The organism is Pseudonocardia sp. ZF1, assembly GCF_056835605.1.
Window position 1 is genome coordinate 3,862,239 of sequence record NZ_JAJNBY010000001.1, and the last position, 112,181, is coordinate 3,974,419.

Sequence of the window (112,181 nt, forward strand, 5' to 3'; positions counted from 1 at the left end):
GGGTCCTCCAGCCACTCCGGGTCCCGGTTCGCCGCGGCGAGGCCGAGCATGACGGTCGACCCGGCCGGGATGGTCACCCCGGAGTACTCGACGTCCTCGCTGGCGAACCGCATCGGGGCGTTGGAGACCGGGGACTCGAAGCGCAGGAACTCCTCCACCGCCGAGGTGATCAGCGACGGGTCGGCCTGCAGCCGGGCGCGCTGCTCGGGGTGGGTCAGCAGGGCGAGCACGCCGTTGCCGATCAGGTTGACCGTGGTCTCGTGCCCGGCGATGAGCAGCAGCGTCGCCATCGCGACGAGCTCCTCGGACGAGAGGCGGTCGCCGTCGGCGTCGCTGACCGCGAGCAGGCCGGACAGCAGGGCGTCGTCGGGCTCGGTGCGCTTGCGTTCGATCAGCTCGGCGAGGTAGCCGTTCAGGCTGCCCATCGCGGCGAACTTCTCCTCCTGCGGGGAGTCGTCGACCATCACCGACGACCACGCCGAGAACATGTCGCGGTCCTCGGCGGGCACCCCCAGCAGCTCGCAGATGACCAGCACCGGGACGAGGAACGCGTACTGGCGCATGAGGTCGACGGGGCCCTCGGCGGGCAGCGCGTCGAGCAGCTCCTGGGTGATCTCCTCGACCCGGGGCTGCAGGTCGTTCATCCGCCGCACGGTGAACGAGCGACCGACGAGCTTGCGCAGCCGGGTGTGGTCCGGCGGGTCCATCAGGATCATCATCGGGATCGGCGCGGCCGGCTGGCCCTCGCGCTGGTCGGCGGGGAGCGTCCAGCGCCAGTCCTTGCTCAGCCGCGGGTCGACGAACGCCGCACGGACGTCGGCGTAGCGGCTGATCAGCCACGCCTTCCCGTCCGGCAGCGCGAGCTCGCGCACCGGCTCCTCGGTGCGCAGGGCCGCGTAGGCGGGGTGCGGGTCGGTCCAGAAGTCGCCCGAGAACAGGTCGTGCGTCTCGGTGCCGGTGGTGGTCAGCGCCATGGGGACCATGGTGCCAGCCATGGGTAAGCGTCCGCTTACATCAGCCGTGTGACCGAGCACACAGCCGGGTCGAGCTCGACGTCGGCCGGGGCCGGGTGGCCCAGGACGACCGACGCGGCCAGCGCCGCGAGTGCCGGGGCGGACTCGATGCCCGACCCGCCCTGCCCCGCGACGAAGAAGAACCCCGGGTGCTCCGGTCGCGCGCCCAGCACCGGGGCGCGGTCGGGGGCGAAGGTCCGCAGCCCCGCCCACGCGGTCCGGACCGACCGCAGCCCGAGCGTGGTCGCCGAGCCCACCCGGTCCAGGGCGAGGGCGACGTCGAGCTCGTCGGGCCGCGCGTCGCCCGGCGCGGCCGGGGTCTCGTCGGCCGGGGAGACCAGCACGACGTCCGCCTCGGCCTTGAGGTACCAGCGCTCGGCCGCGTCGGCGATCATCGGCAGGACGGCACCGTCGACGGTGAGCACCGACGGGTCGCCGACCGGGCAGGCGGCGATCGTGCGCCGGTACGGGGTCAGCCCGGCGCCGGGTACGCCGGCCAGCGCCGCCACCGCGTCGGCCCAGGCCCCGGCCGCGTCGACGACCACTCCCGCCCGCACCCGGTGCCCGCCGGTCGTCGTCGCGCTCCAGCCGGAGCCGTCCCGGTCCAGCGCGGCCACCCGGGCGCCGCGCAGCACGGTGCCACCGCGGGCGCGCAGCCCGCGCCGGTAGCCGTCGTGCAGGGCCGCGGTGTCGACGTCGCAGGCACCGGCGGTCCACGCGGCCGCACGCGGGGCGCGGCGCAGCACCGGCGCGCGGCGCCACGCCTGCGCGGGGTCCAGGGCGACCGGGGCGCCGGGCTCGCCGTGCTGCTCGCGCAGCGTCGTGGCGAGGCGGTCGGCGGCCTGCTCGTCGTCGGCGAGGTGCAGGACCGGGCGCGGGGACAGCAGCGGCGGCGTGCCGAGCTGCTCGGGCAGCGCGGCGAACCGCGGCCCGGAGGCGTCGATCAGCGCGCGGAACGGGCCGGAACCGTGACCGGGGATGTAGGTGGCGGCCGAGCGGGCGGTGGCGTGGACCGGCAGGTCCTGCTCGGCCTCGGTCAGCACGACGCGGGCGTGCGCGGCCAGCTCCCACGCGACCGACACCCCGGCGATGCCGCCGCCGACCACCAGCACGTCCGCCGTCTCCATGCCCGCGACGATAGGTCGGCGGCCCCGGGGAAAACCGGTGGCCCCGGCCCGGGCGGTCGTCGTAGCGTCGCCGCCATGCTCATCCGGTTCCTCTGAGTGGCCCGCGGAGTCGACCTCCGCGCTCCGCCGCTGGCCCGTGACGTCCACCGGGCCCGGAACCGTCGCCGCCCTCGTGCGGCCCTTCCGGCGTCCCCGCGCGTCACCGGCCCTCCGCACCCGGTCCGAGTCCGACCCGATGCTCCGAGGAGGTCGTATGCCCACGACCCGACACACCCCTGTCCCCACCGCCGACACCGGTCCCGCCGGGGCGCCCACCCCCGCCAACCGCGCCGAGCGTCGCGCGGCGAGGCGCGGCCGGTCCGGCGCCCCGGGCGGCCCGCCGGCACCGCGCACGGCGGGGCCGGCCCCGCAGGCCCGCCCGGCCCACGTCCGCACGGACTTCGCCGCCCGCCGCAGCGGCTGAGGGCACGGGCACGATCACCGATCGGGCACCGGGGACGTCGGCGGGCGACCCTCCGCGTGCCCGATCCGTGATCACTCCCGGCGGTGCGGCCCGGCGCGGGGGCGACGTGGAAGGCTGGACGCCGTGACCGTCACCGTCTGGTGGGCCGCCCCGGCCGATCCCGGCGACCGCGCCGACCTCGTCGCGCTGCTGGACGCCCATGAACGCGAGCGGCTCCTCGCACTGCGCAGGCACGAGGACCGCGCCCGCTACCTCGCCGCGCACGCCCTGGCCCGGCTCGTGCTCGCCGAGCGGCTCGACACCGACCCCGCCGCGCTCGTCCTGGACCGGACCTGTCGCTGCGGGGAGCCGCACGGCAAGCCGCGCCTGGCCGGGCGCGGCGACGACCCCGGCTTCTCGCTGACCCACTCCGGCGCGCTGGTCGGCGTCGCGGTCGGGACCGGCCCGGTCGGCGTCGACGTCGAGGCGCACCGCCCGCTGTCCGGCCTCGACGGCCTCGTCCGGCACGCCCTCTCCCCCGCCGAGCTCGCCGCGGGCACGCCCGACGGCACCGGGTTCCTGGTCACCTGGACCCGCAAGGAGGCGCTGCTCAAGGCCACCGGCGAGGGCCTGTCGAGCCCGATGGACGCGATCACGCTGTCCCCGCCGCACGCCCCGGCCCGGGTGCTGGACTGGACCGGCACCGGCGGGAGCTGGTGGGTGGCCGACGTCGCCACCGGCCTCGACGACCACCCGGGCGCCGTCGCCGGGGCGGGACCGGTGGCCCCGGTCGTCACCGTCGCCGACGGCGACGCGGTCCTGTCGGTGCGCCGGGGCACGATGCACGGGTGATGGTGAGGTGACCGCGGCGGCCGACCGCTGGGTGCTGCATCTCGACATGGACGCGTTCTTCGCCTCCGTCGAGCAGCTGACCCGGCCCACCCTGGCCGACCGGCCGGTCCTGGTCGGCGGCGCGGGACCGCGCGGCGTCGTCGCGGGGGCGAGCTACCAGGCGCGGGTGTTCGGGGCCCGCTCGGCGATGCCGATGGGGCAGGCGCGGCGGCGCTGCCCGCACGCGACCGTCCTGCCGCCCCGGTTCTCGCTGTACAAGGCGCTGTCCGAGGAGGTCATGGCCGTCCTCGGCGAGTTCTCCCCGGTGCTCGAGCCGGTGTCGGTCGACGAGGCGTTCGTGGAGCCGCCCGACCTCGTGGGGGCCTCCCCGGACCGGGTGCGGGAGTGGGGCACCCGGCTGCGCGGCGCGGTGCGCGAGCGCACCGGGCTGCCCGCCTCGGTGGGTGCCGGGTCGGGCAAGCAGGTCGCGAAGATCGCCTCCGAGCTGGCCAAGCCGGACGGGTTGCGGGTGATCGCCCACGCCGAGCAGGCCGCCGTGCTCGACCCGCTCCCGGTGCGGTCGCTGTGGGGCATCGGGCCGGTCTCCGGCGAGGCGCTGCGGAAGATCGGGATCGAGACGATCGGACAGCTCGCCGCGATGGACGCCCGCGAGGTCGCCGGGGTGCTGGGCGGTGCCGTCGGGTCCGAGCTGCACCGCCTGGCCCGCGGTGTCGACGACCGTCCGGTCGCCCCGCGCGGCGCGGCCAAGCAGATCAGCGCGGAGACGACGTTCGACGCCGACCTGACCGCGATGAGCGCGGTGCACACCGCGGTGGAGTCGATCTGCGTCGCCGTGCACCGGCGCCTGGTCGCCGACGGCCGGACCGCCCGCACCGTCACGGTGAAGGCGCGGACCGGGGACTTCACCACCCACACCCGGTCCGAGACGACCCCCTTCGGGACCCGGGACCTGGCGACCCTGGTCGCGGTGGCCCGGCGGCTGGCCGAGGGCGCCGTCGGCGAGGGCGGGGTGCGGCTGCTGGGGGTGTCGGTGTCCGGCTTCGGCGACGAGCCGCCACTGGCGCTGTTCGACGCGGTGCCGTCGGAGAGCGGGTGGACGACGGCCCCGGCCCCCGACGCCCCGCCCGCGGCCACCCGCCCGGCCGCCGCGGCGGGGGTGACCGTGCTCGACGCAGCTCCGGAGAACGACGCGGCCACCGGGCCCGGCGCGATCGAGGAGTCCGGCGACGCGCCCGGCCCGCTCCGCCCGGACCGGCCCGACCGCGAACCCGACCCGGACCGGCCCTGGCGCGCCGGCGACGACGTCGCCCACCCCGAGCACGGCCACGGCTGGGTCCAGGGCGCCGGGCACGGGCGGGTCACCGTGCGGTTCGAGACCGCGCTCACCGGCCCCGGCCGCACCCGCACGCTCGACGCCGCCGACCCGGACCTCACCCGGGCCGACCCGCTGGGCAGCTGGCGGGGCTGAGCCCGGGCCCCGGGTGGGTTCAGCCGATCAGCGGGCTGCGGTGCGGCGGTGCGACGCGGCTGCCCTCGGCGATCCGGACGCGCAGCGTGGGAGCGGTGCGGGCCAGACCGTCGAGGACGGCGCCGAGCGCGGCGTCGCCCGCGGGGTCGCCCCCGACCAGCAGCACCGCGGCATCGGCGGGCCCGGCGGCGGCCCAGGCCCCGATCCGGGCGACGGCGTCGCGCGGTGTGACCGGCTCGACCCGCCACGCCTCGGCGTAGAACAGGGCGGTCGACTCGGCCTGCGGGAAGGCGAAGACCGTCCCGGCCTCGGCCAGCAGGTCGTGCGCCCCCGTGCGGGACGCGTCGCCGGACGGATCGGTACCGAGCACCACCAGGTCGTGGCTCATCGCATGTCCTCCTCGAGGGTCCGCGCCCTCATCAGTGGGAATCCGCGACGACGGGCAGTGTCCTGGCTCCCGGATCGGTACGCCCTCCCCGGCCTTCCCACCCTCGCGGGCGGTGGCGCCGGTGTGGGGAGGGCACTCCCCGGTGACAGTGGCGGGACCGCGCCGGACTCGCACCGGCTTCCTGTTCCGTCGTCGGCCGGAGCCCATCACGCGACCGGGTTAGCGGTCAACCGTCCCCCGCCCGGCCACTCCCCGCAGATGGTCGAGCAGGTCGTGCTCGGTCAGCGTCCCGAGCAGCGGCCCGTCCGGCCCCTCCCGCACGGGCAGCGCGGCGCCCCGGTGCGCGGCGAGCACCCCGAGGACGTCGTGCACGGAGCCGTCCGGGTCCAGGGCGGGCAGCTCCGGGTCGGGCGTCGTGCCGTCGGCGGGCCGCATGACCTGGGCGACGACGACCCGGCGCAGCGCCTCGTCGGTCGGGGCGTCGGCGGCGAGGTCGATCCCGCGTCGCAGCAGCTTGAGCGTGTAGATGTTGTCCCGCGACACCAGATTCGACAGGCCGGTGGCCAGGACGACGGCGGCCATCAGCGGCAGGATCAGGGCGTAGTCGCCGGTGAGCTCGAACACGATGAGCACCGCGGTGATCGGGGCGTGCGCGGCCCCCGCGAACACCGCCGCCATGCCGACCAGGCCGAACGCGCCGGGGTGCAGGTCGAGCGCCGGGAACAGGGCCGCGGCGGCGTAGCCGAAGGCGGTCCCGGCGGTGCCGCCGACGAACAGCGACGGCGCGAAGACGCCGCCGGACCCGCCGATGCCGATCGTGAGGCTGGAGGCGAGGATCTTCCCGACGACGAGCAGGAGCACGAACCCGACGACGTACCGGCCGCCGATCGCGGCCTCCAGCACCGGGTAGCCCACGCCGTACATCTGGGGCAGCGCCAGCAGCAGCGCGCCGAGCAGCAGCCCGCCGACGGCCGGGCGCAGCCACTCCGGGCCGCGCCAGACGGCGTCGCAGGCGTCCTCGACGACGTAGAGGATGCGGGCGAAGGCCCAGCCCAGCAGCCCCGCGAGCAGCCCGAGCAGCGCGTAGAGCGGCAGCTGGGCGGGGCTGCCCAGGTCGAAGTGCGGCAGGGTCAGGATCGCGCGGTCCCCGGCGATCACCTCGGCGACGACGTTCGCGACCACCGAGCTGATCACCAGCACGCCGAACGCCTCGGCGCTGAACGACCGCAGGATCAGCTCCAGGCCGAACACCACCCCGGAGATCGGGGCGTCGAACGTCGCGGAGATCCCGCCCGCGGCGCCGCAGGCGACCATCAGGACCAGCCGGGTGGCGGGCACCCGCAGCCACTGCCCGATGGCCGAGCCGAGCGCGGAGCCGATCTGCACGATCGGGCCCTCCCGGCCGACGGAGCCACCGGTGCCGATGCAGATCCCCGACGCGAGCGCCTTCACCGCGGCGACGGTGGCCGGGATCCGCCCGCCCCGGCGCGCGACGGCGAGCATCACCTCCGGCACCCCGTGCCCGCGGGCCTCCGGCGCGAACCGCTGGACCAGCGGGCCGTACACCAGGCCGCCGAGCACCGGGGCGACGAGCAGGAACCAGACCCCCAGCCCGGGCAGGTGCGGCGAGGCGACCCGGCCGGCGTCGGAGAAGTCCTCCCGGCCGGTGACCAGCCAGGTCACACCGAGGATCAGCTCGTGGAACAGCACCGACCCGATGCCGGCGCCGATCCCGATGACCGTCGCCAGGCCGACGAGCCCCGGCCGGGTGCCGACGAGCGCGCGGTGCAGCGCGCGGACCGCGGTCACCGGGCACCGTCCTCGGCGGGCACGGGCGCGACGGCCCAGTCGGTCTCGCCGATCTCGCCCGCGGCCTCGGCGAAGCGGCGCAGCGCGTCGCGGACCGCGGTGCGCTCGGCGGCGGGCAGCGTCGCGAGCAGCCGGTGCATCTCGGCGCGGCGCAGCCGGGTGACCTCGTCGACGAGCGCCCGCCCGGCCGGGCTGAGCGCGACGGCGACCTCGCGGCGGTCGTCGCCGGTGCGGGTGCGCGCGACGAGGCCGCGGGTCACCAGCCGGTCGCACATCCGGGTCGCCGTCGACGCCGACACGGTCAGCGCCCTGGCCAGGTCGGCCGGGCGCCGGGTGCCGTACTGGGCCAGCACGACCAGCGCGCGGTACTGGGGCAGGGTCACGTCGCCGGCCGTGTCACCGCCGGTGTGCTCGCTCGCGGCCAGGGACCGAGCCACCACGGAGAGCATCGCCCGGCTCGCGGTCATCACCGCGTCGACGACGTCATCGATCTCGTCCGTCACGCCCGCGATCGTTGCACATTGCAAACTTGCAGTGTGCAACGGGTTGCCGGGGTCACCCCCCGACGGGCGCCTGCAGCCCCGCGACGGGCCCGATCACGACGATCGCCGGCGGGCTGATCTCCTGCTCGGCCGCGACCTGCTCGGCGGTCTCCAGCGTCGCGCGGACCGACCGCTCGATCCGGGTGGTGCCGTCCTGCACGATCAGCACCGGGGTGTCGGCCGGGCGGCCGTGGGTGATCAGCGCCTCGGCGAACTTCCCGAGCCGCTCCACGGCCATCATCAGCACGATGGTGCCGGTCATCCGGCCCAGCGCGGTCCAGTCGGTGAGGCTGCGCGGGTCACCCGGCGCGACGTGCCCGGACACGACGACGATCTCGTGCGCGACCCCGCGGTGGCTCACCGGCGTCCCGGCGACGGCCGGTGCGGCGAAGGCACTGGTGATGCCCGGGACGACGGTCACCGGCACCCCGGCCGCGGCGCACGCCTGGACCTCCTCGAACCCGCGGCCGTAGACGAACGGGTCACCGCCCTTGAGGCGGACCACGAACTTCCCGGCCCGGGCGTGGGAGATGAGCAGCTCGTTGATCCGCTCCTGGGCCATGGCGCGGCCGTAGGGGATCTTCGAGGCGTCGATGACCTCGACCTCGGGGGACAGCTCGTCGAGGATGTCGCGCGGGCCGAGCCGGTCGGCGACGACGACCTCGGCGCGGGACAGCAGCCGCCGGCCGCGCACGGTGATCAGCTCCGGGTCGCCCGGGCCGCCACCGACCAGCGCGACCCCCGCCCGCGGGGGCTCGGCCGACTCGTCGACGACACCGGCGGCCAGCGCCTCGACCAGCGCGGTGCGCACGGCCGCGGACCGCCGGTGCGCGCCCCGGGCCAGCACGCCGACGGTGAGCCCGTCGTAGCCGCCGGTGGCGGGGGTGACCGCGGTGCCCTTGTCGCCGTCGTCGGCGCGGACGCAGAACACGCGGTCCCGCTCGGCCTCGGCGACGACGGCGGCGTTGGTCGCGGCCTCGTCGGTGGCCGCGATCGCGTACCAGGCGCCGGTGAGATCGCCGTCGGTCCAGCGGCGGGCCGTCCAGGTGATCTCCCCGGCCGAGGCCATGCCCTCGACCGCCGGGGTGACCTCGGGCGAGACGACCTCGACGACCGCTCCCGCGGCGATCAGGCGGGCGACACGGCGCTGGGCGACCTGTCCCCCACCGACGACGACGGCCCGGCGGCCGGCCAGGTCCAGCCCGACCAGGTACTGCTCGTGGTGCGCGTTCAACGACGTTCCTCTCCCGGACTCCGACGCCCGGCGGTGGCAGCGGTTCCCTGCGCGGGCCCCCCGCTCGACGGCGACGCCGGACGATAGCCGGGCCCGCATGTTTCGGAGGAGACCCCGGAGGGCAATCCCACATCCGCCGATCGGGCGGCCACGGCGACGGTGACGCCCTGACCAGCGGTCTTACCGACGACCAGGTGGGCCCCGTCGCCGGCGGCGAGCAGCGCGGCGGCCTCTGCGACGGACGGGGTCCCGACGGCCGCGGCCACCCGGGCATCCGGCCTCGGCACCGCGACCGCGGCCAGCGCGGCGGCCGCGAACCCGTGCGGCTCCCGCGGTGCGACGGCCGCCCGCAGCCCCGGTTCCGACACCCGCCGGTGCAGGGTGGCGACGACGGCGTCCCCGAGCTCCAGCCCGTGCGCGGCGGCCACCCGGTCCAGCAGCGCGCGCACCGCGGCCTCGGACGTGCCCGCCCGCAGCCCCACCCCGACGGTGACCACCGGCCGTGGAGCGGAGCGCTCGGCCCGCGGGGGCTCCGCTCCCCGGCCGGTGATCATGCGATCGCGGCCGGGGCGCCGGCGCGGGCCGCCGCGACGAACCGGGCGACGGCGCCGGGCACCCCGGCCGGGTGGGTGTGCAGGAACGACGCGTGCACCCGGGCGTCGACGTAGCCCTCCGGCTCGCCGCCGCGCCACGCCCAGGCCGGGGCGGCCCCGGCCCTCGGGGTGACCGCGCACCGGTGGAACTCGTGCGCCCCGGCCCGCTCACCCGCCGCGAACAGCGGCGACGCCGACACCGCGACCGCGTCGCGGTAGCCGAGGGTGAGCCGCGGTGTCATCCCCGCCGACGCGTCGAGGACCCCGCACATCGGCGTCCCGTCGAGGTCGCGGCACAGGTACAGCAGCCCGCCGCACTCGGCGTGCACCGGCGCCCCGGACGCGGCCAGCGCGGCGACCTGCGCCCGCAGCGGCGCGTTGTCCCCGAGCGCGCCGACGTGCTCCTCGGGGAAGCCGCCGGGCAGCACGAGCGCGGCCGTGCCCGCCGGGAGCGCGGGGTCGCGCAGCGGGTCGAAGGTCGTCACGTCGGCACCGGCCGCGCTGAGCAGCTCGGCGTGCTCGGCGTAGCCGAACCCGAAGGCCGGGCCCCCCGCGAGCGCGACCACCGGACGACCCGGCACCGGGTCCGTCCCGAGCTCGGCCGCCGGGTCCCAGACGGGTCCGCCGGGCAGCGGGCGGGCGAGCGCGAGGACGGCGTCGAGGTCCACGTGCTCGGCGACGAGCTCGGCCATCGCGTCCACCGCGGCGGTCGCGGCGGAGCCGTGCTCGGCGGCGGTGACCAGGCCCAGGTGCCGCGAGGGCACCGCCAGCTCGGCGCGGCGCGGGACCGCGCCCAGCACCGGGAGCCCGACCTCCTCGGCCGCGGCCCGGCAGACCTGCGCGTGCCGGTCGGACCCGACCCGGTTCAGGATCACCCCGGCTACCTGCACGGAGTCGTCGAAGCTGCGGAAACCGTGCAGCAGCGCGGCCAGCGACCGGGACTGACCCCGGACGTCGACGACCAGCACCACCGGCGCCCCCAGGGCCGCCGCGACCTGGGCGGTCGACCCGGCGCCGTCGGCGATGCGGCCGTCGAACAGGCCCATCACCCCCTCGACGACGGCGACGTCGGCATCCCGCGCGCCGTGCCGGGCCAGCGGGGCGAGCCGGTCGGCGCCCTGCAGGACGACGTCGAGGTTCCGGCCCGGGCGGCCCGCGGCGAGGGTGTGGTAGCCGGGATCGATGTAGTCCGGCCCGATCTTGAACGGTGCGACCCGGGTGCCGCGCCGCGACAGCGCGGCCATCAGCCCGGTCGCGACCGTGGTCTTCCCGCTCCCCGACGACGGCGCCGCGACGACCAGCGCGCGGGCCGTGCTCACCACTCGATCCCCCGCTGGCCCTTCTGTCCGGCGTCCATCGGGTGCTTGACCTTCGTGGTCTCCATGACCAGGTCGGCGGCGTCGACCAGGGCCTGCGGGGCGTCGCGGCCGGTGATGATGACGTGCTGCTGCCCGGGCCGGTTCGTGAGCACGTCGACCACCTCGTCGACGTCGATCCAGCCCCACTTGAGCGGGTAGGTGAACTCGTCGAGCACGTAGACGCGGTGCGCCTCGGTCCCGATCCGGCGGCGGATCTCGGCCCAGCCCTCGGCGGCGTCGGCGGCGTGGTCGGTCTCGGTGCCGGCCTTGCGCGACCAGGACCAGCCCGAGCCCATCTTGTGCCACTCGACGGGCCCGCCCTGCCCGGTCCGGGAGTGGACCTCGCCCAGGGCGCGGAACGCCTCCTCCTCGCCGACCTTCCACTTCGCGGACTTCACGAACTGGAACACCCCGATCGACCAGCCCTGGTTCCAGCCGCGCAGCGCCATCCCGAACGCGGCGGTCGACTTCCCCTTCATCACCCCGGTGTGCACGACCAGCAGCGGCCGGTTGCGACGCTGGCGGGTGGTGAGCCCGTCGGTGGGCGTGACGGACACCTGTCCCTGCGGCACGGTGGTCTCCTCTCAGGCGGCGCGGGCGGACCGGGTCTCCCGGACCAGGTCGCCCACGCTGTCGGCGGTCAACTCGTCGAGGGTCACCAGCTCGCCGCCCGCGGCGGCGGCGAGCGGCGCGGCGAGCCCGAGGCGGACGTGGCCCGCCTCGCAGTCGACGACGACGGTGTGCACCCCGTCCGCGGCCAGCAGCCCGGCGGCGCGGCGGGAGTCGGCGACGGGGTCCCCGCCGTCGCGGGCGGCGACGGTGGCCCGCCCGTCGGTGAGCAGCACGACCAGCGGGCGGCGGCGCGGGTCGCGGCGGCGCTCGGCGTCGAGCACGGCGCGGGCCTTGAGCAGGCCACCGGCCAGCGGGGTCCGCCCGCCGGTGCGCAGCCGGGACAGGCGCTGCTGGGCGGTCGGCACCGACGACGTCGGCGGCAGCGCCAGCTCCGCGGACCGGGCCCGGAAGGTGACCAGCCCGACCTTGTCCCGGCGCTGGTAGGCGTCGCGGAGCAGCCCCAGCACGGCCCCCGAGACGGCGGTCATCCGCGTGCGCGCGGCCATCGAGCCGGACGCGTCGACGACGAACAGCACCAGGTTCCCCTCGCGGCCCTCCCGCTCGGCGCGGCGCAGGTCGTCGCGGTGGACCAGCAGGCCCGGCCCGCGGCGCCCGCGCCCGGCCTGGTGCGGCGCGGCGGCGAGCACGGTCGCGGGCAGGTGCAGGTCCGCGGCACGGGTGGTCCCGGCCCCGGACGGACGGACGACGCGACCGGCGTCGGTGCGGGCCCGGGAGCGGCGGCCCGGCGCGCCCGCGCCCAGCCCGGGGACGGTGAACTTCCGGACCGTCGCCCGGTGCAGCCGCGCGGCGTCCCCGACGACGACGGCCCGGCCGTCCCCGCCGTCGCCACCGGCCGGGGCCTCGGCGGTCTCCGGGGCCCGGTCGTCGCCGGGCGTCGCCGGGTCGGTGGCGTCGTCCCCGCCGTCGGTGCCGCCGGTGCCGTCGGTGCCGGGAGCCTCGGCGCGCTCACCGGTGCCGGTCCCGCCGTCGCCGCGCGGGTCGCCGCCGGCGGGGGGCGTGTCCCCGGTCGGGTCGGCGTCGCCGGGCTCGTCGCCGGCGTCGGGGCCGTCCGGACCGTCCTGCGGCCCGGCCGGGTCGTCGGGGCCGGGGCCGCCGGGGTCCGGGTCGTCGTCGGGGTCCGGGTCGTCCTCGGGGCCCAGGTGGTCCTCGGCGTCGGCGAGGGCGCGGTCCAGCTCGGCCGGGTCCAGGCCGGGCTCGTCGAACGGGTCGCGACGACGGCGGTGCGGCAGCGCGAGCCGGGCGGCGACGCGCACGTCGTCGGCGGTGACCGCGTCGCGGCCCTCCCAGGCGGCGTGCGCGGCCGCGGCCCGGGTGATGACCAGGTCGGCGCGCATGCCGTCGACGTCGAACCGGGCGCACACGAACGCGATCCGCCGCAGCTCCCGGTCGCTCACCGCGACGGCGGCGACGTGGGCCTGCGCGGCGCGGAGCCGGGCCGCGGTGGCGGTCTCGTCCGGGGCGAAGCGGGCGACGAACCCGGCCGGGTCGTCCTCGAACGCCATCCGCCGCCGGGTCACCTCGACCCGGGTGTCGACGTCGCGGCTGGCCCGCACCTCCACGGTCAGCCCGAACCGGTCGAGCAGCTGCGGGCGCAGCTCGCCCTCCTCCGGGTTCATCGTGCCGACCAGCAGGAACCGGGCCGCGTGCGAGACGGACACGCCGTCGCGCTCGACGTGCGCGCGGCCCATCGCGGCGGCGTCGAGCAGCAGGTCGACGAGGTGGTCGTGCAGGAGGTTGACCTCGTCGACGTAGAGCACCCCGCGGTGGGCGTCGGCGAGCAGGCCGGGCTGGTAGGCGCGGCGGCCCTCGGACAGCGCCTTCTCCAGGTCGAGCGAGCCGACCAGGCGGTCCTCGGTCGCGCCGACGGGCAGCTCGACCAGCCGGGCCGGGCGGGGACCGCCCGCTGCGCCCGCCGGGTGCGGCCCGTCCGGGCAGGACGGGTCCGGCGCGGCGGGGTCGCAGCCGAACCGGCAGGCGTCGACGACCTCGTGCGAGGGCAGCAGCGCGGCCAGCGCGCGCACCGCCGTGGACTTCGCGGTGCCCTTCTCCCCGCGCACCAGGACACCACCGACACCCGGGTGCACGGCGTTGAGCAGCAGCGCCAGCCGCAGGTCGTCGTGGCCGACGACGGCGGAGAACGGGAAACGGGGAGGTCCGGCGGCGGGGGCGGTGCTCGTGCTCACGCGGGTGAGGCTGCCAGACCGGAGGTCAGCACCGGGAGGTCCGGCGGCGCACCGTGTCCGATCACATGTTCAAGTGACGACGTGTCGAGGTGGTGTTCGACCAGGTCGCCCAGCAGATCCACCTGCCGGGTGCGCTCGGCCGCGAACGACGTGTCCTGCGCCACCACGAACCCGGTCCGCCCTGCCTCGTCGGCGAGGCGGGTGAGCAGCAGCCGCCGGAAGCCGTCGTTCTCGGCGAGGCCGTGCCAGTGCGTGCCCAGGACGTTGCCGCGGTCGCTGCCCTCGTCCCCGATCAGGCCGGGGTCGCCGGAGCGCACGACACGGCCGTGGTGGATCTCGTAGCCGGTGACGGTCTCGCCCCACGCCGTCGCGGTGGGGGTGGCGAGGTGCTTGACCGGGTCGAACGCGATCTCGAGGTCCAGCAGCCCCAGCCCGTCGACGGTCGTACCGGGAGCGGCCTCGGCGCCGTCCGGGTCGGAGACCGTGTGCCCGAGCATCTGGTACCCGCCGCAGATCCCCAGCACCGGGCGCCCGGCCGCGGCGTGCGCGCGCACCGCGTCGGCCATCCCGGACGCGCGCAGCCAGGCCAGGTCCGACACGGTCGCCTTGGTCCCGGGCAGCACGACGACGTCGGTGTCGGCGATCCGCGACGGCTCGGTCACGTACCGCACGGCGACGCCCGGTTCGCAGGCCAGCGCCTCGGCGTCGGTGGCGTTGGAGATCCGCGGGAACCGGACGACGGCGACCCGCAGCCACTGCCCGCCGCGCGGCGGGGCCGGGCGTCCGAGCACCCCGTCGGCGACGGCCGAGAGCGAGTCCTCGGCGTCGAGCCAGAGGCCCTCGGCGAAGGGCAGCACGCCGAGCGTCGGCCGCCCGGTGAGCTCGCGCAGCCGGTCGAGGCCGGGGTCGAGCAGGCGGGGGTCCCCGCGGAACTTGTTGATCACGAAACCGGCGATCAGCGCCTGGTCGGCCGGGTCGAGCACGGCGAGGGTGCCGAACAGGTGCGCGAGCACCCCGCCGCGGTCGATGTCGCCGACGACCAGCACCGGCAGGTCGTTGCGCCGGGCGAAGCCCATGTTGGCGAGGTCGGTGGCCCGCAGGTTGATCTCCGCGGGCGAGCCAGCTCCTTCGCAGACCACGACGTCGTGGCGGGCGCGCAGCCGGGCCAGGGAGTCGGCGACGACGTCGGACAGCGCCGCGGTGCGGTGCCGGTAGGACAGCGCCGACACCTGGCCGTCGGCGCGGCCGCGCACGACGACCTGCGAGGTCCGGTCCCCGCCGGGCTTGAGCAGCACCGGGTTCAGGTCGACCGAGGGGGCGATGCCGCTGGCGAAGGCCTGCATCGCCTGCGCGCGGCCGATCTCGCCGCCGTCCGGGGTGACGACCGAGTTGTTGCTCATGTTCTGCGCCTTGAACGGCGCCACCGAGACGCCGCGCCGGTGCAGCCACCGGCAGATGCCGGCGACGACGGCGCTCTTGCCCGCGTCCGACGTCGTCCCCGCGACGAGGACCGCTCCCTGAACCACCACGGCCGGAAGTATCGCCCCGGCGGGACCGCCCGCGGGCGCGGCTACCCTGGGCCGCGTGCGTTTCCTGCTGCGTCCCGGGTGGATCGCGTTCGTCGTCGCGGTGCTGGCCTTCGCCGTCGCCTGCTACACGCTGCTCGCGCCGTGGCAGTTCGACCGTGAGTCCGAGCGCTCCGCGCAGAGCCGGGCCATCGCCACCGCCGACGCGACGCCCGCCGTCGGGTTCGACACGCTCGTCCCGCCCGGTACGGCGATCGGCGCCGACGACCAGTGGCGCCGGGTCACCCTGGCCGGCACCTTCGACCGTGCCGCGGAGACCCTGGTCCGCCTGCGGGTCGTCGACGGCGCGCCCGCCTTCGAGGTGCTGACGCCGCTGCGGCTCACCGACGGCCGGACCGTCGTGGTGAACCGGGGGTCGGTCCCGGCCGCGGACCGGGGCGCCGTGCCCGACTACGCCGCCGCGCCCGCCGGGCCGGTGACCGTCGAGGGCAGGCTGCGCCTGGACGAGACCGACCCGCAGGGCCGCCCCCCGCTGGTCGAGAACGGCACCCGCCAGGTCTACGTGTCGGACTCCCGCTCGGTCGCCGCCGCCACCGGCCTGACCCCGGTCGAGGGCGTCGTCGTGCTGGAGGCCGGCCAGCCCGGCGTGCTGGACCCGATCCCGGTCGCGCCGGTCGGGGGCGGAGCGCCGTTCAGCAACTTCTCCTACGCCCTGCAGTGGCTGACCTTCGGCGCCGTCGCCCTGGTCGCCCTGGTGCTGTTCATCCGGCTGGAACTGCTGCAGCGCAGCGGGAAGCGCGAGAAGGCGGGCAGCCTGCGGGACCAGCTCTCCGGCCGCGACGGCTTCGGCGACGAGCCCGTCCCCGCCGACCGTGCCGCCGACCGTGCCGACGACAGCGCCCCCGGCACCACCCGCGACGCCGCCGCCGGGTCCGGTCCGGGCTCGGGCTGATCCCGCACCGCGCCACACCCGTCGCGGGCCGCCGCCCTGCAGGGTGCGGTGCCGTGTCGGGGTGCCGTGCCGGGCTCCCCGGATGCTGCGCCGGGCTCCGCTCCCCGCGCCGGAGCACTGCGTCGCCGGACCCGCTCACCGAGGGCGCGGGTCCCCTCCGCCTGTTCGCCCCGGCCGAGTTCGCTCACCCGGTAAGCGAACTCACCCCGTCCGACAGGGTGGCCCCGTCGGTCGTTTCCCGCCGGCCGTGCTCGGTCAGCGGCGCCCAGGGCCGCCACCCTCCGGGACGATTTCTCTCCCGACTCGCTCACCCGGTAAGCGAACTCCCGGCGATCCACCCTCGCCGACCGGGTAGGTATGGAGACCGGGGCGACGAATACGGCCACGTCGGTCGGAACCGGCACCGGGACCGGGCCGACGGGGGCAGGTACGGGGCGACCGGCTCAGCCGCGCCGCCGCCCCAGCACCGCCGCCGTCGCGACGGCGAGCAGCCCGGCCGCCCCGGCCACCAGCCGGGACAGCCGCGCGACGCGGTGCAGGTCGGCCACCCGGGGCGGGTGCCCGTCGCCGAGCGACGGGCGGTCCTCGGTGCCGTGGGCGTAGACCGTCGGCCCGCCCAGACGCAGCCCGAGCGCACCGGCGGCGCTCGCCTCGACCGGGCCGGCGTTCGGGCTGGGGTGCCCGGCGGCGTCGCGGCGCCAGGCCCGCAGCGCGCACGCGGGCGAGCCACCCACCAGCGGCGCGACGGCCACCGTGACCACCGCGGTGACCCGGGCCGGGGCCAGGTTGACCACGTCGTCGAGACGGGCCGAGGCCCACCCGAAGCGGGCGTGCCGGGCGGAGCGGTAGCCGACCATCGCGTCGAGGGTGTTCACCGCGCGGTAGCCCAGCAGCCCCGGGATGCCGGCGACCGCACCCCACACCAGCGGCCCGACGACGGCGTCGGAGGTGTTCTCGGCCAGCGACTCGGCCCCCGCGCGGGCCATGCCGTCGGCGTCGAGCAGCTCCGGGTCGCGCGCGCACAGGTGCGGGATCCGGGCACGGGCGGCGGCCAGGTCACCGGAGTCGAGCGACGCGGCCAGCGCGGCGCCCTCCCCCACCAGCGAGGTCCCGCCGAGCACGGCCCAGGTGGCGACGGCGGTCAGCCCGGCCCGCACGACGGGCTCGGCCCGGGCCCCCGCACGCGTCGCGGCCGCCTCGGCGACCACCCCCGCCGCGACCACGGACCCGACCAGGATCGCGGTGTAGGCCACCCCGGGTGCGACGGCGTCGCGGTGCATCCGGCCCTCCAGCCGGGCGGCGAGCGTGCCGAAGCCGGCGACCGGGTGGCCCCGGCGCGGGTCGCCGAGCAGTGCGTCGGCGACGATCCCGGCGGCCAGTCCGGCCGCGCGGCCACGTGTTCCCATGCGCCGAACCTAGAGCGGCGCGCGCGCAGGGTGCGGGCAGGCCGGGCAGGATCATGGGCATGCGCACGGACCTCAAGCCGGACGAGATGGGCAGCGGCCCGTTCTACAAGCTCCTGACCAGCGTCGTCGTCCCCCGACCCATCGCCTGGGTCTCCACCCGCTCGGCCGACGGCGTCGACAACCTCGCCCCGCACTCGTTCTTCACGGTGTCCTGCGTGGACCCGCCCATGATCCAGTTCACGTCGGTCGGGAAGAAGGACTCCCTGCGCAACGTGTCGGAGACCCGCGAGTTCGTCGTCTGCCTGGCGAACGAGCCGATGTTCGAGAAGATCAACGCGACCGGCACCGACTTCCCCGCCGAGATCAGCGAGTTCTCCTCGGTCGGGCTGACGGCCGAGGCGTCGTCGGTCGTGGCGCCGCCGCGGGTCGCCGAGTCACCGGTCGCCCTGGAGTGCGTGCTGCACGCGAACATCGAGCTCGGCAACTCGACCGTCGTCATCGGCCGGGTCGTGCACGCCGCGATCGAGGAGAGCGTGTTCGTCACCGACGAGCGCGGCAACTCCCTGCCCGACATCCACCGGCTCGCCCCGCTGGCCCGCCTGGGCCGCAACGAGTGGTCGCGGATGGGCGAGGTCCTCGAGATCACCCGCATCCCCTACCAGCAGTGGCCGGGTCACTTCGGCGACGGGTGACCCGGCCCCCGCCGGGTCTACAGGGTGTACTCGGTGGGCGGCGTCGCGGCCGGGTCGGCGTGGATCTCGCCCTCCCGGCCGCGCAGCTCGACCCGGCGGATCTTGCCGGAGATCGTCTTCGGCAGCTCGAAGAACTCGAGCCTGCGGATCCGCTTGTAGGGCGCGAGGTTGTCGTAGGCGAACCGCAGGATCGCCGTCGCCGTCTCCTCGGTCGGCTCGTGCCCCTTGGCGAGCACCACGTAGGCCTTCGGCACGGCGAGCCGGACCGGGTCCGGGGACGGCACGACCGCGGCCTCGGCGACCGCCGGGTGCTCGATCAGCACGCTCTCCAGCTCGAACGGGCTGATCCGGTAGTCGCTGGCCTTGAACACGTCGTCGGCCCGGCCGACGTAGGTGATGTAGCCCGACTCGTCGCGGGAGCCGACGTCGCCGGTGTGGTAGAACCCGCCGGCCATGGCCTCGGCGTTGCGCTCCGGGTCGTCGGCGTAGCCCACCATCAGCCCGGTCGGGCGGTGGTCGAGGTCCAGGCAGATCTCGCCCTCGTCGGCGACCTTCCCGGTGGCCGGGTCGACCAGTGCGACGACGAACCCGGGGATCGGCCTGCCCATCGAGCCCGGCTTGACCGGCTGCCCGGGCGGGTTGCCGATCTGCACCGAGGACTCGGTCTGGCCGAACCCGTCGCGGATGCGCAGGCCCCACGCCTTCTCGACCTGCTCGATGACCTCGGGGTTGAGCGGCTCCCCCGCCCCGACGACCTTGGTCGGCGGCGTCGCCAGCCCGGACAGGTCGGCCTGGATCAGCATCCGCCACACCGTCGGCGGGGCGCAGAAGCTGGTCACGCCGCAGGAGTCCAGGACCGACAGGACGGACTCGGCGTCGAACCGGGCGTAGTTCATGACGAGGACCGTCGCCTCGGCGATCCACGGCGCGAACACGTTCGACCAGGCGTGCTTGGCCCAGCCGGGCGAGGAGATGTTGAGGTGCACGTCGCCGGGCTCGAGGCCGATCCAGTACATCGTCGACAGGTGCCCGACCGGGTAGGACGTGTGGGTGTGCTCCACCAGCTTCGGCTTCGCCGTGGTGCCGGAGGTGAAGTACAGCAGCAGCGTGTCCGACGCCTTCGTGGCGCCGTCCGGGGTGAACTCGGCGGCGGCCGAGTAGGCCTCGCCGGTGTAGTCGCGCCAGCCCGCCACGGCGCCGCGGACGGCGATGCGGGTGTAGTCGCCGCCGACGTCGTCGAACTTGCCGGCGTCGTCCGCCCCGACGACGACGTGCGCGGCCCGCCCGCGGTCCACCCGGTCCTGCAGGTCGGCCGGGGTGAGCAGGGTGGTCGCGGGGATCACGACGGCGCCCAGCTTCATCGCCGCCAGCAGTGTCTCCCACAGCTCCAGCTGGTTGCCGAGCATCAGGATGATCCGGTCGCCCCGGGCGACGCCCTGCGCACGCAGCCAGTTCGCGACCCGGTTGGACCGCTCGGACAGCTCCGCCCACGTCCAGTGCGCCTGCGAGCCGTCCTGTTCGACGATCCACAGCGCCTTCCGCGCGCCCCGCTCGGGATCGGCGGCGACGACGTCGAAGTGGTCGAGCGCGAAGTTGAACTCCTCGAGCTCCGGCCAGCGGAAGTCGCGGTAGGCCGTGTCGTAGTCCTCGCGGTGGGTCAGCAGGAAGTCGCGGGCGGCGAGGAACTTCTCCGTCGCCGGGCTGCCGGTCGCCATGGGGTGCACCTCGGTGGGCTCGTGCGGGGGGCCCGTGCCCCGGGCCCGTCGTGCGGGGCCGCCCGTGCGGCCGTACCGCGACCCTAGTCACTCCACCGGCGCCCCGGCAGTGCGCGACGGCCGCCGCCGGCCGGGCACCGACCGTGCGGTGCCGATCACGCGATGGTGGCGGCGAGGTCGGCCCGCCCGGGCGGGCCGGTGATCGTAAGGTGCCCGCGTGACCGTGCCGAACCTGCCGAAGGTGCCGACCCCCGACGTGTCGGTGTCCCGCCTGCGGGTGGGCCGGTACGGGCCGCGGCTGCTGCTGCGCGGCGTGCTCGTGGGGCTGGCGCTGCTGGTCCTCGTGCTGCTGCTGGCCGGCTGCGGCAACGGCGAGCTCCCCGCGGCGTGGCGCACCCCGTCGCCGGTCCCGACGACGGCGCCGACCGCCACCCCGACTCCGACCCCGACGCCCACGCCGACGACGACCCCCGCGCCGAGCCGCACCGCGGACCCGTCCCGCACGACGGCCGCGCCCGCACCCGGGCGCGGCGGCACCGACGGCGGCGGCACCGGGACGGGCCGCACCGGCGCCCCGGGGGCGGCCGCGGCGGCGTCGCCGATGTGGCCCGCGGGCGACGCGGCGACCGCGAAGCGGATGCAGCAGCAGTCCGACGCCGGCGGCGACCCGTGGCTGCTCGACCCGGAGGAGGTCACGATCTCCTACGTCGGCAGCGAGCTCGGCTACCGGAACCCGACCGTCACCCGCCTCGGCAACGGCGTGTACGCCGCCACCGACGGCCGGTCGGCGCAGCGCTCGACGATCCGGCTCACCCAGCCGGTCCGCTCCGGCACCGGCGGGATCTGGGTGGTCGACCGCGTCGACCGCGGCTGACGGGACGGTCGGCCCGCACCGGCACCCAGCGTCACCGGGTCTCGTACCGGACGGCGTCCCTCGCCGGAACCCGGCCTCGCGTTACACCCTTTGCGCGCCTTGGGTACCGTGAGGTGAATGACAGTTGGCGCGAACGGGTGAAAACCGGCGCCGGGTGCAGCGTCCGGGCCCGTTCCGACGATGTTCCGTGTGAGGCCGTCGCGGTACCGCGGCGGTCGGGGGGTCCAGGAGAGGCGGAGCACGATGGCCAGCGAGTCGGTCCAGCAGGACGTCTTCACCGTGTTGCACGGGCAGGCGTCGCCGATCGTGAGCCGCTGGGCGTACCGCGCCTCGGACCCGTTCGCGATCTCGTTCTCGGTGCGCCGGTCCTCCGACCGCTGGATCGAGTGGCTCGTCGCCCGCGACCTCGTGATCGAGGGCCTGACCACGCCCACCGGCATCGGTGACATCCGGATGGCGCCCCGGCGCATCGACGGTTACGACGTCGTCGAGCTGGAGATCCGCTCCGACGGCGGGTCCGCCGTCCTGGAGGTCGACCGCGACCTGCTGGCCCAGTTCGTCGACTCGACGCTGGAGATCGTCGACCTCGGCGAGGAGCACGACCACCTCGACCTCGACGGCGCCATCGCCCGGCTGACCGGCAGCGCGGCGGGCCCCACCACCCCCTGAGCGCACGCTCCCACCCACGACGAGGGCCCCGGACCGCACGACGCGGTACCGGGGCCCTCGTGTGTGCCGGGTGCCGCTCAGCTGTTCTGCTCGGCCCACTCGGGGTCGGTCGAGGCGTCCCACTCGGCGTCGGCCGCCGCCTCGTCGGCGTGGTCGGCGTCGCGCGCGAGCTGGTCGCTGACCTCCGGATCCCCGACCGGGGACTCGTCGACCACCGGCACGATGCCCTCGTCGACGTCGTGCACGGCGGCCTCCTCGGCACTGGCCGCGCCGCCGTCGATGCCCACGTCGGTCCCGGCGCCGTCGACCGCCGGGTCGCCCGCCGCGGAGTCGGCGGCGGCGGTCAACCGGCCGGAGCGGCCCGGGTCGCCCTCGGGCAGCTCGTCGGGCAGCTCCCGGGCCAGTCGCGCCTCGTGCGACTCGCCCTCCTCCTGCCCCGCCGCGGTCACCGCGTTGTCCTCGACGCCGTAGGGACGGTCCGGCGGGACGTAGCCGGAGTCCAGCGGGTCGGTGTCCGACGGACCGGTCAGCGCCTCGTCGGTGTCCAGCTGCATCGCCGACGCCATGTCCGGCGCCTCCGGCTGGAACTCGTTCTCGTCACCTGAAGCGGATGCCATCGGTCGCGGGTCTCCTCGGTGTGGCCGTGTGTCGGGCGGTGTGCGGTATCGACCGTGCGTACCCCGCGTCGCGCCGCGCCATGCGCCGGCGCCCGGACGCTACGGTCGCCGACACCGGATCCGCCGCGGCCGGTTCCCGCGCCGCACCCGTCGTACGAAGGAGCACTCCCCCGTGACCGCCGCCCCGTCCGCCCGTTCCGGTGACAGCACCCGCAGCGCCCTGCTCGCCGCGGCCGCGGACCTGTTCACCGAGCACGGCTACGACCGCACCTCGGTCCGCGCGATCGCCGACCGGGCCGGGGTGAACCAGGCGCTGCTCTTCCGCTACTTCGGCAGCAAGGACGCCCTGTTCGCCCGGGTCGCCGCCGAGCGCGCCCTCGCCGTGCTGCACGACGGCCCGCCCGAGGAGCTCCTGACCCGCCTGCTGCGGTCGATCCTCGACGGCGGCGACGGGCCCGAGCGCGACCTGTTCGGGCCCGTCGTGCGCTCGGCCGGGACGTCGGAGGCGGCCGCGGCCGTGCGGGTGGAGCTGGCCGGGGCGTTCACCGAGGCGTTCGCCGCGCAGGCCACCGGCGCCGCCGACCGGGCCGACGCCGAACTGCGCGCGGAGCTGGTCCTGACCTGGCTGCTCGGGCTGAGCCTGGTCCAGCCGCTGCTGCCCGGCGGCGCGGTCGGGCGGGCCGACCCGGACACGGTGCTGGACCACGTCACGCGCGCCGCCCGCACCCTGCTGCAGGCGCCCGGGCTCAGCCGGTGAGCCGGTCCACCTCGGCGCGGAACCGTTCGCGCTGGGCCGGGGTCTCCCGGGTCCGCGACAGGTAGTGCGCCGGGCGCGGGGCGCGGTCGTGCCAGAACCGGCCGGTCCCGAGCGCCGACGACGGCGCGGCCGCGAGCCACACCGCGGTGTCCGCGCCCTGCGCCGGGGTGCGCAGCACGGGGCCGACCACCTTGTCGAACAACGGCAGCGACCCGGTGACGCCCGGGGTGCGGGCCCACCCGGGGTGCAGTGCGTGCACGGTGACGTGCCGGGGGGCCAGCTCGTCGGCGAGCAGACCGGTCAGGACGACCTGCATCCGCTTGGTGCGGGCGTAGGCCGCGGTGCCGCCGTAGTCACCGGTGCGGAACTGCAGGTCGTCGTCACGCAGGGGCTGGGCGTACATGCCGCCCGAGGACATGATGATCACCCGGGAGTCGGTTCCGGACCGCTCGGCGCCGGCCGCGAGGGTGTCGGTGAGCAGCCGGGTCAGCAGCAGCGGTCCGAGGACGTGCACGGCCAGGGTCAGCTCGTTGCCCTCGGAGGTCTCGCTGCGCTCGGGCGGGAGCAGCCCGGCGTTGTGCACCAGGACGTCCAGCGCGTCGACCTCGGTGGCGAAGCGGGTCGCGAACGCGCGCACGTCGGCGAGCTCACCCAGGTCGCAGACCTGCACCGGGAGCCGGTCGCGGGACAGGCCGGGGACGGCGGCCAGGATCCGGTCCTGCGCGGCGCCCCCCTTGTCCCGGGAGCGGACGAGCAGGTGCACCGTCGCACCGAGCCGGACGAGCCCGGTCGCGATCGCCTCCCCCAGCCCGCCGCCCGCGCCGGTCACCAGCGCGGTGCGCCCGGTCAGGGCGCCGCGCGGCGGGTCGGCGCGGTCACCGCTCCACCCCGGGCGCCGCAGCAGGTACCCGATCCGTGAGTAGCCGGGGACCAGGGTGCGGTCGAGGACGGTATCCAGAGCGCTGCCGAGCACGGACCGATCCGACCACAGCACCGCGCCGCCCGCGCGTCGATCAGCCCTGCAGACCCGGACCGGAGACGTAGGGGGTGCCGGGGACGTTCGCCGTCGGGAGCTTCGGGACGGCGTCGGTGACCGGGTCGGCGGTGGAGATCCGCTCCATCGCGCCGCAGCTGGACAGCGAGTACGACAGCGGGTTCACCGGCGGGGCGGTGGCCTTGTCGAAGCCGTGCTCGACCTTGCGGATCGACATGGTGCCGCCCGTGAGCTTGTACATGTTCCCCGACGGGTTGGGCGCCTCCAGGGTGCCGTTGCCGTTCTCGTCGACCTCCCACTCGCCGACGGTCTGGCCGCCGGGCAGCGGGTTGGTGCCGTCGAGGATGCAGGGGTTGTTGTTGGTGGCGCTGGAGGTCGCGCCGTAGAAGAACGACACGTAGCGGGCGTCCGGGTCCATGCCGGTCGCGGTGCCGGAGACGGTGTCGGAGTCGACGGTGGCGGTCCCGGCCACGCCGTCGGTGTTCTTCGACGCCAGGTCGACCTGCGTGGGCCCGGTGCTCGGGCCGCCGACGACCCCGGCGACGTCCGGCAGGCCGCCGAGACCCGAGTAGTCGGGCAGGCCCGCCGTGCGCGCGACGCCGGACAGGTCCGGCAGTGGGCCGTCCCTGCCGGTCAGCGGGGTGGTGTCGGGCAGGCCCGCGATCTCGTTGAGGCCCTCCAGCGGTCCGCCCGCGGTGAGGCCGGGGACGTCGGGGAGTTCGTCGGTGCTGCCGTCGGTGACGCCGGGGACCGACGGCAGCTCCGGCACGACGTCGCCGAGACCGGTGAGGGTGTCGGTCGGGCCGGCCAGCGGGCTGTTGCCGGTGTCGGTGCCGACGACGGTGCCCGCGGCGCCCACCGCGGTGTCGACCAGCGAGCCGGCCTGCCCGGCGCCGGGCACCGAGGAACCGGCGTCGGACAGGGTCTGCGCCGGGTCGGGCAGCGACGTCAGGGGCTTCGTCGGGGTGTTCAGGTCGACGCCCGTGCCGAGGCCGCTCGTGAGGTCGCCGAGGCCGGGGACCGCGTCGAGCGGACCGGTCGAGGGGACGGCGGAGTCCTTCGAGCCGGACGAGCCGGCGGAGTCCTTCGAGCCGGACGAGCCGGCGGAGTCCTTCGAACCGGACGAGCCGGCGGAGTCCTTCGAACCGGACGAGCCGGCGGAGTCCTTCGAACCGGACGAGCCGGCGGAGTCCTTCGAACCGGACGAGCCGGCGGAGTCCTTCGAACCGGCCGAGCCGGCGGAGTCCTTCGAACCGGCCGAGCCGGCGGAGTCCTTCGAACCGGCCGAGCCGGCGGAGTCCCGGTCCGGCTCCTCGAAGTCCTGGTCCGACTTCCCGGAGTTCTCCGACTTCCCGGCGGCCTTCTCCGACTTCTCGGAGCCGTTCTCCGACTTCTTGGAGTCCTTCCCAAACGTCCCCGAGGCCGTGTCCGATGTGTCGCTGCCCGGGCCGCCGTCCGCCGAGGAACCCGGCGAGCCCGATCCCGAGCCGCCCGGTCCCAGCACCGAGCCGACGACGTCCGCGCCGGTCATGAGGTCACCCAGCCCCCCGGAGGAGGACCCCGACGATCCCGGGGAGTCGGAGCAGGACCCGCCGACCGGGGTGGTGCCGTCGGGGCAGTCCGCCGCGGCGCCCGACGAGTCGTCGTCGGAGCCCGTCCCGGCGAACGCCGTCCCGGCCGTCCCGCCGGAGGTCAGCAGCAGCGCCGCGAGCGCGGCGGGGGCGGCGATCCGGCGCGCGGTGCCCGCGGGGGGAGCGGCGTGCCTGCGCCGTCCGCGGAGGGACCGGCCGGCGGCCACCGCCGCGGCGACGCCGGTCGAACGGTGGCCGGTCCGGGTGTGCTTGCCCATCTCGAGCGGTCCTTCCGCCTCGCCGTGGGCGAGGGTGCTGGGGAGCGGTGGAGGACGGCGCGGGCACCGGCGTGGCCGGGGTGCGGGGGCACCCCTGGGGAGCGGCCGGATCGTGCCGGGTCACCCGGCTCGTCCGGTTCGGGACGGTACGAAACGGTGACCCGTCGAGGTTGCTTTCCTGAGAGGACCTCGGCGACCCGGGCGATCACGGGTCGGCACCGGACGCCGAGTGACAGGTCGGCTGGACCGAACGGCTCAACGATCTACGACGAACACCCTCCGTGTTCTCAGGATCGCGGCAGGCCCCCTCCGTTCAACGAGCGGGCGACGCCGGGGTGACGGGTCGTCGCAGAACGGCCACCGCTCGTACGTCCCGGCGCGTGGCTGCCACCCGGACGGGAACTAGCCGAGGCGCTCGCGGACGGCGTCGAGGTTGCGTTCCATCCCGGTCCGCCACTCGCGCAGCCGGCCCTCGACGATCCGCTCCTCCTTGTCCGGCCACCGCTCGATCGCCTGCGAGAGGCCCGACGGCCCGGGACCCATCCGGGCCCACTGGCGCAGCACGGTGCCGTCGCCGTCGGGGGTGAGCTCGAACCGCCACACGGCGGTCGCTCCCCCGTCGCCACCGGGCTCGACGGTCCACTCGAACAGCCGCCCCGGCTCCCATCCGGTGACGGTGGAGACGGTGCTCCACTCCCCGATCGCGTCGTGGCGGTGGTGGCCGTGCAGCCGGGCGCCGAGGCCCGGCTCGTCACCCTCGCCCCACGAGGCGCGCTGCATCTCGGTCGACGCCCGGGCCAGGAACTCCGGGTCGGTCACCAGCTCCCACACCGCCTGGGGCGGTGCGGCGACCCGGGCGGTGGCCTCGGTGGTGGGTCCGTCGGCGTAGCGCATGCGACCTCCTCGTCGTCGGGCCGCGGCGGGTCAGCGCTCGTCGGCACCCCGGCGCAGCAGGTAGGTGTCCATGATCCACCCCTTGTTCTCCCGGGCCTCGGCCCGGACCTTCAGGATCTCGTCGGTCACCTCGACGAGCGGCCCGGCGACGAGCAGCTCGTCGGGCGTACCCAGGTAGGCGCCCCAGAAGATGTGCAGCTCACGGCGCTGCTCGTCGGGCAGCGTGGCGAAGGCGGTGCGGCCGTCGAGCATCACGACGACGTCGTCGACGTCGGTGGGCATCCCCTCGGCGATCCGGCGCCCGGTGGTGATCAGGACGGGGCGCCCGACCCGGTTCAGGATCAGCCGGTGGGCGGCGGCGAGGGCGGCGACGCTGGAGATCCCGGCGACCGACTCGACCGACCACTGCTCCCCCGCGCCGGCGAGGACCCGGTCGAGCAGGCGCAGTGTCCCGTCGTAGAGGGAGGGGTCGCCCCAGACCAGGAACGCACCGGTCTGCCCGTCGGCCAGCTCGGCGTCGAGCATCTCGCGGTAGAGCCGGGCACGGCGGTCCTGCCAGTCGACCACGACGTCGCGGTACCGCTCGTCGTCGCGCTCGACCTCGGTGCCGCGGTCCCGGCCCACCTCGGGCGCGGTGACCAGCCGGTACTCGCCGTCCGGGCGGTGCCGCCGCAGGAGCTCGGTGCGCAGGGCCAGCAGGTCGTCCTGCGACCCCCCGCCGTCGAGGCCCTTGTCGATGACGAACACGACGTCGGCCCGGCGCAGGGCGCGGACCGCCTGGAGGGTGAGGTGGTCGGGGTCACCGGCCCCGATCCCGATCACGAGAACCGTGCGCACCGGAGTGACCGTAACGGACCCCGGGCGCTGCCCGGCACTCCCCCGATCGGCAGGCACCCCCGCCCGGTGTCGCCCGATGCGCGCAGCGTCCGACCCCGTCACGCGACGTCGTCACTCGGTAGTGTCATGGTGACCGGCGAGCCACGACCGGGTCACCGGCCGACCGCCGAGGACCGACCCCGCAGCGCCACCCCGGGAGGCCACGTCACCGTGCCCACCAGCGAACACAGCAGGACCCTGACGATCGGACACCTCGTCGAGTCGCTCGACGACCGTGGCGTCGCCGCCGCGCTCGGTGACCTCGCCGCCGCGGCCCCGGACGCCGGGTTCCGGGTGGTGGTCGTCGCGCTGGCCCCGTCCGGGCACTCCGACGTCGCCGAGCGCATGGCCCGCGCCGGGGCGCCACCGGTCGAGCTGAACGTCGCGCCGTGGGACCCGCGTGCCGTGCTGAAGGTCCTCGCCGCGTTCCGGGAGTACGGTGTCGACCTGGTGCACACCCACGGCGCCCGGCCCGACGTCGTGGGCTCGGCCGCCGCGGCCCGGCTGCGGGTGCCCGCGGTGTCCACGCTGCACCACATCCACGAGCACCCCGCCGACCGCGGCGACCAGCTCCGGCGGACCGCGAAGACGTTGGCACGCAAGCGGTTCATGAATCGCACGATCGCGACGTCCGCCCTGCAGCGCGACTGGTACCGCCGCGCCGCCGGGTCCACCGAGGGCCTGTCGGTGATCCCGGACGGCGCCGCCGACCCCGGCGAGGGCACGCCCGAGGAGCGGGAGCGTCTGCGGCGCGGGCTCGGCGTGGACGACCACGAGGTCGTCGCCGTCTCGGTCGCGCCGATGCGCCGCGGCCAGGGGCAGGACATGCTGCTCGACGCCGTCGCCGGGATCGGACCGGACGAGCCGCTCACCGTGGTGCTCGGCGGCGACGGGCCGCTGCGGCCGTGGCTGGAGTCGCGCGTCGCCGCCGACGAGGCCCTGTCCGGCCGGGTGGCGTTCCGCCGCAGCACCGACCCGGTCGCGCTGCTCCGCGCCGCCGACGTGCAGCTGCACACGACCCGGCACGACACGATGCCCCGCATGCTGTTGCTCGGCCACGGCACCGGGACCCCGGCGGTCGCGACGCGGGTCGGCGGGATCCCGGAGATCGTGACCCGCGAGACCGGGCTGCTGGCCCCGGTCGACGCCACCCGGATCGCCGACGAGGTGGTGCGGCTGACCCGCGACGCCGAGCTGCGCGCCCGGCTCGGGGCCGGGGCCCGGCGGCGGTTCCTCGACCGGTTCGCGGCGGCGCCGTGGGCGGCCCGGCTCGGCGACGTCTACCGCAGCGCGGCCGGGGTGGCGGGCGCGCCCGCTCCCGCCGAGCTGGACACGCCGGAGCCGGTGGGCCGGGGCTGAGCCGAGCTGCGGCGGGCCGGGCCGGCTCAGTGCGGGACGGGCGCGGGCCGGTCGGCGACCGGGTTCTCCAGGGTCCCGACGCCGTCGATCTCGACGGTGACCCGGTCCCCCGCGGTCATCGGCCCGACCCCGCCGGGGCTGCCGGTGAGCACGACGTCGCCGGGCTGCAGCGTGATCCAGCGGGTCACGTGGGCGAGGATCCGCGCGACGTCGAAGATCATCGCCCCGGTGTCGGACTCCTGGACGGTGCGGCCGTTCAGCGTGGTCCGCAGCCCCCACGGCCCCGCGCCCGGCTCGGTCTCGATGCACGGCCCGAGCGGGCAGAAGGTGTCCGCGCTCTTCGCCCGCGCCCACTGCCCGTCGGCGCGGTAGTCGTGCGCGGTGACGTCGTTGGCGCAGGTCAGGCCGAGCACGTGCGACCAGGCGGTGCGTTCGTCCAGGTCACGGGCCCGGCGGCCGATCACCACCGCGAGCTCGCCCTCGTACTCCAGCCGCTGCACCCCGGCCGGGCGCAGCACCGGCTTCCCCGGTCCGACGACGGCATTGGGCGCCTTGAGGAACAGCGCGGGCCGCTCCGGGCGGGGACGCCCCTTCTCGGCGAGCTGGCAGGGGTAGTTGCTCCCGACGCACACGATGGTGCGGGGGTCGCAGGGGGCGAGCAGGACGACCTCGGCGAGCCGCCCGGCGACCGCCCCCGGCCCGGACGGGCCCAGCTCGCGGACGACGTCGCCGTCGCCGCCGGTCTCGACCCGCCCCGTGCGGGGCCCTGGCCGGAGTCGTAGCGGACCAGTCGCATCCGCTCACACCGTCCCGGCCGGGCCGAGTGCCTCGCGCACCAGCTCCAGCGGGTGCCAGGCGGTGCGCCCGGCGCCGTGGAAGATCTGCTGGCGGCAGGAGACGCCGGTCGCGGCGACCAGGGTGTCGGCGGACTCGGCGTCGATCGCCGGGAGCAGCCGGTCCCGGCCGACCTCCATCGAGGTCGCGTAGTGCTCGGCCTCGAAGCCGAACGAGCCCGCCATCCCGCAGCAGCCGGAGTCGATCTCGGAGACCTCCAGCCCGGGGATGCGGCGCAGCAGCGCGAGCGTCGCCGCGGTCCCGACCTCGGCCTTCTGGTGGCAGTGCCCGTGGTAGACCACGCGCCGCCCGCTCAGCGCCGACCGCTCCGGCAGGACCAGGCGGCCGTCGTCGAGGGCCTCGACGAGCAACTCCTCCACCTGGCGGACCCGCTCGCCCACCGACCGGGCCTCGGCGCTGTCCGGGAGCAGGGCGAGGGTCTCGTCGCGCAGGGTGAACACGCACGACGGCTCGCAGCCGACGATCGGCGCGTCGGCCGGGGTGTCCCGGGCGAGCGAGGTGACCAGGCCGGTCGCCTTGCGACGGGCGTCGTCGAGCAGTCCCTTGGACAGGCTGGACCGGCCGCAGCAGCCGCCGCCGGCCAGCTCGACCCGCCACCCGGCACGCTCCAGCAGGCCGATCGCGGCCCGCCCGATGTGCGGCTCGGTGAAGGTGGTGAACGAGTCGGCCAGCCACACGACGGTCCCGGCCGGTGCGGCGGCCCGCGCGGGGTCACGGCGCCGGAACCACCGCACCAGGTTGTCCCGGTCGAAGCGCGGCAGCGGGCGGCGCGCGGTGATCCCGACGGTCCGCTCGGCGAGCCGGCGCAGCACCCCGACCCGGCCGGGCAGGTTGGACAGCGGCGCGGTCGCCGACCCGAGCCGGTTCAGCGTGCGGATCGCGCCGAACAGCCGCGAGCGCAGCGGCGTGCCGTGCACCGCGTGCTGCTGGTGGAGCGCCTCGGCCTTGAGCGAGGTCTTCACCGACCCGCTGCTCACCGGCCGGGACTTCTTCTGGGACTCCCCGCACCCGACCCTGCCCGCGGTCCGCCAGCTGGGGTCGCCGATGCGCTTCTCCCGCACCCCCGCGCGGCGGGGCACCGCCGGGCCCCCGCTCGGCGCGGCGACCGACGACGTCCTCGCCGAGCTGTCCGACCCCGCCCGCGGGGGCCACGAGTGAGCCCGGAGGTGACCGCGGAGCTCGCGGCCGGGGTGCTCACCGTGACCTTCCGCCGTCCCGAGCGGCGCAACGCACTGACCTGGGACATGTACGAGGGGCTGGTGGCGGCGTGCGAGCGGGCCGATGCCGACCCGGAGGTCCGGGCGCTCGTCGTGCGCGGCGAGGGCGGCCGGGCCTTCGCCGCGGGCACCGACATCGGCCAGTTCCGCGCGTTCGCCTCGGGCGCCGACGGGGTGGCCTACGAGCGCCGGGTCACCGCCGCTCGACCGGGTCCGCGCCGTCGGCGTGCCCACCGTGGCCGCGGTCGCCGGGTACTGCGTCGGCGGCGGGCTGGGCATCGCCTGCGCGGCCGACCTGCGCATCGCGACGCCCGGGTCCCGGTTCGGCGTGCCGATCGCCCGCACGCTGGGCAACTGCCTGTCCGCGCGGACCCTGGACCTGATGGTCGAGGCCCTGGGCCGACCGCTGACGGCGGACCTGCTGCTCACCGCGCGGATGCTGGAGACAGTGGAGGCCGCGCGGGTGCCGGGGTTCCTGCACGCCGTCGTCGACGACCTCGACGCGGGACTGGACGCGCTCACCGGGCGGCTCACCACCGGCGCACCGCTGACGATCTGGGCGACCAAACGGCTGCTGGACGACCGGTCCGCCGACGACACCGCGGTGGTCGACCGGGTCTACGGATCGACCGACTTCCGCACGACGGTCGCCGGGTTCGGGCAGGGCGGCACCCCGAGCTGGACCGGGACCTGATCCCGGGCTCCGGCCCGCCGTCGGACCGCCGACCCCGGGGCCGGCGCCCGGTGGCGGGCCCGCCGGGCCCGGACCGCGGTCAGCGCCGCCGCAGCGGCCGGGCCGGGCCGGTCAGCGGCGGGGTCGTCCCGCCCTCGGCCTGCACCTGACGGCGCGCCTGGAGGTAGAGCGCCGGACCGGACACCAGCCCGCGCAGCTTGCGGGCGCCCGCGCCGCCCGGCAGCGCGGCGACGTCCTGCGGCGCCGGGCGCTCCTCGGTCGCGATCGGGACCGGACCCGGGGTCGGGCCGGGCGCGCCGACCGCGGCGGGCGCGGGCTCCTGCCGGGCCCGCGCGACCGTCGCCGGCGTCGAGGACTCGCGGCGCACGATGTCACGCAGGCGCCCGACCGCGGCCGGGAACCGGCGCACCGCGAGCCGGCGCGCCCGCGGGTCCAGTGCGACCTTGCCCAGGAACGCGCCCAGACCCAGCGCGTAGCCGCCCATCTGCTCGCGCAGCTCCCCCGGCGACGGCCGGTGGTGGTGCCACACCCACGCCGAGGGCAGGTAGGCCAGGGTGCCGCCGTCGAGCACGATCCGGACCAGCAGCTCGATGTCCTCACCGCCCCGGGTGGGCCGGCCCGGTCCCAGCGCCTCGTCGAACCCGCCGAGCGCACGGACCGGCTCGGCGCGCACCGCCAGGTTGGCGCCGATCCCGAACAGGCCCGGAGAGAACGGGAACACCGGGGAGTCCGCGGGCGGGTCGTCGAGCCGGAACCGGCGCGGCAGGAAGCCCTTGTTCCAGGCCAGCGCGACGTCGGCGGCCCGCTCCTCGGGGGTCTCCAGCCGCGCGGCGAGCACCGGCCCGCTCAACGCGGTGAGCCCCGGGTCCTCGGCGAAGGACCCGGCGATCCGCGACGCCCACCGCGGGTCGGGCTCGGTGTCGTCGTCGGTGAACGCGACGACCGGGGTGCGGGCCTCGGCGAGGCCGCGGTTGCGCCCGACCGAGACACCCCGGCGCGGCTCGCGGACGTAGCGGACCCGCGGGTCCGCGCAGTCACGGACGACCTCGCGGGTGCGCTCGTCGGGCGGATCGTTGTCGACGACGAGCACGGTCACGTCCGGGTGGTCGCCTGCCAGCACCGCGGCCAGGCAGCGGCGCACGCTCTCCGGCCGCCCCCGCGTCGCGACCACGACGGTGAGCGGCTCGGCCGACACCGCAGGCTCCCCCGGCGGCTCACGCCCGGCGACGGCCGCGGCGGCCCGGGCCAGGTCGGCGGCGCGCGCCCGGCCCTCGTGCAGCGGGACGTCGGCCTGCCCGACGGGCACGCCGCCGTCGGTCACCAGCAGCCGGGCCGAGCCGAACCGCGGCGGGACCACGAGGTCACCGGCCCCACGACCCGTGCCGTGCACGGCACGGTGGTGGGCGAGCTCGCCCACCCAGACGGGGCCGCCTGCTCGGTCCGGCACTGCTGCGACCTCCCGGGTCGTGGGTCCTCGTCGGTGGGTCCGTGTCGGTGGGTCCGTGTCGGTGGTCCGGCCCCGGGACCCGTCCGCTCGCGGACGTGACCCCGTGTGCCTACGTCGCGGACCGCCGCCCGGTTCACCGTGTGCGGCCGACGTCACGTTGCGCCGCACCGGGCACCGGACCACGGCGTCGAGCCGGCCGGTGCGCGCCGCACCGGTCACGGCCGGCACGCGCCCCGATCGTCGCAGAGCACCCGGCACCCGCGCTCACCAGGCACGGGACGCCTCCCGCGTGCTGCTCCGTCCGCCACGGTCCGGACCGCCTCCCGGCGCAGTCACCGGACGGGGTGCCGCCCGGGCGCCGCCGGCGGGCGTGCCGGGTTCGTGACGAGCTGGTCCGTCCGGGGCTTTTCCCGGTCACGGTGCGCACCGCGACACCGGCCCGGACGCACCGTTCGGCGCAGCACACCGACCGTACGACCCGAACGGCGCACCGCACCCACCGTTGGACGTGGGTCCGGTGCGTGGGTCGCTCCGGACCGGCCGTTCGCCGCACACCCGGCGAGCCCGGTCGGTGTGCGTGTCACGGAGCGGTTACGGTCCCTCCTGGCTGGTCGACGAGATGTCGGCTGGTGCGCCTGGTCGGTCCCCCGCTCCCCGCTGGCCGACACTCCCCCTGGCGCCCACCCAGCACGCAGCGGGCGGAGCCGTGTCCGGTCACGAGGACCGGGGCGGATCCGGGGTGGCGAGGACCCCCGAATGACCACTGCACTCACCCCGGACCTCCATACATCCGAGAGCGACGTCCCCCGGCGTCGCCGGGACCGTGACGCCGGCGCGGGCATCTCCGCCGCCGATCTGCTCGCGCGGTACTCCGAGGCCGGTTTCGACACCCCCGCGCCCGGCAGCCGCCGAGCCCGCCGTTCCGAGGCCCCCGGCCCGGACCTGGAGCGCATCGACGCCCCCGCGACCGGCCTCCCCGCCGCGTCCGGCGTCGACACCGTCGTCACCCGCGACGTTCCGGACACCCCCGCCGGCGTCACCTCGCGGACCGCCATCGGCCTGCTCCGCGGCACCTCGGACACCGGGCCGCTCGGGCGTCACCCGCGCGCGGTCGTCGCGACCATGTCGGCCACCCTGGTCGGCGCCACCGCGGTCATGGGCGTCGTGTCGACGCTCAGCTCGCCGGAGCAGTCCCCCGAGACCTCCGCGGACATGGACCTCACCGGCGCGGCCAACGAGGCCACGATGAAGCTGTCGGTCCCGGCCGCGGGCTCCGAGCACGGCGGCACCGGCACCAGCGACGCCGCGTCCACCCTGACCAGCGGTTTCGAGCACGTCACCGCGTCGGTCCCGCAGGCGTTCGAGAAGGCCGACGCGGCCCGCATCGCCGCGGTCGCCCAGAAGGAGGCCGCCGCGAAGGCGGCCGAGGCCCGTGCGAAGGCCGCCGAGGCGGCCGCCCGCAACGGCGGCGGCGGCGGTGACGACGACGGTGACGGCGGCGGGCTCGGCGACATCGTCGGCGGTCTGACCGGTTCCTCGGACGGCGCCCAGGCGCTCGCCCAGGCCAAGCAGCAGCTCGGCAAGCCCTACAAGTGGGGCGCCACCGGCCCGAGCGCGTTCGACTGCTCCGGTCTGATGGTCTGGGCGTTCGAGCAGATCGGCGTCGACCTGCCGCGCACCTCCAGCGCGCAGTCGCAGATGGACGGCACCCCGGTCTCCAAGAGCCAGCTCAAGCCCGGCGACCTGGTGTTCTTCTACTCCCCGGTGAGCCACGTCGGCATCTACGCCGGCAACGGCAAGGTGCTCCACGCCTCCACCAGCGGCGAGCCGGTCAAGTACTCCGACATCGACGCGATGCCGTTCCACAACGCGGTCCGGGTCTGACCGACCGCGTCACCGACGTCCGAGGCCGGTGCCCCTGGGGAGGGGTACCGGCCTCGACGCACGTCGGGGCGGAGCACGTCCGCGGTCCACGTCCCGCTCGATGATCCGCGCGCAGATCCGCCGGACGCGCGCTTCCGGACGCGCGCGGACGACGGATCACCGCGCGTTCCGCAGCCGCCGTCCGACCCCCGGCTACAGCGAACGCAGCCGCTCCGCGACCGCCTCGGGCAGCACGTCGGAGATGAACGCGCCCGCGCCGGACTCCGACCCCGCCAGGTACTTGATCTTCCCGGGCGCCCGGCGGATCGAGTGCAGGCGCAGGTGCAGCCGGGCGTCGGAGCGACCGTCGGACTCCAGCACCGGGGCCTGGTTCCAGCCCGCGACGTAGGGCAGCTCGTCGTCGTAGAGGGCGTCGAGGCGGCGCAGCACGTCGAGGTAGAGGGTCGCGAACTCGGCGCGCTGGGCCTCGTCGAGGGCGGGCAGGTCCGGGGTCGGACGGTGCGGGTACAGGTGCACCTCGACCGGCCAGCGCGCCGCCTGCGGCACGAACGCCGTCCAGTGCTCCCCCGCGACGACGACCCGCTCCCCCGCCCGCTCGGCGGCCAGCTGCGTGTCGAACAGGTTCTCCCCGGTCGCCTCCCGGTGCGCGGCGACGTGGGCGAGCATCCGCTGCGGGAACGGCGGGACGTAGGGGTAGGCGTAGATCTGGCCGTGCGGGTGGGACAGCGTCACGCCGATCTCGGCGCCCCGGTTCTCGAACGGGAAGACGTAGCGGACCCCCGGCCGGGCGCCCAGCTCGGCGGTCCGGTCGGCCCAGGCCTCCAGCACCAGGCGGGCGCGGTCGGGCGTCAGCCGGGAGAACGGGGTGTCGTGGTCGTCGGTGAAGCAGACGACCTCGCACCGGCCCGACGCCGCCCGCGGCACCGCGCCCGGCTCGGGAAGCGGAGCGCCGGGCGCCGACCCGAACGACGGGAACCGGTTCTCGAACGCGACGACGCCGTACTCCGGGCTCGGCACCTCGGTGTGGCGGCCGTCGCGGCTGGGGCACAGCGGGCACTGGTCGGCCGGCGGTTTGTAGGTCCGGTCCTGGCGGTGCGCGGCGATCGTCACCCACTCCCCGGCCAGCGCGTCGTAGCGCAGCTGGGAGGCGGGCACGACCCGCGGGAGGTCGCGGGCGTCGACGAGATCGGCCGGGTCGCGGGGGGCGTGGTCGGGGCCGTCGAACCAGATGACCTCCCGGCCGTCGGCCATCCGGGTGGTCAGCTTCTGCACCTTCTGCACGGACGTCACCTTCCGGGGCGGGCAATGATCACGTGGTCGACCTCGCCCTCGAGGACCGCACGGTCGGCGTCGGCCAGACCGGAGTCGGTCACGAGGACGTCGGCCTCGGACAGCTCGGCGATCGTCGAGATCCCGACGGTGCCCCACTTGGTGTGGTCGGCGACGACCACGAGCCTGCTGCCGGACTCGATGAGGGCGCGGTTGGTGTCGCGCTCGGTGAGGTTCGGGGTGGAGAAGCCCGCCGCGGCGCTCATGCCGTGCACCCCGAGGAACACCGTCTCCAGGTTCAGCGAGCGCAGCGCGGTGATCGCGACCGGGCCGACCAGTGCCTCCGAGGGCGTCCGCACGCCCCCGGTGAGGATCACCGTGGTCCCGCGGGCGTCGGCGCCACCGGTGTGGAACGCGTCGGCGACGGCGACGGAGTTGGTCACCACGGTCAGCCGCGGCACGGCGGCGAGCAGCTGAGCGAGCCGCCAGGTCGTCGTGCCCGCGGACAGGCCGATCGCGGCGCCGGGGGTCACCAGCTCGGCGGCCGCGGCGGCGATGGCGTCCTTCTCCTCCAGCTCGCACACCGACTTCGCGGCGAACCCGGGCTCGGAGGTGGTGTGCTCGCCGACGGCCGTCGCGCCGCCGTGCACCTTGTCCACCAGGCGTCGCCGGGCCAGCACGTCGAGGTCGCGGCGCACGGTCATCTCGGACACGCCGAGGTGGTCGGCGAGCTCGGACACCCGCACCGCGCCGCGGGTGCGGACCTGCTCCACGATCACCTCGCGCCGCTGCTCGGCGAGCAGGCTCATCGCGTCCGGGCCGGACACCGTCGGGACTTCACCCGCACAGAATGCAACACAACCGAACGTGCGGCAAGGGTCGACCCTGCGTGTCGAGACCCGGTCGAACCGTGCGCGGAGGTCACCGAGCGGTCTCGAATTCGAGCGAAAGTGTTCACTTCTGATCGAGTGCGGTCTAGCTTGTGCGTTGGTCCGCGCAACGTGCCGTCGTGCACCACCGGCCGGCGGACCGGCAGCACACGCACTCGACGGCGAGGAGCTACCCGAGATGGATCATCACGAGACGGCCCGGCGGGCCCCGGGGACGTCCCGGGAGGACGCGGCATGACCGCCCAGGAGGTCCTGCGCCTCAACCCGAACCTGGTCGACTACCTGCTGGTCGCGTTCTACTTCGTACTGGTGCTCGGCATCGGCTTCGCGGCGCGGCGCTCGGTGTCCTCCAGTCTCGACTTCCTGCTGTCCGGCCGGTCGATGCCGGCCTGGATCACCGGCCTGGCGTTCATCTCGGCCAACCTGGGTGCGATCGAGCTGATCGGCATGGTGGCCAACGGGGCCCAGTTCGGCATCCCGACGGTGCACTACTACTGGCTGGGCGCGATCCCGGCGATGGTGTTCCTCGGCATCGTGATGATGCCGTTCTACTACGGCTCCAAGGCCCGCAGCGTCCCGGAGTTCCTGCTCAAGCGGTTCAACAAGACCACCCAGCGGGTGCAGGCGGTGATCTTCGCGGTCGCCTCGATCCTGATCGCCGGGGTCAACCTGTTCTCCCTGGGCCTGGTCCTGGAGGCGCTGCTCGGCTGGTCGCTGTACCTGGCGATCCCGGTCGCGGCCGTCGTCGTCCTGGGCTACATCTCCCTCGGCGGGCTGTCGGCCGCGATCTACACCGAGGTCCTGCAGTTCTTCGTGATCCTCGCGCTGCTGATCCCGCTGACCGTCGCCGGGCTCAACCGGGTCGGCGGCTGGGACGGCCTGACCCGTGCGGTCACCGAGGGTCCCAGCGCCGGTGCCGACCTGAACGCCTGGCCCGGCACCCCGCTCACCGAGATCGCGAACCCGTTCCTGTCGGTGCTGGGCATCGTGTTCGGTCTCGGGTTCGTGCTGTCCTTCGGCTACTGGACGACGAACTTCGCCGAGGTCCAGCGCGCCCTGTCGGCCAAGTCGATGTCCGCCGCGCGGCGCACCCCGATCATCGGCGCGTTCCCGAAGGCGCTGGTCGTGCTGGTCATCGTGACCCCGGGCATGATCGCCGGGATCCTGGTCCCGCAGATCGCCGCGGTGAAGTCCGGCGGCGGCGACGCCGTCGAGGGCATCACCTACAACAACGCGCTGTCGCTGCTGATGAAGGAGGTCCTGCCCAACGGGATCCTCGGCGTCGCGATCGCGGGTCTGCTGGCCGCGTTCATGGCCGGCATGGCGGCGAACATCAGCTCGTTCAACACGGTGTTCACCTACGACATCTGGCAGGACTGGGTGCGCCCGGGCCGCGCCGACCGCTACTACCTCGGCGTCGGCCGGCTGGTCACGATCATCGGCTGTGTGCTCGCGATCGGCACCGCGTTCATCGCGTCCGGGTCGGCGAACCTGATGGACTACATCCAGTCGCTGTTCAGCTTCTTCAACGCGCCGCTGTTCGCGATCTTCATCCTCGGCCTGTTCTGGAAGCGGATGACCGGGCCGTCGGCCTGGATCGGCCTGCTCTCCGGCACCACCGCGGCGGTGCTGGTCGACATCCTGGTCCGCACCGAGGTCTGGACGATGTCCAGCCAGGCGGGCAGCTTCGTCGGCGCCATCGCGGCGTTCGTCGTCGGTGTCGGCGTGTCCGCGGGGGTCTCGATGGTGACCACCCCGAAGCCGGACGCCGAGCTGGTCGGCCTGACCTGGAGCCTGACCCCGAAGGAGGCGCGCACCCACTCCACCGACGGTGACGACGCGGGCTGGTACCGCAGTCCGAACGTCCTCGGCGCGCTGGTGCTGGCCCTGACCGTCGTCCTCTACGTCGTGTTCGGCTGAGCGGAGACCTGCGATGAGCTCGAAGAGTGAGAACCACCCCGACCACCACGGGACCGAGGCCCCGGTCTCCTCGACCGCGGCGAACCTGTTCGACCTGCGCTCGGTGATCGCCCTGCTGTTCGGGGTCTACGGCATCGTCCTGCTGGTCATGGGGATCGTGTCGGGCGACGACCCGGAGAACCTCGCCAAGACCGGCGGGACGAACCTCAACCTCGACACCGGCATCGGCATGCTGGTCATCGGGGCGTTGTTCGTGCTGTGGGTGTACCTGCGACCGCTGAAGCTGGCCGCACCGGAGCAGCAGGACTGACCGCACTCCCCCGGCCGGGGGCGCCCTCAGCGCTCCCGGTCGGCGGGGGTCGGGTAGACCGGGTTGAACGCCGCGAGGGTGTAGTCGTCGATCCGGCGCGCCACGCGGGTCAGACCGGAACGCAGGACGCGGAGGGTGTCGCTCATGGGTGGGGGTCCCTTCGATGTCGGCGGTGGAACCGCCTGGTGTGGACGAGGGAGCCCGCCGGGTGAGGCGGGCGGCCTCGTCACCGGACACGCCCAGGATGCACTGAATCGATCCCGACGCGCTGCCGATCGCGAGCGCGGTCACGGTGTGAGGCCGGTCGCGGCGTGCGGGTGATCGCCCGCGACGGGAGCGCGGAGACCGAGATCGCCCGGTCGCGCTTCCGCTGCACCGTCGCCCGGGTCGCCGACGTCGGGGCCGCCCAGGACGTGATCGACCGGGTCCGCCGGGCCGGGCCGGACGCCACCCACCACTGCACCGCACTGCGCATCGGCGACCCCGGCACCGGGGACCTCACCGCCCGCAGCAGCGACGACGGCGAGCCCTCGGGCACCGCCGGCGTCCCGATGCTGGAGGTGCTCACCCGGCGCGGGCTGACCGACGTCGTCGCCGTCGTCTCGCGCTGGTTCGGCGGGACGAAGCTCGGCGCGGGCGGGCTGGTCCGCGCGTACTCCGGCGCCCTGACCGCGGCCCTGGACGCGGTCGGCGAGCTGCGCCGGGTCAGGCACCGGGAGCTGCTACTCGCCGTCGGCCACGACCGCGCCGGCCGCCTGGAGCACGACCTTCGCCACTCCCCGTACCGGCTGTGCGACGTCACGCACGGCACGGACGTCACGCTGACCGTGGCCGTCGCCGAGCCGGAGACCGGCGCCTTCGCCGACTGGCTCGCCGAGCACACCGGCGGCGACGTCGAGGCGCTCGACACCGGCCCGCGCGACCTCTACCTACCCTGAGCGCATGCACATCCGCGCCGCCACCGACGACGACCTCCCCGCCGTCCTCGACGTACTCCGCCCGATCTTCGCCGAGGGCCGGACCTACACCGTCCCGCCCGACGCCGACGACGCCTGGGTCACCCGCATGTGGATGCTCCCGCCGCCGGCGCGGGTCGTCGTGGCGGTGCGGGACGGCCGGGTCGTCGGCACCGCGAAGACCGGACCCAACCAGGCCGGGCCGGGCTCGCACGTCGCGACCGCGAGCTTCGCGGTCGAGGCGGGCGAGGCCGGGCGCGGCACCGGACGCGCGCTCGGCGAGCACGTGCTGGCCCTCGCCCGCGCGGACGGCTACTCCGCGATGCAGTTCAACGCCGTCGTGGCGACCAACACCCGCGCGGTCGCGCTGTGGCACTCGCTGGGCTTCGCCACGGTCGGCACGGTGCCCGACGCCTTCACCCTGCCCGACGGCACGACCACCGGCCTGCACGTGATGCACCGCTACCTGTGAGCCGCACGGCCCGCACCGTCGCAGGTCTGTACCAGCGGAGTTAGTCGTGCCTACACTGCGTCTTCGCCGGACCTCATCACCTCGCGGGGGCGCACATGACGAGCACGGACACGGCCGCGTCGGCGGCACCGCTCACCGTGGAGCAGCTGCGCCGGCGCGGCTGGCGCGGCAGGCTCGCCGTCCTCGGGCCCGCGTTCGTCGCCGCCGTCGCCTACGTCGACCCGGGCAACTTCGCGACCAACTTCTCCGCCGGCGCCGGCTACGGCTACCTGCTGGTGTGGGTGATCGTCGTCGCCAACCTGATGGCGATGCTCATCCAGTCGCTCTCGGCCAAGCTCGGGCTCGCAACCGGGAAGAACCTGCCCGAGCTGTGCCGCGAGCACCTCACCCCGTGGCGGAACCGGTTCATGTGGGCCCAGGCCGAGCTCGTCGCGATCGCGACCGACCTGGCCGAGGTGATCGGCGGCGCGGTCGCCCTGCACCTGCTGTTCGGGATCCCGCTGTTCACCGGCGGGGTGATCACCGGCGTGATCGCCTTCGTGCTGCTGGGGCTGCAGTCGCGCGGGCACCGGCCGTTCGAGCGGGCGATCGTGTTCCTGCTCGCGATCATCCTGGTCGGGCTGGTGTCGACCCTGCGGCGCACCGACGTCGACGGGCCCGCGCTGGCCGCGGGTCTGGTCCCCGGCTTCGACGGCGTCGGCTCGCTGGTGCTCGCCACCGGCATCCTGGGTGCCACCGTGATGCCGCACGTGATCTATCTGCACTCCGCGCTGACCCAGGGCCGTCTGGTCGCCCGCGGGCCCGAGGACACCCGGTTCCTGCTGCGGGTCGGGCGCACCGACATCGCGCTCGGGATGGGCGTGGCCGGGCTGGTCAACCTGTCGATGCTGGTCGTGGCGGCCGCCCTGTTCGCCGGGACCGACGTCCCCGGCACCGACACCCTGGAGGGGATCTTCGCCGGGCTGGGCACCGAGCTCGACGCCGTCGCCGCGTACGGGTTCGCGATCGCGCTGCTCGCCTCGGGGTTCGCGTCCTCGGGCGTGGGGACCTACGCCGGGCAGGTCATCATGGCCGGGTTCCTGCGCCGCCGGATCCCGCTGCTGCTGCGCAGGCTGCTGACCCTCGCGCCCGCCCTGCTCGTGCTGGGCATCGGGATCGACCCGACGCAGGCGCTGGTGCTCTCCCAGGTCGTGCTGTCGTTCGGCATCCCGTTCGCGCTGGTCCCGCTGGTGTGGCTGACCGCCCGCCGCGAGGTGATGGGCGACCTGGTCAACCACCGCGTCACCACGACCGCGGCGGTCGTCGTCGCCGCGGTCGTGGTCGGGTTGAACGCCTTCCTGATCTGGGAGGCGTTCGTCGCCTGAGTCAGCGGCCGCGCCAGACCGGGTCGCGCTTCTCGGCGAACGCGGTGGCGCCCTCGCGGGCGTCCTCCGAGGTCAGGACCGGGCCGACGACCGCGTCGTGGCGCTCCCAGCGGTCGGCGCCCCAGTCCGGGCTCTCCCGCACGATCCGCTTCGATGCGGCGACGCCGAGCGGCCCGTTCACCGCGATCCGCGCGGCCAGCGCCAGCGCGGCCTCCAGCGCGCCGCCGTCCTCGACGACCTGGTTGACCAGCCCGGCGGCCTCGGCGCGCGTCGCGTCGATCGGGTCGCCGGTCAGCAGCATCTCCAGCGCCAGCGCCCGGGGCACCCGGTTCGCCAGCTCCAGCGCACCGCCCGCGGCGGCGACCAGGGACCGCTTCACCTCCGGCACCCCGAACCGGGCGCCGCGCCCGGCGACGACGAGGTCGCAGGCCAGCATGATCTCGAACCCGCCGGCCAGGGCCCAGCCCTCGACCGCGGCGATCATCGGCGTCACCGGCGGGGCCTGGGTGATCCCGCAGAGCCCGCGCCCGGGCACCGACGGACGCTCGCCACGCAGGAACGCCTTGAGGTCCATCCCGGCCGAGAACACCCCGCCCGCCCCGGTCAGCACGCCGACCCGCAGGTCCGGGTCGGCGTCGAGCTCGTCGACGGCCGCGGCGACCGAGCGCGCGACGTTCTCGTTCAGCGCGTTCTTGGCCCGCGGCCGGTTGATCGTGATCAGCAGTACGCCGTCCCGCCGCTCGACGAGCACCTCCTCCTCGGAAGCGGCCGGTCCGGAAGGAGTCAGCTCTGACTGCTCTGTCATGGGGCCACCCTAGATCGCGGGGGCCACCACCGGAACCGAGTGCTCCCAGTCCGCGAGCAGCGTCCGCAGCGCGGTCACCAGGGCCAGCGGCTGGTCGATCATCACGTGGTGCCCGGCCCCGGGGATCTCGACGACCGGTGCCGCCCGGCCCATCCGGTCGACGACCATCTCCCCCATGTCCGCCGGGACCAGGCCGTGCTCGGCCCGGAACAGCGCGATCCGGCAGCCGGGACGCCCGAGGTCGCCGGGGGTCAGCGAGATGCCGGCGAAGATGGCCGGGTCGAACTTCCAGCTCCAGCCGCCGTCGACCGCGCGGATGCTGTGCTCGGCGATGTGGCGGTGCACGTAGGGCAGGTCGCCGGGCTGCTCGGGGATGGTGCGGAACCGCGCGATCAGCGCGTCGCGGTCGGGGTGCACCTTCGCCGGGCCGAACGCCCGCTGCTCACGGGCGGCCCGCTCCTCCGGCGACCGGTCCCGGACCGGGGAGTCGACGGCGACGGCGCCGGCCAGCTCGTCGCCGTAGCGCAGCGCCGCGGTGAGCGTCACGAACCCGCCCATGCTGTGCCCGATGACCGTCGGCCGGGGGCCGAGACCCGCGGCGTCGATCACGGCGCGCAGCTCGACGGCCCAGCGGTCCAGGTCGTAGGACGGTGCCCGCCCGGAGTCGCCGTGCCCGGACAGGTCGACCGCCACGACCCGGCGCGTGCCCTCGGCCAGCAGCGGGGCGATGTGGTCCCACCAGTGCAGGTGCGCCGCGCCGCCGTGCACCAGCAGCACACCGGGCCCGCCCGGGGTGCCCCAGCTCCGGAAGCGGATCTCGACGCCGTCGCTCTCGGTGCGGCCGGGCTCCCCCGGCTCGGCGAGTGCGTCGGTGAACCAGGTGGGCGGAGCGGTGGACACGCGGGGACCTCTGTTCGTGGGACGGGGACGACCGTTCGAACCTACGCCCCTCGTCAGTTCTGACCACGCCGGGTAACGAGGTACGGGGGCCGGACGACCTGCGTCACCGAGGGGCCGACGAGGAGGCGCGATGACCGGTGCGGCGACGGGGACGGTGGTGCGGGCCGTACCACGCGACCCCGGGGCGTGGGACCTCACCGACCGGCGCCTGGGGCGCGCGCTGGGGTCGCTCGCGCGCGACGCCGACGCCCCGGCCGGGACCGCGGCGGCGGTGCGCGGCTGGCGCCGGATGGCCGGTCCGCTGCGCGCCGCCCAGCACCGCCCCGGGTACGGCCCGGGGCCGTGCCCGGACCTGTGCCTGGTCCCGGTCGGGTCGGCCGACGTCGCCGCGCTCGGCCTGCTCGCCGCCGCCCTGGGCGCCCGGACGCTGCCCGGCGCCGACGGGGGGCCGCTGCGCCGGGCGGCCGCCGCGGCCGGCACCACGGCCCCGGCGCTCGTGCTGGAGCTCGCCCGGGTGCACGGCGTCCTGGACCTCGACCTGGGCGCCGACGGCGAGCTGCTCTACGCGCTGGCCGGGGTCCGCACCACGGGGACCGCGACCGCAGCCGCGCACGAGGCGGTGGCCGCCCGGGTCGGGACGATGTGGGCGGCCGGTCGGGCGCCGCACCCCACCCGCACTGCCGACGACCGGGGCTGACCCGGGCGCAGCCGTCGGCGGCGCGGTGATCGTCTTCTGCGAGGGGTGCGGTGCCGGATCCGGCACCGCACCCCTCGCTCGTCGCGATCACCGGTCCCGCCCGGCCGCCCGGGACGGGTGACGGGCCAGGGGTGGCGCCTTGTTGACACGTTTTCTACGATGACGGCGTGTCTCACAACGAGGTGGAGTCCGCGAGCCGCACCCGGACGGTGACCACGCAGGACGGCCTGGAGCTGGTCGTGGAGGAGCGGGGCGACCCGTCGCACCCGACGGTCGTCGCGGTGCACGGCTACCCCGACGACCGGCACGTGTGGGACCGCGTCGCCGCGGACCTCGCCGCCGACCACCACGTCGTCACCTACGACGTGCGCGGCCACGGGGGCTCGGCCGCGCCCGGCGCCCCGGCCGGCTACGACCTGGAGCTCCTCGCCGCCGACCTGCGCACGGTGACCGACGCCGTCTCCCCCGACGCCCCGGTGCACCTGCTCGCCCACGACTGGGGCTCGATCCAGACCTGGCACGCCGTCACGCGCGAGGACGGCACCCCCTCGGCGATGGACGGCCGGGTCGCGTCGTTCAGCTCGATCTCCGGCCCGTGCCTGGACCACGTGGCGCTGTTCCTGCGCCGCCGCGGGCTCCGCGACCTGCGGCCGGTGCTCACCCAGGCGCTGCACTCCTGGTACACCCTGGCGTTCCGGGTGCCGGTGCTGCCCGAGCTGATGATCCGCAGCGGGCTGCTCGGCGCGCTGGTGGCGCGGACCGAGCGGATCCCGCGCCCCTCGGTGCGCGACGCGGTCAACGGCCTGGAGCTCTACCGGCGGAACCTGCCGCGGCGGCTCGGCCGCCCGCAGCCGCGCCGCACCGACGTCCCGGTACAGATCCTGGCTCCGCTCGGCGACGCCTACGTCACCCCCGCGATGGCGACGAGCGCCGCCGGGTACGCCCCCGACCTGCGGGTCCGCTACCTGCCCGGCGGGCACTGGATCGTCCGCAAGCGCGCGGGCGTGATCGCCCGGTGTGTCCGCGAGCTCGTCGCCGAGCGCAGCGGCGGGACCGCCGCGCCCGCGCTGGCCCGGGCGGGGGCCCGGGGCGCAGCCCTGGTCCGCACCGGGGGGCGGCCCGGCCGGGCGTCGCGCTGGGAGGGCGGGCTCGCCGTCGTCACCGGGGCGGGTAGCGGGATCGGCCGCGAGATCGCCCGCCAGGTCGCCGACCTGGGGGGCCGGGTCGTCGTCGCCGACGTCTCCGAGGCCGGCGCCGCGGAGACCGTCGACCTGGTGACCCGGCAGCACGGGCCCGGACGCGCGGTGGCCGCGGTCGTCGACGTCGCCGACGAGGCCGCCGTCGCCGCCCTCGCCGAGCGGGTCGCGGCCGAGCACGGGGTGCCCGACCTCGTCGTCAACAACGCCGGGATCGCCGTCGCCGGATCGTTCGCCGACACCACGGCGCAGGAGTGGCAGCGGATCGTCGACGTGAACCTGTGGGGCGTCGTGCACGGCTGCCGGCACTTCGGCGCGCTGCTCGCCGCGCACGGCGAGGGCGGCACGATCGTCAACACCGCCTCGGCGGCGGCGTACCTCCCGTCGCGCTCGCTGCCGGCCTACGCCACGACCAAGGCGGCGGTGCTGATGCTGTCGCAGTGCCTGCGCGCCGAGCTGGCGGGCGCCGGGGTGGGGGTCACCGCGCTGTGCCCCGGGTTCGTCGACACCCCGATCACCGGGGCGACCCGCTTCGCCGGTACCGACGACGCCACCCAGGCCGTCCGCCGCCGCGACGCCGCGGCCGCCTACACCCGGCGCGGGTACACCCCGCAGCGCGTCGCCGCCCGGCTGGTCCGCGCCGTCGAGCGGGACCTGCCGATCGCCCCGGTCACCGCCGAGGCGCACGTCGGGCTGCTCGCGTCCCGGCTGTCCCCCGGCCTCGTCCGCGCGCTCGCCCGCGTCGACGGCACCCGCTGAGTACGAGAGGAGCGTCCACGATGACCGCCGACCCGACCGAGGACCGGATCGCACTCCAGGCCCGCGACGTCCGTTTCGACTTCACCGAGCTGCGGACCGACTGGATCCCCGGCGAGCCGTTCGCCTCGCACCTGATCGACGTGCTGCACCTGCTGCTGCCCGAGGGCGAGCGCTGGTTCGTGGACGTCTTCTCCCGCGCGCTGCCGATGGTCCGTGACGAGGCGCTGGCCGAGGACGTCCGCGGGTTCATCGGCCAGGAGGCCGTGCACGCGACCTCGCACCAGGGCGCGCTGGACCACCTCGTCGAGGCGGGCGTCGACGTGACCCGCTTCGTCGAGCAGGTCGAGTGGATCTTCAAGGAGCTGCTCGGCGACCGCGGTCTGACCGGCGACGCGGCCCGGGAGTGGCTGGTGGAGCGGGTCGGGCTGATCGCGGCGATCGAGCACTTCACCGCCGTCCTCGGCTCCTGGATCCTCGACTCCGCCGCGCTGGACGCGGCCGGGGCCGACCCGCACATGCTGGACATGCTGCGCTGGCACGGTGCCGAGGAGGTCGAGCACCGCAACGTCGCGCACGACCTCTACACCCACCTCGACGGCCGCTGGCTGCGCCGGATCCGGGCGATGGCGGTGGCCGGCCCGGCGCTGGCGAAGCTGTGGGTCGACGGCACCCGGCACCTGTGCGCCCGCGACCCGCACCTGCGCGGGACACCGCAGCGCCGGGCCCGGCTGCGCGACTACCTGCGGGACTCCCGGCGCGGGCTGGTGCCCGGACCGTGGCTGTTCACCCGCGCCGTCCTGACCTACCTCAGCCCGCGGTTCCACCCGGCCGCGCACGGCGACACCGACGCCGCGGTGGCCTACCTCGCGGTCTCCCCCGCCGCCCGCGCCGCCGAGGCGGGCCACGCCGGCCCGGCCGAGGGGTCCGCGGCATGAGTCCCGCGCTGCTGCCCGGCACGGGCTCGACCGCGCCGCCGCCGCACCCGAACCGCGGGGCCACCGCGCTGTCGGTGCTCACCGCGGTGACCCAGACCCTCGCGACGGCCGGTGCCCGGCGCCGGCGCCCGGTCACCCCGGTGGACCGCACCCTGCTCGTCGAGGTGCACGCCGTGCGCCGTCCCTGCCCCGACGTCGCCGAGCTCGACCTCGTCCCGGCGGGCACCGAGCCGCTTCCGGGCTGGCGGGCCGGCGCGCACGTCGACGTCGAGCTGCCCTCGGGGGTCATGCGCCAGTACTCGCTGTGCGGCGACCCGGACGACCGGTCGGTGTACCGGATCGCGGTACGGAAGGTGCCCGGGGGCACCGGCTCGCACGAGATGCACGCCCTGCGCCCGGGTGTGCGGCTGCGGCTGCACGGCCCGCGCAACGCCTTCCCGCTGGCCACGGCGCCGTCGTACCTGTTCGTCGCCGGCGGCATCGGGATCACCCCGATCGCGCCGATGGTCCGGGCCGCGCACGCCGCCGGGGTGCCGTGGCGGCTGGTGCACACCGGCCGGGACCGGGCGTCGATGCCACTGTCGGACGCACTGGCCGTGCTGGCCCCGGACCGGGTCCTGCGCCGCTCCGACGACGTCGCGGGTGTCCCGTCGGCGGCCGAGCTGCTGTCCGGGACCGACGCCGACGCCGCCGTCTACTGCTGCGGCCCGCCGCCGATGATCGAGTCTCTGCGCCGGGCGCTCCCCGCAGGGCAGCGGTTCCACTCCGAGCGGTTCTCCCCGCCCCCGATCCGCGACGGCCGCCCGTTCACCGTCCGGATCGCCGGTGGCCCGGACGTCGCGGTCCCCGCCGACCGCACCGCGCTGGACGCGGTCCGCGCGCTGCGCCCGGACGTGCCGTACTCGTGCCGGCAGGGGTTCTGCGGGACCTGCCACGTCCGGCTCGTGGAGGGCACCACCGTGGGCGACCCGGCCGGGCCGGGTCTGACCGCGCTGTGTGTCGGGCGGGCCACGGACGGGACGATCGTCGTCGATCTCGGGCGCTGAGGCGTGGGGTCCGTACCCTCGTCGGTGATGACCTCACCCGCACGTCCACCCCGGCGCATGACGCCCGAGGCCCGCCGCGCACAGCTCGTGTCCGCCGCGCTCGACCTCTACGGCGCCCGCTCGCCGGAGGAGGTGGCCGTCGAGGACGTCACCCGGGCCGCGGACGTGTCCCGGGCGCTGTTCTACCGGTACTTCTCCGGGATGGAGGAGCTGCACGTCGCGGCGCTGGGCAGCGTCGCCGAGGAGCTCATCGACCGGGTCGCGCTGCCCACCGACGGTCCGCTGGACGGGCAGCTGGCCGACGCGCTGGACGTGTTCCTCGACGTCGTCGGCCGGCACTCACGGGCCTACATCGCGCTGCTGCGCAGCGGTTCGGTCGTCTCCACCGGGGAGACCGACGCCATGGTCGACGGCGTGCGCGACCACATCGTGGACCTGCTGTGCGTGCGCGGCGGCGTCCCCGACCCGACCCCGCTGCAGCTGATGACCCTGCGCGGCTGGGTCGCGCTGGTCGAGGGCTCGGTGCTGGTGTGGCTGGAGGCGGGCCGGGTGCCCGCCCACGCCGAGCTGCGGGACTGGCTGGTGGAGCAGCTGTTCGCGATGCTCGGGGTCACCGTGGCCCGCGACCCGGACGCTCAGTTCTCCACGACGCCGAGCGCGTTGGGCACCAGCCGGTAGGCGTCCTCGGACGGGCTGTTCACGACCTGGTCGCGGAACACCATCGTCGAGGAGCCGCCGCCGTCGAGGTTGACGCCGTCGACGGCGCCCGCCCGGCGCAACTGCTCGGCGGTCTCGGCCAGGGTGATCCCGACCGAGGTCGACTCGCGGCCGTCGGCGGTGAGCAGGATCAGCCGTCCCTGCGCGGTGAGGCCCGCGGCGCTGCGCGGGTCGCGCGAGCGGGCGTCCAGCCCGGCGACGGGTGTGCCGTCGCGCAGGATCGGTGACGCCCCGACCGCGGTCCGCGGCACGGTCCCCGACGCGGCGGTGAGCGCCTGCCGCACGGTGACCCGGTCGCCGACGGCGAGCCCGCGCAGCGCGGCGGCGCCCTGGTCGCGGCCGGCGAGGACCTGTTCCCCGGCCGGGATCGCTCCCCCGCCGGGCGGGCCGACGGCGGTGACCGCGCCGTCGCGGACCACGACCTCGAGCCGGTCCGGTGCGCACGGCGCGTCCCGGTCGGTGTCGCTGCCGCACAGCGTGGCGGCCCGGTCGCCCGCCCAGTCGGAGGTGAACAGCCCGATCCCGCCGACGGGCACGGCGTAGGCGTTGAGGGTGTCGATGCGCAGGCGGCCCTTCGGCCCGGTCGCGGACGCGTCGAGGGTGAGCCGGTCCAGGCGGGGGGTGCCGTCGTCGTCGATGGCGAGGACGTCGCCCTGCCGGGCGCCGGGGACGCCCGGGGCGAGCCGCCGCCCGGGCGGCACGGCGGAGGTGAGTGCCCGGCCGTCGCGGACCGAGGGGCCGGCCGGGGCGTTGCTGCGGGCCAGGTCGAAGAAGTCGCCGTTGATCGCGGCGACGGCGCCGCCGCGCCGGGCGTGCGCGGGCACCGACGACCGCTCCCCGACCGTTGCGGCGGTGAGCAGGGTGGCGCGCAGCTCCGACCGGTTCAGGTCGGCGACGACGATGTCGACGGTCACCGGCCCGGCCGGGGTGTCGACCCGCTCCTCGCGGTGGGTGATCGCGGGGGCCTGCGGGGCCGGGGCGACGGGCGCCGCGGCCGGGCCCGGGGCGGCACCGGGTACGGCGGACCCGGCCCCTGCCGCGGGCGCGGTGGCCGCGACGGGGTGCGCCTGCGGGGCCGGGGCCGCGGACGCCTGCTGGGTGGCCGGTACCAGTACCCCGATCACGACCGCCGCCGCCACCGCCGCGCCCCGGCTGCCCGTCCACCCCACCATGCCCGCACTCCCCCGATCGCCACCCCGGCCGGGACCGAGGTGAACACGGCGGTACGGCGACGGCGCGGGGCGTCACGCGTCGGTGGTGCAGTGCCACCTGGTCGGGGGGCGCGACGTCCCCTGCGGGGTGACCCGGCAGCGCGGAACGCGACCGTCGGCACTATGACCACCGGGAGTGGAGCGGCCGGGTGCGGAAGCTGCTCCCCGCGCTCCGCTCCCGGTGATCACGGCGTCAGAGCGTACGGTGCGCCGACCCGGGGTGGTCCTTCGCGAGCCGGGCGCCGTCGCCGGTGCCGTAACGCTCGCGCAGGGTGGGGCCGCCCGCGTCGGCGGCGGCGGGCATCCGGCCGCGGCGGCGCAGCTCGGGCACGACGTGGGTGACGACGTCGGCCATCGTCCCCGGGGTGACGGCGTAGGCCAGGTTGAAGCCGTCGAGGTCGGCCTCGTCGGCCCAGCGCTCCAGCTCGTCGGCGACACCCGCCCCCGACCCGACGACGAGCGGCCCGCGCCCGCCGACGGTGATGAACTCCGCGAGCTCCCCCACCGTCCAGTCGCGGTCCGGCCCGGTGAACGACGCCAGCGCCGAGCGGGTCGCGTCGGTCTGCACGTACTCGAGCTTCTGCTCCGGCGAGGCCCCCGCCAGGTCGACGCCGGACCAGCCGCCGAACAGCGCCAGCGCCGCGGACGGGTCGGTCAGCTCCAGGTACTCGGCCAGCGTCGCGCGGGCGGCCGCGTCGGTCTCCCCGGCGATCGCGGTGAGCATCGCGAAGACCTTCACCGAGCGCGGGTCCCGCCCGGCGCGGGCGGCCTCGGCACGCACGGCGTCGACCGAGCGGCGGACCACCGCGGGCGACGGGCCGGACACGAACACGGCCTCGGCGTGGGTGCCGGCGAACCGGGCACCGCGCGGCGACGCGCCGGCCTGGAAGATCACCGGGGTGCGCTGCGGGGACGGCTCGGACAGGAACGGGCCGGGCACGTCGAACCAGTGGCCGTGGTGGGCGATGTCGTGCACCCGGTCCGGCTCGGTGAACACGCCGCGGGCACGGTCGCGGACCACGGCGTCGTCGTCCCAGGAGCCCTCCCACAGCTTGTAGCAGACCTCCAGGAACTCCTCGGCGAGCTCGTAGCGCTCGTCGTGCGGGATCTGCCCGGACCGGCCGAGGTTGCGCGCCGCGGAGTCCAGGTAGGACGTGACGACGTTCCAGGCGACCCGGCCACGGGTGAGGTGGTCGAGGGTGGTGAGCCGCCGCGCCAGCGCGTAGGGGTGCTCGTAGGCGACCGAGACGGTCACCCCGAACCCGAGCCGCGAGGTCACCCCCGCCATCGCGGGGACGAGCAGCAGCGGGTCGGCGAGCGGGACCTGCGCGGCGGCGCGGACGGCGGCGTCACGGGAGCCGCCGTAGACGTCGTAGACGCCGAGGACGTCGGCGAGGAACAGCGCGTCGAAGCCGCCGTCCTCCAGCATGCGGGCCAGCGAGGTCCAGTGGTCGAGGTCGGTGTAGCGGTGCCCCTCGTCGGACGGGTGGCGCCACAGCCCGGCGGACTGGTGGCCCACGCAGGCCATGTCGAAGGCGTTGAGCAGGATGCGGCCGGTCATGCCGATACCTTCTCCCGGGTGGTGCGCAGCCCGCCGCGGTGGGTCTCGGGGAGCAGGACGGTGGAGACGACGCAGATCGCGAACAGCACCCCGAAGTACCCCCAGATCAGCCACGGGGTCCCGCCGCCGGCGTAGAGCAGCGCGGTGGCGACCAGCGGCGTCGTGCCGCCGATGACCGACCCGATCTGGTAGCCCAGCGACGCCCCGCTGTAGCGCAGCCGGGTGTCGAACAGCTCGCCGTACCAGGCCGCCTGCGGGCCGTACATCGCGTCGTGGAAGAGGTTGACCAGCACCACCATGCCGACCACGACCAGCACGGTGGACCCGGTGTCGAGCAGCAGGAAGAAGGCCCCGAGGAACAGCGGCGCCCCGATCGCGCCGGCCAGGTAGACCGGCTTGCGGCCGACCCGGTCGGACAGGACCGCCCACAACGGCGTCGAGAACAGCCCGATCGCCGACGCGATGATCACCGCGGTCAGACCGGCGCCCTCGGCGGCGCCCGAGTCGCCTTGGGCCAGGTAGGTCAGCGCGAACGTCGTCGCCAGGATGTAGACGGAGTTCTGGGCGATCCGGCTGCCGACGGTCAGCAGCACGGTGCGCCAGTCGGTGCGCAGCACCTCCAGCACCGGGCGGCGGGACAGCGTCCCGGCGTCGCGGGCGGCGGTGAACACCGCGGGGTCGGCGAGGGTGAGCCGGATGGCCAGCCCCACCACGACGAGCACGGCGCTGAGCAGGAACGGGATCCGCCAGGCCCCGGCGAGGAACGCCTCCTTGCCCGCGATCGCGAGCACCGCGGTGTAGACGCCCGACGCGAGCAGCATCCCGGCCGAGGAGCCGATCTGCGGGAAGCTGCCGAACAGGCCGCGTCGGCGCTCGGTCTCGGCGTGCTCGACGGCCATGAGCACCGCACCGGCCCACTCCGCGCCCACGGCGAGCCCCTGGGCCAGGCGCAGCACCACGAGCAGCACCGGGGCCAGCAGCCCGACGGTCGGGTAGGTCGGCAGCAGCCCGATGAGCGTCGTCGCGACGCCCATCAGCACCAGCGACCCGACCAGGACGGCGCGGCGGCCGATCCGGTCGCCCAGGTGCCCGGCGACGACGGCGCCGATCGGCCGCGCCCCGAACCCGGCGGCGTAGGTCGCGAACGAGGCGAGCACGCCGGTCGCCGGGTCGGCGTCGGTGAAGAACAGCGGGGCGAACACCAGCGCCGCGGCGGTGGCGTAGAGGTAGAAGTCGTACCACTCGATGGTGGTCCCGACGAGGCTCGCGACGGCGGCGCGGCGCGGCGTGGCACCGGACGTCGGGGCGGGATCGGACACGGCGGAGCTGGACACGGGACCTGCCGGTGGGTGAGGCGGAGCGGGGAGTCGGTGCGCGAGGCCGGGGTCAGCGACAGGCGTGCGACGACAGGCGGCCGTGGTCCAGCCACCGCCGGCGGGTCAGCTCCGAGTGCTCCACGCCACCTACCCGAACAGACGACCCCCGCCCGGCGCAACGAGGCGGGACCGGGGTCACCCCCGCCCGGAAACCCGGGCGTGCAGCCGGACCCACTGCCCGGCGTCGAGGTCGCGTGGCAGTGCCCGCGGCCCGAGACCGCACTCGCGCGCCCAGTCCCGGGCGAGGGCGCGGCCGAACCGCCGCCCGACGACGTCGACGACCCCGCGGCCGCGGCCGGTGAACACCGCGTCGACCAGCCGGTGGTGGTCCCGGGGCCGGGCGTCGAGCAGCGGCGCGTCGCGGCGGGCGATCTCCAGCACCCCGCCGTCGACGGCCGGGACCGGCCGGAACGCCCAGGCCGGGACACGGTCGTGCAGGGTGAAGGTGAACCACGGCCACCAGCGGGCGGTGAGCGCGCTGGTGCCGCCGACCGCCGCCCGCTTGCGCGCCACCTCCCACTGCACCAGCAGCAGCGCGTGCGCCCAGCGCGGGGCGCCCAGCAGGCGTCGCAGCAGCGGGGTGGTCACCGCGTACGGGACGTTGGACACCACGTCGACGGGCCGGTCCAGGCGGGTGTCGAGCAGGTCGCCGTGGACGACGGTGACGGCGTCGCCGAACCGCTGTCGCAGCCGGGCCACCCGGTGCGGGTCGAGTTCGACCGCGGTCAGCGGCCTGCCGGGCAGCCGCAGCAGCGCGGCGGTCAGCGCGCCGTCGCCGGGGCCCAGCTCCAGCAGCGGCCGGGGCGGGTACCCGGCGACGACGGCGGCCAGCGCGGCCGGGACGGAGGCGTCGACGAGGAAGTTCTGACCGTGCTCGTGACGGCCGAACGGGCGGGGCAGGGGGGATCGCACAGGAGGCTCCCGGGGTGGGAGCCGGGGGCGCGGCGGGGCGCCGCCCGGCAGGGGTACGAGGACCGGCTGCTCGGACGGCGGCGCCAGGAGATCGGCAGGGATCAGGTGTGGCGCCGCCGTCGGGCGACGCGCAGGCGTATCGAGGCCACGGGGCGACGGTAGGGGCGACGGGGTCGCCGGCGCACCCGGATGTCAGTCCGTCAGGTCGGCGGGCGGCGCGGGCCAGTGCGGCAGGACGTGGCCGGGGTAGTCGTCGGAGACGGTGTCGGGGAAGGCGGGCGGGCGCTTCTCCAGGAACGACGTGACACCCTCGGCGACGTCGCGGCCCTGCCCGAGGTGCGCGATCGCGGCCGAGTCGGCGCGGTGGGCGTCCCACGGGGTGGGCGCGCCGAGCATCCCCCACAGCAGCTGGCGGGTCAGCGCGACCGACACCGCGGAGGTGTTGTCGGCGATCTCGCGGGCGATCGCGTACGCGGCGCCGAGCAGCTCGTCGTCGGGCAGGACACGGGAGACCAGACGGCCGTCGAGGGCCTCGGCGGCGTCGAACACCCGGCCGGTCGCGGCCCACTCCATGGCCCGGGAGACGCCGACGATGCGCGGCAGGAACCAGCTCGACGCGGCCTCGGGGACGAGCCCGCGGCGGGCGAACACGAACCCGAACCGGGCCGAGGACCCGGCCAGCCGGATGTCGGCGGGCAGCGTCATCGTCGCCCCGATGCCGACCGCCGGCCCGTTGACGGCGGCGATCACCGGGGTGCGCAGCGCCGCCATCCGCATGGTCACGGTGCCGCCGCCGTCGCGGACGACGCCGCCGATGGTGCCGACGCCCGCCCGGTCGGCGGCGCGCTGCGGGTCGGTGGGGTCGAACGACGCCCCGCCGCGGCCCAGGTCGGCGCCGGCGCAGAAGCCGCGTCCGCGGCCGGTGAGGACGATCGCGCGGACGGCGTCGTCGGCGTCGGCGCGGTCGTAGGCGGCGATCAGCTCGCGGGCCATCGTCGGGGTGAACGCGTTGAGGCGGTCCGGGCGGTCGAGGGTGATCGTGGCGACCCGGTCGTCGACGTCGTAGGAGATCTGGGTGAAGGCGGGAGCGTCGGTGCTCATGATCGGCGAGTCTGCCCCGCCCCGCGCCCGGGCGACAGTGCCCGCGGCGCCCGCAGCCCGCCCGCAAGCGGGCTGCAAGCGGCCGGGCGCACGGTGGTCCCGTCGCGCCGGACCGACCGGACGCGCCCCTCCGGAAGGACCCACCGTGACCCTGCAGGACGCCCCCACCGCCACCACCGCCCCGGCGGTCCCCGCCGTCGACCCCGCCCGGCGACGCCTGGTCGTGGGCGGCGGTGTGATGCTGCTCGCCTCCGCCGTGCTGTCGCTCGCCGGTGGCGTCGCCCACCCCGTCGTCGACGGGAACGCCCACTCCGTCGCGTCCCTGCTCGCCCCCGGCTCGCCGTGGGCGCAGCTGTCGATCTACGCCGGCGCGCTCGCGCTGATGCTGGGCCTGCCCGCGGCCTGGGGCTGGTTCGCCCCGCGGGCCGGTGTGCTCGGCACGCTCGGGTTCGGCCTGTACTTCCTGGGCAACGCGCTGAGCGCGCAGGGCCACCTCGTCGTCGAGGGACTGGTGGCGCCCGCGATCGCACAGGCCGCCCCGGAGCTGGTCCCCGACGACGGCAGCATCCTCGCCGCCCCCGGTTTCGCGCTGCTGCAGATGGTCGGCGGGCTGGTCTTCCTGGCCGGGCTGGCGCTGACGGGTGTGGCGCTGCTGCGCACCGCCGGGGTGCCGCGCTGGATCGGCGCAGCCGCGCTGGCCGGGGCGCTGCTGCTGTTCGTGCCGCTGCCGGAGGCCCCAGTGCTCAGCGGGCTGCACGTGGAGCTGCTGCGCGGGATCGCCGTCGCCTGGCTCGGGGTCGTCATGATCCGTGAGGTGCGGGCCGCCCGGTGAGGCCCGCCGCGTCATCCGGCGGTCGCGAACCGCCGGGTGCGCACCGTCACGCCGCCGTCCGGGCGGCCGCCCGCGATGGCGGCCGCCCGGATGCAGGCGTGCGTCCACATGTTGAACTGCACCTCCTTGGCCACCCGCAGGGTGTTGTAGAGCACATGCGACAGCCGGTCCCCGGGCCGCGCCCAGGACTCGATGTCGAAGCGCAGCATCTCCGGGTGGTCGGGGTCGCGACGGGTGCGGAACTCGATCCGGCCGGCCTCCAGGTGCCCGTCGAGGGTGACGAAGGAGAACGCGCTCGGCCCGGCGGCGGCCACCCGCACCGGGCCGTCCCACGGGCCGGGCATGCGGATCAGGAACTCGTCGCCGACCGCCATCCCGCCGGGCTCACCACGGGTGCGGCGGAACACCGCGAACTCCGGTGACCAGCGGTCGGGGTCCGCGGCGAGGCGCGTCATGAGCTCCTCGGGGCTCAGCCGGGACCCGCGGATGCGCACGCTGTAGCGCCGGTGCAGCAGGGTCCCGACCCCGTCCGACGGGCGCTGGACGTCGTCGCCCTCGGCGCCCTGCGGCGAGGCGGGTGGCAGGTCCCCCAGGTCCCCGACGACGTCGCTGCGGTGGATCGGTGTGGTGCGCCAGAAGTAGCGCCACGACACCAGCGCCAGGCCCACCGGCCAGCGCAGCACCGCCGACACCCGCCGGGACCGCCGGTCCCCCGTCACCGGGGTGGTCCGATCTCTCGTCGTGGCCGTCCTGGAAGTCCGCACGGCGTGGACGTACCCCCTCTGCGGGATTACATCCGCCGGGAGCGGGGAAGGAACCGCCATGACGGTCGGACGTGTCCTGCACCGGGTCGGGTTGCGCGGTGCCCAGCTCCAGTGGTTCTCCCTCGGCTCGGTGGGCTTCTCCATCGCGCTGTGGCTGCGCGCGAAGACCGTGGACCAGGACGAGCGCGGCAACGCCGAACGCCGCGCCGTCTTCGTCGGCCTGTGGCCGTCGATGTTCTGGCTGATCGGCGACTCGATGCGGCGCGAGGAGAAGGGCCGTCGGTCCTGAAGCGCCCCGCCCCCGGGGACCGTCGCGCCGACCTGGACGGGCTCGCCGCACGCGGCGTGAACTTCGACGACGCCGAGACCCCCACCGACACCCGTGACCCGCGCTGGCACGTCGACCACGGCCGGGCCCTGGTCGGCACCGAGCCGCCCGGCGACCCGGTCCCCGACGGCCCCTGGGAACGTGCCTGCGCGGTGCTGCGCGACTACCAGTTCACCGCCCCGAACCGGCTGCGCGGCGTGTTCCGCCCGTCCGACCCGCTGCTGGGGCGGGACATGCTGCTGGAGGGCCGGTTCGGGCCGATGCGCTTCCACCTCGGCGTCCGCGTGACCGGTCTCGTCGACGAGACCGTCGACGGCCGGCGCGTCTGGGGCTGGACCTACGAGACGCTGCACGGGCACCTGGAGGAGGGCCGGCTCACCTACGAGGTGGTCAAGGACCTCGCGACCGGCGACGTCGAGTTCGTCATCCGCGCGTTCTCCCGGCCCGCGCACATCCCGAACCCCCTGTTCCGGCTCGGCTTCGGGTTGTTCGGCCGCGCGGTGCAGCTCGAGTTCTACCATCGGGCCGGGCAGCGGGTCCGCGAGCTCGTGGCCGACGCGGCGGCGGGCAGGCCGCTGCCGCAGCCGCTGCCGGGTGCCGACGGCGTGACCGTCGCCCCGCAGAACGGCGGGCGGCACTGGACGGACCCGTTCGCCGTGCTCGTCCGGCATCCGGGTGTCTGACCCGGGTGCGCGATCCGATGAGGGGGAACGTCCGATGGACGACCGGATCCGCCGTCCGAACCCGTTCCGCTGGGTGGCCTACGCCTTCGGTGCCCGGCTGCCGGTCCGGAACCGGCGCTGGGTGCTGCACGACGTCACGACCCGCACCTGGGTGCTGCGCCACCTCCTCCGCACGACGGTCCAGCTGATCCCGCTGCTGGTCCTGCTGTTCCTGGTGGTGCCCGGACCGGCGTGGGTGCGGCTGGGCGCCATCGCCTCCGGCGCGGTGATCGGCTACTTCTACTCGATGGTCTACGTGGTCGAGGCGTGCGAGACCCGGGTGATGAAGGCCGGCTACCCGGTGGGGGCGGCCGCGTCGACCCGGGAGGCGCGACGCGCCGAGCAGCACGTCGACGCCCGGCTGCGCCACGACCGGGAGTTCGGGGCGGACCGCGACCGGGACGACCGCCGGGGCTGAGTACCCCCGCCGCGGCGGGCCCCGGCCGCGGTCACGCCGCGCCGTCGGGCCGGGCCGGGTCGATGCCCACGACGGGACACGGGGGTGTGCCACGATGACCGTCGTGGATCCCGATCTCGGCCCGGTGTTCACCGCGCACGACGTCGCGGTGGCCTACCTGTTCGGGTCGCGCGCCACCGGGACCGCGCGGCCGGACAGCGACCACGACGTGGCGGTGCTGTTCGCCGGTGAGCCGGCGCCCGTCGCCACCGAGCTGCTCGCCGCCGACCTGGCCGCCCGGCTCGGGACCGGGGTGGACGTCGTCGACCTCGGGCGGGCGGGCCTCGAGCTGCGCGGCCGGGTCGCGGAGTCCGGCCGGCTGTTGTTCAGCGCCGACGAGGTCGCACGGGTCCGGTTCGAGGTGGACGCCCGGATGCGCTGGATCGAGTTCCGCCCCGTCCTGGAGGAGACGACCCGTTCCTTCCTCGCCCGTGTCGCGAGGGAAGGGCTGCGCTGATGGTCGACGCCGACCGCGTGCGCCGGTTGCTGGTGATGCTGGAGCACTACCGGGACCTGCTCGCCGAGGACGCCCCCGACCCGTTCCGCCGTCGTCACCTGGTGCAGACGGCCGCGCAGATCTGCATCGACCTGGCCAACCACGTCATCGCCGCCGACGGCCACCGGACCCCGCGGGACTACGGCGACGCCTTCCGCGTGCTCGCCGAGGTGGGGGTGCTCGACGACGGGCTCGCCGGCCGGATGGTGGCGCTCGCCGGGGCGCGCAACCTCATCGTGCACCTCTACGCCGAGGTCGACGACGACCTGCTCGCCCGCAGCATCCGGGACGGCGGTCTCGACGATCTGGGCGCCTTCGCCGCCCGCATCGCCGCCCTCGCCGGCTGACGGGCCCCCGGGTACGCCGCGGCGCCCCGTCCCGGCGCGCGGCCCCGGTGCACGGGTGCCGCGCGGCGTCACGGGGCGCCGCGGGTGGAGCGGGTCAGGGGATGACGACCGGCCCGGTGGTCGGGGCGGGGTCGTCGGCCCAGCGGTGCCCGGTCTCGCGCGGGGTGACGCCGTCCTCGGTCCACGCGGCCAGCAGCTGCGCGACCTTGGCGTGCATCACGGTGCGCAGCCGGTCGAAGGAGTTCTGCGGGTCGTCGTCGACCTCACCGAGCAGCAGCCACCAGGCCCAGGCGACCGCACCGGCGTTGGCGACGAAGTCCGGCAGCACCGGCACGCCGCGGGCGGCGAGCATGGCCTCGGCCTCCGGGGTGGTCGCGGCGTTCGCGGCCTCGACGACCACGCGGGCGCGGACGTCGTAGGAGTTGTCCGGGGTGATCGCGTAGGAGATCGCGGCCGGCACCAGGATGTCGACCTCGGCGGAGAGGATCGCGGTGCGCGGGAGCTGCTCGACACCGGCGGGCAGCCGGGTGCGGTCGATCTCGCCGAAGCCGTCGCGCAGGTCCAGCAGCGCGGGCACGTCGAGGCCGTCGGCACAGTGCAGGGTGCCCGCGGCGTCGGCCAGCGTGGTGACCTTCATCCCGGCCTCGTACAGGTAGTAGGCGGCCGCACCGCCCATCGTGCCGACGCCCTGGATCGCGACCGTGGTGTCGGCCGGGATCTGGCCCCAGGACACCGCGGAGGCCAGGCAGGCGTGCGCGACGCCGTAGCCGCCGATCACGTCGCCCAGCTCGAACCCGCCGTCGACCTCGGCGGTCAGCCCGGTGCGCACCCGCTCCAGGGTGGCGGCCGGGTCGGCGGCACGGCTGATCGCGGCGTGGTAGCTCTGGCCGAGGCCGATCTTCTCGAAGACCTCGTCGATCAGGTGCTGCGGGACGCCGAGGTCCTCCGCGGTCACCCAGTGCGCGTCGATCCAGGGGCGCATGGCCTCGCAGAACCGCTCGAGCACCTCGACGGCGCGCGGGTCCTTCGGGTCGAAGTCGATGCCGCCCTTGGCCCCGCCGATCGGCAGGTCGAAGGTGGCGGTCTTGTTGGCCATGCCGCGTGCGAGGTCCTCGACCTCGGACAACGTGCAGCCGGCCCGCATCCGGGTGCCGCCGGTGGCGAGGCCCGCCCGCAGGGTGTGCACGACCAGGTAGCCGACGGCGCCGGTCACGGCGTCGTTCCACTGCAGGCGCATGTACGGCTCGGGGCGGCGGACGACCGGAGCGACGGTGGGCGCCGGGGCGCCGGCGACGTACGGGGCGGCCGTGGCCGCCGTCTGCGGGGTGCCCCCGGCCGGGTTCTGCATCGTCGTCATGGCGACCCACCTCCTGCTCGTGCTGCACCGGTCGTCGCCGCCAGGGGCCGTTCCGGTCTCGTCGACATCGCGGACCTCGTCGTCCCCCGGCCGCCGTCGTTCCCGACCGGTGGCCCCAGGTTGGGGTCGCACCCGGTCCCGCGTCCATTTACGGATCATTCACGGCGCTGTTCACCGTTCCTGCACAGCGCAATAGGCTCGGCGACATGGAGCTGTCCCTGTCTCGGCTGCGGATGCTGCGCGAGCTGCACCGGCGGGGAACCATCACGGCGGCGGCGACCGCGCTGCACTACACGGCGTCGGCGGTGTCCCAGCAGCTCGCGCAGCTCGAGCGCGACGTCGGGACCCGCCTGTTCGAACGGAGAGGTCGCCGGGTCCAGCTCACCGACCTCGGGGTCCTGCTGGCCGAGCACGCCGAGGAGATCCTCGCCTCGGTCGAGCGCGCCACCCAGGCCCTGGAGGAGGCGGGCGAGACCGTTGCGGCCAAGCTCACCGCCGGGGTGTGGGCCTCGGTCGCCTCGGGCCTGCTGCCCGACGCGCTGACCGCGCTGGCCCGTAGCCACCCCGGCGTCGAGGTCCGCACCCGCGAGCTCGCCCCGGAGGAGACCGCGGCCGCGGTGCGCGACGGCGAGCTCGACCTGTCGTTCGTCATCGACTACTCGAACTATCCGATGACGTGGGACAAGGGCCTGGAGCGGGCGGTCATCGCCGTCGAGCGGGTCTACGCGGCGGTGCCCGCCGGGGCCGTGCCGGCCGCGAGCGTGATGCTGTCGGAGCTGGCCGAGCACCCGTGGATCGTGTCGCCCGCCCGGTCGCACTTCGGGCAGGCGGCCCGGCTGGCCTGCCAGAGCGCGGGCTTCGAGCCGCGGATCGACCACGAGGTCGAGGAGCAGGCCACCGCGATGGCGATGGTCGCGGCCGGGCTCGGCGTCACCCTGGTGACCGACCTGGGCCTGGCGCTGCGCCCGCCGGGGGTCGACATCGTCGCGCTCGGCGACGCCCTGACCCGCACGGTGTCACTGGCCTACCGCACCACCACCGCACGACGGGCCGCGCTGCCGCTGGTGATCGAGGCCGTCCGGACCGCGGCGGCGCAGAAGGGGCTCGGCGCCGACGCCCCGATCCCGGTGCAGCCGGACTCGCTCGGCCTGGCCTGACCCGTTCCGCGGCGGAATCGTCGGAACCCGGTCGAACCGTTTCCGCCGCCGGTTCCGAAGAACGGTCGTGCTGACTGAGAACCGGACCGAGGGAAACGGGCCCCTGGCCCTTCCGTCGCGTTCCGTGGCGATCCTGGTGGAACTGCTGGCGATCGCCGCGGCAGTGGCATCGGGGCATCTCGTGGCGGCCCTGGTGGCACCGGCGTCGTCGCCCTTCGTGGCCGTCGGCGACGCGGTCGTGCGGCTCTCGCCGCAGCCGGTCGTGGAGTTCGCCAAGTCCGCGTTCGGGACGGCCGACAAGCCGGTCCTGCTCGCCGGGATCGGTGTGCTGCTGGGGCTGCTCGGCGCACTGGCCGGGCTCGCGGCGCGACGACGGCCCGCGGTGGGGACCGCGGCCGTCGCCGCGCTGGGGCTGCTCGCGGTGGCCGCGGTGCTGACCGGTCCGGTGCCGACCGCGACCGACCTGGCCGCGCCGGTCGTCGCACTGGTGGTGGGCGTGGTGGTGCAGCGGGGGCTGGACCGCCTCGCCCGCCGTCCCGGTGGGACCCGCGCCGAGAGCGGCGCGAGCGGTGACGGGGTCCCCCGGCGCACCGTGCTCGCCGGGGCCTCGGCCGCCGTCGCCGCCGGGACGCTCGTCGCGGGCGGGGCCGGCCTGGCGCTGTCCTCCTCGGGCAGCGGGATCGCGGCCTCGCGGGCCGCGCTGACCGGCAGGCTGGCCGCGGCGACGCTCGCCGAGACCGCCCCGCCGGTGCCCGCGTCGGCCGCGTTCCCCCAGCTCGGCACCGTCCCGTTCGTGACGCCGAACGCCGACTTCTACCGGATCGACGTCGCCCTGACGATCCCCGCGGTCCGGGCCGAGGACTGGTCGCTGCGGGTGCACGGCCGGGTCGGGCGCGAGCTCGTCCTCACCGTCGACGACCTGCTGCGACGCCCGCTGGTGCAACGCACGATCACGATGACGTGCGTGTCCAACACGGTCGGCGGGAACCTGGTGTCCACCGCGGACTTCGTCGGCGTCGAGCTGGCCCCGCTGCTGCTGGAGGCCGGCGTCGACCCGTCCGCGGACCAGATCGTCTCGACCAGCCGCGACGGCTGGACCGCGGGCACCCCGACCGCGACCGTGCTGGAGCCCGGCCGCGGCGCGCTGCTCGCGCTCGGCATGAACGGCGAGGCGCTGCCGGTCGAGCACGGCTTCCCGGTGCGCATGGTCGTCCCCGGCCTCTACGGCTACGTCTCGGCCACCAAGTGGCTCGCCGACATCGAGCTGACGACCTTCGCCGAGCGCAGTGTCTACTGGCGCGACCGGGGCTGGGCCGAGCGCGCCCCGATCAAGACCCAGTGCCGCATCGACGCCCCGGTCGGGTTCTCGAAGCTCCCGGCCGGACGTGTGCAGGTCGCCGGGGTCGCGTGGGCGCAGCCGGTCGGGATCACCGCCGTCGAGGTCCGCGCCGACGACGGCCCCTGGGTGCGCGCCGAGCTGGCCACCGAGGTCAACCCGAACACCTGGCGGATGTGGCGGGCCGAGCTCGACCTCTCCCCCGGCAGCCACACCCTCACCGCCCGCGCCACCGACCGCCGCGGGCTCGTCCAGACCGACGTCCGCGTCGAACCGATCCCGGACGGCGCGACGGGCTGGCCCAGCACCATCGTCACCGTCGTCTGAACCGATTCCCGAGGCTCTCGGAAAAAAGATCCGGAAATCTCCCGGAAACCCCGAACCGCCCGGCCCCACAGCCCGAACAACTCATCGACAGTCCACACAGGACAGACAGTTTCCTCGAAAGGGAATTCAGCCATGCGCGCCTCTCGCACCCTCGCCACCGTCGGCCTGCTCGCCGCCCTCTCGCTCGGCCTCACCGCCTGTGGCGGCGGCAGCGACACCTCCGCCCCGCCCGCGGCGGCCCCGGCCTCCTCCTCGGCCCCGGCGACCACCGCCGCCGCCGACGGCGTCACCACCAACGACGACGTCTTCGGCCCGGCCTGCAGCCAGCTGCCGCAGGGCGACGAGCCCGGCTCGCTGAACTCGATGGGCCCGCAGCCGGTCGCCACCGCCGCGAGCACCAACCCGCTGCTGACCACGCTGGTCACCGCCGTCGGCAAGGTCCCCGGCCTGGCCGACACCCTGAACCAGCAGCAGGGCATCACCGTCTTCGCCCCGGCGAACGACGCCTTCACCGCGGTGCAGAAGCAGCTCGGCGACGAGAAGTTCAACGCCCTGCTGGCCGACACCACCGCGCTGCAGGGCCTGCTCTCCTACCACGTGACCCCGGAGCGCCTGGACGCCGCGGGCATCGTGGAGAAGAAGACCCTGACCGAGCTGGCCGGCGGTGACCTCACCATCGGCGGCACCGCCGAGGCCCCCACCGTCACCGACGGGCAGGGCAACACCGCCAACATCCTCTGCGGCAACATCCCGACCGCGAACGCCACCGTGTTCGTGATCGACAAGGTCCTCATGCCCAAGAGCTGACGACCGAAAGCACGACACGACGGGCCCGGGGTGCGAACCCCGGGCCCGTCGTCGTACGAACACCCTGGTGTGACCGCGACCCCGATCCGCCCCGCCGAGTCCCTCACCCGGCCGCGGGCGGTGGTCACCGGCCTGCTCGGCGTCGGCTCGGCCCTCGCCGTGGGCGACCTCGTCGCGGGGCTGGTGGCGCCGGCGTCGTCGCCGTTCCTCACCGTCGGCGACCAGTTCGTCCGGCTGACCCCGGAGTGGCTGAAGCAGTTCGCGATCGCCACGTTCGGCACCGCCGACAAGCTCGCGCTGCTGACCGGGATGGCGCTGGTGCTCACCGGGCTGGCCGTGGCCGCCGGGCTCCTGGCCCGGCGACGACCCGCCCCGGGCGTGGCGGTCGTCGTCGCGATGGGGGTGACCGCCCTGGTCACCACGGTGCTCGCGCCCGCGTTCCGGCCGGTCGACCTGCTCGCCCCCGCCGTGGCGCTCCTCGTCGGGCCGACGGTGTTCCTCGCGGTGCACGCCGCGTTCACCCGGGCGGCCCGGGACGGCCTGGGCGCCGCCGCGCCGCTGTCGCGCCGGCGGGCCCTCTCGCTGGCCGGCGGGGTCGCCGTCGTGTCGCTGGGGGCGACCGTCGCCGGGCGGCTGCTCGCCGCCGCGCCGTCGACGTCCGGGCCCGCGGCACTCGCGCTGCCGCCCGCCCCGCCGGTACCGGCGCTCCCGCCGGACGCGACCCTGCCGGGCGCACCGGCCTGGCTGACCCCGACCGCGGACTTCTACCGGATCGACACCGCGCTGCAGGTCCCGCGGGTCGACACCGCGTCGTGGACCCTGCGGGTGCACGGCATGGTCGAGCGCGAGCTGACCCTCTCCCTGGACCAGCTGCGGGCCCGCCGGGTCGTCGAGGTGCCGATCACGATGGTGTGCGTGTCCAACCCGGTCGGCGGCGCGCTGATCTCCAACGCGCGGTTCACCGGGGTGCGCCTGGCCGACCTGCTCGCCGAGGCCGGGGTCGGACCCGGGGCCCAGCAGCTGCTGTCCACCAGCGTCGACGGGTTCACCACCGGCACCCCGGTCGACGTCGTCACCGACGGCCGCGACGCCCTGCTCGCGTTCGGCATGAACGGCGAGGCGCTGCCGGTCGAGCACGGCTTCCCGGTGCGCATGGTCGTCCCCGGCCTCTACGGCTACGTCTCCGGCTGCAAGTGGATCACCGACATCGAGGTGACCACCTGGGACGCGGCCACCCCGTACTGGGCCGAGCGCGGCTGGGCCCGCGAGGGCCCGGTGAAGACCCAGTCCCGCATCGACACCCCGGCGGCCGGGGCGTCGGTCCCGGCCGGGCGGGTCGTCGTCGCCGGGACGTCGTGGGCGCCGCACGTCGGCATCACCCGGGTCGAGGTCGCCGTCGACGGCGGGACCTGGGTCCCGGCCCGCCTCGGCGCCGACGTCGCTGCCGACACCTGGCGGATGTGGCGCACCGAGATCGAACTGGGACCCGGCGAGCACACCCTGCGCGTGCGCGCGACCGACCGGACCGGCACGGTGCAGACGGAACGGGAACAGGTCTCGATCCCCGACGGCGCGACCGGCCGGCACACGGTGCCGGTCACCGCGGTCTGACGGGCGGGCCGGCCCCGCCGCGCTCCCCCGCCGAGTCGATCCGGAAGTCGATGCACCCCTCAGACCACCCCGCCCCGCCGTCCGTCCCCCGCCGCCTGGTGGTCGCGACCCTGCTCGCCGGCCTGCTCGCGGGCCTGCTCGCCGCGCTGGTGCCGTTCGCCCCCGTCGACACCCGCAGCACGACCGTGACCTGGCCCCGGGCGGGCGAGCAGCCGGTGTCGACGACGGCGGCGTTCCAGCCCTACGCACCGGAGGCGGTACGCGTCGACGTCGGCTGCCGGGTGCTGCGCGCCGCGCAGGCCCGCTCCGCCGACACCGGGACGGCGACGACCGTCGTGGCCTCGGAGCGGCCCGGTGCCACCGGGATCGGGTTCGCCGTGCTCACCGGACCGGGCGGGGAGCTGCGGGTCCAGGTCGGGGGCCGTGAGCTGCTGCGCGCCCCCGTCCCGCCCGGCGACGACTGCGGGCTGGTCCTCGACACCGACGAGGCCGGGTCCCGGGTCACCCTCGGCGACGGCGCCCCGCGTGCCTTCCCCGGCGACGTCGTGCGCGCGGTCGCCGCGTTCACCACCCAGCTCTCCCCCGCCGACGCCGACGGCCTGCGGGTCACCGCGCGCACCGCGGACTGGTTCGCCGCCGCGTCGTCACCGGCCAAGACCGTGCTGATCGGGCTGCAGTGGCTCGCCGCCGCCGTCGCCGCGGTGCTGCTGGCCCGCCTGGCCGGTGACCGGTTCCGGCGCCGCCGTGGCGCAGCCCGGCTCCGGCGGGCCCGGCTGGCCGCGGTGGGCACCCCGGCCGGGATCGGGCGGGCCGCCGCGGACGTGCTCGTCATCGTCACCCTCGCGGTGTGGACGGTGCTCGGGCCGCTGTCCACCGACGACGGCTTCACCGAGGCGATCGCGCGCAACGCGACCGGCACCGCGACCGGCGACTTCGGCAACGTCTACCGCTGGGGCAACGCCTCGGAGGCGCCGTACACGCTGGTGATCCGCCTGGTCCGGGCGCTGGCCGAGACCGGGGTGGGGCCGCTGGTGCTGCGCGTGCCCTCGGTGCTCGCCGGGATCGCGGTGTGGCTGCTGCTGTCGCGGGTCGCGCTGCCCGCGGTGCTGGCACGCCACCACCGCCGGGCCTGGGTGCGGGGCACGCTCGGCGTCGCGCTGCTGGCGTGGTGGCTGCCGCTGAACCTCGGGGTCCGCCCGGAGCCGTTCGCGGCGCTCGCGACGACCGCGGCGCTGTGCTGTGCGCTGCGCGCCGCCGCCCGGCCCGGGCGCCGCGGCGGGACGTGGACCGCGGCCGCCGCCCTGGCCTCGGGGCTGGCACTGGCGGTGACGCCGTCGGCGGTGACCGTCGCCGGTCCGCTGGTGCTGCTGCTCCCGGCGCTGTGGCGGCGGGTCACCCGCCACGGCGGCGGGGGGTTCGCCGTCGGGGTCGCGGCGACCGTCGCCGCGGCCGGGATCGCCGCGGCCGGGCTCACCCCCGTCTTCACCGGGCAGAGCCTGTACACGGTCGCGCGCGCCACCGAGATGCACCAGTTCTACGGCCCGGCCACACCGTGGTTCCAGGAGCTGCGCCGCTGGAGCTACCTGCTGGGGTTCGGCACCGAGCAGGGCGGCCTCGGCCGCCGGGTGCCGGTGCTGCTCGCCGTCGCGATGCTGGTCGCGGCGCTGCCGCTGGTCGCGCGCGGCGCGCACCGGTGGGGCCCCGGTCTGCGGTGGACACCGGTCCCCCTGGCCGGACTCGCACTCGGGTTCGTGCTGCTCACCCCGGCGCCGTCGAAGTGGACCCACTACTTCGGGACGCTCGCCGGGACCGGGGCGCTCGCCGTCGCCGCGGGGGCGGTGCTGGTGGTGACCTCGGCCCGGCGGCCCGCCGACCCGACCGTGCGCGGCGCGGCCGCCGCCGGCACCCTGGCGGGGGTCGTGCTGGTCGCGCTGGCCTTCTCCGGACGCAACGAGTGGTTCCTGTGGTCGGGCTGGGGTGTGCCGCGCGCCGACGGGCCGTTCGCGCCGCTGAACTCGCCCGCGGTGTGGGCCGTGGTGGCGGCGGCGGTGCCGGCCGTGTCCGCCGTCGCGGTACACCGGTCGGGACGCCGGGGACACCGGACACGGCGGGACTCCGCGGCCCGGGCCGCGGCGGCGCTGCCCGCCGGGATCGTGGTGGTCGCCCTGGTCACCGGGGTGTCGGTGGTGGTGGCGTCCTTCGTCGTCGCCCCGGTGCGCCAGGGCGGGGGCTACAGCGTCGGCGGACAGATGTGGAGCGAGCTGACCGGCCGCGACACCTGCGGGATCCTCGACCACGTCACGGTCCCGGTCGACGCGGGCGCGCTGCCCGCCGCCGGCGGCGCCGACACCCTCACCGGGTTCACCGAGGGCCGCGGCTGGGTCGACGACCCGCCGCGCGGCGGGCTCGCCTGGGGCGGTCTCGACGGCGGCCCGGGCACCACCGGCGAGCTCCGCACCCGATGGTTCGCCGTCGCGCCGGGACCGGGCGACCGGGTGCTGTCGGTCGACGTCGCCGGGCGGACCGGGCAGGGCAACACCCTGGAGCTGGAGTACGCCCGGGCCGGGTCGCCGGGCCCGGACGGACGCGTGTCGCTCGACGACACCGCGACCGGTGCCCGCGGCACCTACCCCACCGAGCGGGTGCAGGAGGCCGTGCCGCTGGACCGGCCGGGCTGGCGCACCGTGCGGGTGCCCGTCTCCGCGTTCCCGGCGGACGTCGACCGGGTGCGGGTGCACGCCGTCGACACCGCCGTCGGGCCGGGTGGCTGGGTGGCCGCCGCCGCCCCGCGGATGATCACCCCGGCGCCGGTGGTGCCGATGCTGCGCGACGCCGACGGCCCGGTCTACGTCGACTGGTCGATCCTCTGGTCGGCGCCCTGCCTGCGCGACCTGCCCGCCGTCCGGGCCGGGCTGGTGCAGACCCCGCGCTACCTGGTGCTGGGCCCGTCGTCGCTCGGGTTCGCCGTGGACGTGTCGTTCGCCGACGTCGCCGGGGGCAGCTTCGCGGCGATGCGCCGCACCACCACCGAGCAGGTCGTCGCGACCCGGATCGACACCGCCGACGACCCGGACCAGGCCGACTGGGGCTCGATCACCCGGATCGACACCGACCTCGCCGTCGACGCCTACGACGTCACCTCGGTCCCGGTGCGCCGCTGGGGCTGGGAGGGCGACCGGACCCCGATCGGGTACCCGGCCCTTCCGGCACCGTGACGACCCTCCGGTCGGAGGGGCCCCGCGGCCGCATCCGGCTGATAGACACATGCGGACACCCGCACGCAACGAAGCGAGGGACACCGTGGCCTTCCCCGGTCTGCAGCACGTCGCCCTGACCGTCAGCGATCTCGAACGCAGCACGCGCTGGTACGCGGCGCTGTTCGGCGCCGAGCCCGTCCTGGACGAGGACGAGGAGGGCGGCCGCTTCCACCACACCGTCTTCGCCCTCGACGGTGGGATGCTGTTCGGTCTGCACACCCACCAGGGCCGCGAGTCCGGCGAGCCGTTCGACGAGGAGCGCACCGGCCTCGACCACGTCGGCTTCGCGGTCGGCTCGCACGCCGAGCTGGAGCAGTGGGCGCAGAAGCTGACCGACCTGGGCATCGCCCACGAGGGCGTCAAGAAGGCGCACTACGGCAGCGGCGTCTCCTTCCGCGACCCGGACAACATCGCCCTGGAGTTCTTCACCGGGCCGGAGTGAGCCGGTGCGGGGAGTGTCCGGACACGCCCCGCACCCCGCCCAGCCGGTGGACGGTTCCTTGCTCCGGACCGGGTATCGCGATCGAATCATGCGGTGATGCGCACGCTGATGGAGCCGTTCTGGCCGGGCCGGCGCGTCGTGGCGTTCGACGAGCTCTGTCGGTGGGCCGCGTAGCGACCCCGTGGGGTCGCCGCGTGGCCGCCCCGTGCCCCGTGCGCGGGTACGACGCCCGCGCCACCGACCGCCCACTCCGGAGGACCCCGTGTCCGTCACCGACGAACTGCTCGAGAACAACGCCCGCTACGCCGAGAGCTTCTCCGGCCCGCTCCCGCTGCCGCCGGCCCGCAAGGTCGCCGTCGTCGCCTGCATGGACGCCCGGCTGGACGTCTACCGCATCCTCGGTCTGAACGAGGGCGACGCCCACGTCATCCGCAACGCGGGCGGTGTGGTCACCGACGACGCGATCCGCTCGCTCGCGATCAGCCAGCGCCTGCTGGGGACCGAGGAGATCGTGCTCATCCACCACACCGACTGCGGGATGCTGACCTTCACCGACGACGGGTTCAAGGCCTCCATCCGCGACGAGACCGGCATCAAGCCGCAGTGGGCCGCCGAGGCGTTCGACGACCTCGACGCCGATGTGCGCCAGTCGGTCGCCCGGATCCGGGCCAACCCGTTCGTCCCGCGCACCGACGCCGTCCGCGGCTTCGTGTTCGACGTCGCGACCGGGCGGCTGAACGAGGTGAAGTAGCCCCGTCGCACCCCGCGTGCGGCCGTCGCACCCGTCGCGGCGGGTGCGACGGCCGCGCGAGGGGTGCGCGGGCAGCGGGTCAGGGCGGCAGCCGGTCAGGACGGCAGCAGTGCCAGGATCGCCGCACCCGGCACCCCGGCCTCACCGAGCAGGTAGGCGGTCCGGTCGACGCCGCCCAGACGCGCCCGGGGCCGCCCGAACGCGCCGACGCCACGGCACTCCCACAGCGGCGCCCGCTCCGGGGCGTCGGCGCGCAGGGCGTCGCGGACCCCGCGGGTGCCCGGATCGGTGGGGGCGAGGTCCCAGGCCATCCGGAACCGGCGGTGCAGTGCGGCGAGCAGCTCGTCGGGTCCGGGGCCGGGGCACGACAGCGCCGCCGGGCCGGGATCCGGCTCGAACCGGGCCCGCGCCGCGGGGTCGGCCCCCAGCTGCCACAGCACGTGGCGCCGCCCCGGGTCGTCGTCGGCGGGGCGGCCGACCGCGGCCTCCCACGCGTCGTTGGCGGCGTCAGCCCGCTGGGCGACGCGCCGAGCGGGCCCGCACCGTGGCCGTCCTCGGCCGGATCACGACGTCCTGAGCAGCATCGCGTCCGGCGATGGCCCGCACGCCGGACGGCCCGATGGCACCCCGCCGCGCTCCCGCGCCCGCCGCGAGGCAGCCCGGCGGACGCCCCGGGTCACCCTGCGCCCCCCGAGCTGCATCCCGGTGTCGTCCCGGGTCCGCCGGGACGCGACGGGCGTGCCGCGTCCCGGCGGGACGGGTCAGGCGACGCGCGGGCGGCGGCGCAACGCGGAACGGGCCGCCGCGAGCTGCTGGGCCACCTCGGCGGTGATCAGCTCGGCGTGCAGGGCGTCGTTGCCGGGGTCGCCACCACCGCGCAGCGCGCGGTGGCGACGTACGAGGGCGTCGAGCCCGTCGAGCAGCTGGGTTCCCGGATCAGCGGTGGGCAGGGTCGGAACGCTCATGGGATGTCTCCTGGTGACGAGGTGTCGGTGTCGATCCGTCGGGACGATCGACCGGCCGACACAGCGTCGAGGAGATCCGCACGTAGTCGATGTGACGCCGCCGGGACAGGACGGTGTCGATGTATCGGCTCACGACACCCCGGCTTTCCTACCGGCGATCGCAGCGAGCAGCTCTGCGGTGTACTCGTCGCGCGGGTCGTCGAACAGCTCCGCGGTGGGCCGCAGCTCGCGGAGCCGTCCGTCGCGCAGGACGCCGGTACGGTGCGCGACCCGCCGGACCACGGCGAGGTCGTGGGAGATGAACAGGTAGGACAGGCCGTCGCGCTCCTGCAGCTCGGCGAGCAGCTCCAGCACCTGGGCCTGCACCGAGACGTCGAGCGCGGACACCGGCTCGTCGGCGACGACGAGGTCCGGCGACAGCGCCAGCGCCCGGGCGATCGCGACGCGTTGACGCTGCCCGCCGGACAGCTCCCCCGGCCGCCGGTCGAGCGTCCCCGACGGGAGCGCGACCCGGTCGACGAGCTCCGCGGCACGATCGGCCTGCTCGGCGGCCGAACCGACGGAGAACGCCCGCAGCGGCTCGGTGACGATCTCCCGGACGGTGAACCGGGGGTCCAGCGAGGCGTAGGGGTTCTGGTAGATCAGCTGGGCGCGGCGGCGCAGGGCCCGCCACGCCTCACCGCGGACGCGGGTCACGTCGTCGCCGCCGAGCAGCACCTGCCCGGAGGTGGGGTCCTCCAGGCGCAGCAGCAGCCGCGCCGTCGTCGACTTGCCCGATCCGGACTCCCCGACCAGCGCGACGGTCTCGCCGCGGGCGATCGTGAACGACACCCCGTCCACGGCGCGGTGGGTGCGCCGCGTCCAGGAGCCGCGGGCGCGGGGCAGCGGGAACTCCTTCACCAGGTCGCGGACCTCGGCGACCGGGGTCCCCGCCGTGTCGACGGGCGGCAGCACCGGCGGGGCGGTGAGCGCGAGACCGGGGGCGGCGGCGAGCAGCTCCCGGGTGTAGGGGTCGCGGGCCCCGGCGAGCAGCTCGGCCGGGGTGCCCTGCTCCACGACCCGCCCGTGCCGCATCACGACGATCCGGTCGGCCCGGTCGGTGGCGACGGCGAGGTCGTGGGTGATCAGCAGCAGCGCGGTGCCGAGGTCGCGGCGCAGCGTGTCGAGGTGGTCGAGGATCCGCCGGGCGACGGTCGCGTCCAGCGCACTGGTCGGCTCGTCGGCGACGACCAGCGCGGGCCCGGCGGCGATGGCGATCGCGATGAGCACGCGCTGGCGCATCCCGCCGGACAGCTGGTGCGGGTACTGCCCGGCGCGGGTCCCCGGCTCGTCGAGACCGGCCTGCCCCAGGAGCTCGACGGCACGGGCCGGTGCGGAGCGGCGGTCGGCGAGCCCGTGGGTGCGCAGCACCTCCGCGACCTGCACGCCGACCTTCTGGACCGGGTTCAGCGCGACGCCCGGGTCCTGCGGGACGAGCCCGATCCGGGCGCCGCGCACCGACCGGTACGCGCGCTCGGACAGCCCGGTGAGGGTGGTGCCGTCGAGGGAGACGGTGCCCGCGGCGACGGCACCGGCGGTGGGCAGCAGCCCGAGCACCGCGGCGGCGAGTGTGGTCTTGCCCGACCCGGACTCCCCGACGACGGCGACGACCTCCCCGGGTGCGACGGTCAGGTCGACCCCGCGCACGGCGTGCACCGTCCCCCCGCTCCCGGCGTAGGTGACCTCCAGGCCCTCGACCTGCAGCAGGGCGCTCATGCGGACCGCCCCCACTCGCCGTCCAGGGCGCGGGAGATGCGGTTGACCGACAGGACGGTCGCGGCGATGACCAGGCCGGGCATCGCGCACACCCACCAGGCGACGGCCAGGTAGTTGCGGCCGTCGGCGACCAGCGAGCCCCACTCCGAGGCGGGCGGCGGGGCGCCGTAGCCGAGGAAGCTCAGCGCGGACACCGCCAGGATCGCCAGGCCGAACTCCAGCACCGCGAGCACGACGACCGGCCCGGCCGCGTTCGGCAGCACGTGCCGCCACAGCGAGACGTACCAGCGGGTGCCGACCGCGCGGGCGGCCTCGACGTAGAGGGCGCGGCGCACCCGCAGGGTCTCGGCGCGCATCACCCGGGCGAAGCTCGCGACGCTCGCCACGCCGACCGCGATCGCGACCTTCACCGTCCCGAAGCCGAGCGCGGTGATCAGGGCCAGCGACAGCAGGATCGCGGGGATCGCGAGCAGCACGTCGACGCCGCGCATGAGGACCTCGTCGACCCAGCCGCCGGCGAACCCGGCGAGCAGCCCGATCAGCCCGCCCGCGACGAGCGCGACGGCGACCGCGATCACGGTGGCCTGCAGCGACAGCGAGGCGCCGTGCACGACCCGGGTCCAGACGTCGCGGCCGAGGTGGTCGGTGCCGAACCAGTGGCCGGGCCCGGGCGGGGCGAGCCGGCGCGCGGTGTCACCGACCGCGGGGTCGCCGGGCGCGAGCAGCGACGGCACGAACGCCGCGGTCAGCACGAGCAGCACGACCGCCCCGGCGAGCACCAGCCCGGGCCGGGAGCGCAGGAACCGCCCGAGCCGTGCCCGCGGCCGTCGACCGGCCGGGGGCGGTGTGTCGCGGACGCCGGGCGCGGCGAGGGGGGCGCGGTCGAGCAGGGTCATCGGGTACTCCCGGAGGCGACGGCGACCCGCGGGTCGAGCAGCGGGTAGGCCAGGTCGACGAGCAGGTTGACCACGACGAAGGCGAGCGCCGCGAACAGCACGATGCCCTGTACGACAGGGATGTCCTGCGCCCCGACCGAGGCGACGGTGAGCCGGCCCAGGCCGGGCCGGGTGAACACCGTCTCGACGACGACCGACCCGGCGAGCAGGTTCCCGACGACGTAGCCGAGCACGGTGAGGGCGGGGATCGCGGCGTTGCCCAGCGCGTGGCGCAGGTGCACCGCGGCCGCGCCGACCCCCTTGGCGCGGGCGGTCGTGACGTACGGCGAGTCCAGCGCCTGGGTGAGGCTCTTCGCGAGCACCTGGGCGACGAGCGCGCCGGTCGGGAGGCCGAGGGTGACCGCCGGGAGGATCAGCGACTCCGGTCCGCGGTCGCCGACCGAGGGCAGCCAGCCGAGGGAGAACGAGAACAGCTGCACCAGCATCAGCCCGACCCAGAACACCGGCAGCGACACGGCCAGCGACGGCAGCGACGCCAGCACCTGCCGCAGCCACGGCGTCCGGGCCCAGGTCGCGGCGAGCGCGACCGCGGTGCCGCCGACGACGGCGACGAGCAGCCCGGCGGCGGCGATCTGCAGGGTCGGTGGGAGTGCCTGCGCGACCGCGGTCCGCACGTCCTGCCCGCTGGCGAACGACGTGCCGAGGTCGCCGTGCAGCGCCGCCCAGAGCTTCGTCACGTACTGCACCGGCAGCGGCTGGTCGAGGCCGTAGCGGGCACGCAGGGCGTCCAGCTCGGACGGCGACACCGGCTCGCCGTCGCCCGAGGCCATGGTCGCGACCGGGTCGCCGGGCAGCAGGTAGAGCACGATGAAGCTGACCGTCCACGCCGCCCACAGCACGACGGCGGCGAGCCCGAGGCGGCGCAGCAGGTAGGGGACGGTCATCGCGCGTCGGACTTCCAGGCGTCGTGCAGCTGGATGCGCGAGGACGCGTCGAACGCGACGCCGTGGGCGTCCGGGCCGACGCCGAGCACGGTGGTGAGCTCGACGACAGGCGCGGTGTCGAACCGCTCGGCGAGCAGCTTCTGCGCCTGCCCGGCGAGTGCCGCGCGTCGCGCCGGGTCGACCGTGGCGGCCTGCTCCGCCAGCGGAGCCTGCAGCGGCCCGGCGGGCAGCCGGTAGCGGTTGGTCCCGTCGGTGCCGTAGGTCGACCGCAGGATGTCCGGGTCGGCCCGGGTCAGGTTGCCCCACGCGGCGACGAAGTCCCCGCCGTCGAGGACGGCCTGGGTCTCGGCGATCTGGATCTCGCGGAGCGCCACGTCGATCCCGATCCGGCGCAGCTGCTGCTGGATCAGCTCCAGCGCGGGCTTGGTGGTGCCGATGTTCTGGGCGAACGTCAGCGGCACGGTCAGCCGCTGCCCGCCCTTCGCGCGGATGCCGTCCGGGCCGGGCACCCACCCGGCGCGGTCGAGCGCGGCGGTCGCGGCCGCCGGGTCGTAGCCGACGAGCGCGGACTGGTCGGCGTAGGACGGCGTCGTCGACGACAGCGGGCTCGTCGCCGCCCGCGTCTGGGTCGGGTAGACCGCGGCGACGACCTCGTTGCGGTCGATGCCCCGGCTCACCGCCTCGCGGACGGCGGCGTCGGCGCCGAGCGGGGTGCCCTGGTTGAACGTGATCCCGAACGGCAGGCCCGGGTTCGGCCGGGCCGGGAGCTGGACCCCGGCCCCGGTGAGCGGGGCCTCGTCCTGCTGGCCGACGCTCGCGATCGCATCGACCTCGCCGGACTGCACGCTGCCCGCCCGCACCCCGGACTCGGGGACGACGCGGAACTCGGCCCGGTCGAGCCAGGCCTCGCCGGAGTGGGTGAACAGCTGCGAGCCCCAGTCGTAGCCGGCCCGCTTCGCGAGCCCGGTGACGTCGTTCTTGGCGTAGCGCTCGAGGGTGAACGGACCGGAGCCGACGACGCCGGCGCAGCGCTCGTCGTCGGAGCGGACGGCGCCGGCCGGGGAGAGCAGGCCGAGGCTGTGGGTGGAGGTGCCCTGCAGGAACTGCACGTTGGGCTTGGAGAACCGGACGGTGAACTCGGTGGGGCTCGTGACGTCGGTGCCGGTGTACCCGGCCAGGTAGCCCTTGGGGAGGCTGCCGCGGGCGCCCAGCTGCACCGCCCGGTCGAGGTTCGTCTTCACCGCGGCCGCGTCGACCGGCGCGCCGTCGGAGAAGGTGGCGCCGGGGCGCAGGGTGAACGTCCAGGCGGTGGCGTCGGCGTTCGACGACCAGCGGGTCGCCAGCCAGGGCACGATCGCGCCGGTGGACGGGTCCTGGTCGGTGAGCGAGTCGACGACCTGGCGCAGCGAGTAGATCGAGTCGTTGCTCTGCACCTGCTGCGGGTCGGCGCAGCCCTGGTCCGAGGACACCGCGACCACCAGCGTCCCGCCCGGCTGCGGCGGGCCCGCGTCGGCGGCGGCGCCACCGGCGCCGGAGCCGCAGGCGGTCAGGGTGAGCGCGGTGGCGGCGAGCAGCACGGCCGAGCGGCCGGCGGGCAGGTCCCGCCACAGCCGGAACCGGCGCCTCACGACGCCACCGCCGCACGGCGCTCGCCGAAACGCGACGGGTGCGCGAGCCCGAGGTTCTCCCGCAGCGTGGCGCCCGGGGTGTAGTCGGTCCGGAACACCCCGCGCTCCTGCAGGATCGGCACGACCCGGTCGACGACCTCGTCGAGCCCGGACGGGCTGACGTGGGAGCCGAGGATGAACCCGTCGGAGGCGTCGTTCTGCACGTAGCGGTCGATCTCGTCGGCCACGTGCTCCGGGGTCCCGACGAACACCGCGCGGTCGAAGACGTGCTTGACCGTCTCGCGCAGCGAGTACCCGTGGGCCTGCGCGAGCTCGCGCCAGGCGGCGACGGTCGCGTGCGCGTCCTGGGTCAGCGGGGCCCGGCCCTCGATCCACGTCGGGGCCTCGGGGGTGGGCTCGACGTCGGGCAGCGGCCCGTCCGGGTCGTAGCCGGACAGGTCGCGGTTCCAGACCATCTCGGCCAGCACGATCGAGGTCCACGGGTCGACCTGCCGGTCGTGGATGTGCGCGTGACGCTCGCGGGCCTCGGCGTCGGTGTCGCCGAGCACGACGCCGGCGCTGGGCAGGATCCGCACCTCGTCGGGGTCCCGGCCGGCCGTGCGGACCCGGGCCTTGACGTCGTCGTAGAAGGCGCGGGCCTCGTCGAACTTCTGGTACCGGGAGAAGATCGCGTCGGCGGACGCGGCGGCGAAGTCGCGACCGGCGGGGGACTCGCCGGCCTGCAGCACCACCGGGTGGCCCTGCGGGCTGCGCGGGGTGGTGAAGCGCCCGGCGATGTCGAACTGGTTCCCCGAGACCGCGAAGTCGCCGACGTGGCCGTCGCGCAGGAAGGTGCCCGACGCGGGGTCGGCGACGACGGCGTCGGAACCCCAGGAGTCCCAGAGCGCGCGGACCGCGGCGAGGGTCTCCCCGGCGCGCTCGTAGCGCTGGCGGTGGCCGAGGTAGGCACCGCGGCGGAAGTTCTCGCCGGTGGGGGCGTCGGAGCTGGTGACGACGTTCCACGCCGCGCGCCCGCCGGAGAGGATGTCCAACGTCGCGAACTTCCGGGCCAGCTCGTAGGGCTCGTTGAAGGTCGAGTTGATCGTCCCGGCCAGACCGATGTGCTCGGTGACCGCGGCCAGCGCGGCGAGCACGGTGAAGGTGTCCGGGCGTCCGAGAACGTCCTGGTCGAAGATCTCCCCACCGCGGGTGCGCAGCCGCAGCCCCTCGGCGAGGAAGAGCAGGTCGAGGCGCCCGCGCTCGGCGGTGCGCGCCCAGTGCTCGAACGACTCCCAGGCGATGTGGCTGCCCGAGGCCGGGTCGCTCCAGACGGTGTCGTGGTTGACGCCCGGGAAGTAGGCGCCGAGCACGATCTGCTTCCTGTTGCTCATGCGGTGGCTCCGGAGAAGGTCGGGACGGCGGCGGACCCGGCCCCGGCGGCGTAGCGGCTGGCGGGCCTGGGCAGCCCGAAGCGCTCGCGCAGGGTGGTCTCGCCGTAGGCGGTGCGGAACGCGCCGCGGGACTGCAGCTCGGGGACCAGGCCGTCGACGACGGCGTCGAGGTCGGTCGGCAGGACGGCCGGGCGCAGCCGGTAGCCGTCGAGCCCGGCGCGGCGCCAGGACAGCAGGGTGTCGGCGAGCCCGGCGGGGGTGGTGGCGAGGACCGCGGCGTCGGAGGAGAGCGGCTCGAGTGCGTCGAGCCGGGCGAGCCGCTCGCGGGCGGCGCGCTCGGTGCCGGCCAGTACCACGACGACGTCGCCGAGGATCCGCAGCGGCGGCGCGGTGCGGTCCGCGGCGGCCTCCGCGGAGCGGACCTGGGCGACGATGCGCGCGGCGTCGTCGGCGTCGTGCGGTGTGGTGAACACGACGTCGCCGACCCGGGCGGCGAGCAGCGCCGGGTCGTAGCCGTGGGCCAGCGACACGACCAGCGGCTGGCCCTGCGGCGGGCGCGGCACGATCGACGGCCCGGCGACGCCGAAGTGCTCCCCGGCGAAGTCGACCCGGTGCAGCTTGTCACGGTCGACGAAGCGCCCGGTCAGGGCGTCGCGGATCTCGGCGTCGTCCTCCCAGGAGTCCCAGAGCCTGCGCACGACCTCGACGGCGTCGGCGGCCTCGCCGAACAGCTCGGCGACGAGTTCGCGGGCGGCCGGGGTGCCGAGGTCGGCACGGCGCAGGCCGGGGACGCTGCGGCGCCCGAAGTGGGCGGCCTCGTCGGCGCGGACCGAGGTCTGCACCCGCCACCCGGCGCGGCCGTGGCTGTCGTGGTCGAGCGTCGACAGCGCGGACGCGACGTGGAACGGCTCGGTGTGGGTGGTGGTGACGGTCGGGACCAGCCCGATCCGCGACGTCGTCGGAGCGAGGAAGGCGGCGACCAGCGAGGCGTCGAGGCGTCCCTGCACCCGGTCGGTGCGCCGGCCGGCGCCGCTCAGGTGGTCCCCGGACTGCAGGCCGAGTGCGTCCTCGATCGTCACCAGGTCCAGCAGCCCGCGCTCGGCGGTGCGGGCCAGGTCGGTCCAGTAGCGGGCGGTGAACAGCCCACGGGGGTGTGCGGCGGGGTCGCGCCAGGCGGCGGGGTGCCAGCCTGCGCCGTCGAGGGCGACGGCCAGGTGCAGGGGGCCGGTGGTGGTGTCCGATGTGGACATACGGCATCGCTTTCTCGTCGCCCGGGGGGGCACGACGGGACTAAGAGGACGTCGGGGCGGCGCGGAACGCGGCGGCCGGGACGGGGGCCGTCGTGGACGGCCGGGGCGGGTCGGGTGGGCGGGGGCGCCCGGCAGGACGCCGGTCAGATCCGACAGGTGGCGCCCGCGACCCGCATCAGGTCGACGTGGCGGCGGTACCGGGGATGGTGCGCGGCGCGCACCTGCTCGGCGACGGTGCGCATGGGATCCTCCATCGGACCCGGCTGGAGCACCCGCACCCGCGTGCTGCGGGGGGTTGCTGCGGCGTCGTCGAGCCGGGTCTCTCGGCCGCTCCGGATGGTGTGCGTCCCGACTGTAGGTATCCGGTGCCCGACGGTGTCAACCCGCATCGCGATCGAGTGACCCGCACCGCAGCAGGTCTCCCGACCTGCGGAATCACCACCCGGATGCCGCGGAAGGTGTCCGGACAGCCCGCGGCCGTTCCTGGTTGGTGGACTCCGGGTTGTCCGGAGAGGTGACCACCGCGCACCCTGGACGGGTGACGACGAGCCAGCGGCGGCCCTCGCGCACCGCACGGCTCGTGGGGGACGCGACGGCCCCCGTCCCCCAGCGGCAGACGCGCACCGCGTGGCACGCGGTGCCCCTGCGCCCGACCGGCCTCGAGCCGTTCTGGCCGAGCCGGCGCGCCCCCGCCTACAGCGAACTCTGTCGCTGACCGGTCCCCGTCCCGCAGGCCGTCACGCCACGCCCCCGGCGTGCGACGCACCCGCCGGACCGGGAACCGCCCGCCGGACACCACTCCGGCCCGTCACCCGTCCCGCACCCCGGCACGCCCTCCCCGGCCGGCCGGCCCCGGCGCGCCGCGGTCGTCCCCGACCGCCCGCCCCCACGGAAGGACCCCGTTCCGCGATGTCCCCGCACGTCCTGCGCCCCGGATCCCGGGCGCGCACCGCCGCCGTCCTGCTCGCGCTGCTCACCGCGCTCGGGCTGCTGGCCGGCTGCTCCCGCGCCGAGGAGAGCACCACCGCCGCGGGCGCCACCTCCCCCGCGACCGAGGTCCGCCTCGGCTACTTCCCGAACATCACCCACGCCCCCGCGCTGGTCGGCGTGAAGCAGGGCCTGTTCGCCGCCGAGCTGGGGAGCACGACGCTCACCACCCAGACGTTCAACGCGGGTCCGGACCAGGTCAACGCCCTGCTCGGCGGCTCGATCGACGTGGCGTTCATCGGTTCCGGCCCGGCGATCAACGCGTTCACCAAGTCGGGCGGCGAGGCCGTGCGCCTCGTCGCGGGCTCCACCTCGGCCGGCGCCCAGCTGGTCACCAGCCCGGACATCACCTCGCCCGAGCAGCTCAAGGGCACGATCATCGCGACGCCCCAGCTGGGCAACACCCAGGACATCGCGCTGAAGACCTGGCTGTCGGAGAACACGCTCCCGATCGGGCAGGGCCCGGACGCGGTGACGGTGCAGAACATCGAGAACCCGCAGACCCTCGACCTGTTCAAGCAGGGCAAGGTCGCCGGCGGCTGGCTGCCCGAGCCGTGGAGCTCGCGCCTGGTCGACGCCGGGGCGAAGGTCCTGGTCGACGAGAAGTCCCTGTGGCCCGGCGGGAAGTTCCCGACGACCGTCGTCATCGTCCGGACCGAGTTCCTGCAGCAGCACCCCGAGACCGTCGAGGCGATCCTGCGCGGCGAGCAGAAGGCCATCGCCCTCATCCGTGACGACCCGGCGCAGGCGAAGACCGTCTCCAACGAGGCGATCGGCGAGATCACCGGCAAGCCGCTGGCGGCCGACATCCTCGACCGCGCGTTCACCGAGCTGTCCTTCGACTCCGACCCGCTCGCCTCGACCTTCCCGCAGCTGGCGAAGGACTCGGTCACGGCGGGCATCGCGAAGAGCGAGGCGGACCTGACCGGCTTCCTCGACCCGACCGCGGTCGACGCGGTCCGGACGAGCTCCGGGGAGGCCGCCGTGGACCCGGCCGGCCTCGCCCGGAACTGACACCACCACCCACGAGGGGAACCCACCGATGACCGTCGACCTCACCACCCGACGTCCCCCGACCCGCGACACCGCGGTGGCGCTGTCCGGGGTCGCCAAGACCTTCGGCACCGGGCCGGGGGCGGTGACCGCGCTCAACGGGATCGACCTGCAGGTCGGCGCCGGCGAGTTCGTCTGTGTGCTCGGCGCGTCCGGCTGCGGCAAGTCGACGCTGCTGAACCTGCTCGCCGGGCTCGACGCCCCGACGGCGGGCGAGGTCACGGTGGGGTCCGCCCGGCCGTCGTTCATGTTCCAGGAGGCCGCGCTCATGCCGTGGCTGACCGCGCTGCGCAACGTCGAGCTGCCGCTCAGGCTCGCCGGGCACGGCCGGTCGGCCCGGCAGGAGCGCGCCGAGGAGCTGCTGTCGCTGGTGCGTCTGGAGGGCATGGGCGGCAAGCGTCCGCACGAGCTGTCCGGCGGCATGCGCCAGCGCGTCTCGCTGGCCCGGGCACTCGCCGCCGCGACCGGTCTCGGCGAGGACCAGGGCACCGGCGGGCTGCTGCTGATGGACGAGCCGTTCGCGGCCCTCGACGCGATCACCCGCGACGTCCTGCAGGGCGAGCTCCTGCGCGTCTGGCGGGCCACCGGCACCACGATCGTGTTCGTCACCCACGACGTCCGCGAGGCGGTCCGGCTCGCCGAGCGGGTGGTGCTGCTGTCCTCGCGGCCCGGCACCGTGGTGCGGGAGTGGACGGTGCCCGCCGACGGCCACGACGCCGAGGCCCAGGCCGAGCTGCACGACGACATCACCGGACGACTGCGGCAGGTGATCACCAGCCATGCCGCGTGAGGACTCCTCGATGACGGTCGTCGAGAACGACCGGGACTCCGCCGCCGCGGTCGCCGGGCTCGACGCGCTCGACACCCCGGTCGAGCGGACGACACCGTGGTGGCAGCGGTTCCTGCGGACCTGGCTGCCGCCGCTGGTGGCGCTCGTCGTGATCGTGGTGGTCTGGCAGCTCGTGTGGGCCTCGGCGGTCACGCCCGAGTACAAGCTGCCCGCCCCGGCCGACGTGGCCGCCGCGTTCGGCGAGACCGTCGCCAGCGGCGAGATCTGGTCGATCCTGTGGACCTCGGTCAGCCGCGCCGCCCTCGGCTTCCTGCTCGCCCTGGTGATCGCCACCCCGCTCGGTGTGGTGGTCGCGAAGGTGCCGGTGGTGCGTGCGGCGATCGGCCCGCTGCTCACCGGTCTGCAGTCGCTGCCCTCCGTGGCCTGGGTGCCGGCCGCGGTGCTGTGGTTCGGGCTGACCAACGCCACGATCTTCTTCGTGGTGCTGCTCGGCTCGGTGCCCTCGATCGCGAACGGCCTGGTCGCGGGCATCGACCAGGTGCCGCCGATCCTGCCCCGGGCGGGCCAGGTCCTGGGCGCGACGGGCTACCGGATGGCCCGCTACGTCCTGCTCCCCGCGGCGCTGCCCGGCTATCTGGCCGGCTGCAAGCAGGGCTGGGCGTTCTCCTGGCGGTCGCTCATGGCCGCGGAGATCATCGCCGCCGGTCCGGCGCTGGGCGTGGGGCTCGGCGCCTACCTGAAGAACGGCGCCGACGTGAACGACATCGTGCAGGTGTTCGCCGCGATCCTGCTGATCCTCATCGTCGGCATCGGGGTCGAGCTGCTGGTCTTCCGCCCGCTGGAGCGACGGATCCTGCGCGCCCGGGGGCTGGCACTCACCGTCTGACCCGGGCGACGCCCGCAGGATCGGCACGCCGTCCCGGTCCATCCACACGAACTGTCCACTGTAGATCTCTCACACCTCGGGACACCTGTCCGGACGGCCGTGATCACGGCTCCCACCAGGCAGGATGCGAGTGATCCGGGTCGCCGGAGGCTTGGGCGGCACCCGGGGTGGCGGCTAGCGTGGCGACCGTGACCGGATCGGTGCTGCTGACCACGCGGGGGCATGTCGACCTCGCGCGCGTGGCGGCGGCACTCTGTCGACCCTGAGCCGTCGTCCCGAGGCGACCTCCCGAGTCGTCCCCGGGCGGCACCCGTCCCGCTCCGCGCGCCCGTCGGGCCCGCGCACCCCGCCGTGGCCCCGCCCGGCGTCCCCGCCGTCGTCGCCCACCGCCGCGCGCCCCTCTCCGGAAGGACCGTTCATGACCACCACCTCCCCCGCCCCCGCCGGCACCGACGGCGTCGCGGGCCGGACCGCCTGGACCGACGAGCAGCTCGACGCCGTCTTCGCACCGGTCTTCGCCCGGATCGCCGAGGGCGCGGTGACCCGCGAGCAGGGCCGCACCCTCGCCCACGACGAGGTCGCCGCCCTGCGCGCCGAACGCTTCGGTGCGCTGCGGCTGCCCGTCGCCCTCGGCGGCTACGGCGCCACCGTCCGCCAGCAGTTCCGGCTGCTCGTCGACCTGGCGGCCGCCGAGTCGAACCTGCCCCAGGCGCTGCGTGTGCACTGGTGGTACGTCGACGACCTGCTGCTCGCCGCCCCGGGCCCGGACCGCGACGCCCGGCTGGCCGCCGTCGCCGGGGGTGAGCTCGTCGGCAACGCCATCACCGAGCCCGGCGTCGGCGCGATCGACCGCTACCGGACCGCGCTGACCCCGGACGGCGACGGCGGCTACCGGCTGAACGGCACGAAGTACTACTCGACCGGCAGCCTCTACTCCGACCGCATCCTCGTCGCCGCCGACCTCGACGGCGAGCGGGTCTCGGTGCTCGTCGACGGCGACGCCGAGGGCGTCGTCCAGCACGACGACTGGGACGGCTTCGGCCAGCGCCTCACCGCCAGCGGCACCACCGTGTTCACCGACGTCGCCGTGTCCGCCGACCGGGTCCTCGGTCCGGGCTACGGCTCCGCCGGCCGGTCCTGGGGCACGTCCTACCTGCAGCTCGTCCAGCTCGCCGTGCTCGCCGGCATCGCGCGTCGCGCCACCGACGACGTCGCCGGCTGGGTGCGGGAGCGCACCCGCACCTTCACCCACGCCGCGGCCGACCTGCCCCGCCACGACCCCCTGGTCCAGCAGGTCGTCGGGCGGCTGTCCGCCGCGGCGTGGTCGTCGCGGGCCCTGGTGCTGACCATCGCCGACCAGCTCGACCGGCTGCTCGACGCGGGCGGGGAGGACCCCGATCTGCTCGACCGCGTGGAGCTCGACGTCGCCCACGCCCAGGCCGCCGTCATCCCGGCCGTGCTCGACGCCACCACCCAGCTGTTCGAGGTCGGCGGCGCGTCGATCACCTCGGAGAAGCTGCGCCTGGACCGGCACTGGCGCAACGCCCGGGTGATCTCCACGCACAACCCGCTGATCTACAAGCTGCAGACGGTCGGGGACCACGTCCTCAACGGCACCGACCTGCCCTACGCCTGGAGCGCCGGCAAGCGATGACCCGCGGGGTCGGGGCCTCCGTCGTCCGCGACCACGCCGGGCGGGAACACGACCGGCCGCACGGTGTTGCACCGGTAGGAGACCGCTGAACCCCTCGGGAGGCCGTTCATGGCGCGCAAGCAGATCCACCTGGCCGCACACTTCCCGGGCGTCAACAACACCACCGTGTGGAGCGACCCGGCGTCCGGCAGCCACATCGAGTTCGAGTCGTTCGCGCACTTCGCGCGAACGGCCGAACGGGCGAGGTTCGACTTCCTGTTCCTCGCCGAGGGCCTGCGCCTGCGCGAGCACCGCGGCGAGATCTACGACCTCGACGTGATGGGCCGCCCGGACACGTTCACGGTCCTGTCCGCGCTGGCCGCGGTCACCGACCGGCTCGGCCTGGCCGGGACGATCAACTCGACCTTCACCGAGCCCTACGACGTCGCCCGCCAGTTCGCGTCGCTGGACCACCTGTCCGGCGGCCGGGCCGCCTGGAACGTGGTGACCTCGTGGGACGCGTTCACCGGCGAGAACTTCCGCCGCGGCGGCTTCCTGCCGAAGGAGAAGCGCTACTCCCGGGCCAAGGAGCAGCTGGCCGCGACCGCCGCGATCTGGGACTCGCGCACCGGTCCCGACGACCGCGGGGAGTTCGCCTACACCTCAGACCAGTTCGACGTGCACGGCCGGTTCTCGCTGCCGCGCAGCCCGCAGGGCCGCCCGGTGATCCTGCAGGCGGGTGACTCCGAAGAGGGTCGCGAGTTCGCCGCCGCGTCGGCCGACGCGATCTTCTCCCGGCACGCCGAGCCGGAGGCCGGACGCGCGTTCCTCGCCGACGTGAAGGGCCGCCTCGCCCGCTACGGCCGGGCGTGGGACGACCTGAAGATCCTCCCCGCCGCGACGTACGTGCTGGGCGACACCGACGCCGAGGCCGCCGAGCGCGCCGAGGTGATCCGCTCCCAGCAGGTCAGCCCGCAGACCGCGATCGTGTTCGCCGAGCAGCTGTGGAACACCGACCTGTCCGGGCGCGACCCGGACGGCCCGCTCCCGGAGTTCGACCCGGTCGAGGGCGAGCTCGTGTCGAAGGGCCGGGCCAGCGTGCGCCAGTACCGGGACCCGAAGGCCGTCGCCGACCAGTGGCGTGCCCTCGCCGCGGAGAAGAACCTGTCCCTGCGCGAGACGGTGATCGAGGTGACCGGGCGGCACACCTTCGTCGGGAGCCCGCGGACGGTCGCCGACGCGATCGACGACGCCGTGCAGTCCGACGCCGCGGACGGCTACGTGCTGGTCCCGCACGTCACCCCGGGCGGGCTCGACGAGTTCGCCGACCGGGTCGTGCCGCTGCTGCAGGAGCGCGGGTCGTTCCGCACCGAGTACACCGGGACGACGTTGCGTGAGCACCTCGGGCTGCCGGCCGTCCGCTCGACGACCGACCCGACCGAGGCGGCGACGGCGGCCCCGTCCACGACCTGACCGCGCTCCCGTGACCGGCGCCGCGGCACCGGGTGCGGGTCAGGCGCGCTCGTCGTCGCGGCCCTCGGCCTGCTCCCGGGCGACGTTCTCGCGGTGTGCACGGACGGCGATCCAGGCCATCGCGGCCGGGATCCCGAGCAGCAGCCCGAACGACAGCAGCCCGGCGACCCAGTCGCCCGGCACGATCACCAGCACGATCACGGTGATCGCGACGGCCTGCAGGATCCGGTCCGCGCGGCCGCCCGCGGCGCGCGCGGGCCGGTGCGGTGCGGTCAGTTGGGTGTCCAGGTCCGGGTCGGAGCGGCGCAGCTCCTGTTCGAGGCCGGAGAGCCGGAGCTCCTCGTCGCGGTCCAGGGGGCGCGCCACCGGGCGTGGGTCGGGGTCGCCGGTCCCGCCGCCGGGCGACGGGGGCGGCAGGGGCGGGGGTGTGACGGACATCGTGACCTCCTCGGTGCCACCGACCGGGTTCCCGCTCCCGGGGGCAGTCATCCGGGATGTGCGGTAGACGTCACCGATCCTACCGAAACGGACATACTCCCGCCGCTGCACGCGGCAGGTCCCGGCGGCAGGATCACCCGCATGGAACGCTGGACCGATCTCGTCGAACGCCACGACCCCGCCGGAGTCCTCGACCGGCTCGACGGACGGCCCGCCCACGAGATCGCCGACGCGCTGGCCCGGATGGAACCGGTCGACGCGGGCTGGGTGTTCCGGCTGCTCGGCAAGGACCGCGCGCTCGACGTGTTCGAGGAGCTCGACCCGGTCGACCAGCAGGAGCTGTTGGCGGGGCTGCGCGGCGACGCGGTGACCGCCCTGGTCGAGGACATGGACCCCGACGACCGCGCCCGGATGCTCGGCGAGGCGCCGGCCAAGGTCGCGAACCGGGTGCTGGCCGGGCTGTCGGCCGGGGAACGGTCGATGACCGCGGCGCTGCTCGGCTACCCCGACGGCTCGGTCGGGCGGGTGATGACGCCGGAGACCGTCGCCGTGCCGCTGCACAGCAGCGTGACCGAGGCGCTGGCCGTCGTGCGGCGCAAGGGCGCGCAGGCCGAGACGGTGTACACCCTCGCCGTCACCGACGCCGGGCGCCGGGTGACCGGCACCGTCTCGCTGCGCGACCTGGTGCTGGCCCGGCCGGACGCCGCCGTCGCCGACCTCGTCGACGACGGGGCGCCGCGGGTGCGGGCCACCGACGCCGCCGAGGACGCCGCACGCCTGATGGGCGAGGCGAACCTGCTCGACCTGCTGGTCGTCGACTCGGAGGACCGGCTGCTGGGTCTGCTGACGATCGACGACGCCGTCGAGATCCTGGAGCGCGCCGACACCGAGGACGTCGCCCGCCAGTCCGGTGCGGCGCCGTGGTCGGGCCACTACATGTACGTGCGGGTCTCGAAGCTGGCGCGCACCCGCGCGGTGTGGTTGGCGGTGCTGCTGCTCGCCGCGGTGCTGACGGTCAACGTGCTGCAGATCTTCGAGGACGCACTCGAGCAGGTCACCGCGCTGGCGCTGTTCATCCCGCTGCTCGTGGGCACCGGCGGCAACGCCGGTGCCCAGTCGGCGTCGGCTGCGGTCCGGGCGATCGCCGTCGGGGAGGTGCGCCTGGCCGACCTGCCCGCCGTGGTGTGGCGGGAGCTGCGGGTCGGGCTGCTGCTGGGCACCCTGCTCGGTGCGCTGGGGCTGGCCGTCGCGTCGCTGCTGGTCGGGATCCAGGTCGCCGTCGTGGTGGCGGTGACTCTGGTGGCGATCTGCGGCTGGGCGGCGACGGTGGGCGCGACGATGCCGTTGCTGGCCCGCCGGGTCGGGATCGACCCGGCGGTGGTGTCCGCTCCCCTGGTCACGACGCTCGTCGACGCGACCGGGCTGCTGATCTACTTCTCGGTCGCCCGGGTGGTGCTGGGGATCTGATCCGCGTCCACGGTCGCGTCGTCCGCGCCGTCGGTGTCGGGTCCGGCGACCTCCGGGGCTGCCGGGTCGGCCGCGGCGCGGCGCCGGGAGACGATCAGGCTCGCGACGGCGGCGACGGCGATCGTCCCGGTGATGACCAGCAGCGACAGCCAGATCGGCACCTCGGGCACCGGCACCGGCTGCCCGTCGTTGATGAACGGCACGTTGTTCTCGTGCAGCGCGTGCAGGGTGAGCTTCACGCCGATGAACGCCAGGATCACCGCGAGGCCGTGCGCCAGGTAGATCAGGCGCTCCAGCAGGCCGCCGATGAGGAAGTACAGCTGGCGCAGGCCGAGCAGGGCGAAGGCGTTCGCGGTGAACACCAGGAACGGCTCCTGGGTGAGACCGAAGATCGCCGGGATCGAGTCGAACGCGAACAGCAGGTCGGTCAGCCCGATGGCGACGATGACCAGCGCCATCGGGGTGAGGAGCCGCTTGCCGTCGACGCGGGTGACGAGCTTCGCGCCGTCGTACTCGGTGGAGGTGGGCAGCACCTTGCGGACCAGGCGGATCAGCTTCGAGTCACCGGCGTCGGCCTGCTCGTGGTCGTCGGAGGACATCGCCTCGCGGATCTGGGACCAGGCGAGCCAGAACAGGATGACCGCGAACAGGTAGAAGACCGCGACGAACTGCTCGATGATCACCGCGCCGACCGCGATGAACGCACCGCGCATGACGATCGCGATCGCGATGCCGATCAGCAGCACCTTCTGCTGGTGCACCTTCGGCACCGCGAAGCTGGTCATGATCAGCAGGAAGACGAACAGGTTGTCGACCGACAGCGCCTTCTCGGTCAGCCAGCCGGCCATGTACTCGCCGCCGTACTGCCAGCCCGAGAAGACGCCGACACCGACGCCGAACAGCAGGGCGATCGCGATGTAGCCGGCCGACCAGATCGCCGACTCGCGCAGCGTGGGCTCGTGCGGGTCACGGGCGTGCCCGACGAAGTCGAACACGAGCATGCCGGCGACGACGGCGAGCGTGGCCAGCCACACCCAGAGGGGAACGTTCACGGCGGGGTCCTCCAGCGCAGGTAGGGGCGCTGAAGGTCTCCTCCGCCCGCCGCGGTGACCGCGGTGGACCGGCGCAACCGGGACCGGCTCGGGCCGGTGCCGTGATGACGGCGACGCCGTGTTCGGGAGTACTCCCCTTCGACTGTGCAGAACGCTAGGGCATGGCCCAGGGTTCCGACAGTGGGGGGTACGCGAGCCTCGTCACATCTGTCCGTTTCCGCCGATGACCTCCCGGGCGGGCGGCGCCGTCGTCGTGGGCCCGCAGGGTGGCCGCGGGACCGGCGAGCGTGGCGCGGTCCTCAACCCGCGGCGAGCCGGACGGTCGCGGCGTCGCGGGCCGGCTGCACCGGACGCGGGGCGGCGGGCAACCTGCGGACGGCGGCGCGGGCCGTCGCGGAGGCGGCCGCCCGCGCGGCGGCCGGGCGGACCGGGGCGGCCCCGGTCCCGGCCGGACGGGTCACGACGGGCAGCGGGCCGGTACCCGACACGCGCGGCGCCGGGACGGTCGCGGCGGCGACGTGCGCGGGCCGCGCCGGCTCCTCGGGGAGGACCGGCGGCACCGGCGTCGCCGGGCCCGCCGCGTGCACCGCGACAGCCGGCTGCGGCCGGGCCGGGGCGGGCGCGTCACGGAACGGCGTCGGGACCGGCGACGGCCGGGTGTGCCCGCTCCCCCGCTCCAGGCGCTCGCAGCGCTCCCGGCCCCGGCCCGTCACCCGTGCGGCCAGCCGCAGCGCGGTGCGCGGTGCCTCCAGGTAGCCGACCAGCGCCCGGTACACCCAGCCCGGCGCGGACAGCGTGCGGCCGCGGGCGAGGTCGTCGAGCGAGCGGCGCACGACATCGCGGGGGTCGAGCCACAGCGGGCCCTGCGGGTCGTCGTCGGTCCGGATCCGGCCCGCGGCGACCGCGGTGACGGTGACGCCGGTGCCGTGCAGCGACGCCGCGACGGTGTCGCTGAACGCCAGCACCCAGGACTTCGACGCGCCGTAGGCGTTGCCGCCCGAGGCCAGGTACCCGGCGAAGCTCGCGATGTTGAGCACGCCGCCGCGGCCGCGGGCGGTCATCGCCGGGACCGCGGCGCGGGTGAGGCGCATCAGGGCCGTCACGTTGAGGTCGATCTCGCCGGTCAGCGCCTCGACCGGCGCCTCGGCGAAGACCGCGTCGGTCTCGACGCCCGCGTTGTTGACCAGCAGCTCGATCGGCAGGTCCCGGTCGGTGATCCGGCGCTCGACGGCGGCCAGCCCGGCCGGGTCGGTGAGGTCGGCGGGCAGGATCTCGACGATGGCGCCGGTGGCGCGGCCGATCCGCTCGGCGACGTCGGCGAGGCGGGCGGCGTCGCGCGCCACGAGGACGACGGACCATCCGCGCTCGGCGAGCTCGTGGGCGTAGACGGCGCCGAGCCCGCGGCTCGCTCCGGTGACCAGTGCAGTCGGCATGTCGACGACGCTAGGGACGGTTCGCTGTGGCGCCCCTGAGAAGGCCCGCCCCGCTGAGAGCCCGCTGAGACCGGCCCCGCCCCGGCGGTACGGTCGGGGCCGCACGGTCGAGGGGAGGTGGTGTGGTGCAGCAGATCGGTGAGGTGGCCACGCGTGTCGGGCTGTCGCTGCGCACCATCCGGCACTGGGACGAGCTGGGGCTGGTCACGCCGTCGGCCCGCAGCACCGGCGGCTTCCGTCTCTACACCGAGGACGACGTCGAGCGCCTGCGGTTCGTCAAGACGCTCAAGCCGCTCGACCTCGGCCTGGACCAGATCCGCGCGCTGATGGCGGTGATCGACGGTGCCCGCGCCGACCTCGACGCGGGCCGCCCGGTCGGCGACGACGCCCGGGACCGGCTGGCGCTCTACCGCACCGCCGCCGAGTCGCGGATCGAGGCGCTGCACGCCCGGATCCACGGGCTGGAGCTGCTCTCCCGCGAGCTGCGGGCGCTGTCCGAGCCGCGGACCGGCGACGCGGACGACTAGCGCGGCGACGGCAGTCCGCGCACCGCGCCGAGGTCCTCGGGCACGTCGACGTGGCGCCACAGGTCGTCCAGCCCGGTCAGCGGGCGGTCCGGCAGGGCGGCGTCGAGCACCTCGTGCAGGCGGGCCCTGGCGTCCTCGGCGCGGGCCGCGGCCAGCAGCGCCGCACGGGGCACCGGACCGTGGCCGAACAGCTCACCCACGAAGTCCAGCACCTCGACCCGGGTGACCGGTACCCGATCGGGGTCGGCGGGACGGTCGTCCTGACCCATGGCACCCTCCTCCACCCGCCGGGTCCGCCCGGCACGTGCACCGGCCGGACCGTCGGAGGACCGGACTCTACCCTCACACGCCGGGAGGGTTGCCCGGCCCGCCCCGACGAGGGGCACACTCCGTTGCCCGTCGCAATGCCATCTGGGCTAACGTGCGCGGCCATTCGCATCAACCAGCGGTGGTCGATCAAGCCGAGGAGGCCCCTGTGGCAGGCAAGTTCGAGGTGTACGAGGACCGGGGCGGGAAGTTCCGGTTCCGGCTGAAGGCGAGCAACGGGCAGGTCGTCGCCGTCGGCGAGGCCTACGAGAGCAAGTCGGCCGCCCACAAGGGCTGCGAGGCGGTCCAGCGCGCCGCCGAGGGCGCCACCGTCGTCGAGACCGACGCCTGAGCGGACCTGCCGGGGCCGGTGTCGCGGCCCCACCGGCAGCCCGCCGGACGCGTCCGCTCCGAGACGGGTCGGAACGCCTCCGGCGGGTGGTCGCACACGGTCGCACACCATGCAGGACCTGCTCGCCCGCTTCAGCGACGGCGCCGCGGTGTTCGTGACGCCGCCGCACGCCCGGACCTGAACCGCACCGCGGTCCCCCGCCCCGGGTTGTGGGCCGCCCGGGCCGGGGTTACGGTCGGGCTGCCGGAACCGGGCACGCAGGACACCGCCGACGCGGGTCCGCCCGCCCACCGGTCCACACGAGATCCGTTCAACCGTGCAGCGGACCCCGCACCTGCCATCGGCGATTGCGAGGGACCATGCGAAGTCCCACTCTGCCCACCCGGCCCGCGACGACCTCCCGCGACGGCCGACGGGGCTACGACGACCTCATCCCCGATCTCGACCAGCTGGCCGGGACCCCGCCGGGCACGCCGGGCCGCGATGCATTGCGCGAGTACGTGATCCGCGAGTTCCGTCCACTCGTGCGCAACCTGTCCCGCCGCTTCGCCGCCCCCGGCCGGGGCGTCGAGGACATCGAGCAGGCCGGCATGCTCGGCCTGGTCAAGGCGGTCGACCGCTACGACCCGTCGTCGGCGACCGGCGGCCCGCTCGGCTACCTGGTCCCGAGCATCCGCGGCGAGATGAAGCGCCACCTGCGGGACTACTCCTGGGCGGTGCGGGTCCCGCGTGACCTGAAGGAGCTCGCCGTCACCGTCGGCCGGGTCGCCGACGAGATGGGGCAGCGCCTCGGTCGCCCGCCCCGCCCCTCGGAGATCGCGGCCGAGGTCGGCGTGCCGGTCGGCGAGGTCGTCGATGCGCTCGGCGCGCTGGAGTCGCACCACGCCAAGTCCCTGGACGCGCCGGTCGGCGACGACGGTTCCGGTGAGGGCCTGTCGCTCGCCGAGCGGATGGGCTCCGACGACCCGGCCCTGGACCTCGCGGCGCACGGCCCCGGGATGCGTGCGGCGCTCAACGAGCTGCCCGAACGTGAGCGTCGGATGCTGGTCCTGCGCTTCTACGGCGACCGGACCCAGTCCCAGATCGCCACCGAGCTGGGCATCTCGCAGATGCACGTCTCGCGGCTGCTGTCACGGACCCTCGCGCGGCTGCGCGAGCGGCTGGCCGACAACTAGGGGAGCCCCGCCGGGCCGCCGGCCGCGGCGGGGCCCGGACGCTCAGCCCGGCAGGGTCTCCCCGCCGACCGGTGCGAGCACCTCACCGGTGTAGTACGACGACAGCCGCGGCGCCGCGAAAAACACGAAGGACGGCGCGATCTCGTCCGCGGACGCGGGACGACCCATCGGGGTCTGCTCCCCGAACCCGTCGACCGTGTCGGGCGGCATGGTCGCCGGGATCAGCGGCGTCCACACCGGACCCGGGGCGACGCAGTTGACCCGGATGCCGCGGGGGGTCAGCGACTGCGCGAGCGAGTAGGTCAGCGACTGCACCGCGCCCTTGGTGGCCGAGTAGTCGATGAGGCTCCTGTTCCCGCGCAGGCCGTTGATCGATCCGGTGTTCACGATCGCGCCGCCGTCGGGCAGGTGCTCCAGGGCCGCCTTCGTGACCCGGAAGTAGCTGTGGATGTTGACCTCGAAGGTCCGCAGCCAGGCGTCGTCCTCGATGTCGGTGAGCGCGTCGACCGGCCCCTGGGTGGCGACGTTGTTCACGACGGTGTCGAGCGCACCCAGCTCCTCGACGGTGCGCCGCACGATGTCGGCGCAGTGCGCGGCGTCCCCGAGGTCACCGGGAAGGGTCAGGCAGCGCCTCCCCTCGGCGCGGACGAGCCCGGCGGTGTGTTCGGCGTCGTCGTGCTCCTCCAGGTAGGCCAGGGCGACGTCGGCGCCCTCCTTGGCGAACGCGACGCACACCGCGCGCCCGATGCCGGAGTCACCACCGGTGACCAGGGCGACGGTGCCGGCGAGCAGGTCGCGGCCCTGGTAGCCGCGCATCTCGTCGCGGGGCCGGGGGTCCATCGCACCGGTGTCACCGGGCGGGGTCTGCTGCTGGGCGGGCGGGCTGTCGGACACGGGGCTCCCTCTCGATCGGTCCGTGACCGGCGACGGGACGAGCCCGCCGACGGGCCGGGACGGTGCGCCGGGGTGCGACCGAAGGGGGACCACGGCCGCACCCGTCGGCCACGCCGCGCCTACCCGCGTCGCCCGGGGCGAAACGGCTGCGTGTGCGCGCCCGCCGGTGGGGTAGTCCGGTCCCCGTGCGGCCGTCCGGTCGCGCGGCACGAGAGGAGACCCGATGGACGCGGAGCGGGCACGCACCCTGCTGACCGACGAACTGGACCAGCTGGAGGGCAGCTCGGCGGTGACCGAGCGGCCGGCGCCGGGTGACGACCGCGTCGGCGAGGGTCTCGACTTCGGAGACGAAGGCTCGCGGGCCTACGAGACCATGGCCCACGACCTCGACGAGAACACCCGCCGGGCCCGCACCGCGCGGGTCCGGGCGGCGCTGACCCGTCTGGACAAGGGCGAGTACGGACGCTGCGACGTGTGCGGCGAGCAGATCGACGACGAGCGGCTGGAGGCGCGCCCCGACACCGACCGGTGCCGCGACCACCCCGAGGACGCCGCACAGATGGCCGGCCCCGTCGAGGGCTGACCCGGACGCGGACGGGCCCGGCACCCGCTCGGGGTGCCGGGCCCGTCGCGTCGTGCGAGCGGGTCAGGCGGTCGCACCCTCCGGGTGCACCGGGTGCTTCCCCTCGGCGAACTCCTCGATCAGCTTCGCGCAGAACGCGTCGAGGTCGTCGGGGTTGCGGCTGGTGACCAGGCCCTTGTCGTTGACGACCTGCTCGTCGACGACGGTCGCGCCCGCGTTGCGCAGGTCGGTCCGGATGCTCGGGAACGACGTGAGGGTGCGGCCCTTCACCACGTCGGCCTCGACCAGCGTCCACGGGCCGTGGCAGATCGCGCCGACCGGCTTGCCCGCCGTGAAGAAGGCCTTCACGAACGCCACCGCGGTGGCGTCGGCGCGGAGGTTGTCCGGGTTCACGGTGCCGCCGGGCAGTACCAGCGCGTCGTAGTCGTCGGCGGACACGTCCGCGACGGCCCGGTCGACGTCGAGCTTCTCGTCCGGGTTGATGTCGGCCGACATCGACTGGATCGGGTCCGTGGACAGCGAGACCACCTCGACCCGGGCGCCGGCCTTCCGCAGCTCCTCGCGGGGCTGGACCAGCTCGACCTTCTCCACGCCGTCCGCGGCCAGGATCGCGACGGTCCGGCCCTGTAGTTCGTTCGCCACCGTGGGTTCCTCCTCGGTCTCGTGCTCGTGTGTTGTCCCCTCCCGACTTCCCGCTGTGCGCACGATCAATCGCGCACGACGGGACCGGGCACTGTCACCGTGCGCCGCGCCGGGCTACCCTGTCATCTGAGTAGCGCAGCGATACCCAGGAGGCGGGGATGGACGCACGGACGGCGGCGGCGTCCCAGGTGTGCTCGGTGGCCCGCACCGCGGCGCTGCTGGCCGACCCGTGGACGGTGCTGATCGTGCGCGACCTCGGCCGCGGGGTCGCCCGCTTCGACGAGCTGGCCCACGGCCTGGGCGTCGCACGCACCGTCCTGAGTCGGCGGCTGTCCGAGCTGGTCGGCGACGGCGTCGTCGAACGGGTGGACTACCGCGAGCCCGGCGCCCGGACCCGCGCCGAGTACCGCCTGACCCGCCGCGGCCGCGACCTGGGCGTGGTCCTGGCCGCGCTCATGGACTTCGGCGACCGGCACCTCGCCGGCGACGCCGGCCCGCCCGTGGTCCGCGTGCACACCGGCTGTGGTGCCCCGGTGCGCCTGATGAGCGTGTGCGCCGCCGGACACCGCCTGGGCCGCGCCGACGACGTCCACCTCGAACCGGGCCCCGGAGCCCCCGTCCCCGAGCAGGAGCCACGATGACCTCCGCAGCAGAACCCACGACCGGCCCGGCCACCGCCCCGCGCCGCCGCGAGCACGAGTGGACCGACCCGATGGTGCTCGCCGCCGCCGCGTCCGGTCTGGACGGACTGGAGTACCTGCGCCGGATCGTCGACGGCCGCCTCCCCGGGGCGCCCATCGCGAGCCTCGTCGGGTTCCGGGCCGTCTTCGCCGAGCACGGGCGCGTCGCGTTCGCCTTCGAACCCGGCGAGCACCAGTACAACCCGATCGGCTCGGTGCACGGCGGGGTGTACGCCACGCTGCTCGACTCCGCCTGCGGGTGCGCGGTGCACTCCACGCTCCCCGCCGGGACCGGCTACACCAGCCTGGACCTGTCGGTGCGCTTCCTGCGCCGGATCACCGTCGACACCGGCACCGTGACGTGCACCGGCCACGTCGTGCAGGCCGGGCGCCGCACCGCGCTGGCCCGGGCCGAGCTGACCGACGCCGAGGGCCGGTTGCTGGGCGAGGCCACGTCGAGCTGCCTGATCCTGCCCGGCGGCTGAGCCGTCTCAGCGCGGCGCGACCGGGCCCTGGGTCGGCGCGCTGCCGGAGCGGTCGGCGCGCTGCGCGGCCTCCACACAGGTCGCGGAGCGGACCGCGCCGGCCGCGTCCGGGCCGGTGGCGTAGAGCGACGGCCCGGGGAGCCCGGGGGTGAGGGCGAGCGCGTCGTCGGTGACGGCGGCGAAGCCCTGCCGCCCCCACACCCAGACGGCGCGGTCCCCGGCGCCGCGCAGCGTGCCGGTGATCGGCGCCGAGACGAACGTGAGGTCCCCGTCGGTCGCGGTGAACCGGTCGGCGCCGGGCACCGCACCGACCGGGAGCGCACCGGACAGCGCGTCGACGAGGGTCCCGCGGGCGGGGGTGCACGAACGCAGCGCGGCGGCCGGGTCGTCGACGGCGAGCCGGGCGAACTCGGTGGCCGGGTCGATCTCGCGGGACGCGCGCGCCTCCCCCGGCGCGACGAGCGCGCCGAACCCGACGACGACGGCGGCCAGCACTCCGGCACCCACCAGAAGGACCCCGGCACACCAGGCGACGGTCCGCAGGACCACCGACCCGGATCCGCTCATGACCCCAATCTATCCGCGCATCGGGGCATCGGCCCCGCGAAGACATGATCGGTTATCGAGCGGTGACACCGGCCGGGTCGCGCACGGCCCCGTTCGGGTCGGCCCGGTTCCGTTCCGCATTCGCGTGGGGTAGTGCGCGGAATGCGTCCACCGCACTATTCCGTCACCACGGGTGGACGTTCTCCTACCGGCCGTGACCGTGGCCGGGACCGGCGTGGTCGTGCCCGGCGTGGTCGTGCCCGGCGTGGTCGTGCCCGGCGTGGTCGTGCCCGGCCGGGCGGGCGGCGAGGCCCGCGGCCCGGGTGGACACGTCGGCCCCGCCGAGCCGACCCGCGGCGACGAGCGCGTCCTCGCAGGCGGCGAGCCAGCAGCCGTAGTACGGGGCGGCGGGGTCGGCGGCGATCCGCGCGACCAGCCGGTCGCGGAAGCCGTCCCAGGTGAACACCCCCGCCTCGGCGAGCGCGACGGCCAGCCCGAACGCGCGTCCCTCCCAGGGCGCGGTGAACACCAGCTCGCCGTTGGCGCGCGGCGGGGCGGCGGGGCCCGCGACGTCGAGCAGCGGAGCGCTCACGACGGCTCCACCGCCTCGGCGACCCCGACCATCGCGTCCCGCCCGACCAGCCCGGCGAGCTCCTCGGCGGTGAGTCCGTCGGTGCCCGCGGGCCGGCGCGGCAGCACCAGGTAGCGGACCTCGGCCGAGGAGTCCCACACCTCGATCCGCCGCTCCGGGGGCACGTCGAGCCCCATCTCGGCGAGCACGGTCCGCGGCTCCCGCACGACCCGGGCGCGGTAGGCCGGGTCCTTGTACCAACTCGGGGGCAGTCCGAGGACCGGCCACGGGTAGCAGGAGCACAGCGTGCAGACCACGACGTGGTGCACCTGCTCGGTCTGCTCGAGCACCACCATGTGCTCGCCCTGCGGTCCGGTGAACCCGAGCGAGGCGATGGCCGCGGTGCCGTCGCGCAGCAGCCACTCCCGGAACCGCGGGTCGGTCCAGGCGCGGGCGACGACCGTCGCGCCGTTCAGCGGGCCGACGTCGCGTTCGTAGGTGCGCACGAACCCGTCGACGACGGCCGGGTCCACCAGCCCCCGTTCGACCAGCAGCTCCTCCAGCGCCGCGGTGCGCAGCGCCGGACCGGGATCGTCGTCGGTCATCGTGGCTCCAGGTAGGACTCGAACAGGTCGGCGTGCACGGTGACGTGCGGGTCCGCGCCGGGGCCCCACACGTCCGGCGCGGCGAACGCGACGGTGTACACGTGCTCGGGGTGCTCACCGGCGAACACCGCGTGGGTGTCGGGCAGTACGTGTGCGGGCCGCACCGCGGTCACGGCGCCGGGCGTCCCGCGCAGGTAGCGCGGGAGCTTGCACGGCCCGCGGCCGACCGGGCCCGCCGACGGTGCGGGCGGAGCGACGTCCGGGGGCTCGCGACGGGCGCGGACCGGGTCGCCGGGGGCGAAGCGCGGCGCGGCGTCGACGGTCCGCAGCGACCCGGGCGCGGTGGGCGCGTAGTCGGGCTTCGCGACCGGTGGGTCGGTCGGCTCGGGCACGTCCTCGCCGCGACCGCGCCGGGCCCGTGCCTCCACCGCGCCGCGCGCCAGGACGCCCGAGTCGACGAGCATCAGCTCGGCGGCGTGCAGCCAGCGGCCGTAGTAGCCGTCGTCGAGGTAGCGGGCGCGGTCCAACCGGGACAGTGCGTGCCGGAACGCGTCCAGGTTGCGCCCGGAGATGCGACCCATGGTCAGCGCGGTGAGCGCGAAGGCCCGGCCCTGCCACGGCTCACCGAAGGGCGGTTCCGGCTCGACGTCGGCCGGCGCCGTGACCCGCCCCCAGCCGGAGGCGCCCCCCAGGTCGGACGGGTCGTCGGGATCGTCCACTCAGGACCCCAGGGCGAGGACGTTGCAGACGTCGCCGCGGCCGCCGGTCGAGGTCAGGCCGCGCTGCGAGCGGATCCGCTCGGCGAGGAACGCCGCGTCCGCGCCCACCCCGGAGAACCGCCCGGACCCCCAGGTCCACTGCCAGGGCAGACCCAGGAAGAACAGCCCGGGGACGGCCGTCGCGCCCCGGCTGTGCACCGGCGAGCCACGGCCGGTGAACACCCCCAGGTCGATCCAGGAGAAGTTCTGCCGGAACCCGATGCACCACACCACGGAGGTGATCCCGGAGCCGTCGAGCGCCAGCTCGGTGACCTCGCGCTCCGGACGCCACACCGGGGTGTAGCGCTCCTCGACCGGCGCGTCGACACCCTGCTCGGCGATCCAGCCGTCGATGGTGTCCTTGATGGACTCACTGACCTCGTCGGCGTGGTCCAGTGAGGACTCCAGGTCGGGGGCGAAGGTGAGCCGGCCGCCCGCGTGGTCGGTCAGCGCACCGTAGAGCTGCATGCCCTCGGCGGCGAAGCGACGCAGGTCGATGTCGCGACCGCCGTCGCGCCCGGTGACGTAGTGGTTGGCCTGGGCGCGCACGGCCTCGCGGCGCGGGTGCCGGGTCACCGGCATCCGGTAGTAACCCATCTCGTCGAGCCAGTCGGTGACGTCACGGCCCCGGTAGAAGCGAGCCACCCGCGGCGCGTGCCCGACGACGAGGTGCACCCTGCGCCCCTCCAGGTGCAGGTCCTCGGCGATCTGGGCGCCGGACTGCCCGGACCCGACCACCAGCACCTCCCCCGGCGGCAGCTGGCCGGGGTTGCGGTAGTCCTGGGACCCGATCTGGGTGATACCGGCCGGCAGCGGCTCGGACAGCGGCGGGGTGAGCGGCGTGTGGTAGCCGCCGGTGGCGACGACGACCTGGTCGGCGGTGCACGTCCCGGCGGAGGTCTCCACGACGAAGGTCCCCCGCTCGTCACGGTGCAGCCGGGTCACCGCGACGCCCTCGAGCAGCGGCGGGTCGACGAACGCCCGGTAGGCCTCCAGGTAGTCCACGATCTCGCCGCGGACCATGAACCCGTGCGGGTCCGGCCCGGCGTAGGGGAAGTCCGGCAGGTCGCACTGCCAGTTCGGCGTGACCAGGCTGAACGTGTCCCAGCGGTGCCGCTTCCAGGAGGAGGCGACGACGTCGCGTTCGAGCACGAGGTGGTCGATGCCGCGCACGTCCAGGCAGCGGCTCATCGACAGCCCCGCCTGTCCGCCGCCGACGACGACCACCGTCCGGTGCTCGCCGTCGAGCTCGGTCGGCGGAGTGCGCCGGTCCTCGCGCCGGATCACCGCGGTCATGGGGCCTCCTCGTGGGGGATCAGGGGAACGGCCCCACGGTCGACCTGTCGTATTACCGAATCGTGTCGTTCGGACGACGGGAACATTGCCCCGTGTTACGCAACACGACGGTCACAAAAAGCTGATCCGGAATTGTCGTCGTAGTCCGCTCTCAACGTTCCTGCAACAGATCACTGGTGTCGTAGTGCTCGCCGGAAACGGTGGGACCCGATTCCATCGCATTCTCCCTACCCCGGCGCTCCCACGCACCCGTATTCCCGGCGTGGATCCGTCACACCACGAGGAGTATCCCCATGACCAGCGCCGAGCTGTCCGACGTCGAGAAGAAGAGCCTCGAGGAGATCCCGCACCCCTCGCTGCCCGAGGGTTCGAGCATCTACGGCGGCACGAAGGTCTTCCCGGACCTGCAGGCCGAGGACGGCGAGACCTACTTCACCCTGGTGCACGGCATCGCGCACGAGTCCTCGGTCAGCTTCGTGGCCGTGCTGCAGGCGACCCGTGCGCTGCGCAAGGGGTTCGAGTCGGCCATGTACTTCTACGGTCCGGGCTCGCTGAACTGCCTGGCCACCCGCGGCTTCCCGACGACCGGCACGTCCGCGTTCCCCGGCGAGCACAACATCAACGACCAGCTCAAGACGTTCATGAGTGAGGGCGGCAAGGTGTTCTGCTGCCGCTTCGGGCTGTCGCTGCACGGTGCCCGTGAGGAGGACCTGATCGAGGGCGTCATCCCGACGCACCCGCTCGACGTCCAGGACGCGCTCATCCACTACGCCCGCAAGGGCGCGATCATCAACTCGACGTACCAGCTCTGAGGACACGGCGGGACGCCACCGCGTCCCGCATCCGCACCGAGATGCAGCTCAGGGCGCCGCGTCGTCCGTCGCGGCAGCCGTGGGCTGCATCTCGGCGCGGGCGGGTGCGCCGGTCGCACCCCGCCGTACCCGGCCCGTCACATCCCCGGAGGTCCGTCCGCATGTCCGCACCGTCCCGTACCGAGCCCGGTCTGCGGGCCCGCGCCGAGCTGGCCGTCCGCGGCGTGGGGCTCGACCCCGACACCGGGCCCGACACCGGGCCCGAGCGCCCCTCCGGCGTGACCGACCTCGGGTCGGTCATCCCGCTGCGCCGCCCCGGCGGGGCCGGGCCGTCCGCCGACGGTCACGTGCTCGTCGACGGGCTGGCGACCACGGTCCCGATCGTCGCCGACTCCCCGTACCGGCTCCGGGACGGACGGCTGCTGCGCCGCGAACCCGGCGGCGGCGTGACCGACATGGGCGTCGCCGTCGACACCGTCGCCCGGCCCGCCTTCTACGACCTCACCACCGCCGACGGCATCTCCTACGAGAAGATCGCCCGCCTGCACGGCGACGACGTGCTCGCCTCCACCGTGGTCCAGACCTGCGTGCGCTACGGCGAGGCCGACCGCTGCCGCTTCTGCGCCATCGAGCAGTCCCTGGAGTCCGGCGCCACCACGGCGGTCAAGACCCCCGACCAGCTCGCCGAGGTCGCCGAGGCCGCCGTCCGCCTGGACGGGGTGCGCCAGATGGTGCTGACCACCGGCACCTCCAATGGACGTGACCGCGGTGCCCGGCACCTGCTGCGCTGCGTGCGCGCGATCCGCGAGCGGGTCCCCGGGCTGCCGATCCAGGTCCAGTGCGAGCCGCCCGCCCCCGACGACCTCGGCGTGCTCGCCGAGCTGGCCGCCGCGGGCGCCGACGCGATCGGCATCCACGTCGAGTCCCTCGACGACGACGTCCGCCGCCGCTGGATGCCCGGCAAGGCCACGGTCCCGCTGTCCCAGTACCGGGCGGCCTGGGACGAGGCCGTGCGGGTGTTCGGCCCGAACGCGGTGTCGACCTACCTGATCGTCGGCCTCGGGGAGGACCCCGACGAGCTCGTCGCCGGCGCCGCGGAGCTCGTCGCGGCCGGGGTGTACCCCTTCGTGGTCCCCTACCGGCCGCTGCCCGGCACCCTCGCGTTCGCCGACGGGGTTCCCGCTCCCGTCCCGGACCTGCTCGCCGACGTCACCGGCCGGGTCGCCGCGGTGCTCCGCGCCGCCGGGATGCGCGGCGCCGACCAGGCCGCGGGCTGCGCGGCCTGCGGGGCGTGCAGTGCGCTGTCGGCGGCGGGGGGCTGAGCCATGAGCACCACCGACCCCCGCCCCCGCTTCGTGAGCGGGGCACCCCGTCACCTGACCCCCGTCCCCCGCTGGATCGCCGACGAGCTGCTCGGCGGCCGCCCGGTCGCCGGCACCGACACCCCGCCGGTGACGATCCGCGAGGCCCGCGCCGACGACGCGGGCGACTCCGGCGTCGCCGGGTACCGGGCGCTGCGCCGCGCGGTGTTCTGCGTCGAACAGGGGCTGTTCCCCGACCGGCCCACCGCCGACCTCGACGACCACGACGCCGATCCGCGCGTCGTCGTCCTGCTCGCCCACGACGTCGACGGGACCCTGCTCGGCGGGGTGCGCCTCGGCCCGGCCCGGGCGGCCCACACCGACATCGGGTGGTGGACCGGCAGCAGGCTGGTCGTCGCCCCCACCGCGCGACGCCGCACCGGGGTCCGCGTCGGGGCGGCACTGGTCCGCGCCGCCTGCGCGCGTGCCGAGGCCGCCGGCGTCCTGCGTTTCGACGCCGACGTCCAGGCCGCGGGTGCGGTCCTGTTCGACCGGCTCGGCTGGACCCGGGTCCGCGACTGCGAGGTCGCCGGGGCCCCGCACGTCACGATGCGGTGGCCGGTGACCCGCGTCCAGGACCTCGTCGTCGCCACCAAGGCACCGCTGGGTGCGCTGGTCGGCGGCCTCGGCCCGGCCGGGTTCGTCGGCGACGACGGCGCCCCCGTGCCGGGCACCGACGTCGTGGCCTGCTGCGACGCGATCGTGCCGGCGATGGTCGAGCGCGACCCGGAGTGGGCGGGCTGGGCCGGGGTGCTGGTCAACGTCAACGACCTCGCGGCGATGGGTGCCGCCCCGGTCGGGCTGCTCGACGCCGTCGGCGCCCGGGACGCCTCGTTCGCCCACCGCGTGCTGAGCGGGGTACGCGCTGCGGCCGACGCCTACGGTGTCCCGCTGCTCGGCGGGCACACCCAGCTCGACGTGCCCGCGGCGCTGTCGCTGACCGCGCTCGGACGCACCGACCGTCCCGTCCCCGCCGGTGGCGGCCGCGCCGGGCACCGGGTCCGGCTCACCACCGATCTCGGCGGCGGCTGGCGTCCCGGCTACACCGGACGTCAGTGGGACTCGACGACCTCGCGCACCCGCGCCGAGCTGGCCGCGACCGTCGGCGCCATCGGTCCGGACGCACCGCACCGCCCCGCCGCGGCGAAGGACGTGTCGATGGCCGGGCTCGCCGGCACCCTCGGCATGCTCGCCGAGGCCTCCGGCGTCGGCGCCGTCCTCGACGTCGCCGCCGTCCCCCGGCCGGACGGCGCCACCGCGGGCGACTGGTTCACCTGCTTCCCCGGATTCGGCCTGCTCACCGCGGACGACCCCGGCGCACCCGCCCCCGACGCGGGCCCCGCGGTCTCCGCCGAGTGCGGCGAGCTCGTCCCCGGTGCCGGGGTCCGGCTGCGCTGGCCCGACGGCGAGCAGACCGAGGCCGTCACCGCGGGTGTCACCGGCATGGGCCGCGCCGGCGCCCCCGCCCACCACCCCGAGGAGATTCGATGACGCCCACGACGTTCGGCGCCGCCGCGCAGGGCTTCGTCCGCGACCTCGACGAGGACTTCGCCCGCATCGCCGCCACGATCGACCGGGCCCGCGCGGCCGGGGTGCAGGTACTGGCGCTTCCCGAGGCGGCGATGGGCGGGTACCTGTCGTCGCTGCACGACGTGCCCGGCACCCCCGCCGACCGGCCCCCGCAGCTGGACCCGGACGGACCGGAGGTCCGGCGGCTGGTCGCACTGGCCGGGGACATGGTCGTCGCCGCCGGGTACTGCGAGACCGGGGACGCCGCGTCCGGCGGGCGGCCCTACAACTCCTGTGTCGCCGTCACCGGGGACGGGGTGCTCGGGCGGCACCGCAAGGTGCACCAGCCGATCAACGAGAACTCCAGCTACGCCGCGGGTGACCGGTTCGCCGCGTTCGACACGCCGTACGGCCGGACCGGCATGATGATCTGCTACGACAAGGCGTTCCCCGAGGCGGCCCGTGCGCTGGCCGACGACGGTGCCCGGACCGTGCTGTGCCTGTCGGCGTGGCCGGCGTCGCGGACCAACCGTGCCCCGGTCCTCGCCGAGGACCGGTGGGCCCGCCGCTTCGACCTGCACGACCGCTCCCGGGCACTGGAGAACCAGTTCGTCTGGGTCTCGGCCAACCAGGCCGGTACGTTCGGCGACATGCAGCTGGTGGCGAGCGCCAAGATCGTCGACCCGGGGGGCGAGGTGCTGGCGACGACCGGCAGCGAGGCCGGACTCGCCGTCGCGACCGTCGACGTGGACGCGGAGGTGGACGCGGCCCGCCGCGTGATGGGGCACCTGCGTGACCGCCGTCCGGCGGCCTACGGGCCGGGCCCGGTCCGCGCGGGGGTGTGAGGTGCGCGTCGCCGCGGCGGCCGCGAACTTCACCCGCGACGTCGCGTTCGACCTGGAGCGGATCGGTGTGATCGTCGCGCACGCCCGGGAGCAGGGCGTGAGCGTGCTGGTGCTGCCCGACGGCGCGCTCGGCGGCTACGTGCACGACCTGCGCAGCCCCGATCCCGCCGACCCGGACGACGGCGCGGTGCTGCCGCCCGAGCTCGACCCGGACGGCCCCGAGGTGCGCGCGGTCGCCGCGCTCGCCCGGGAGATGGTGGTGTGCGTCGGGTTCTGCGAGGCCGGCCCCGAGCCGGGCGTGCGGTGGAACTCCGCGGTCTGCCTGACCGGGGACGGCGTGCTCGGCAGGCACCGCAAGGTGCACCAGCCCGCGGGTGTCGCCGGGCTGTTCGCCGCCGGGGACGGGTTCACCGCGTTCGACACCCCCGCCGGGCGGATGGGGATGCTCATCGACCACGACAAGACCTTCCCCGAGTCGGCCCGCTCGCTCGCGCTCGACGGCGCGCAGCTGCTGGCCTGCCTGTCGGCCTGGCCGACCTCGCTGACCAATCGGGCCCCCCGGATGGCGCAGGACCGCCAGGCCCGGCTGTTCGACCTCTACGACCAGTCCCGCGCCGCCGAGAACCAGGTGCTGCTGCTCTCGGCGAACCAGAGCGGGCGCAACGGTTCCCTGCACTTCCTGGGCCGGGCGAAGGTCGTCGGGCCGGGCGGGGACATCCTGGCCCGCACCTGGTCCAAGGGCGGGCTCGCCGTCACCGACGTCGAACCCGACGAGATGATCGCCTCCGCCCGCGCGGTGCTGCACCACCTCAAGGAACGCCGACCCGACCTGTACCGGGGCTGAGCGGTGCGGATACGGCTGTCCACCTACTCCACCAAGCCGCGCGGCGGGGTCGTGCACACACTCGCGCTGGCCGAGGCGCTCGCCGCCGCCGGGCACGAGGTCGCGGTGTTCTCCCTGGCCCGGGGCGGGGACACCGGCTTCTTCCGGGCCGTCGACCCCCGCGTCGCGATGCATCTGGTCCCGGTTCCGGAGGTCGACGGCGAGACGGTCGGCGCCCGCATCCTCCGTTCGATCGACCTGCTGGCCGCCGGGCTGGCCGACGCCCCCGCGGTCGACGTGCGGCACGCCCAGGACTGTCTGTCCGCCAACGCCGAGGGCAGCGCGCACGGCTACGGCTCGCTGCTGCGCACCGTGCACCACCTCGACGATTTCAGCACCCCCGAGCTGGCCGCCTGCCACGAACGCGCGCTGGTGCATCCGGCCGCGCTGGTGTGCGTCTCCCGGGCCGTCGCCGCGGAGGTGCGCGCCGGCTGGGGCCGGGAGGCGACGGTGATCGGCAACGGCGTCGACGCCGCCCGGTTCGCCCGGGCCGCCGACGCCGGCGCCGGCGCGCCGTGGCGGGCCCGGTTCGGCCGCTACGTGCTCTCGGTCGGCGGGATCGAGCCGCGCAAGGGCACCGCCGACCTGGTCGAGGCGATGGCGCTGCTCGGGCCCGGTACCCGCCTGGTGATCGGCGGCGGCGAGACGCTGTTCGACTACCGCGACTACCGCGCCCGGGTGCTCGCCCGGGCCGACGAGCTGGGCGTCGTCCCGGACATCCTCGGCCCCGTCGACGACGACGCGCTGCCCGGCCTGATGGCGGGTGCGGCTGCGTTCGCGTTCCCGTCGGCCAAGGAGGGCTTCGGCCTGGCCGCGATGGAGGCGCTGGCCGCCGGGGTCCCGCTGGTGACCCGGGACCTGCCGGTGCTGCGCGAGGTGTTCGGCGACGCGGCACGGTTCGCCCGCGACCCGGCCGGGTTCGCCGCTGCGCTCGCCGACGCGCTGGCCGCCCCCGACCCGCGGCGGGCGGCCGCCGGTCGCGCGCTGGCCGCCGACCACACCTGGACCGCCGCCGCGGACCGGCACGCCGGCCTCTACCGGACCCACCTCGCCGACCGCGGCGTGACGACGACGGGGTGACGGGGACCACACCGACTGCGCTAGCCTGGGGTGACCACACGACGACGACGTCCCGGGGGTACGCCGATGCCTGCTCACGAGGCACCCGCTCCGGCCACCGTCGTGCCCCTGTGCCGCGCCGCCCGCCACGGCGACGCCGCCGGGGTCCGCTGCCCGCACTGCACCCGCCCCACCCGCGACGACCGCGACGCCGTCGTGCTGCGGCTGCCCCGGCTGCGCGGCCACGAGGTGCTCGCGGGCGAGCTCTGACCCACCGCCCGCCCGGCCCCCTCCGCGCCCGCGCCGGTCCGCCGCCGCCGCAGTGCTCCGCCGCCCCGCCTCGACCCGCCGCCCACACGCTGATCGGTCGCCCGCGCGCCGGTCCTCCGCCCGAGCCATGATCCGCTGCGCGCGCGGTGATCCGCTCGGCGCGCGTGTCCGGACGCACGCGCCGAGCGGATCACCGCGCGACAGGGCGATCATCGGGTGCCCGTCCACAATCGCGGGAATGCTCCACAGGTGGCGGATCCGCTCCGGCGCGGGCGCCGGGCGCGGGCAGGGTCGGGGCCGTGGACGAACCGCTGCTGCGCCGCGACCTGCTGAGACTCGGGACGACCGAGGCCGAGATCCGCGCCGCCCTGCGCAGCGGGCGATGGACGGGGATCGGCCCCGGTGTGTACCTGGAGACCGGCGACGAGCGTCTGCGGTTCGCCTCGACGCGGCACGCGACCCTGGTGGAGGCGACGGTCCCCTCGCTCGCCCCCGGGGCCGTGGTCAGCGGTCCGTCCGCCGCCGTACGACACGGCCTGCCGGTCTGGGGTGTGCCTCTGACCACGGTGCACGTCACCCGGGACGGCGCGTCCGGCGGGCGCGGCGGGCCGCGGCTGCGCGTGCACGCCTCCCCGTTGTCCGCCGACGAGGTCGTCGACGTCCGCGGCATCGCGACGACGTCGGTGGCCCGCACCGTCGTCGACGTGGCCCGCACGGCACCGTTCGAGACCGCCGTGGCCGTCGCCGACGCGGCCCTGCACCGCCACCTCGTCACGCCGGACCGGCTGCGGGATGCGGTACTCGCCGCCTGCGGGCGCCACGGCGTCGGCCGGGCCCGGGCGGTCGTCGCCTTCGCCGACGCCCGCGCGGACGGACCGGGCGAGTCACGCAGTCGCGTCCGGATGGCCCGCCTGCACGTGGCGAGCCCGGTGCTGCAGCATCCCGTGCTCGACGAGCGGGGCCACCGGATCGGGGTCGTCGACTTCTGGTGGCCCGACCACGGGGTGGTCGGGGAGTTCGACGGCGTCGGCAAGTACGGGCGGTCGCGACGCCCGGGAGAGAGCGCGGCCGACGCCGTCGTCCGGGAGAAACGGCGTGAGGACGCCCTGCGTGCCCGGCCCGGAGTGCGGACGGTCGTGCGCTGGACCTGGGAGGAGCTCGACGACTTCGCCGCCGTCGCGCAGCGGCTCCCGCGGACAGCATGATCCGTACCCCGCGTGGTGATCCGTTGCCCGCGCGTGTCCGGACGCGCGCGCGAAACGGATCACCGCGCGGCGAGTGGATCAGCACGCGGACAGCGGATCGGCACGCGGCGGGAGGGATTGCCGCCAGGGCGACGGGCCGGCACGCAGCCGTCTGGCCGACGTGGGACCGGCGGATCACCGAAGCCGGCGGATCACCGGGGCAGCCGACGGGTCGGTGCGCGGAGCCGGTCAGTCGGCCGGGCGCAGCACGGTCGCCCCGAGGATCCGGCAGGCCAGGAGCGCCACCTCGACGTCGAGCCGATCGTCGCCGAGGGGCCAGCCCCGCACCTCCTCGGCGCGGCGCAGGCGGTACTGCACGGTGTTCTTGTGCAGGTGCAGCTCGCCCGCCGCCGCGACGAGACTGCCGCCGCCGCGCAGGTAGGCGGCGAGGGTGTCGCGGAGCCGGGCGTGCTGCTCGTCGTCGATCGCCAGGTCGCCGAGGATCTCGGCGACCCGGGCGGCGAGCAGGTCGGTGCCCGCGTCGAGCAGCAGCAGCGGGCCGAGGTCGTCGGCGGTGGTGACCGGGAGCCGGGCGGCGGGAGCGGCGGCGGTGACCACCTCCTGCACCCGGCGGGCCCGGCGGTGCGCGCCGCGGAACCCGTCGAGGCCGCGGCCGGGCCCGCCGAGCGCGACCGACACCGGTCCGGGCGGCAGGGTCACCGGCCCGCCCGTGCCCGGGTACCAGGCCCAGGAGGTGACCGCGTCCGGGGCGACGACGAGCGGGGCGCGGGTGCAGCCGAGGGCGGCGCCGACGTCGGCGACGGCACGTTCCAGGGCCCGGCCGGGATCGGGGGCGTCCGGGTCGACCCAGAGCACCGCGGCCAGGTGCTCCCCCGCGACCGGGTGCCCGAGCGCCGCCTCGACCTCGGTGACGGTGCCGCCGCGCCCGGCGAGCACGGCGTCGACCGTCGCGAGGCGGGCGGCGTCGCGGCGGCGGACCCAGCCGTCGCGTTCGGCCTGGTGGACCGCGACCATCTCCTCGGAGACCCGGTCGACGTAGCCGAAGGCGACCCGGGTGAGCGCGCGGACGGCGTCGCCGACCTCGGCGGGCCCGAGCCCGGACCCGGCGATCCGCGCGATGAGCTCCTGCTGGAACACCGACTGGCCCAGCCGGTAGGCCCGCAGGACCACGGTGATCGCCACGCCCTGCTGGGCGAGGCGCCGGGCGAGCTCCCCGGCGACCGGGGGCAGGGGCACCTCGTCCGGGGCCCGGCCGGTCAGCACGACCAGTGCCCCCTCCAGCGAGCCCTGCACGGTGGCGACCAGCAGTTCCCGCACGCGCGGGTCGCGGCCCAGCTCGGGCAGCCCGGCGTCGATCTCGACCAGCACCCGGGCGCCGAGTGCCTCGACGTCGTCGCGGACCTCGGTCGCGAGGCGGGCGAGCAGGGCGGTCACCGTCGACACGGGACCGACCGTAGCGCGACGCCCGCCCGGCTCCGGGGATCCGGTGCCGGGCGGGCGTCGCGGCGAGGTGCTCAGTTCTCCAGGGCCAGCGCGCGGGCGGGGCAGGCGCGCACGGCGGCGTCGACGTGGGCCCGCTCGGACTCCGGCGGGTGCTCGTCGCGGACGACGACCACGTCGTCCTCCCCCACCTCGAACCAGCCGTCGGCCATGGCCTCGCACATCCCGATGCCCTGGCAGGCGTCGAGGTCGGCGACGATGCGCATCAGACCTCCTCGGTGGTCAGCGCGACGAAGTCGACCTTCTCGCGGACCCCGCAGTCCGGGCAGCACCAGTCGTCGGGGACCTGCGACCACGGGGTTCCCGCCGGGAAGCCCTCGGCCTCGTTGCCCGAGGCGACCTCGTAGGTGTACCCGCAGCCGGGGCAGCGGGCCGCGGTGACGGCGTCGCTCTGCGCGCGGCGGGTGACGTCGGCGGCGGTGTCAGCGACCGGGGCCGGGTCGGCGGGCGGCGGGTAGGCGGCGAGCAGCTCGTCACGCTTGCCGGGCTGCAGGTTGGCGTAGCGCAGGTCGCCGTCGTAGTGCGCCACCACCAGCGGGTCCATCAGCCGGCGGAACACCGGCGGGACGGTCGCGGCCAGCATCATCCCGGTGTAGCCGGTCGGCAGGACCGGGGCCTCCGGGAAGTCGCGCAGCGTCTGGAACCGGCGGACCGGGTTCGCGTGGTGGTCGGAGTGTCGCTGCAGGTGGTAGAGCAGCACGTTGGTGGCGATGTTGTTGGAGTTCCAGGAGTGCTCGGGCAGCACGCGCTCGTAGCGGCGGCGGTCCGGCGGGCCGACCTTCTGGCGCAGCATCCCGTAGTGCTCCATGTAGTTCACCAGCTCGAGCAGGGTGAACCCGAAGACGGCCTGGATCAGCAGGTAGGGCAGCACGCCCCAGCCGAACGACGCGATGATCGCGCCCCACAGCACCACCGACATCAGCCAGGCGTTGAGGACGTCGTTGCCGATCCGGAACGGGTGCCGGTCGCGGCGGGCGTAGCGCTTGCGCTCCAGGCGCCAGGCGCTGGTCAGCGAGCCGAACACGGTGCGCGGCCAGAACCGGTAGAAGCTCTCGCCCATCCGGGCCGAGGCCGGGTCGTCCGGGGTGGAGACGCGCACGTGGTGGCCGCGGTTGTGCTCGACGTAGAAGTGGCCGTAGAAGCTCGGGGCGAGCGCGATCTTGGCGGCCCAGCGCTCCACGTCCTCGCGCTTGTGGCCCAGCTCGTGGGCGGTGTTGATGGCGACGCCGGCGACGGTGCCGAGCGTGATCGCGAGACCGATGTTGCCGACCACCGGCGCCCCGGCGGTGGCGATGTAGAACATCCCGGCGAACAGGCCCGCGTACTGCAGCGGGAGGTAGGCGTAGGTGACCCAGCGGTAGTAGCGGTCCTCCTCCAGCTCCTCCATCACCTCGTCCGGCGGGTTCGTCGGGTCCTTGCCCGCGAACAGGTCGATCGTCGGGACGATGCCGAGCACGACGATCGGACCCAGCCACAGCGCCACCGACCAGCCGGTGGCCAGGTGCAGACCGATCGCGAGGAACGGCAGGACCGGGACCAGCAGACCCAGCAGCCAGGCGTAGCGCTTGCCGTCGTGCCAGGTGTGCTGACCGTCCACCGGTTCGGACAGTGCATAGGTCCGCATCGGGTTCCTCCTCGCGTCGGCTCTGACGGAACGTCGGGGCAGACGGTAGGGAGATCGGCGCACGATTCCTCGGTCGTCGGGACCGAAGATCGGCGCCCCGTTCGGTCCCGCGGACCGAACGCGCAGGTCGTCAGCGGTCCCAGCGGAACAACCGGACCGCGCCCACCACCCCGACCAGCACCGCGACGACCAGCCCGACGACGGCGCCGGTGTCCGGCGGGACCCCGCGCCACGCCGTCCCGAGCAGCTCCGACGTCGCACCGCAGGGCAGGGTCGCGCCGATCTCGGCGAGCGGTCCGGGCAGTCTCCGCGGGTCGCCGAACATGCCGGACAGTGCCTCGTGCGGCCCACCCCAGAATGGAACAGGGTGTCACGATCGTGCTCCGTGGTCGTGGGTTCACCCGTCCCGACGCGATTGAGGCGCCACTCCCGGGGTACACACCCCTCGGCCGGGTGAAGATCGACGGAAGGATCGTCATGACCGACACGCAGATGGGTATCCGTTCCGGACTCCGTTCGTGTCGTCGTCGGACGTCCACCTGCCGCTGGTCCGCCGGTGGCCTGCGGTGACGCCGGAGCTCGCCCGGGCCACCGACGCCGTCAGCCGGCTGGTCGACGAACTCGGCCCGGCCATCAGCCGGGACGCCGTGGCCGCCGCCGTCGCGCAGGCCTGCGACGACCTGCGGGGCAGCCCGGTGGGCGCGCTGCCCGAGCTCGTGGAGCGCCTGGCCCGGGTCCGTCTGGACCAGCCGACCGTCGGGCTCTGAGGCGTCCGCGCCCGGTATGGGCCTCGCGGCGTCCGGGTATCCCCGTCGGGTGAGCGACGACGAGAACGACACCGGACGCGAGAGCCCCCCGATCGACCCGGAACGCGCACTCGACGAGCTCGAGGAACGGGTGCTCGGCCGGCGGATCGACGCCGGGGACACCGAGGCCGGTCGCGAGGAGTCCGCGGACACCACGTCGGAGGGCGCGGCCGAGCCGGAACCGGTCGGGGGCGCCGGGGAGCCGGACGACGCCGGGACCGGGGTCGACGTCCCGACCGACTGAGCCGGCACCCCCGCCGGGGCCGCCGCCCCCGCACCCCGCGGAGGGTCCCGGCAGGACTTCCGGGACACGCGATCCCGCGGCAGTACCGGTCGGGGCTGTCGGCGCGGCGGCGCGCGCAGGTCCGTGGGGGCCCGCTACATCGTCGGCCGCACGGCACAGAGCTCGGGGAAGTAGGTGAGGTTCGGCGGCCGGGTGTTCGTGCGGCCGTCGCTCATCGGGCGACCTCCTCGGCGAACGCGGTCATCCCGGCCAGTACCTCGGCGAACGAGGTCGACAGCGGCGCGAGCCCGATCCGGATGCCGTCCGGGGCCCGGAA

114 protein-coding genes, 2 pseudogenes and 1 riboswitch (2 of these 117 cut by a window edge) are annotated in these 112,181 nt (G+C 75.6%); of the genes and pseudogenes, 59 read left to right on the plus strand and 57 right to left on the minus strand.

Annotation, left to right across the window (positions count from 1 at the left end):
- Positions 1-974, minus strand: partial view of a cytochrome P450 family protein gene (locus tag ZF1_RS18590; RefSeq protein WP_482637911.1) — the 5' portion only. 235 nt of this gene lie to the left of the window's left edge; only the first 974 of its 1,209 coding nucleotides appear in the window; it begins with the start codon at positions 972-974; its stop codon lies off the left edge, out of view.
- A gap of 35 nt (positions 975-1,009) precedes the next feature.
- Positions 1,010-2,140, minus strand: a complete 1,131-nt coding sequence (locus ZF1_RS18595) for an NAD(P)/FAD-dependent oxidoreductase (protein WP_482637912.1) — start codon at positions 2,138-2,140, stop codon at positions 1,010-1,012.
- A gap of 253 nt (positions 2,141-2,393) precedes the next feature.
- Between ZF1_RS18595 and ZF1_RS18600 the strand changes: the two genes are divergently transcribed.
- The 3 genes from ZF1_RS18600 (at position 2,394) to ZF1_RS18610 (ending at position 4,902) form a co-directional block, all read left to right on the plus strand.
- Complete coding sequence (locus ZF1_RS18600) at positions 2,394-2,603, plus strand: hypothetical protein (protein WP_224402030.1); 210 nt, start codon at positions 2,394-2,396, stop codon at positions 2,601-2,603.
- Between the two features lie 123 nt (positions 2,604-2,726).
- Complete coding sequence (locus ZF1_RS18605) at positions 2,727-3,434, plus strand: 4'-phosphopantetheinyl transferase family protein (protein WP_482637913.1); 708 nt, start codon at positions 2,727-2,729, stop codon at positions 3,432-3,434.
- Positions 3,435-3,441: 7 nt separating this feature from the next.
- Entirely contained in the window at positions 3,442-4,902 is a 1,461-nt protein-coding gene (locus tag ZF1_RS18610) for a DNA polymerase IV (RefSeq protein WP_482637914.1), read from the plus strand.
- Between the two features lie 19 nt (positions 4,903-4,921).
- On the opposite strand, the gene ZF1_RS18615 is transcribed toward ZF1_RS18610, so the two are convergent.
- The 9 genes from ZF1_RS18615 to ZF1_RS18655 form a co-directional block, all read right to left on the minus strand.
- A complete protein-coding gene (locus ZF1_RS18615; RefSeq protein WP_482637915.1) occupies positions 4,922-5,290 on the minus strand; it encodes a hypothetical protein in 369 nt (122 codons plus the stop codon).
- A 35-nt stretch (positions 5,291-5,325) separates the two neighbouring features.
- A riboswitch (cobalamin riboswitch) is annotated at positions 5,326-5,512 on the minus strand.
- Complete coding sequence (locus tag ZF1_RS18620) at positions 5,510-7,099, minus strand: chloride channel protein (RefSeq protein WP_482637916.1); 1,590 nt, start codon at positions 7,097-7,099, stop codon at positions 5,510-5,512. It overlaps the preceding riboswitch by 3 nt.
- The gene (locus ZF1_RS18625) at positions 7,096-7,602 is read right to left on the minus strand and encodes a MarR family winged helix-turn-helix transcriptional regulator (RefSeq protein WP_482637917.1); all 507 of its coding nucleotides are present in this window, start codon (positions 7,600-7,602) and stop codon (positions 7,096-7,098) included. The genes ZF1_RS18620 and ZF1_RS18625 overlap by 4 nt, the downstream gene beginning before the upstream one ends.
- 52 nt (positions 7,603-7,654) lie before the next feature.
- Positions 7,655-8,875 (minus strand): uroporphyrinogen-III C-methyltransferase, encoded by a 1,221-nt coding sequence (cobA, locus tag ZF1_RS18630; protein WP_482637918.1) that lies wholly within the window; start codon positions 8,873-8,875, stop codon positions 7,655-7,657.
- Positions 8,872-9,429 (minus strand): cobalamin biosynthesis protein, encoded by a 558-nt coding sequence (locus tag ZF1_RS18635; RefSeq protein WP_482637919.1) that lies wholly within the window; start codon positions 9,427-9,429, stop codon positions 8,872-8,874. Before ZF1_RS18635 ends, cobA begins: the two co-directional genes overlap by 4 nt.
- Positions 9,426-10,787: a cobyrinic acid a,c-diamide synthase CobB gene (locus ZF1_RS18640; RefSeq protein ID WP_482637920.1), complete on the minus strand. Its 1,362-nt coding sequence runs from the start codon at positions 10,785-10,787 to the stop codon at positions 9,426-9,428. The genes ZF1_RS18635 and ZF1_RS18640 overlap by 4 nt, the downstream gene beginning before the upstream one ends.
- The gene (gene cobO, locus ZF1_RS18645) at positions 10,784-11,398 is read right to left on the minus strand and encodes a cob(I)yrinic acid a,c-diamide adenosyltransferase (protein WP_251785163.1); all 615 of its coding nucleotides are present in this window, start codon (positions 11,396-11,398) and stop codon (positions 10,784-10,786) included. The genes ZF1_RS18640 and cobO overlap by 4 nt, the downstream gene beginning before the upstream one ends.
- Before the next feature lie 12 nt (positions 11,399-11,410).
- A complete protein-coding gene (locus ZF1_RS18650) occupies positions 11,411-13,642 on the minus strand; it encodes a putative cobaltochelatase (RefSeq protein ID WP_482637921.1) in 2,232 nt (743 codons plus the stop codon).
- Positions 13,639-15,168, minus strand: a complete 1,530-nt coding sequence (locus ZF1_RS18655) for a cobyric acid synthase (RefSeq protein ID WP_482638724.1) — start codon at positions 15,166-15,168, stop codon at positions 13,639-13,641. Before ZF1_RS18655 ends, ZF1_RS18650 begins: the two co-directional genes overlap by 4 nt.
- Before the next feature lie 58 nt (positions 15,169-15,226).
- Here ZF1_RS18655 and ZF1_RS18660 point away from each other — a divergent pair, with 58 nt between their 5' ends.
- Positions 15,227-16,120 carry an SURF1 family cytochrome oxidase biogenesis protein gene (locus tag ZF1_RS18660; protein WP_482637922.1) on the plus strand — a complete coding sequence of 298 codons (894 nt, stop codon included), beginning with the start codon at positions 15,227-15,229 and terminating at the stop codon, positions 16,118-16,120.
- Positions 16,121-16,563: 443 nt separating this feature from the next.
- Here ZF1_RS18660 and ZF1_RS18665 read toward each other — a convergent pair whose 3' ends face one another.
- Positions 16,564-17,526, minus strand: coding sequence for a cobalamin biosynthesis protein (locus ZF1_RS18665; protein WP_346103487.1), 963 nt, complete (start codon positions 17,524-17,526; stop codon positions 16,564-16,566).
- Between the two features lie 59 nt (positions 17,527-17,585).
- Between ZF1_RS18665 and ZF1_RS18670 the strand changes: the two genes are divergently transcribed.
- Complete coding sequence (locus tag ZF1_RS18670) at positions 17,586-18,218, plus strand: flavin reductase family protein (protein WP_208826306.1); 633 nt, start codon at positions 17,586-17,588, stop codon at positions 18,216-18,218.
- A 17-nt stretch (positions 18,219-18,235) separates the two neighbouring features.
- Here the strand turns inward: ZF1_RS18670 and ZF1_RS18675 are convergent, their stop codons facing one another.
- A complete protein-coding gene (locus ZF1_RS18675; RefSeq protein ID WP_476652008.1) occupies positions 18,236-19,933 on the minus strand; it encodes an AMP-binding protein in 1,698 nt (565 codons plus the stop codon).
- A 217-nt stretch (positions 19,934-20,150) separates the two neighbouring features.
- On the opposite strand from ZF1_RS18675, the gene ZF1_RS18680 reads away from it, so the two are divergent.
- Entirely contained in the window at positions 20,151-20,807 is a 657-nt protein-coding gene (locus tag ZF1_RS18680; RefSeq protein WP_482637923.1) for a hypothetical protein, read from the plus strand.
- Positions 20,808-21,050: 243 nt separating this feature from the next.
- Positions 21,051-21,476 (plus strand): SsgA family sporulation/cell division regulator, encoded by a 426-nt coding sequence (locus tag ZF1_RS18685; protein ID WP_062396127.1) that lies wholly within the window; start codon positions 21,051-21,053, stop codon positions 21,474-21,476.
- Between the two features lie 77 nt (positions 21,477-21,553).
- Here ZF1_RS18685 and ZF1_RS18690 read toward each other — a convergent pair whose 3' ends face one another.
- Positions 21,554-22,093, minus strand: a complete 540-nt coding sequence (locus tag ZF1_RS18690) for a DUF5709 domain-containing protein (protein ID WP_174525494.1) — start codon at positions 22,091-22,093, stop codon at positions 21,554-21,556.
- A 172-nt stretch (positions 22,094-22,265) separates the two neighbouring features.
- Between ZF1_RS18690 and ZF1_RS18695 the strand changes: the two genes are divergently transcribed.
- A complete protein-coding gene (locus ZF1_RS18695) occupies positions 22,266-22,850 on the plus strand; it encodes a TetR/AcrR family transcriptional regulator (RefSeq protein WP_405416288.1) in 585 nt (194 codons plus the stop codon).
- Here ZF1_RS18695 and ZF1_RS18700 read toward each other — a convergent pair.
- The 4 genes from ZF1_RS18700 to cobF form a co-directional block, all read right to left on the minus strand.
- The gene (locus ZF1_RS18700) at positions 22,840-23,823 is read right to left on the minus strand and encodes an SDR family NAD(P)-dependent oxidoreductase (protein WP_482637924.1); all 984 of its coding nucleotides are present in this window, start codon (positions 23,821-23,823) and stop codon (positions 22,840-22,842) included. The genes ZF1_RS18695 and ZF1_RS18700 overlap by 11 nt on opposite strands.
- 40 nt (positions 23,824-23,863) lie before the next feature.
- Positions 23,864-25,693, minus strand: a complete 1,830-nt coding sequence (locus ZF1_RS18705; RefSeq protein WP_482637925.1) for a hypothetical protein — start codon at positions 25,691-25,693, stop codon at positions 23,864-23,866.
- Positions 25,694-26,095: 402 nt separating this feature from the next.
- On the minus strand, positions 26,096-26,587 hold the full coding sequence (locus ZF1_RS18710) for an SRPBCC family protein (protein ID WP_251785172.1): 492 nt from the start codon (positions 26,585-26,587) through the stop codon (positions 26,096-26,098).
- A 30-nt stretch (positions 26,588-26,617) separates the two neighbouring features.
- A complete protein-coding gene (gene cobF / locus ZF1_RS18715) occupies positions 26,618-27,424 on the minus strand; it encodes a precorrin-6A synthase (deacetylating) (protein WP_482637926.1) in 807 nt (268 codons plus the stop codon).
- A 210-nt stretch (positions 27,425-27,634) separates the two neighbouring features.
- Between cobF and ZF1_RS18720 the strand changes: the two genes are divergently transcribed.
- Positions 27,635-28,822 (plus strand): glycosyltransferase family 4 protein, encoded by a 1,188-nt coding sequence (locus ZF1_RS18720; RefSeq protein ID WP_482637927.1) that lies wholly within the window; start codon positions 27,635-27,637, stop codon positions 28,820-28,822.
- 26 nt (positions 28,823-28,848) lie between these two features.
- Here ZF1_RS18720 and ZF1_RS18725 read toward each other — a convergent pair whose 3' ends face one another.
- Positions 28,849-29,454: a fumarylacetoacetate hydrolase family protein gene (locus ZF1_RS18725; protein WP_482637928.1), complete on the minus strand. Its 606-nt coding sequence runs from the start codon at positions 29,452-29,454 to the stop codon at positions 28,849-28,851.
- 168 nt (positions 29,455-29,622) lie between these two features.
- Entirely contained in the window at positions 29,623-30,639 is a 1,017-nt protein-coding gene (locus ZF1_RS18730; protein WP_482637929.1) for a heterodisulfide reductase-related iron-sulfur binding cluster, read from the minus strand.
- Here ZF1_RS18730 and ZF1_RS18735 point away from each other — a divergent pair.
- From ZF1_RS18735 to ZF1_RS18745, 3 genes and pseudogenes are all read left to right on the plus strand, one after another.
- Positions 30,623-30,835 carry a hypothetical protein gene (locus tag ZF1_RS18735; protein WP_482637930.1) on the plus strand — a complete coding sequence of 71 codons (213 nt, stop codon included), beginning with the start codon at positions 30,623-30,625 and terminating at the stop codon, positions 30,833-30,835. The two genes, ZF1_RS18730 and ZF1_RS18735, sit on opposite strands and share 17 nt — an antisense overlap.
- A gap of 41 nt (positions 30,836-30,876) precedes the next feature.
- Positions 30,877-30,987 (plus strand): annotated as a pseudogene (locus ZF1_RS18740) (enoyl-CoA hydratase); the annotation flags it as partial.
- 142 nt (positions 30,988-31,129) lie between these two features.
- Entirely contained in the window at positions 31,130-31,588 is a 459-nt protein-coding gene (locus tag ZF1_RS18745) for an enoyl-CoA hydratase-related protein (protein ID WP_482637931.1), read from the plus strand.
- Positions 31,589-31,667: 79 nt separating this feature from the next.
- On the opposite strand, the gene ZF1_RS18750 is transcribed toward ZF1_RS18745, so the two are convergent.
- A complete protein-coding gene (locus tag ZF1_RS18750; protein ID WP_482637932.1) occupies positions 31,668-33,035 on the minus strand; it encodes a glycosyltransferase family 2 protein in 1,368 nt (455 codons plus the stop codon).
- Between the two features lie 756 nt (positions 33,036-33,791).
- Between ZF1_RS18750 and ZF1_RS18755 the strand changes: the two genes are divergently transcribed.
- Positions 33,792-34,919 (plus strand): C40 family peptidase, encoded by a 1,128-nt coding sequence (locus ZF1_RS18755; RefSeq protein WP_482637933.1) that lies wholly within the window; start codon positions 33,792-33,794, stop codon positions 34,917-34,919.
- Positions 34,920-35,111: 192 nt separating this feature from the next.
- Here the strand turns inward: ZF1_RS18755 and galT are convergent, their stop codons facing one another.
- Together galT and ZF1_RS18765 are read right to left on the minus strand one after the other, a co-directional pair.
- On the minus strand, positions 35,112-36,170 hold the full coding sequence (gene galT / locus ZF1_RS18760; protein ID WP_482638725.1) for a galactose-1-phosphate uridylyltransferase: 1,059 nt from the start codon (positions 36,168-36,170) through the stop codon (positions 35,112-35,114).
- A gap of 35 nt (positions 36,171-36,205) precedes the next feature.
- Positions 36,206-36,997 carry a DeoR/GlpR family DNA-binding transcription regulator gene (locus ZF1_RS18765; RefSeq protein ID WP_208822112.1) on the minus strand — a complete coding sequence of 264 codons (792 nt, stop codon included), beginning with the start codon at positions 36,995-36,997 and terminating at the stop codon, positions 36,206-36,208.
- A gap of 315 nt (positions 36,998-37,312) precedes the next feature.
- Here ZF1_RS18765 and ZF1_RS18770 point away from each other — a divergent pair, with 315 nt between their 5' ends.
- From ZF1_RS18770 to ZF1_RS18790, 5 genes are all read left to right on the plus strand, one after another.
- Complete coding sequence (locus ZF1_RS18770; RefSeq protein WP_251785182.1) at positions 37,313-38,998, plus strand: sodium:solute symporter family protein; 1,686 nt, start codon at positions 37,313-37,315, stop codon at positions 38,996-38,998.
- A 13-nt stretch (positions 38,999-39,011) separates the two neighbouring features.
- On the plus strand, positions 39,012-39,308 hold the full coding sequence (locus ZF1_RS18775) for a hypothetical protein (protein WP_251785183.1): 297 nt from the start codon (positions 39,012-39,014) through the stop codon (positions 39,306-39,308).
- 311 nt (positions 39,309-39,619) lie between these two features.
- Complete coding sequence (locus ZF1_RS18780; protein ID WP_482637934.1) at positions 39,620-40,246, plus strand: IMPACT family protein; 627 nt, start codon at positions 39,620-39,622, stop codon at positions 40,244-40,246.
- Positions 40,247-40,250: 4 nt separating this feature from the next.
- Entirely contained in the window at positions 40,251-40,736 is a 486-nt protein-coding gene (locus ZF1_RS18785) for a GNAT family N-acetyltransferase (protein WP_482637935.1), read from the plus strand.
- A gap of 95 nt (positions 40,737-40,831) precedes the next feature.
- Entirely contained in the window at positions 40,832-42,100 is a 1,269-nt protein-coding gene (locus tag ZF1_RS18790) for an Nramp family divalent metal transporter (RefSeq protein WP_482637936.1), read from the plus strand.
- A 1-nt stretch (position 42,101) separates the two neighbouring features.
- Here the strand turns inward: ZF1_RS18790 and ZF1_RS18795 are convergent, their stop codons facing one another.
- Together ZF1_RS18795 and ZF1_RS18800 are read right to left on the minus strand one after the other, a co-directional pair.
- On the minus strand, positions 42,102-42,905 hold the full coding sequence (locus tag ZF1_RS18795; protein ID WP_482637937.1) for a crotonase/enoyl-CoA hydratase family protein: 804 nt from the start codon (positions 42,903-42,905) through the stop codon (positions 42,102-42,104).
- 9 nt (positions 42,906-42,914) lie between these two features.
- A complete protein-coding gene (locus ZF1_RS18800; RefSeq protein WP_073574327.1) occupies positions 42,915-43,805 on the minus strand; it encodes an alpha/beta fold hydrolase in 891 nt (296 codons plus the stop codon).
- Between the two features lie 130 nt (positions 43,806-43,935).
- Here ZF1_RS18800 and ZF1_RS18805 point away from each other — a divergent pair, with 130 nt between their 5' ends.
- The 5 genes from ZF1_RS18805 to ZF1_RS18825 all read left to right on the plus strand — a co-directional run bounded on the left by ZF1_RS18805 (position 43,936) and on the right by ZF1_RS18825 (position 49,116).
- Positions 43,936-44,502: a hypothetical protein gene (locus tag ZF1_RS18805; protein WP_073574328.1), complete on the plus strand. Its 567-nt coding sequence runs from the start codon at positions 43,936-43,938 to the stop codon at positions 44,500-44,502.
- Between the two features lie 167 nt (positions 44,503-44,669).
- Entirely contained in the window at positions 44,670-46,457 is a 1,788-nt protein-coding gene (locus ZF1_RS18810; RefSeq protein WP_482637938.1) for an SDR family oxidoreductase, read from the plus strand.
- A 20-nt stretch (positions 46,458-46,477) separates the two neighbouring features.
- Complete coding sequence (locus ZF1_RS18815; protein WP_482637939.1) at positions 46,478-47,392, plus strand: metal-dependent hydrolase; 915 nt, start codon at positions 46,478-46,480, stop codon at positions 47,390-47,392.
- Complete coding sequence (locus tag ZF1_RS18820; RefSeq protein WP_482637940.1) at positions 47,389-48,438, plus strand: PDR/VanB family oxidoreductase; 1,050 nt, start codon at positions 47,389-47,391, stop codon at positions 48,436-48,438. Before ZF1_RS18815 ends, ZF1_RS18820 begins: the two co-directional genes overlap by 4 nt.
- 27 nt (positions 48,439-48,465) lie before the next feature.
- Entirely contained in the window at positions 48,466-49,116 is a 651-nt protein-coding gene (locus ZF1_RS18825; protein WP_246352729.1) for a TetR/AcrR family transcriptional regulator, read from the plus strand.
- On the opposite strand, the gene ZF1_RS18830 is transcribed toward ZF1_RS18825, so the two are convergent.
- The 5 genes from ZF1_RS18830 to ZF1_RS18850 all read right to left on the minus strand — a co-directional run bounded on the left by ZF1_RS18830 (position 49,074) and on the right by ZF1_RS18850 (position 55,316).
- On the minus strand, positions 49,074-50,327 hold the full coding sequence (locus ZF1_RS18830) for a phosphodiester glycosidase family protein (RefSeq protein ID WP_482637941.1): 1,254 nt from the start codon (positions 50,325-50,327) through the stop codon (positions 49,074-49,076). The genes ZF1_RS18825 and ZF1_RS18830 overlap by 43 nt on opposite strands.
- A 232-nt stretch (positions 50,328-50,559) precedes the next feature.
- Positions 50,560-51,927 carry an LLM class flavin-dependent oxidoreductase gene (locus tag ZF1_RS18835; RefSeq protein ID WP_405416259.1) on the minus strand — a complete coding sequence of 456 codons (1,368 nt, stop codon included), beginning with the start codon at positions 51,925-51,927 and terminating at the stop codon, positions 50,560-50,562.
- Complete coding sequence (locus ZF1_RS18840) at positions 51,924-53,261, minus strand: MFS transporter (protein ID WP_405416257.1); 1,338 nt, start codon at positions 53,259-53,261, stop codon at positions 51,924-51,926. Before ZF1_RS18840 ends, ZF1_RS18835 begins: the two co-directional genes overlap by 4 nt.
- A 177-nt stretch (positions 53,262-53,438) precedes the next feature.
- On the minus strand, positions 53,439-54,203 hold the full coding sequence (erm, locus tag ZF1_RS18845; protein ID WP_482638726.1) for a 23S ribosomal RNA methyltransferase Erm: 765 nt from the start codon (positions 54,201-54,203) through the stop codon (positions 53,439-53,441).
- 204 nt (positions 54,204-54,407) lie between these two features.
- Complete coding sequence (locus tag ZF1_RS18850) at positions 54,408-55,316, minus strand: enoyl-CoA hydratase-related protein (RefSeq protein ID WP_482637942.1); 909 nt, start codon at positions 55,314-55,316, stop codon at positions 54,408-54,410.
- A 145-nt stretch (positions 55,317-55,461) separates the two neighbouring features.
- On the opposite strand from ZF1_RS18850, the gene ZF1_RS18855 reads away from it, so the two are divergent.
- Positions 55,462-56,148 (plus strand): hypothetical protein, encoded by a 687-nt coding sequence (locus tag ZF1_RS18855; protein WP_482637943.1) that lies wholly within the window; start codon positions 55,462-55,464, stop codon positions 56,146-56,148.
- Between the two features lie 11 nt (positions 56,149-56,159).
- Here the strand turns inward: ZF1_RS18855 and ZF1_RS18860 are convergent, their stop codons facing one another.
- Positions 56,160-56,867, minus strand: a complete 708-nt coding sequence (locus ZF1_RS18860; protein ID WP_224402004.1) for a DUF1990 family protein — start codon at positions 56,865-56,867, stop codon at positions 56,160-56,162.
- Between the two features lie 103 nt (positions 56,868-56,970).
- Here ZF1_RS18860 and ZF1_RS18865 point away from each other — a divergent pair, with 103 nt between their 5' ends.
- The 5 genes from ZF1_RS18865 to hepT all read left to right on the plus strand — a co-directional run bounded on the left by ZF1_RS18865 (position 56,971) and on the right by hepT (position 59,262).
- Positions 56,971-57,201, plus strand: a complete 231-nt coding sequence (locus ZF1_RS18865) for a hypothetical protein (protein ID WP_062403384.1) — start codon at positions 56,971-56,973, stop codon at positions 57,199-57,201.
- 56 nt (positions 57,202-57,257) lie between these two features.
- Positions 57,258-57,923: a DUF1990 family protein gene (locus ZF1_RS18870; RefSeq protein ID WP_251785197.1), complete on the plus strand. Its 666-nt coding sequence runs from the start codon at positions 57,258-57,260 to the stop codon at positions 57,921-57,923.
- Between the two features lie 34 nt (positions 57,924-57,957).
- Complete coding sequence (locus ZF1_RS18875) at positions 57,958-58,380, plus strand: DUF5313 family protein (protein WP_062396199.1); 423 nt, start codon at positions 57,958-57,960, stop codon at positions 58,378-58,380.
- A gap of 94 nt (positions 58,381-58,474) precedes the next feature.
- Positions 58,475-58,876 (plus strand): type VII toxin-antitoxin system MntA family adenylyltransferase antitoxin, encoded by a 402-nt coding sequence (gene mntA, locus ZF1_RS18880; protein WP_100878195.1) that lies wholly within the window; start codon positions 58,475-58,477, stop codon positions 58,874-58,876.
- The gene (gene hepT, locus ZF1_RS18885) at positions 58,876-59,262 is read left to right on the plus strand and encodes a type VII toxin-antitoxin system HepT family RNase toxin (RefSeq protein WP_405416253.1); all 387 of its coding nucleotides are present in this window, start codon (positions 58,876-58,878) and stop codon (positions 59,260-59,262) included. Before mntA ends, hepT begins: the two co-directional genes overlap by 1 nt.
- A gap of 94 nt (positions 59,263-59,356) precedes the next feature.
- Here the strand turns inward: hepT and ZF1_RS18890 are convergent, their stop codons facing one another.
- Complete coding sequence (locus ZF1_RS18890) at positions 59,357-60,619, minus strand: Glu/Leu/Phe/Val family dehydrogenase (RefSeq protein WP_482637944.1); 1,263 nt, start codon at positions 60,617-60,619, stop codon at positions 59,357-59,359.
- A gap of 206 nt (positions 60,620-60,825) precedes the next feature.
- Between ZF1_RS18890 and ZF1_RS18895 the strand changes: the two genes are divergently transcribed.
- The 7 genes from ZF1_RS18895 (at position 60,826) to ZF1_RS18925 (ending at position 70,307) form a co-directional block, all read left to right on the plus strand.
- Entirely contained in the window at positions 60,826-61,776 is a 951-nt protein-coding gene (locus ZF1_RS18895) for a LysR family transcriptional regulator (RefSeq protein WP_208821994.1), read from the plus strand.
- Between the two features lie 124 nt (positions 61,777-61,900).
- Positions 61,901-63,439, plus strand: coding sequence for a molybdopterin-dependent oxidoreductase (locus ZF1_RS18900; RefSeq protein WP_482637945.1), 1,539 nt, complete (start codon positions 61,901-61,903; stop codon positions 63,437-63,439).
- Positions 63,440-63,571: 132 nt separating this feature from the next.
- On the plus strand, positions 63,572-64,246 hold the full coding sequence (locus tag ZF1_RS18905; RefSeq protein ID WP_482637946.1) for a fasciclin domain-containing protein: 675 nt from the start codon (positions 63,572-63,574) through the stop codon (positions 64,244-64,246).
- A 69-nt stretch (positions 64,247-64,315) separates the two neighbouring features.
- Positions 64,316-65,857, plus strand: coding sequence for a sulfite oxidase (locus tag ZF1_RS18910; RefSeq protein ID WP_482637947.1), 1,542 nt, complete (start codon positions 64,316-64,318; stop codon positions 65,855-65,857).
- 50 nt (positions 65,858-65,907) lie between these two features.
- Complete coding sequence (locus ZF1_RS18915) at positions 65,908-69,072, plus strand: arabinosyltransferase domain-containing protein (RefSeq protein ID WP_482637948.1); 3,165 nt, start codon at positions 65,908-65,910, stop codon at positions 69,070-69,072.
- Between the two features lie 85 nt (positions 69,073-69,157).
- Entirely contained in the window at positions 69,158-69,556 is a 399-nt protein-coding gene (locus tag ZF1_RS18920; protein ID WP_208821987.1) for a VOC family protein, read from the plus strand.
- Between the two features lie 262 nt (positions 69,557-69,818).
- A complete protein-coding gene (locus ZF1_RS18925; RefSeq protein ID WP_379673763.1) occupies positions 69,819-70,307 on the plus strand; it encodes a beta-class carbonic anhydrase in 489 nt (162 codons plus the stop codon).
- 95 nt (positions 70,308-70,402) lie between these two features.
- Here the strand turns inward: ZF1_RS18925 and ZF1_RS18930 are convergent.
- The 9 genes and pseudogenes from ZF1_RS18930 to ZF1_RS18970 form a co-directional block, all read right to left on the minus strand.
- Positions 70,403-70,801 (minus strand): annotated as a pseudogene (locus tag ZF1_RS18930) (hypothetical protein); the annotation flags it as partial.
- Positions 70,802-71,068: 267 nt separating this feature from the next.
- Positions 71,069-71,272, minus strand: a complete 204-nt coding sequence (locus ZF1_RS18935) for a hypothetical protein (protein WP_208821978.1) — start codon at positions 71,270-71,272, stop codon at positions 71,069-71,071.
- Between the two features lie 129 nt (positions 71,273-71,401).
- The gene (locus ZF1_RS18940) at positions 71,402-73,027 is read right to left on the minus strand and encodes a dipeptide ABC transporter ATP-binding protein (RefSeq protein WP_357439633.1); all 1,626 of its coding nucleotides are present in this window, start codon (positions 73,025-73,027) and stop codon (positions 71,402-71,404) included.
- Positions 73,024-73,923, minus strand: a complete 900-nt coding sequence (locus tag ZF1_RS18945; RefSeq protein ID WP_073574345.1) for an ABC transporter permease — start codon at positions 73,921-73,923, stop codon at positions 73,024-73,026. The genes ZF1_RS18940 and ZF1_RS18945 overlap by 4 nt, the downstream gene beginning before the upstream one ends.
- Positions 73,920-74,867 carry an ABC transporter permease gene (locus ZF1_RS18950; protein WP_346104032.1) on the minus strand — a complete coding sequence of 316 codons (948 nt, stop codon included), beginning with the start codon at positions 74,865-74,867 and terminating at the stop codon, positions 73,920-73,922. The genes ZF1_RS18945 and ZF1_RS18950 overlap by 4 nt, the downstream gene beginning before the upstream one ends.
- Complete coding sequence (locus tag ZF1_RS18955) at positions 74,864-76,495, minus strand: ABC transporter substrate-binding protein (protein ID WP_482637949.1); 1,632 nt, start codon at positions 76,493-76,495, stop codon at positions 74,864-74,866. The genes ZF1_RS18950 and ZF1_RS18955 overlap by 4 nt, the downstream gene beginning before the upstream one ends.
- On the minus strand, positions 76,492-77,865 hold the full coding sequence (locus tag ZF1_RS18960; protein WP_357439637.1) for an NtaA/DmoA family FMN-dependent monooxygenase: 1,374 nt from the start codon (positions 77,863-77,865) through the stop codon (positions 76,492-76,494). The genes ZF1_RS18955 and ZF1_RS18960 overlap by 4 nt, the downstream gene beginning before the upstream one ends.
- The gene (locus ZF1_RS18965; protein ID WP_357439640.1) at positions 77,862-79,115 is read right to left on the minus strand and encodes an LLM class flavin-dependent oxidoreductase; all 1,254 of its coding nucleotides are present in this window, start codon (positions 79,113-79,115) and stop codon (positions 77,862-77,864) included. The genes ZF1_RS18960 and ZF1_RS18965 overlap by 4 nt, the downstream gene beginning before the upstream one ends.
- 143 nt (positions 79,116-79,258) lie before the next feature.
- Complete coding sequence (locus ZF1_RS18970) at positions 79,259-79,357, minus strand: putative leader peptide (protein ID WP_337825869.1); 99 nt, start codon at positions 79,355-79,357, stop codon at positions 79,259-79,261.
- A 667-nt stretch (positions 79,358-80,024) separates the two neighbouring features.
- On the opposite strand from ZF1_RS18970, the gene ZF1_RS18975 reads away from it, so the two are divergent.
- The 6 genes from ZF1_RS18975 to ZF1_RS19000 all read left to right on the plus strand — a co-directional run bounded on the left by ZF1_RS18975 (position 80,025) and on the right by ZF1_RS19000 (position 85,937).
- A complete protein-coding gene (locus tag ZF1_RS18975) occupies positions 80,025-81,116 on the plus strand; it encodes an ABC transporter substrate-binding protein (protein ID WP_357439642.1) in 1,092 nt (363 codons plus the stop codon).
- A 28-nt stretch (positions 81,117-81,144) separates the two neighbouring features.
- Positions 81,145-81,945, plus strand: a complete 801-nt coding sequence (locus ZF1_RS18980; protein ID WP_357439650.1) for an ABC transporter ATP-binding protein — start codon at positions 81,145-81,147, stop codon at positions 81,943-81,945.
- Entirely contained in the window at positions 81,935-82,831 is an 897-nt protein-coding gene (locus ZF1_RS18985; RefSeq protein WP_465878440.1) for an ABC transporter permease, read from the plus strand. The genes ZF1_RS18980 and ZF1_RS18985 overlap by 11 nt, the downstream gene beginning before the upstream one ends.
- 200 nt (positions 82,832-83,031) lie before the next feature.
- Complete coding sequence (locus ZF1_RS18990; RefSeq protein ID WP_357439709.1) at positions 83,032-83,097, plus strand: putative leader peptide; 66 nt, start codon at positions 83,032-83,034, stop codon at positions 83,095-83,097.
- Between the two features lie 152 nt (positions 83,098-83,249).
- Positions 83,250-84,485 carry an acyl-CoA dehydrogenase family protein gene (locus ZF1_RS18995; RefSeq protein ID WP_357439656.1) on the plus strand — a complete coding sequence of 412 codons (1,236 nt, stop codon included), beginning with the start codon at positions 83,250-83,252 and terminating at the stop codon, positions 84,483-84,485.
- Positions 84,486-84,593: 108 nt separating this feature from the next.
- The gene (locus ZF1_RS19000) at positions 84,594-85,937 is read left to right on the plus strand and encodes an NtaA/DmoA family FMN-dependent monooxygenase (RefSeq protein ID WP_482637950.1); all 1,344 of its coding nucleotides are present in this window, start codon (positions 84,594-84,596) and stop codon (positions 85,935-85,937) included.
- 39 nt (positions 85,938-85,976) lie between these two features.
- On the opposite strand, the gene ZF1_RS19005 is transcribed toward ZF1_RS19000, so the two are convergent.
- Positions 85,977-86,375, minus strand: a complete 399-nt coding sequence (locus ZF1_RS19005) for a DUF3040 domain-containing protein (protein WP_357439662.1) — start codon at positions 86,373-86,375, stop codon at positions 85,977-85,979.
- 141 nt (positions 86,376-86,516) lie between these two features.
- Between ZF1_RS19005 and mgtE the strand changes: the two genes are divergently transcribed.
- The gene (mgtE, locus tag ZF1_RS19010; protein ID WP_357439665.1) at positions 86,517-87,842 is read left to right on the plus strand and encodes a magnesium transporter; all 1,326 of its coding nucleotides are present in this window, start codon (positions 86,517-86,519) and stop codon (positions 87,840-87,842) included.
- On the opposite strand, the gene ZF1_RS19015 is transcribed toward mgtE, so the two are convergent.
- The gene (locus ZF1_RS19015; RefSeq protein WP_357439668.1) at positions 87,806-88,894 is read right to left on the minus strand and encodes a TerC family protein; all 1,089 of its coding nucleotides are present in this window, start codon (positions 88,892-88,894) and stop codon (positions 87,806-87,808) included. The two genes, mgtE and ZF1_RS19015, sit on opposite strands and share 37 nt — an antisense overlap.
- A 299-nt stretch (positions 88,895-89,193) precedes the next feature.
- Complete coding sequence (locus ZF1_RS19020) at positions 89,194-90,327, minus strand: SDR family NAD(P)-dependent oxidoreductase (protein ID WP_357439671.1); 1,134 nt, start codon at positions 90,325-90,327, stop codon at positions 89,194-89,196.
- A gap of 122 nt (positions 90,328-90,449) precedes the next feature.
- Between ZF1_RS19020 and ZF1_RS19025 the strand changes: the two genes are divergently transcribed.
- Positions 90,450-90,854 carry a MerR family transcriptional regulator gene (locus ZF1_RS19025; RefSeq protein ID WP_226366344.1) on the plus strand — a complete coding sequence of 135 codons (405 nt, stop codon included), beginning with the start codon at positions 90,450-90,452 and terminating at the stop codon, positions 90,852-90,854.
- On the opposite strand, the gene ZF1_RS19030 is transcribed toward ZF1_RS19025, so the two are convergent.
- Positions 90,851-91,123 (minus strand): hypothetical protein, encoded by a 273-nt coding sequence (locus ZF1_RS19030; RefSeq protein WP_226357961.1) that lies wholly within the window; start codon positions 91,121-91,123, stop codon positions 90,851-90,853. The two genes, ZF1_RS19025 and ZF1_RS19030, sit on opposite strands and share 4 nt — an antisense overlap.
- Positions 91,124-91,329: 206 nt before the next feature.
- Between ZF1_RS19030 and ZF1_RS19035 the strand changes: the two genes are divergently transcribed.
- Together ZF1_RS19035 and ZF1_RS19040 are read left to right on the plus strand one after the other, a co-directional pair.
- Entirely contained in the window at positions 91,330-91,512 is a 183-nt protein-coding gene (locus ZF1_RS19035; protein ID WP_178374004.1) for a YegP family protein, read from the plus strand.
- Positions 91,513-91,871: 359 nt separating this feature from the next.
- Positions 91,872-92,687 (plus strand): sigma-70 family RNA polymerase sigma factor, encoded by an 816-nt coding sequence (locus ZF1_RS19040; RefSeq protein WP_482637951.1) that lies wholly within the window; start codon positions 91,872-91,874, stop codon positions 92,685-92,687.
- A 42-nt stretch (positions 92,688-92,729) separates the two neighbouring features.
- Here the strand turns inward: ZF1_RS19040 and ZF1_RS19045 are convergent, their stop codons facing one another.
- On the minus strand, positions 92,730-93,527 hold the full coding sequence (locus tag ZF1_RS19045) for an SDR family oxidoreductase (protein WP_357439712.1): 798 nt from the start codon (positions 93,525-93,527) through the stop codon (positions 92,730-92,732).
- Positions 93,528-93,804: 277 nt separating this feature from the next.
- Between ZF1_RS19045 and ZF1_RS19050 the strand changes: the two genes are divergently transcribed.
- On the plus strand, positions 93,805-94,164 hold the full coding sequence (locus ZF1_RS19050) for a TraR/DksA family transcriptional regulator (RefSeq protein ID WP_357439674.1): 360 nt from the start codon (positions 93,805-93,807) through the stop codon (positions 94,162-94,164).
- Positions 94,165-94,227: 63 nt separating this feature from the next.
- On the opposite strand, the gene ZF1_RS19055 is transcribed toward ZF1_RS19050, so the two are convergent.
- A complete protein-coding gene (locus tag ZF1_RS19055) occupies positions 94,228-94,806 on the minus strand; it encodes a type 1 glutamine amidotransferase domain-containing protein (RefSeq protein WP_482637952.1) in 579 nt (192 codons plus the stop codon).
- Positions 94,807-94,964: 158 nt separating this feature from the next.
- Here ZF1_RS19055 and ZF1_RS19060 point away from each other — a divergent pair, with 158 nt between their 5' ends.
- Complete coding sequence (locus ZF1_RS19060) at positions 94,965-95,447, plus strand: winged helix-turn-helix transcriptional regulator (protein ID WP_405416192.1); 483 nt, start codon at positions 94,965-94,967, stop codon at positions 95,445-95,447.
- Positions 95,444-95,971 carry a PaaI family thioesterase gene (locus tag ZF1_RS19065; RefSeq protein ID WP_482637953.1) on the plus strand — a complete coding sequence of 176 codons (528 nt, stop codon included), beginning with the start codon at positions 95,444-95,446 and terminating at the stop codon, positions 95,969-95,971. The genes ZF1_RS19060 and ZF1_RS19065 overlap by 4 nt, the downstream gene beginning before the upstream one ends.
- 6 nt (positions 95,972-95,977) lie before the next feature.
- Here the strand turns inward: ZF1_RS19065 and ZF1_RS19070 are convergent, their stop codons facing one another.
- From ZF1_RS19070 to ZF1_RS19090, 5 genes are all read right to left on the minus strand, one after another.
- Complete coding sequence (locus ZF1_RS19070; protein WP_482637954.1) at positions 95,978-96,538, minus strand: hypothetical protein; 561 nt, start codon at positions 96,536-96,538, stop codon at positions 95,978-95,980.
- A 184-nt stretch (positions 96,539-96,722) separates the two neighbouring features.
- Complete coding sequence (locus ZF1_RS19075) at positions 96,723-97,109, minus strand: nitrile hydratase accessory protein (RefSeq protein ID WP_482637955.1); 387 nt, start codon at positions 97,107-97,109, stop codon at positions 96,723-96,725.
- Complete coding sequence (gene nthA, locus ZF1_RS19080; RefSeq protein ID WP_482637956.1) at positions 97,106-97,693, minus strand: nitrile hydratase subunit alpha; 588 nt, start codon at positions 97,691-97,693, stop codon at positions 97,106-97,108. The genes ZF1_RS19075 and nthA overlap by 4 nt, the downstream gene beginning before the upstream one ends.
- Positions 97,690-98,412 (minus strand): SH3-like domain-containing protein, encoded by a 723-nt coding sequence (locus ZF1_RS19085; RefSeq protein WP_482637957.1) that lies wholly within the window; start codon positions 98,410-98,412, stop codon positions 97,690-97,692. The genes nthA and ZF1_RS19085 overlap by 4 nt, the downstream gene beginning before the upstream one ends.
- Positions 98,413-99,747 (minus strand): MSMEG_0569 family flavin-dependent oxidoreductase, encoded by a 1,335-nt coding sequence (locus ZF1_RS19090; RefSeq protein WP_224401976.1) that lies wholly within the window; start codon positions 99,745-99,747, stop codon positions 98,413-98,415.
- 293 nt (positions 99,748-100,040) lie between these two features.
- On the opposite strand from ZF1_RS19090, the gene ZF1_RS19095 reads away from it, so the two are divergent.
- The 8 genes from ZF1_RS19095 (at position 100,041) to ZF1_RS19130 (ending at position 107,691) form a co-directional block, all read left to right on the plus strand.
- Complete coding sequence (locus tag ZF1_RS19095) at positions 100,041-100,559, plus strand: MSMEG_0572/Sll0783 family nitrogen starvation response protein (protein ID WP_178374012.1); 519 nt, start codon at positions 100,041-100,043, stop codon at positions 100,557-100,559.
- Positions 100,560-100,720: 161 nt separating this feature from the next.
- The gene (locus ZF1_RS19100; RefSeq protein ID WP_482637958.1) at positions 100,721-101,881 is read left to right on the plus strand and encodes an MSMEG_0568 family radical SAM protein; all 1,161 of its coding nucleotides are present in this window, start codon (positions 100,721-100,723) and stop codon (positions 101,879-101,881) included.
- A gap of 3 nt (positions 101,882-101,884) precedes the next feature.
- Positions 101,885-103,411, plus strand: coding sequence for an MSMEG_0567/sll0787 family protein (locus ZF1_RS19105; protein ID WP_482637959.1), 1,527 nt, complete (start codon positions 101,885-101,887; stop codon positions 103,409-103,411).
- Positions 103,408-104,274: a carbon-nitrogen hydrolase family protein gene (locus tag ZF1_RS19110; RefSeq protein ID WP_482637960.1), complete on the plus strand. Its 867-nt coding sequence runs from the start codon at positions 103,408-103,410 to the stop codon at positions 104,272-104,274. Before ZF1_RS19105 ends, ZF1_RS19110 begins: the two co-directional genes overlap by 4 nt.
- A 1-nt stretch (position 104,275) precedes the next feature.
- Positions 104,276-105,118, plus strand: coding sequence for a carbon-nitrogen hydrolase family protein (locus ZF1_RS19115; RefSeq protein ID WP_208824307.1), 843 nt, complete (start codon positions 104,276-104,278; stop codon positions 105,116-105,118).
- A gap of 3 nt (positions 105,119-105,121) precedes the next feature.
- Positions 105,122-106,237 (plus strand): MSMEG_0565 family glycosyltransferase, encoded by a 1,116-nt coding sequence (locus tag ZF1_RS19120; protein WP_482637961.1) that lies wholly within the window; start codon positions 105,122-105,124, stop codon positions 106,235-106,237.
- 66 nt (positions 106,238-106,303) lie between these two features.
- Positions 106,304-106,486, plus strand: coding sequence for a hypothetical protein (locus tag ZF1_RS19125; RefSeq protein WP_157818271.1), 183 nt, complete (start codon positions 106,304-106,306; stop codon positions 106,484-106,486).
- A 299-nt stretch (positions 106,487-106,785) separates the two neighbouring features.
- Positions 106,786-107,691 (plus strand): hypothetical protein, encoded by a 906-nt coding sequence (locus ZF1_RS19130; RefSeq protein ID WP_482637962.1) that lies wholly within the window; start codon positions 106,786-106,788, stop codon positions 107,689-107,691.
- A 228-nt stretch (positions 107,692-107,919) separates the two neighbouring features.
- Here ZF1_RS19130 and ZF1_RS19135 read toward each other — a convergent pair whose 3' ends face one another.
- The 4 genes from ZF1_RS19135 to ZF1_RS19150 form a co-directional block, all read right to left on the minus strand.
- On the minus strand, positions 107,920-109,134 hold the full coding sequence (locus ZF1_RS19135) for a PucR family transcriptional regulator (protein ID WP_482637963.1): 1,215 nt from the start codon (positions 109,132-109,134) through the stop codon (positions 107,920-107,922).
- 71 nt (positions 109,135-109,205) lie between these two features.
- Positions 109,206-109,397, minus strand: a complete 192-nt coding sequence (locus ZF1_RS19140) for a ferredoxin (protein ID WP_062396337.1) — start codon at positions 109,395-109,397, stop codon at positions 109,206-109,208.
- Positions 109,397-110,815, minus strand: a complete 1,419-nt coding sequence (locus ZF1_RS19145; protein ID WP_482637964.1) for a fatty acid desaturase — start codon at positions 110,813-110,815, stop codon at positions 109,397-109,399. The genes ZF1_RS19140 and ZF1_RS19145 overlap by 1 nt, the downstream gene beginning before the upstream one ends.
- 130 nt (positions 110,816-110,945) lie before the next feature.
- Entirely contained in the window at positions 110,946-111,140 is a 195-nt protein-coding gene (locus ZF1_RS19150; protein WP_482637965.1) for a hypothetical protein, read from the minus strand.
- 193 nt (positions 111,141-111,333) lie between these two features.
- On the opposite strand from ZF1_RS19150, the gene ZF1_RS19155 reads away from it, so the two are divergent.
- Together ZF1_RS19155 and ZF1_RS19160 are read left to right on the plus strand one after the other, a co-directional pair.
- Complete coding sequence (locus ZF1_RS19155; RefSeq protein WP_482637966.1) at positions 111,334-111,582, plus strand: three-helix bundle dimerization domain-containing protein; 249 nt, start codon at positions 111,334-111,336, stop codon at positions 111,580-111,582.
- A gap of 49 nt (positions 111,583-111,631) precedes the next feature.
- Positions 111,632-111,865 (plus strand): hypothetical protein, encoded by a 234-nt coding sequence (locus ZF1_RS19160; protein WP_405416156.1) that lies wholly within the window; start codon positions 111,632-111,634, stop codon positions 111,863-111,865.
- Positions 111,866-112,076: 211 nt separating this feature from the next.
- On the opposite strand, the gene ZF1_RS19165 is transcribed toward ZF1_RS19160, so the two are convergent.
- On the minus strand, positions 112,077-112,181 hold the final stretch of the coding sequence (locus ZF1_RS19165) for a kynureninase (RefSeq protein ID WP_482637967.1). Its footprint extends 1,152 nt past the window's final position; only the last 105 of its 1,257 coding nucleotides appear in the window; its start codon lies off the right edge, out of view — the gene reads right to left on this strand; the stop codon is at positions 112,077-112,079.

Coding starts and splice junctions, on each gene's coding strand:
- ZF1_RS18595 (WP_482637912.1), bottom strand. CDS start 2,140: ATGGAGACGGCGGACGTGCTGGTGGTCGGCGGCGGCATCGCCGGGGTG.
- ZF1_RS18600 (WP_224402030.1), top strand. CDS start 2,394: ATGCCCACGACCCGACACACCCCTGTCCCCACCGCCGACACCGGTCCC.
- ZF1_RS18615 (WP_482637915.1), bottom strand. CDS start 5,290: ATGAGCCACGACCTGGTGGTGCTCGGTACCGATCCGTCCGGCGACGCG.
- ZF1_RS18635 (WP_482637919.1), bottom strand. CDS start 9,429: ATGATCACCGGCCGGGGAGCGGAGCCCCCGCGGGCCGAGCGCTCCGCT.
- ZF1_RS18665 (WP_346103487.1), bottom strand. CDS start 17,526: ATGGGAACACGTGGCCGCGCGGCCGGACTGGCCGCCGGGATCGTCGCC.
- ZF1_RS18670 (WP_208826306.1), top strand. CDS start 17,586: ATGCGCACGGACCTCAAGCCGGACGAGATGGGCAGCGGCCCGTTCTAC.
- ZF1_RS18675 (WP_476652008.1), bottom strand. CDS start 19,933: ATGGCGACCGGCAGCCCGGCGACGGAGAAGTTCCTCGCCGCCCGCGAC.
- ZF1_RS18685 (WP_062396127.1), top strand. CDS start 21,051: ATGGCCAGCGAGTCGGTCCAGCAGGACGTCTTCACCGTGTTGCACGGG.
- ZF1_RS18690 (WP_174525494.1), bottom strand. CDS start 22,093: ATGGCATCCGCTTCAGGTGACGAGAACGAGTTCCAGCCGGAGGCGCCG.
- ZF1_RS18705 (WP_482637925.1), bottom strand. CDS start 25,693: ATGGGCAAGCACACCCGGACCGGCCACCGTTCGACCGGCGTCGCCGCG.
- ZF1_RS18710 (WP_251785172.1), bottom strand. CDS start 26,587: ATGCGCTACGCCGACGGACCCACCACCGAGGCCACCGCCCGGGTCGCC.
- ZF1_RS18755 (WP_482637933.1), top strand. CDS start 33,792: ATGACCACTGCACTCACCCCGGACCTCCATACATCCGAGAGCGACGTC.
- galT (WP_482638725.1), bottom strand. CDS start 36,170: ATGGCCGACGGCCGGGAGGTCATCTGGTTCGACGGCCCCGACCACGCC.
- ZF1_RS18765 (WP_208822112.1), bottom strand. CDS start 36,997: ATGAGCCTGCTCGCCGAGCAGCGGCGCGAGGTGATCGTGGAGCAGGTC.
- ZF1_RS18770 (WP_251785182.1), top strand. CDS start 37,313: ATGACCGCCCAGGAGGTCCTGCGCCTCAACCCGAACCTGGTCGACTAC.
- ZF1_RS18775 (WP_251785183.1), top strand. CDS start 39,012: ATGAGCTCGAAGAGTGAGAACCACCCCGACCACCACGGGACCGAGGCC.
- ZF1_RS18785 (WP_482637935.1), top strand. CDS start 40,251: ATGCACATCCGCGCCGCCACCGACGACGACCTCCCCGCCGTCCTCGAC.
- ZF1_RS18790 (WP_482637936.1), top strand. CDS start 40,832: ATGACGAGCACGGACACGGCCGCGTCGGCGGCACCGCTCACCGTGGAG.
- ZF1_RS18795 (WP_482637937.1), bottom strand. CDS start 42,905: ATGACAGAGCAGTCAGAGCTGACTCCTTCCGGACCGGCCGCTTCCGAG.
- ZF1_RS18805 (WP_073574328.1), top strand. CDS start 43,936: ATGACCGGTGCGGCGACGGGGACGGTGGTGCGGGCCGTACCACGCGAC.
- ZF1_RS18815 (WP_482637939.1), top strand. CDS start 46,478: ATGACCGCCGACCCGACCGAGGACCGGATCGCACTCCAGGCCCGCGAC.
- ZF1_RS18820 (WP_482637940.1), top strand. CDS start 47,389: ATGAGTCCCGCGCTGCTGCCCGGCACGGGCTCGACCGCGCCGCCGCCG.
- ZF1_RS18825 (WP_246352729.1), top strand. CDS start 48,466: ATGACCTCACCCGCACGTCCACCCCGGCGCATGACGCCCGAGGCCCGC.
- ZF1_RS18830 (WP_482637941.1), bottom strand. CDS start 50,327: ATGGTGGGGTGGACGGGCAGCCGGGGCGCGGCGGTGGCGGCGGCGGTC.
- ZF1_RS18835 (WP_405416259.1), bottom strand. CDS start 51,927: ATGACCGGCCGCATCCTGCTCAACGCCTTCGACATGGCCTGCGTGGGC.
- ZF1_RS18850 (WP_482637942.1), bottom strand. CDS start 55,316: ATGAGCACCGACGCTCCCGCCTTCACCCAGATCTCCTACGACGTCGAC.
- ZF1_RS18865 (WP_062403384.1), top strand. CDS start 56,971: ATGACGGTCGGACGTGTCCTGCACCGGGTCGGGTTGCGCGGTGCCCAG.
- ZF1_RS18875 (WP_062396199.1), top strand. CDS start 57,958: ATGGACGACCGGATCCGCCGTCCGAACCCGTTCCGCTGGGTGGCCTAC.
- mntA (WP_100878195.1), top strand. CDS start 58,475: ATGACCGTCGTGGATCCCGATCTCGGCCCGGTGTTCACCGCGCACGAC.
- hepT (WP_405416253.1), top strand. CDS start 58,876: ATGGTCGACGCCGACCGCGTGCGCCGGTTGCTGGTGATGCTGGAGCAC.
- ZF1_RS18890 (WP_482637944.1), bottom strand. CDS start 60,619: ATGACGACGATGCAGAACCCGGCCGGGGGCACCCCGCAGACGGCGGCC.
- ZF1_RS18895 (WP_208821994.1), top strand. CDS start 60,826: ATGGAGCTGTCCCTGTCTCGGCTGCGGATGCTGCGCGAGCTGCACCGG.
- ZF1_RS18905 (WP_482637946.1), top strand. CDS start 63,572: ATGCGCGCCTCTCGCACCCTCGCCACCGTCGGCCTGCTCGCCGCCCTC.
- ZF1_RS18915 (WP_482637948.1), top strand. CDS start 65,908: ATGCACCCCTCAGACCACCCCGCCCCGCCGTCCGTCCCCCGCCGCCTG.
- ZF1_RS18935 (WP_208821978.1), bottom strand. CDS start 71,272: ATGAGCGTTCCGACCCTGCCCACCGCTGATCCGGGAACCCAGCTGCTC.
- ZF1_RS18940 (WP_357439633.1), bottom strand. CDS start 73,027: ATGAGCGCCCTGCTGCAGGTCGAGGGCCTGGAGGTCACCTACGCCGGG.
- ZF1_RS18945 (WP_073574345.1), bottom strand. CDS start 73,923: ATGACCCTGCTCGACCGCGCCCCCCTCGCCGCGCCCGGCGTCCGCGAC.
- ZF1_RS18950 (WP_346104032.1), bottom strand. CDS start 74,867: ATGACCGTCCCCTACCTGCTGCGCCGCCTCGGGCTCGCCGCCGTCGTG.
- ZF1_RS18960 (WP_357439637.1), bottom strand. CDS start 77,865: ATGAGCAACAGGAAGCAGATCGTGCTCGGCGCCTACTTCCCGGGCGTC.
- ZF1_RS18965 (WP_357439640.1), bottom strand. CDS start 79,115: ATGTCCACATCGGACACCACCACCGGCCCCCTGCACCTGGCCGTCGCC.
- ZF1_RS18970 (WP_337825869.1), bottom strand. CDS start 79,357: ATGCGCACCGTCGCCGAGCAGGTGCGCGCCGCGCACCATCCCCGGTAC.
- ZF1_RS18975 (WP_357439642.1), top strand. CDS start 80,025: ATGTCCCCGCACGTCCTGCGCCCCGGATCCCGGGCGCGCACCGCCGCC.
- ZF1_RS18980 (WP_357439650.1), top strand. CDS start 81,145: ATGACCGTCGACCTCACCACCCGACGTCCCCCGACCCGCGACACCGCG.
- ZF1_RS18985 (WP_465878440.1), top strand. CDS start 81,935: ATGCCGCGTGAGGACTCCTCGATGACGGTCGTCGAGAACGACCGGGAC.
- ZF1_RS18995 (WP_357439656.1), top strand. CDS start 83,250: ATGACCACCACCTCCCCCGCCCCCGCCGGCACCGACGGCGTCGCGGGC.
- ZF1_RS19000 (WP_482637950.1), top strand. CDS start 84,594: ATGGCGCGCAAGCAGATCCACCTGGCCGCACACTTCCCGGGCGTCAAC.
- ZF1_RS19005 (WP_357439662.1), bottom strand. CDS start 86,375: ATGTCCGTCACACCCCCGCCCCTGCCGCCCCCGTCGCCCGGCGGCGGG.
- mgtE (WP_357439665.1), top strand. CDS start 86,517: ATGGAACGCTGGACCGATCTCGTCGAACGCCACGACCCCGCCGGAGTC.
- ZF1_RS19020 (WP_357439671.1), bottom strand. CDS start 90,327: ATGCCGACTGCACTGGTCACCGGAGCGAGCCGCGGGCTCGGCGCCGTC.
- ZF1_RS19030 (WP_226357961.1), bottom strand. CDS start 91,123: ATGGGTCAGGACGACCGTCCCGCCGACCCCGATCGGGTACCGGTCACC.
- ZF1_RS19040 (WP_482637951.1), top strand. CDS start 91,872: ATGCGAAGTCCCACTCTGCCCACCCGGCCCGCGACGACCTCCCGCGAC.
- ZF1_RS19045 (WP_357439712.1), bottom strand. CDS start 93,527: ATGGACCCCCGGCCCCGCGACGAGATGCGCGGCTACCAGGGCCGCGAC.
- ZF1_RS19050 (WP_357439674.1), top strand. CDS start 93,805: ATGGACGCGGAGCGGGCACGCACCCTGCTGACCGACGAACTGGACCAG.
- ZF1_RS19060 (WP_405416192.1), top strand. CDS start 94,965: ATGGACGCACGGACGGCGGCGGCGTCCCAGGTGTGCTCGGTGGCCCGC.
- ZF1_RS19065 (WP_482637953.1), top strand. CDS start 95,444: ATGACCTCCGCAGCAGAACCCACGACCGGCCCGGCCACCGCCCCGCGC.
- ZF1_RS19070 (WP_482637954.1), bottom strand. CDS start 96,538: ATGAGCGGATCCGGGTCGGTGGTCCTGCGGACCGTCGCCTGGTGTGCC.
- nthA (WP_482637956.1), bottom strand. CDS start 97,693: ATGACCGACGACGATCCCGGTCCGGCGCTGCGCACCGCGGCGCTGGAG.
- ZF1_RS19090 (WP_224401976.1), bottom strand. CDS start 99,747: ATGACCGCGGTGATCCGGCGCGAGGACCGGCGCACTCCGCCGACCGAG.
- ZF1_RS19095 (WP_178374012.1), top strand. CDS start 100,041: ATGACCAGCGCCGAGCTGTCCGACGTCGAGAAGAAGAGCCTCGAGGAG.
- ZF1_RS19100 (WP_482637958.1), top strand. CDS start 100,721: ATGTCCGCACCGTCCCGTACCGAGCCCGGTCTGCGGGCCCGCGCCGAG.
- ZF1_RS19105 (WP_482637959.1), top strand. CDS start 101,885: ATGAGCACCACCGACCCCCGCCCCCGCTTCGTGAGCGGGGCACCCCGT.
- ZF1_RS19110 (WP_482637960.1), top strand. CDS start 103,408: ATGACGCCCACGACGTTCGGCGCCGCCGCGCAGGGCTTCGTCCGCGAC.
- ZF1_RS19125 (WP_157818271.1), top strand. CDS start 106,304: ATGCCTGCTCACGAGGCACCCGCTCCGGCCACCGTCGTGCCCCTGTGC.
- ZF1_RS19140 (WP_062396337.1), bottom strand. CDS start 109,397: ATGCGCATCGTCGCCGACCTCGACGCCTGCCAGGGCATCGGGATGTGC.
- ZF1_RS19145 (WP_482637964.1), bottom strand. CDS start 110,815: ATGCGGACCTATGCACTGTCCGAACCGGTGGACGGTCAGCACACCTGG.
- ZF1_RS19150 (WP_482637965.1), bottom strand. CDS start 111,140: ATGTTCGGCGACCCGCGGAGACTGCCCGGACCGCTCGCCGAGATCGGC.